Origin of the sequence: Actinomadura syzygii, from assembly GCF_008085905.1 — a bacterium.
In the GTDB taxonomy this organism is placed as follows: domain Bacteria; phylum Actinomycetota; class Actinomycetes; order Streptosporangiales; family Streptosporangiaceae; genus Spirillospora; species Spirillospora syzygii.
Window position 1 is genome coordinate 110,570 of sequence record NZ_VSFF01000005.1, and the last position, 111,567, is coordinate 222,136.

At 69.9% G+C, this 111,567-nt stretch carries 114 protein-coding genes and 3 tRNA genes (1 of these 117 running past the window's edge); 55 read left to right on the top strand and 62 right to left on the bottom strand.

From position 1 onward, the window contains the following. A protein-coding gene (locus tag FXF65_RS13065) for a replication initiator (RefSeq protein ID WP_187412266.1) crosses the window boundary here: on the top strand, positions 1-732 show its 3' portion. 459 nt of this gene lie to the left of the window's left edge; only the last 732 of its 1,191 coding nucleotides appear in the window; its start codon lies off the left edge, out of view; it ends in the stop codon at positions 730-732. Positions 733-1,210: 478 nt separating this feature from the next. After that, entirely contained in the window at positions 1,211-2,782 is a 1,572-nt protein-coding gene (locus FXF65_RS13070) for a helix-turn-helix domain-containing protein (RefSeq protein ID WP_148350168.1), read from the top strand. A gap of 617 nt (positions 2,783-3,399) precedes the next feature. Here the strand turns inward: FXF65_RS13070 and FXF65_RS13075 are convergent. Next, positions 3,400-4,929, bottom strand: coding sequence for a recombinase family protein (locus FXF65_RS13075; protein ID WP_148350170.1), 1,530 nt, complete (start codon positions 4,927-4,929; stop codon positions 3,400-3,402). Here FXF65_RS13075 and FXF65_RS13080 point away from each other — a divergent pair. Genes FXF65_RS13080 through FXF65_RS13090 form a run of 3 tightly spaced genes read left to right on the top strand, consistent with a single transcriptional unit; the run spans position 4,905 to position 7,056 of the window. After that, positions 4,905-5,474 (top strand): replication initiator, encoded by a 570-nt coding sequence (locus FXF65_RS13080; protein WP_342787329.1) that lies wholly within the window; start codon positions 4,905-4,907, stop codon positions 5,472-5,474. The genes FXF65_RS13075 and FXF65_RS13080 overlap by 25 nt on opposite strands. Further along, positions 5,471-5,710, top strand: coding sequence for a helix-turn-helix domain-containing protein (locus FXF65_RS13085; RefSeq protein WP_246198541.1), 240 nt, complete (start codon positions 5,471-5,473; stop codon positions 5,708-5,710). Before FXF65_RS13080 ends, FXF65_RS13085 begins: the two co-directional genes overlap by 4 nt. Next, the gene (locus tag FXF65_RS13090; protein ID WP_222868544.1) at positions 5,710-7,056 is read left to right on the top strand and encodes a tyrosine-type recombinase/integrase; all 1,347 of its coding nucleotides are present in this window, start codon (positions 5,710-5,712) and stop codon (positions 7,054-7,056) included. The genes FXF65_RS13085 and FXF65_RS13090 overlap by 1 nt, the downstream gene beginning before the upstream one ends. A 56-nt stretch (positions 7,057-7,112) precedes the next feature. Here FXF65_RS13090 and FXF65_RS13095 read toward each other — a convergent pair. The 3 genes from FXF65_RS13095 to FXF65_RS44655 all read right to left on the bottom strand — a co-directional run bounded on the left by FXF65_RS13095 (position 7,113) and on the right by FXF65_RS44655 (position 8,134). Then, positions 7,113-7,188, bottom strand: a tRNA-Ala gene (locus FXF65_RS13095). A gap of 16 nt (positions 7,189-7,204) precedes the next feature. Further along, positions 7,205-7,921 (bottom strand): HAD-IA family hydrolase, encoded by a 717-nt coding sequence (locus FXF65_RS13100; protein WP_148350172.1) that lies wholly within the window; start codon positions 7,919-7,921, stop codon positions 7,205-7,207. Positions 7,922-8,014: 93 nt separating this feature from the next. After that, positions 8,015-8,134 (bottom strand): DLW-39 family protein, encoded by a 120-nt coding sequence (locus tag FXF65_RS44655; RefSeq protein ID WP_211342807.1) that lies wholly within the window; start codon positions 8,132-8,134, stop codon positions 8,015-8,017. A 219-nt stretch (positions 8,135-8,353) separates the two neighbouring features. Between FXF65_RS44655 and FXF65_RS13105 the strand changes: the two genes are divergently transcribed. From FXF65_RS13105 to FXF65_RS13115, 3 genes are all read left to right on the top strand, one after another. After that, a complete protein-coding gene (locus tag FXF65_RS13105; protein ID WP_148350174.1) occupies positions 8,354-8,590 on the top strand; it encodes a hypothetical protein in 237 nt (78 codons plus the stop codon). A gap of 42 nt (positions 8,591-8,632) precedes the next feature. Beyond that, positions 8,633-9,424 (top strand): SDR family NAD(P)-dependent oxidoreductase, encoded by a 792-nt coding sequence (locus tag FXF65_RS13110; RefSeq protein WP_148350175.1) that lies wholly within the window; start codon positions 8,633-8,635, stop codon positions 9,422-9,424. Positions 9,425-9,576: 152 nt separating this feature from the next. After that, positions 9,577-11,403, top strand: a complete 1,827-nt coding sequence (locus tag FXF65_RS13115) for a M64 family metallopeptidase (protein WP_148350178.1) — start codon at positions 9,577-9,579, stop codon at positions 11,401-11,403. A 32-nt stretch (positions 11,404-11,435) separates the two neighbouring features. Here the strand turns inward: FXF65_RS13115 and FXF65_RS13120 are convergent, their stop codons facing one another. From FXF65_RS13120 to FXF65_RS13130, 3 genes are all read right to left on the bottom strand, one after another. Further along, positions 11,436-12,359 (bottom strand): DMT family transporter, encoded by a 924-nt coding sequence (locus FXF65_RS13120; protein WP_148350179.1) that lies wholly within the window; start codon positions 12,357-12,359, stop codon positions 11,436-11,438. Positions 12,360-12,413: 54 nt separating this feature from the next. After that, positions 12,414-13,307: a helix-turn-helix transcriptional regulator gene (locus FXF65_RS45250; RefSeq protein ID WP_281288904.1), complete on the bottom strand. Its 894-nt coding sequence runs from the start codon at positions 13,305-13,307 to the stop codon at positions 12,414-12,416. A gap of 385 nt (positions 13,308-13,692) precedes the next feature. Further along, positions 13,693-13,926 carry a hypothetical protein gene (locus FXF65_RS13130; RefSeq protein WP_148350181.1) on the bottom strand — a complete coding sequence of 78 codons (234 nt, stop codon included), beginning with the start codon at positions 13,924-13,926 and terminating at the stop codon, positions 13,693-13,695. A 266-nt stretch (positions 13,927-14,192) separates the two neighbouring features. On the opposite strand from FXF65_RS13130, the gene FXF65_RS13135 reads away from it, so the two are divergent. Beyond that, positions 14,193-14,543: a VOC family protein gene (locus tag FXF65_RS13135; RefSeq protein ID WP_148350183.1), complete on the top strand. Its 351-nt coding sequence runs from the start codon at positions 14,193-14,195 to the stop codon at positions 14,541-14,543. Between the two features lie 1,029 nt (positions 14,544-15,572). Here FXF65_RS13135 and FXF65_RS13140 read toward each other — a convergent pair. From FXF65_RS13140 to dnaA, 9 genes are all read right to left on the bottom strand, one after another. Continuing rightward, a tRNA-Ile gene (locus tag FXF65_RS13140) sits at positions 15,573-15,646 on the bottom strand. Positions 15,647-15,714: 68 nt separating this feature from the next. Further along, positions 15,715-16,758, bottom strand: a complete 1,044-nt coding sequence (locus tag FXF65_RS45255; protein ID WP_246198545.1) for a DUF3566 domain-containing protein — start codon at positions 16,756-16,758, stop codon at positions 15,715-15,717. 42 nt (positions 16,759-16,800) lie between these two features. Then, positions 16,801-19,305 carry a DNA gyrase subunit A gene (gyrA, locus tag FXF65_RS13150; RefSeq protein WP_148350185.1) on the bottom strand — a complete coding sequence of 835 codons (2,505 nt, stop codon included), beginning with the start codon at positions 19,303-19,305 and terminating at the stop codon, positions 16,801-16,803. 106 nt (positions 19,306-19,411) lie between these two features. After that, positions 19,412-21,349 carry a DNA topoisomerase (ATP-hydrolyzing) subunit B gene (gene gyrB, locus FXF65_RS13155; protein ID WP_148350187.1) on the bottom strand — a complete coding sequence of 646 codons (1,938 nt, stop codon included), beginning with the start codon at positions 21,347-21,349 and terminating at the stop codon, positions 19,412-19,414. 424 nt (positions 21,350-21,773) lie between these two features. After that, complete coding sequence (locus FXF65_RS13160; protein ID WP_246198547.1) at positions 21,774-22,349, bottom strand: DciA family protein; 576 nt, start codon at positions 22,347-22,349, stop codon at positions 21,774-21,776. A gap of 29 nt (positions 22,350-22,378) precedes the next feature. Then, positions 22,379-23,503 (bottom strand): DNA replication/repair protein RecF, encoded by a 1,125-nt coding sequence (gene recF, locus FXF65_RS13165; protein ID WP_148350189.1) that lies wholly within the window; start codon positions 23,501-23,503, stop codon positions 22,379-22,381. 316 nt (positions 23,504-23,819) lie between these two features. Further along, positions 23,820-24,746, bottom strand: coding sequence for a phosphogluconate dehydrogenase (NAD(+)-dependent, decarboxylating) (gnd, locus tag FXF65_RS13170; RefSeq protein WP_148350191.1), 927 nt, complete (start codon positions 24,744-24,746; stop codon positions 23,820-23,822). Between the two features lie 129 nt (positions 24,747-24,875). Continuing rightward, entirely contained in the window at positions 24,876-26,018 is a 1,143-nt protein-coding gene (dnaN, locus tag FXF65_RS13175) for a DNA polymerase III subunit beta (protein WP_148350193.1), read from the bottom strand. A gap of 663 nt (positions 26,019-26,681) precedes the next feature. Further along, positions 26,682-28,778, bottom strand: a complete 2,097-nt coding sequence (gene dnaA / locus FXF65_RS13180; protein ID WP_148350195.1) for a chromosomal replication initiator protein DnaA — start codon at positions 28,776-28,778, stop codon at positions 26,682-26,684. Positions 28,779-29,422: 644 nt separating this feature from the next. On the opposite strand from dnaA, the gene rpmH reads away from it, so the two are divergent. From rpmH to FXF65_RS13205, 5 genes are read left to right on the top strand one after another with little or no spacing between them, the layout of a single operon-like run. Beyond that, entirely contained in the window at positions 29,423-29,560 is a 138-nt protein-coding gene (gene rpmH, locus FXF65_RS13185) for a 50S ribosomal protein L34 (protein WP_148350196.1), read from the top strand. 12 nt (positions 29,561-29,572) lie between these two features. Beyond that, positions 29,573-29,941: a ribonuclease P protein component gene (gene rnpA / locus FXF65_RS13190; RefSeq protein WP_148350198.1), complete on the top strand. Its 369-nt coding sequence runs from the start codon at positions 29,573-29,575 to the stop codon at positions 29,939-29,941. After that, positions 29,938-30,300: a membrane protein insertion efficiency factor YidD gene (gene yidD, locus FXF65_RS13195; RefSeq protein WP_378233801.1), complete on the top strand. Its 363-nt coding sequence runs from the start codon at positions 29,938-29,940 to the stop codon at positions 30,298-30,300. The genes rnpA and yidD overlap by 4 nt, the downstream gene beginning before the upstream one ends. Then, positions 30,293-31,315, top strand: coding sequence for a membrane protein insertase YidC (gene yidC / locus FXF65_RS13200; protein WP_148350201.1), 1,023 nt, complete (start codon positions 30,293-30,295; stop codon positions 31,313-31,315). Before yidD ends, yidC begins: the two co-directional genes overlap by 8 nt. A gap of 37 nt (positions 31,316-31,352) precedes the next feature. Beyond that, entirely contained in the window at positions 31,353-31,838 is a 486-nt protein-coding gene (locus FXF65_RS13205) for a Jag family protein (protein ID WP_148350203.1), read from the top strand. A gap of 90 nt (positions 31,839-31,928) precedes the next feature. Here FXF65_RS13205 and FXF65_RS13210 read toward each other — a convergent pair whose 3' ends face one another. Continuing rightward, the gene (locus FXF65_RS13210) at positions 31,929-32,393 is read right to left on the bottom strand and encodes a DUF6458 family protein (RefSeq protein ID WP_148350205.1); all 465 of its coding nucleotides are present in this window, start codon (positions 32,391-32,393) and stop codon (positions 31,929-31,931) included. 206 nt (positions 32,394-32,599) lie between these two features. Here FXF65_RS13210 and rsmG point away from each other — a divergent pair, with 206 nt between their 5' ends. The 3 genes from rsmG (at position 32,600) to FXF65_RS13225 (ending at position 35,447) form a co-directional block, all read left to right on the top strand. Then, positions 32,600-33,277 carry a 16S rRNA (guanine(527)-N(7))-methyltransferase RsmG gene (rsmG, locus tag FXF65_RS13215; protein WP_148350207.1) on the top strand — a complete coding sequence of 226 codons (678 nt, stop codon included), beginning with the start codon at positions 32,600-32,602 and terminating at the stop codon, positions 33,275-33,277. A gap of 365 nt (positions 33,278-33,642) precedes the next feature. After that, a complete protein-coding gene (locus FXF65_RS13220; RefSeq protein ID WP_148350603.1) occupies positions 33,643-34,458 on the top strand; it encodes a ParA family protein in 816 nt (271 codons plus the stop codon). Next, a complete protein-coding gene (locus tag FXF65_RS13225) occupies positions 34,455-35,447 on the top strand; it encodes a ParB/RepB/Spo0J family partition protein (protein ID WP_148350209.1) in 993 nt (330 codons plus the stop codon). Before FXF65_RS13220 ends, FXF65_RS13225 begins: the two co-directional genes overlap by 4 nt. A 368-nt stretch (positions 35,448-35,815) precedes the next feature. Here the strand turns inward: FXF65_RS13225 and FXF65_RS13230 are convergent, their stop codons facing one another. Both FXF65_RS13230 and FXF65_RS13235 read right to left on the bottom strand, forming a co-directional pair. After that, entirely contained in the window at positions 35,816-36,757 is a 942-nt protein-coding gene (locus tag FXF65_RS13230; protein WP_148350211.1) for a D-alanine--D-alanine ligase family protein, read from the bottom strand. A gap of 95 nt (positions 36,758-36,852) precedes the next feature. Beyond that, the gene (locus FXF65_RS13235; RefSeq protein WP_148350604.1) at positions 36,853-38,085 is read right to left on the bottom strand and encodes an aminotransferase-like domain-containing protein; all 1,233 of its coding nucleotides are present in this window, start codon (positions 38,083-38,085) and stop codon (positions 36,853-36,855) included. Positions 38,086-38,463: 378 nt separating this feature from the next. Here FXF65_RS13235 and FXF65_RS13240 point away from each other — a divergent pair, with 378 nt between their 5' ends. Continuing rightward, positions 38,464-39,081, top strand: coding sequence for a GNAT family N-acetyltransferase (locus FXF65_RS13240; protein ID WP_148350213.1), 618 nt, complete (start codon positions 38,464-38,466; stop codon positions 39,079-39,081). A 144-nt stretch (positions 39,082-39,225) separates the two neighbouring features. Here FXF65_RS13240 and trxA read toward each other — a convergent pair whose 3' ends face one another. Further along, the gene (gene trxA / locus FXF65_RS13245; RefSeq protein ID WP_148350215.1) at positions 39,226-39,540 is read right to left on the bottom strand and encodes a thioredoxin; all 315 of its coding nucleotides are present in this window, start codon (positions 39,538-39,540) and stop codon (positions 39,226-39,228) included. A gap of 82 nt (positions 39,541-39,622) precedes the next feature. After that, complete coding sequence (trxB, locus tag FXF65_RS13250) at positions 39,623-40,585, bottom strand: thioredoxin-disulfide reductase (protein ID WP_148350217.1); 963 nt, start codon at positions 40,583-40,585, stop codon at positions 39,623-39,625. Between the two features lie 187 nt (positions 40,586-40,772). Here trxB and FXF65_RS13255 point away from each other — a divergent pair, with 187 nt between their 5' ends. After that, positions 40,773-41,345 (top strand): dienelactone hydrolase family protein, encoded by a 573-nt coding sequence (locus FXF65_RS13255; RefSeq protein WP_148350219.1) that lies wholly within the window; start codon positions 40,773-40,775, stop codon positions 41,343-41,345. Between the two features lie 293 nt (positions 41,346-41,638). Here the strand turns inward: FXF65_RS13255 and FXF65_RS13260 are convergent, their stop codons facing one another. The 6 genes from FXF65_RS13260 to FXF65_RS13285 form a co-directional block, all read right to left on the bottom strand. Beyond that, on the bottom strand, positions 41,639-42,403 hold the full coding sequence (locus tag FXF65_RS13260) for an anti-sigma factor family protein (RefSeq protein WP_148350221.1): 765 nt from the start codon (positions 42,401-42,403) through the stop codon (positions 41,639-41,641). Further along, positions 42,400-43,008, bottom strand: a complete 609-nt coding sequence (sigM, locus tag FXF65_RS13265; protein ID WP_067905333.1) for an RNA polymerase sigma factor SigM — start codon at positions 43,006-43,008, stop codon at positions 42,400-42,402. The genes FXF65_RS13260 and sigM overlap by 4 nt, the downstream gene beginning before the upstream one ends. Before the next feature lie 272 nt (positions 43,009-43,280). Then, positions 43,281-44,876 carry a protein kinase family protein gene (locus FXF65_RS13270; RefSeq protein WP_148350223.1) on the bottom strand — a complete coding sequence of 532 codons (1,596 nt, stop codon included), beginning with the start codon at positions 44,874-44,876 and terminating at the stop codon, positions 43,281-43,283. 305 nt (positions 44,877-45,181) lie between these two features. Continuing rightward, positions 45,182-46,945 (bottom strand): murein biosynthesis integral membrane protein MurJ, encoded by a 1,764-nt coding sequence (murJ, locus tag FXF65_RS13275; protein WP_148350605.1) that lies wholly within the window; start codon positions 46,943-46,945, stop codon positions 45,182-45,184. Then, complete coding sequence (locus tag FXF65_RS13280; RefSeq protein WP_148350225.1) at positions 46,920-49,508, bottom strand: DUF6049 family protein; 2,589 nt, start codon at positions 49,506-49,508, stop codon at positions 46,920-46,922. Before FXF65_RS13280 ends, murJ begins: the two co-directional genes overlap by 26 nt. Before the next feature lie 277 nt (positions 49,509-49,785). Beyond that, a complete protein-coding gene (locus FXF65_RS13285; protein WP_148350227.1) occupies positions 49,786-50,319 on the bottom strand; it encodes a YbaK/EbsC family protein in 534 nt (177 codons plus the stop codon). A 372-nt stretch (positions 50,320-50,691) separates the two neighbouring features. Between FXF65_RS13285 and FXF65_RS13290 the strand changes: the two genes are divergently transcribed. Then, entirely contained in the window at positions 50,692-52,347 is a 1,656-nt protein-coding gene (locus tag FXF65_RS13290) for a CCA tRNA nucleotidyltransferase (protein ID WP_246198552.1), read from the top strand. A 20-nt stretch (positions 52,348-52,367) separates the two neighbouring features. Continuing rightward, on the top strand, positions 52,368-53,657 hold the full coding sequence (gene bioA, locus FXF65_RS13295; protein WP_148350229.1) for an adenosylmethionine--8-amino-7-oxononanoate transaminase: 1,290 nt from the start codon (positions 52,368-52,370) through the stop codon (positions 53,655-53,657). A gap of 57 nt (positions 53,658-53,714) precedes the next feature. Here the strand turns inward: bioA and FXF65_RS13300 are convergent, their stop codons facing one another. The 4 genes from FXF65_RS13300 to FXF65_RS13315 all read right to left on the bottom strand — a co-directional run bounded on the left by FXF65_RS13300 (position 53,715) and on the right by FXF65_RS13315 (position 58,900). Then, positions 53,715-55,025, bottom strand: a complete 1,311-nt coding sequence (locus FXF65_RS13300) for an MFS transporter (protein WP_148350230.1) — start codon at positions 55,023-55,025, stop codon at positions 53,715-53,717. 64 nt (positions 55,026-55,089) lie between these two features. Beyond that, on the bottom strand, positions 55,090-56,865 hold the full coding sequence (locus FXF65_RS13305; protein ID WP_246198554.1) for an ABC transporter substrate-binding protein: 1,776 nt from the start codon (positions 56,863-56,865) through the stop codon (positions 55,090-55,092). A 219-nt stretch (positions 56,866-57,084) separates the two neighbouring features. Continuing rightward, positions 57,085-58,164 carry an inositol-3-phosphate synthase gene (locus tag FXF65_RS13310; RefSeq protein WP_148350232.1) on the bottom strand — a complete coding sequence of 360 codons (1,080 nt, stop codon included), beginning with the start codon at positions 58,162-58,164 and terminating at the stop codon, positions 57,085-57,087. Positions 58,165-58,279: 115 nt separating this feature from the next. Beyond that, positions 58,280-58,900, bottom strand: a complete 621-nt coding sequence (locus FXF65_RS13315) for a PadR family transcriptional regulator (protein WP_148350234.1) — start codon at positions 58,898-58,900, stop codon at positions 58,280-58,282. Positions 58,901-60,196: 1,296 nt separating this feature from the next. Between FXF65_RS13315 and FXF65_RS13320 the strand changes: the two genes are divergently transcribed. The 3 genes from FXF65_RS13320 (at position 60,197) to FXF65_RS13330 (ending at position 67,275) form a co-directional block, all read left to right on the top strand. Beyond that, entirely contained in the window at positions 60,197-62,758 is a 2,562-nt protein-coding gene (locus tag FXF65_RS13320) for a transglycosylase domain-containing protein (RefSeq protein ID WP_222868545.1), read from the top strand. 239 nt (positions 62,759-62,997) lie between these two features. Continuing rightward, positions 62,998-65,718, top strand: a complete 2,721-nt coding sequence (locus FXF65_RS13325) for a transglycosylase domain-containing protein (protein ID WP_246198558.1) — start codon at positions 62,998-63,000, stop codon at positions 65,716-65,718. A gap of 111 nt (positions 65,719-65,829) precedes the next feature. After that, positions 65,830-67,275: a glycosyltransferase family 87 protein gene (locus FXF65_RS13330; RefSeq protein WP_246198573.1), complete on the top strand. Its 1,446-nt coding sequence runs from the start codon at positions 65,830-65,832 to the stop codon at positions 67,273-67,275. An 8-nt stretch (positions 67,276-67,283) separates the two neighbouring features. Here the strand turns inward: FXF65_RS13330 and FXF65_RS13335 are convergent, their stop codons facing one another. Beyond that, a complete protein-coding gene (locus tag FXF65_RS13335) occupies positions 67,284-68,216 on the bottom strand; it encodes a MerR family transcriptional regulator (RefSeq protein ID WP_148350238.1) in 933 nt (310 codons plus the stop codon). A gap of 63 nt (positions 68,217-68,279) precedes the next feature. On the opposite strand from FXF65_RS13335, the gene FXF65_RS13340 reads away from it, so the two are divergent. After that, complete coding sequence (locus FXF65_RS13340) at positions 68,280-69,197, top strand: phosphotransferase family protein (RefSeq protein ID WP_148350239.1); 918 nt, start codon at positions 68,280-68,282, stop codon at positions 69,195-69,197. A 55-nt stretch (positions 69,198-69,252) separates the two neighbouring features. On the opposite strand, the gene FXF65_RS13345 is transcribed toward FXF65_RS13340, so the two are convergent. Continuing rightward, on the bottom strand, positions 69,253-69,738 hold the full coding sequence (locus tag FXF65_RS13345; RefSeq protein ID WP_148350241.1) for a hypothetical protein: 486 nt from the start codon (positions 69,736-69,738) through the stop codon (positions 69,253-69,255). Between the two features lie 334 nt (positions 69,739-70,072). Here FXF65_RS13345 and FXF65_RS13350 point away from each other — a divergent pair, with 334 nt between their 5' ends. Then, the gene (locus tag FXF65_RS13350; RefSeq protein WP_148350243.1) at positions 70,073-70,543 is read left to right on the top strand and encodes a barstar family protein; all 471 of its coding nucleotides are present in this window, start codon (positions 70,073-70,075) and stop codon (positions 70,541-70,543) included. 175 nt (positions 70,544-70,718) lie between these two features. Here FXF65_RS13350 and FXF65_RS13355 read toward each other — a convergent pair whose 3' ends face one another. The 3 genes from FXF65_RS13355 to FXF65_RS13365 form a co-directional block, all read right to left on the bottom strand. After that, the gene (locus FXF65_RS13355) at positions 70,719-71,099 is read right to left on the bottom strand and encodes a DUF4190 domain-containing protein (RefSeq protein WP_148350245.1); all 381 of its coding nucleotides are present in this window, start codon (positions 71,097-71,099) and stop codon (positions 70,719-70,721) included. Positions 71,100-71,283: 184 nt separating this feature from the next. Beyond that, positions 71,284-72,051, bottom strand: a complete 768-nt coding sequence (locus FXF65_RS13360; protein ID WP_148350246.1) for a deoxyribonuclease IV — start codon at positions 72,049-72,051, stop codon at positions 71,284-71,286. A 129-nt stretch (positions 72,052-72,180) separates the two neighbouring features. After that, positions 72,181-72,504, bottom strand: coding sequence for a hypothetical protein (locus FXF65_RS13365; RefSeq protein WP_148350247.1), 324 nt, complete (start codon positions 72,502-72,504; stop codon positions 72,181-72,183). 223 nt (positions 72,505-72,727) lie between these two features. Between FXF65_RS13365 and FXF65_RS43710 the strand changes: the two genes are divergently transcribed. The 6 genes from FXF65_RS43710 to FXF65_RS13390 all read left to right on the top strand — a co-directional run bounded on the left by FXF65_RS43710 (position 72,728) and on the right by FXF65_RS13390 (position 76,277). After that, the gene (locus FXF65_RS43710) at positions 72,728-72,904 is read left to right on the top strand and encodes a hypothetical protein (RefSeq protein WP_187412310.1); all 177 of its coding nucleotides are present in this window, start codon (positions 72,728-72,730) and stop codon (positions 72,902-72,904) included. Positions 72,905-73,138: 234 nt separating this feature from the next. Beyond that, positions 73,139-73,429, top strand: coding sequence for a 30S ribosomal protein S6 (gene rpsF / locus FXF65_RS13370; RefSeq protein WP_067905293.1), 291 nt, complete (start codon positions 73,139-73,141; stop codon positions 73,427-73,429). A gap of 37 nt (positions 73,430-73,466) precedes the next feature. Further along, positions 73,467-74,072, top strand: a complete 606-nt coding sequence (locus tag FXF65_RS13375) for a single-stranded DNA-binding protein (protein WP_148350248.1) — start codon at positions 73,467-73,469, stop codon at positions 74,070-74,072. A gap of 151 nt (positions 74,073-74,223) precedes the next feature. Next, complete coding sequence (gene rpsR, locus FXF65_RS13380) at positions 74,224-74,460, top strand: 30S ribosomal protein S18 (RefSeq protein WP_019631633.1); 237 nt, start codon at positions 74,224-74,226, stop codon at positions 74,458-74,460. Between the two features lie 16 nt (positions 74,461-74,476). Further along, positions 74,477-74,923: a 50S ribosomal protein L9 gene (rplI, locus tag FXF65_RS13385; protein ID WP_148350249.1), complete on the top strand. Its 447-nt coding sequence runs from the start codon at positions 74,477-74,479 to the stop codon at positions 74,921-74,923. A 562-nt stretch (positions 74,924-75,485) separates the two neighbouring features. Continuing rightward, on the top strand, positions 75,486-76,277 hold the full coding sequence (locus FXF65_RS13390; RefSeq protein ID WP_148350250.1) for a peptidoglycan recognition protein family protein: 792 nt from the start codon (positions 75,486-75,488) through the stop codon (positions 76,275-76,277). 14 nt (positions 76,278-76,291) lie between these two features. On the opposite strand, the gene FXF65_RS13395 is transcribed toward FXF65_RS13390, so the two are convergent. Both FXF65_RS13395 and FXF65_RS13400 read right to left on the bottom strand, forming a co-directional pair. Next, complete coding sequence (locus FXF65_RS13395; protein ID WP_052357975.1) at positions 76,292-76,480, bottom strand: hypothetical protein; 189 nt, start codon at positions 76,478-76,480, stop codon at positions 76,292-76,294. 115 nt (positions 76,481-76,595) lie between these two features. Then, positions 76,596-77,924, bottom strand: coding sequence for an MATE family efflux transporter (locus FXF65_RS13400; RefSeq protein ID WP_148350251.1), 1,329 nt, complete (start codon positions 77,922-77,924; stop codon positions 76,596-76,598). 340 nt (positions 77,925-78,264) lie between these two features. Between FXF65_RS13400 and dnaB the strand changes: the two genes are divergently transcribed. Then, positions 78,265-80,886, top strand: a complete 2,622-nt coding sequence (dnaB, locus tag FXF65_RS13405) for a replicative DNA helicase (protein ID WP_246198575.1) — start codon at positions 78,265-78,267, stop codon at positions 80,884-80,886. A 10-nt stretch (positions 80,887-80,896) separates the two neighbouring features. After that, a complete protein-coding gene (locus FXF65_RS13410) occupies positions 80,897-81,322 on the top strand; it encodes an MmcQ/YjbR family DNA-binding protein (RefSeq protein WP_148350253.1) in 426 nt (141 codons plus the stop codon). A 44-nt stretch (positions 81,323-81,366) separates the two neighbouring features. Here the strand turns inward: FXF65_RS13410 and FXF65_RS13415 are convergent, their stop codons facing one another. Then, positions 81,367-82,446, bottom strand: a complete 1,080-nt coding sequence (locus FXF65_RS13415; RefSeq protein WP_148350254.1) for a Gfo/Idh/MocA family protein — start codon at positions 82,444-82,446, stop codon at positions 81,367-81,369. A gap of 82 nt (positions 82,447-82,528) precedes the next feature. Between FXF65_RS13415 and FXF65_RS13420 the strand changes: the two genes are divergently transcribed. From FXF65_RS13420 to FXF65_RS13435, 4 genes are all read left to right on the top strand, one after another. Next, the gene (locus FXF65_RS13420) at positions 82,529-83,134 is read left to right on the top strand and encodes a TetR/AcrR family transcriptional regulator (RefSeq protein ID WP_148350255.1); all 606 of its coding nucleotides are present in this window, start codon (positions 82,529-82,531) and stop codon (positions 83,132-83,134) included. Between the two features lie 76 nt (positions 83,135-83,210). Further along, positions 83,211-84,086 carry an NmrA family NAD(P)-binding protein gene (locus tag FXF65_RS13425; protein WP_148350256.1) on the top strand — a complete coding sequence of 292 codons (876 nt, stop codon included), beginning with the start codon at positions 83,211-83,213 and terminating at the stop codon, positions 84,084-84,086. 18 nt (positions 84,087-84,104) lie between these two features. Continuing rightward, positions 84,105-84,650, top strand: a complete 546-nt coding sequence (locus FXF65_RS13430; RefSeq protein ID WP_148350257.1) for a DUF1707 SHOCT-like domain-containing protein — start codon at positions 84,105-84,107, stop codon at positions 84,648-84,650. Positions 84,651-84,705: 55 nt separating this feature from the next. After that, positions 84,706-85,221, top strand: coding sequence for a GNAT family N-acetyltransferase (locus tag FXF65_RS13435; RefSeq protein ID WP_148350258.1), 516 nt, complete (start codon positions 84,706-84,708; stop codon positions 85,219-85,221). Between the two features lie 19 nt (positions 85,222-85,240). On the opposite strand, the gene FXF65_RS13440 is transcribed toward FXF65_RS13435, so the two are convergent. The 4 genes from FXF65_RS13440 to FXF65_RS13455 all read right to left on the bottom strand — a co-directional run bounded on the left by FXF65_RS13440 (position 85,241) and on the right by FXF65_RS13455 (position 87,275). Further along, a complete protein-coding gene (locus FXF65_RS13440; RefSeq protein WP_148350259.1) occupies positions 85,241-85,561 on the bottom strand; it encodes a DUF6191 domain-containing protein in 321 nt (106 codons plus the stop codon). 51 nt (positions 85,562-85,612) lie between these two features. Further along, positions 85,613-86,194 (bottom strand): carboxymuconolactone decarboxylase family protein, encoded by a 582-nt coding sequence (locus tag FXF65_RS13445; RefSeq protein ID WP_148350260.1) that lies wholly within the window; start codon positions 86,192-86,194, stop codon positions 85,613-85,615. Next, a complete protein-coding gene (locus FXF65_RS13450) occupies positions 86,184-86,516 on the bottom strand; it encodes a hypothetical protein (protein ID WP_148350261.1) in 333 nt (110 codons plus the stop codon). The genes FXF65_RS13445 and FXF65_RS13450 overlap by 11 nt, the downstream gene beginning before the upstream one ends. Positions 86,517-86,786: 270 nt before the next feature. Beyond that, the gene (locus tag FXF65_RS13455) at positions 86,787-87,275 is read right to left on the bottom strand and encodes a hypothetical protein (protein ID WP_148350262.1); all 489 of its coding nucleotides are present in this window, start codon (positions 87,273-87,275) and stop codon (positions 86,787-86,789) included. Positions 87,276-87,364: 89 nt separating this feature from the next. Here FXF65_RS13455 and FXF65_RS13460 point away from each other — a divergent pair, with 89 nt between their 5' ends. Together FXF65_RS13460 and FXF65_RS13465 are read left to right on the top strand one after the other, a co-directional pair. After that, on the top strand, positions 87,365-88,246 hold the full coding sequence (locus FXF65_RS13460) for a hypothetical protein (protein ID WP_148350263.1): 882 nt from the start codon (positions 87,365-87,367) through the stop codon (positions 88,244-88,246). Between the two features lie 11 nt (positions 88,247-88,257). After that, positions 88,258-89,079 carry a class I SAM-dependent methyltransferase gene (locus FXF65_RS13465; RefSeq protein ID WP_246198577.1) on the top strand — a complete coding sequence of 274 codons (822 nt, stop codon included), beginning with the start codon at positions 88,258-88,260 and terminating at the stop codon, positions 89,077-89,079. A gap of 69 nt (positions 89,080-89,148) precedes the next feature. Here FXF65_RS13465 and FXF65_RS13470 read toward each other — a convergent pair whose 3' ends face one another. The 3 genes from FXF65_RS13470 to FXF65_RS13480 form a co-directional block, all read right to left on the bottom strand. Further along, positions 89,149-90,369, bottom strand: a complete 1,221-nt coding sequence (locus FXF65_RS13470) for a hypothetical protein (RefSeq protein WP_148350264.1) — start codon at positions 90,367-90,369, stop codon at positions 89,149-89,151. Then, on the bottom strand, positions 90,359-90,862 hold the full coding sequence (locus FXF65_RS13475; protein ID WP_246198579.1) for a SigE family RNA polymerase sigma factor: 504 nt from the start codon (positions 90,860-90,862) through the stop codon (positions 90,359-90,361). Before FXF65_RS13475 ends, FXF65_RS13470 begins: the two co-directional genes overlap by 11 nt. A 101-nt stretch (positions 90,863-90,963) precedes the next feature. Continuing rightward, positions 90,964-91,374, bottom strand: a complete 411-nt coding sequence (locus tag FXF65_RS13480; protein WP_148350266.1) for a RidA family protein — start codon at positions 91,372-91,374, stop codon at positions 90,964-90,966. A 300-nt stretch (positions 91,375-91,674) separates the two neighbouring features. On the opposite strand from FXF65_RS13480, the gene FXF65_RS13485 reads away from it, so the two are divergent. Together FXF65_RS13485 and FXF65_RS13490 are read left to right on the top strand one after the other, a co-directional pair. Next, a complete protein-coding gene (locus FXF65_RS13485) occupies positions 91,675-92,565 on the top strand; it encodes a radical SAM/SPASM domain-containing protein (protein WP_148350267.1) in 891 nt (296 codons plus the stop codon). Then, positions 92,558-93,700, top strand: a complete 1,143-nt coding sequence (locus tag FXF65_RS13490) for a methyltransferase domain-containing protein (protein ID WP_148350268.1) — start codon at positions 92,558-92,560, stop codon at positions 93,698-93,700. The genes FXF65_RS13485 and FXF65_RS13490 overlap by 8 nt, the downstream gene beginning before the upstream one ends. 42 nt (positions 93,701-93,742) lie before the next feature. Here the strand turns inward: FXF65_RS13490 and FXF65_RS13495 are convergent, their stop codons facing one another. The 3 genes from FXF65_RS13495 to FXF65_RS13505 form a co-directional block, all read right to left on the bottom strand. After that, positions 93,743-93,919, bottom strand: coding sequence for a DUF397 domain-containing protein (locus FXF65_RS13495; protein WP_148350269.1), 177 nt, complete (start codon positions 93,917-93,919; stop codon positions 93,743-93,745). A gap of 67 nt (positions 93,920-93,986) precedes the next feature. Beyond that, on the bottom strand, positions 93,987-94,163 hold the full coding sequence (locus tag FXF65_RS13500) for a DUF397 domain-containing protein (protein ID WP_148350270.1): 177 nt from the start codon (positions 94,161-94,163) through the stop codon (positions 93,987-93,989). Further along, positions 94,111-94,968: a helix-turn-helix domain-containing protein gene (locus tag FXF65_RS13505; RefSeq protein ID WP_148350271.1), complete on the bottom strand. Its 858-nt coding sequence runs from the start codon at positions 94,966-94,968 to the stop codon at positions 94,111-94,113. Before FXF65_RS13505 ends, FXF65_RS13500 begins: the two co-directional genes overlap by 53 nt. A 129-nt stretch (positions 94,969-95,097) precedes the next feature. Here FXF65_RS13505 and FXF65_RS13510 point away from each other — a divergent pair, with 129 nt between their 5' ends. Genes FXF65_RS13510 through FXF65_RS13520 form a run of 3 tightly spaced genes read left to right on the top strand, consistent with a single transcriptional unit; the run spans position 95,098 to position 96,037 of the window. Next, positions 95,098-95,475 (top strand): ATP-binding protein, encoded by a 378-nt coding sequence (locus FXF65_RS13510; RefSeq protein ID WP_187412270.1) that lies wholly within the window; start codon positions 95,098-95,100, stop codon positions 95,473-95,475. Beyond that, positions 95,457-95,828, top strand: a complete 372-nt coding sequence (locus FXF65_RS13515; protein WP_148350273.1) for a hypothetical protein — start codon at positions 95,457-95,459, stop codon at positions 95,826-95,828. The genes FXF65_RS13510 and FXF65_RS13515 overlap by 19 nt, the downstream gene beginning before the upstream one ends. Beyond that, positions 95,825-96,037 (top strand): hypothetical protein, encoded by a 213-nt coding sequence (locus FXF65_RS13520; RefSeq protein WP_148350274.1) that lies wholly within the window; start codon positions 95,825-95,827, stop codon positions 96,035-96,037. Before FXF65_RS13515 ends, FXF65_RS13520 begins: the two co-directional genes overlap by 4 nt. On the opposite strand, the gene FXF65_RS13525 is transcribed toward FXF65_RS13520, so the two are convergent. From FXF65_RS13525 to FXF65_RS13535, 3 genes are read right to left on the bottom strand one after another with little or no spacing between them, the layout of a single operon-like run. Continuing rightward, the gene (locus FXF65_RS13525; RefSeq protein ID WP_148350275.1) at positions 96,015-96,260 is read right to left on the bottom strand and encodes a hypothetical protein; all 246 of its coding nucleotides are present in this window, start codon (positions 96,258-96,260) and stop codon (positions 96,015-96,017) included. The genes FXF65_RS13520 and FXF65_RS13525 overlap by 23 nt on opposite strands. Before the next feature lie 25 nt (positions 96,261-96,285). After that, positions 96,286-96,801 carry a GNAT family N-acetyltransferase gene (locus FXF65_RS13530; protein ID WP_222868547.1) on the bottom strand — a complete coding sequence of 172 codons (516 nt, stop codon included), beginning with the start codon at positions 96,799-96,801 and terminating at the stop codon, positions 96,286-96,288. Further along, the gene (locus FXF65_RS13535) at positions 96,798-97,259 is read right to left on the bottom strand and encodes a MarR family winged helix-turn-helix transcriptional regulator (RefSeq protein WP_246198581.1); all 462 of its coding nucleotides are present in this window, start codon (positions 97,257-97,259) and stop codon (positions 96,798-96,800) included. The genes FXF65_RS13530 and FXF65_RS13535 overlap by 4 nt, the downstream gene beginning before the upstream one ends. Before the next feature lie 84 nt (positions 97,260-97,343). Between FXF65_RS13535 and FXF65_RS13540 the strand changes: the two genes are divergently transcribed. Further along, positions 97,344-97,730, top strand: a complete 387-nt coding sequence (locus FXF65_RS13540) for a nuclear transport factor 2 family protein (protein ID WP_148350276.1) — start codon at positions 97,344-97,346, stop codon at positions 97,728-97,730. On the opposite strand, the gene FXF65_RS13545 is transcribed toward FXF65_RS13540, so the two are convergent. Both FXF65_RS13545 and FXF65_RS13550 read right to left on the bottom strand, forming a co-directional pair. Next, the gene (locus tag FXF65_RS13545; protein ID WP_246198583.1) at positions 97,727-98,560 is read right to left on the bottom strand and encodes an SDR family NAD(P)-dependent oxidoreductase; all 834 of its coding nucleotides are present in this window, start codon (positions 98,558-98,560) and stop codon (positions 97,727-97,729) included. The two genes, FXF65_RS13540 and FXF65_RS13545, sit on opposite strands and share 4 nt — an antisense overlap. Positions 98,561-98,594: 34 nt before the next feature. Beyond that, positions 98,595-99,371, bottom strand: coding sequence for an alpha/beta fold hydrolase (locus tag FXF65_RS13550; RefSeq protein ID WP_148350278.1), 777 nt, complete (start codon positions 99,369-99,371; stop codon positions 98,595-98,597). A gap of 114 nt (positions 99,372-99,485) precedes the next feature. On the opposite strand from FXF65_RS13550, the gene FXF65_RS13555 reads away from it, so the two are divergent. Continuing rightward, positions 99,486-100,340, top strand: a complete 855-nt coding sequence (locus tag FXF65_RS13555; protein WP_148350279.1) for a helix-turn-helix transcriptional regulator — start codon at positions 99,486-99,488, stop codon at positions 100,338-100,340. Here FXF65_RS13555 and FXF65_RS13560 read toward each other — a convergent pair. Next, positions 100,337-101,449, bottom strand: a complete 1,113-nt coding sequence (locus FXF65_RS13560) for a methyltransferase (protein ID WP_148350280.1) — start codon at positions 101,447-101,449, stop codon at positions 100,337-100,339. The genes FXF65_RS13555 and FXF65_RS13560 overlap by 4 nt on opposite strands. An 18-nt stretch (positions 101,450-101,467) precedes the next feature. Here FXF65_RS13560 and FXF65_RS13565 point away from each other — a divergent pair, with 18 nt between their 5' ends. After that, positions 101,468-101,854: a YrdB family protein gene (locus tag FXF65_RS13565; RefSeq protein WP_281288905.1), complete on the top strand. Its 387-nt coding sequence runs from the start codon at positions 101,468-101,470 to the stop codon at positions 101,852-101,854. A gap of 16 nt (positions 101,855-101,870) precedes the next feature. Here the strand turns inward: FXF65_RS13565 and FXF65_RS13570 are convergent, their stop codons facing one another. After that, entirely contained in the window at positions 101,871-102,233 is a 363-nt protein-coding gene (locus FXF65_RS13570; protein ID WP_148350282.1) for a nuclear transport factor 2 family protein, read from the bottom strand. Positions 102,234-102,417: 184 nt separating this feature from the next. Between FXF65_RS13570 and FXF65_RS13575 the strand changes: the two genes are divergently transcribed. The 3 genes from FXF65_RS13575 (at position 102,418) to dnaN (FXF65_RS13585) (ending at position 105,690) form a co-directional block, all read left to right on the top strand. Continuing rightward, positions 102,418-103,890: a DNA-3-methyladenine glycosylase 2 family protein gene (locus tag FXF65_RS13575; protein ID WP_148350283.1), complete on the top strand. Its 1,473-nt coding sequence runs from the start codon at positions 102,418-102,420 to the stop codon at positions 103,888-103,890. 19 nt (positions 103,891-103,909) lie between these two features. Further along, on the top strand, positions 103,910-104,419 hold the full coding sequence (locus FXF65_RS13580) for a methylated-DNA--[protein]-cysteine S-methyltransferase (RefSeq protein ID WP_148350284.1): 510 nt from the start codon (positions 103,910-103,912) through the stop codon (positions 104,417-104,419). Between the two features lie 125 nt (positions 104,420-104,544). Further along, positions 104,545-105,690, top strand: coding sequence for a DNA polymerase III subunit beta (gene dnaN, locus FXF65_RS13585; RefSeq protein ID WP_148350285.1), 1,146 nt, complete (start codon positions 104,545-104,547; stop codon positions 105,688-105,690). Positions 105,691-105,697: 7 nt separating this feature from the next. On the opposite strand, the gene FXF65_RS45845 is transcribed toward dnaN (FXF65_RS13585), so the two are convergent. Then, on the bottom strand, positions 105,698-106,261 hold the full coding sequence (locus FXF65_RS45845) for a helix-turn-helix domain-containing protein (protein WP_281288906.1): 564 nt from the start codon (positions 106,259-106,261) through the stop codon (positions 105,698-105,700). A gap of 202 nt (positions 106,262-106,463) precedes the next feature. Here FXF65_RS45845 and FXF65_RS13595 point away from each other — a divergent pair, with 202 nt between their 5' ends. Both FXF65_RS13595 and FXF65_RS13600 read left to right on the top strand, forming a co-directional pair. Beyond that, a complete protein-coding gene (locus FXF65_RS13595; RefSeq protein ID WP_246198587.1) occupies positions 106,464-107,147 on the top strand; it encodes a B3/B4 domain-containing protein in 684 nt (227 codons plus the stop codon). After that, positions 107,147-108,040 carry an EamA family transporter gene (locus FXF65_RS13600; protein WP_148350613.1) on the top strand — a complete coding sequence of 298 codons (894 nt, stop codon included), beginning with the start codon at positions 107,147-107,149 and terminating at the stop codon, positions 108,038-108,040. The genes FXF65_RS13595 and FXF65_RS13600 overlap by 1 nt, the downstream gene beginning before the upstream one ends. A gap of 57 nt (positions 108,041-108,097) precedes the next feature. Here the strand turns inward: FXF65_RS13600 and FXF65_RS13605 are convergent. The 5 genes from FXF65_RS13605 to FXF65_RS45270 all read right to left on the bottom strand — a co-directional run bounded on the left by FXF65_RS13605 (position 108,098) and on the right by FXF65_RS45270 (position 110,313). Then, positions 108,098-108,182 (bottom strand) — tRNA-Ser (locus FXF65_RS13605). Positions 108,183-108,192: 10 nt separating this feature from the next. Further along, entirely contained in the window at positions 108,193-108,672 is a 480-nt protein-coding gene (gene tadA / locus FXF65_RS13610; RefSeq protein WP_222868548.1) for a tRNA adenosine(34) deaminase TadA, read from the bottom strand. A 72-nt stretch (positions 108,673-108,744) separates the two neighbouring features. Continuing rightward, positions 108,745-109,182, bottom strand: a complete 438-nt coding sequence (locus tag FXF65_RS13615; RefSeq protein WP_148350287.1) for a tRNA adenosine deaminase-associated protein — start codon at positions 109,180-109,182, stop codon at positions 108,745-108,747. Between the two features lie 120 nt (positions 109,183-109,302). Continuing rightward, on the bottom strand, positions 109,303-109,788 hold the full coding sequence (locus FXF65_RS13620) for a tRNA adenosine deaminase-associated protein (protein WP_067894295.1): 486 nt from the start codon (positions 109,786-109,788) through the stop codon (positions 109,303-109,305). Positions 109,789-109,959: 171 nt separating this feature from the next. Beyond that, the gene (locus tag FXF65_RS45270) at positions 109,960-110,313 is read right to left on the bottom strand and encodes a hypothetical protein (RefSeq protein WP_246198589.1); all 354 of its coding nucleotides are present in this window, start codon (positions 110,311-110,313) and stop codon (positions 109,960-109,962) included. Positions 110,314-110,397: 84 nt separating this feature from the next. On the opposite strand from FXF65_RS45270, the gene upp reads away from it, so the two are divergent. Both upp and FXF65_RS13635 read left to right on the top strand, forming a co-directional pair. Further along, complete coding sequence (upp, locus tag FXF65_RS13630; protein ID WP_148350288.1) at positions 110,398-111,036, top strand: uracil phosphoribosyltransferase; 639 nt, start codon at positions 110,398-110,400, stop codon at positions 111,034-111,036. A 231-nt stretch (positions 111,037-111,267) separates the two neighbouring features. Next, positions 111,268-111,528, top strand: a complete 261-nt coding sequence (locus FXF65_RS13635; protein ID WP_148350289.1) for a hypothetical protein — start codon at positions 111,268-111,270, stop codon at positions 111,526-111,528. The last annotated feature ends 39 nt before the right edge of the window (positions 111,529-111,567 follow it).

Here is a 111,567-nt window from a genome sequence, read left to right on the forward strand (position 1 = left end):
AACGAGCTTGAACGCGCAGGGGTCCGCGGTTCCCTCAAGGCCGGTGACCAGAGCAAGAGCCGACGCACCCGATCGACGCGGCGGCGGCAGGACGCGCCCGACCTTCCTCGGCGTCCGGTCGACTCCCGCACGGTCGGCAAGGTGTTCCGGGGCAAGGACGGCAACACCTTCCGCCCCTCGCTGTTCCTCACGCTGACACTCGACTCCTACGGGCGGGTGCGCGGTGACGGTACGCCGGTCGACCCCGAGTCCTACGACTACGCGCGGGCCGCCCGCGACGCCCTGCACTTCTCCAAGCTGGTGGACCGGTTCGTGCAGAACCTACGCCGGTTCGTCGGCTACGACGTGCAGTACTTCGCCGCCGTCGAACCGCAACGCCGTCTCGCTCCCCACCTGCACATGGCCATTCGCGGCACCATTTCGCGGGCTGAGCTGCGACAGGTGGTGGCGGCCACCTATCACCAGGTGTGGTGGCCCTCGACCGATCGCGTCGTCTTCGACGGTGAACACCTGCCGGTCTGGGACGACGCGGCGGGCGACAACGGCGGCGGCTACCTCGACCCCACTACCGGCGAGGTACTGCCCACATGGGATGAGGCGCTGGACGCCCTCGGCGAGGATGCCGACGCCGAACCCCTGCACGTGGTCAAGTTCGGACGCCAGATCGACGCGCAAGGCGTCCTCGCCGACTCGGCCGACTCCCGCCGCTGCATCGGCTACCTGACCAAGTAAACGAATACTCTCTTACCGCAGTATCTGTAAGGCTATGACCTGCGAATATACCCAATGATCACAGGAGATCGAACGGAGAGCATTCACGGTCTTGCGTGATCATGCTCCGGTTGTGCCGGTCGTGCCATGTGCCACGCATCCGCCCCCCAACGTGCAGACGCGCGAGCGATACGTGCCAGCTGGCACAAGCGGCACGATGCGCCCAGCGGCAATGGTCACCGTCTGTGATCGTCGGTGCAGCCGTGCATGTGCAAAGCCTCGTGCGCGTCTGCGCGCGTAGGGCCGCGAACGCGCGCACTGCACGAACGGTGCACAGCCACCGTGAGTGATGATCTCCGTGAGCGTCGCCCCGTCAGAAGTCTGTGTGTCTGCTTGTGGCATCTCTGTAGCAAGTTTGTCGCATAAAACACCTGACCTCGGGTGATACTGAAACTATGGCTCTCACGGCAGGCAACCCGTCCGCAGGGGAGGGCTCGATATGACCGCTATTCCAGGGAGGCCACAATTGGCGCGTCGGCGTTTCGCTCGTGCGCGTCGGTCATCTGGGTATACGCAAGAGACGCTTGCCGCCTATCTTGGAGTTGAGCGCACCACTGTTGCCCGTTGGGAGAACGGTGCAACTGAGCCACAACCGCACGTGCGTCCTAAAATCGCTGACGCTATCAAGGTTTCCCGCCAAGTCCTGGACGAACTGATTGCGGACACCACAGATGACCGACCCGCGTGGGCCATTCGTCTTCAAGTCGAGCGAGAGACGAGAGGCTGGAGTAAGTACGCATTGGCGAAGCGCCTCTTTGCGGCTAACGGTATTTCCAACGGGAACCTGACATCGCTTCGCCGTCAGATACGCCAGTGGGAACAGGGAATTCATTTTCCGCGCGACTGGCGCACGACCTACGCGGTGGCTTTCGGGCTGGAGGAAGACGAGCTTTTCGGCAATGTCGACTACCAGTCGGGCCGCCGTCCGGCAACGCTGGACCCTCTTCCTAACGGAGAGGAGGAAGACGTGGAACGCCGTGAACTCTTGGAAAATCTCGCCGCTCTCGGCCTGAGTGTCACGCCGGTTGTCCAGGCATTGGAAAGCATCCGTAGCGGCATTGATCGCACCTTCGAAAGCGGTGAGCGCCAGCAGATCGAACACTGGGAGGAAACCGCTGTCGAGTATGGCTACGGTTATCTGTCTGCTCCGCCCCAACAGTTCGTTGCCGATCTTGCGGCGGATTTGGTGGCGCTCCGTCTGATTACCAGGGATGTCAATCGGGATACGCTGGTTTATAAAGAGTGGTGCCGCGTCGGGAGTACCCTTTCCTGCCTGATGGCTAAATCCATGAGTCAGCTCGGAAGAACGCGCGAGGCCCGTCATTGGTGGCAAACGGCACAAAGCGCTAGCGATAGCTCCGAGGACCTCACGGCCCGTTTGTGGGTACGGGGTCAGCGTCTCATTCATGGGATCTACGAGCAGCGCCCTATACCGCTGTTGCTCAAGTACGCCAATGATGCCATAGACCTTGCCGGGGGGCGCCCTTGCTCGGGGCTTGCAGAGATAAGTGGTGGACGAGCGCAAACGTTGGCCTTAGCGGGTAACCCTGATGCAGCCAAAGCAGAATTGCCACGCCTGGAAGTCGTTCTTGACCGGCTGCCCACCAGTATCTCTAGTGAGATCAACTCAGCGAATGCAATGGGCGAAGGTCGGCTTCGCTATGTCGAAGCGTGGGTATATGCGCATGACGGAGACACTGCCAAAGCAGATGCCGCCGCGCAACGAGCCACGCAGTTCTATCCGGGGACCAATCGCCGGACGCCCGTGCAGGTGAATCTACTCCGGGCCGTTGCCCGCACGCATTCGGGTGATGTCACAGAGGGCATTCGTCACGCTCAAGCGACATTTGAAGCCGTACCGCTCGCCGATCGGACAACGATGGTGGTGAATCTCGCGAATCGGGTGCTTGAACCCATTCCTGCCGAACAGGAAGGCCAGGCATCGGTTACGGCTTATCGCGAGCTTTTGATGCTCTCGGCCGGGACGCCCCAGCCCGCCATCGAGTCTTGATCAGAAAAGATCGGTAAGGGGCACGGAGACCCTAGAGCCTCCAGAGGCTCTCAGAGCGTCTGAGAGCGCCGCAGATGAGGAGAAGCCCTCCCGGGATGCCCGTGAGGGCCGTGAGGGCACATGGAGCGCCGTGGGCTTCACCTGCGTCTATCAGTGCGCGAGCATGGGCATTGCTCGCACGGCGAGCAGGAACGACGAGAGGTAACGCTGTGTGATTGTCCACGGATTTGTCTCGTCCACGTCTCACGCGCGTCTGCACGTATAGGCGGCGTGGACGTCCATGAGACGAGTCTGAGACGAGTACGCAGCGTGATGTGGAAGGAGGTGTGATGCGTCCCCGTACCGTCACCAGTATGTGACGGCGACCGTGGAGGGGAGGTGATGCGAAAACGTCTCGCAAGAAGTGCACAAGCCACAAAAGAGAGAAGGTGAGAATACCCACGCCGAAAGAGTGGGCTGAAGAACAACTCAGGCACGCACCGCAGCGTTCGGAGAACTGGGCGCGGTCGGTCGCGCGAATCTACGGACTGAACATTAGTGACGACTAAACACAGAAGCGGCGACCCTCGCGCTAGCGAGGGTCGCCTTATGCTGCCGACAGTCGAATCCGGAAAGGCTTATTCATCCTCCTCATTCCAGATTGGGGTGATCTGGTCGGGACTGAACTTTGCCCCCTGGCGCGGCGCGGGATGGATAATGAGAGCGGTGATGCTTTTGGCGATGGCCGCATGCTTCTGTTCCAGTGTGAAGTCCGGCCGATTCCATTCCGCGCGCAGGTCAGGGATTTCGACCGCCCGCGCCTGCCGCTTGGCTTCATACTTGCGCTTTTCTGCCTTGAGTCGCCGTTCGCTGGCCTCCAAGTCTTCAATCAGCGCGAAATACCGGCTTCCCGATATCCGTTTGGCCTTGTAGGCATCGGTGGATTCCTGGATCTGCTGGGCAACGTCGCGGAGTTCGTCCTCCCGGTCCCAAGGTGGGAGTTCTTTACGCCGCTGGAGCCTGATTCGCGATTGTTCCTGGATGACGAGTTCGGTCACGTATTCGTCGATCGGTGCTGCGATTCGGGTGATGCCCCCGCATCCTCCCCATCCTTTGGTGGGGCACCGGTAGGCGACGACGGGTTTGCCGGTCTTCTTGTGGTAGTACTGCACACCGCCGTACATGCGCGCGTTGCACTTTCCGCACCGTATGAACGGCGAAAGGAGATACTTCATCACGTGCCCGCGTCCCCGGTTCTTCCGGGATGGTTTGGACGGCCGGATTGCCTCCACAAGCGCTAGGTGTTCATCATCGGTGATGATGGCCTCCCAGACGCCTTTAACCGGGTTGCCGTCGACGTCGGTGAGGATCTCGTCCCGATAGGTCTTCCATCCACACAGACGCGGATTGGTGAAGATCTGCACGATGGTCATAGCCCGCCACTGACCCCGCCCGGTCACCGTGGGGATACCACGTTCGTTCCATTCGATCGCGATTGTTGCCGGGCGAACACCAGCCAACAGACGGGGGATTTCCCGGCGGATGTGCTTCGCCTCCCGCTTGTTGACACTGATACGGTCTTTGCGCCATCCGAACGGGCGGTTAGCGCCCCCGTGGTTGCGCCCTTTCATGGCCGCGCGCCGGTTACCGCCCTGCATGCGGCGCGCAATGTTCCGGGATTCCTGGTTGCGCTGGTTGACGTCGTGACGCGCGGCGGAAATTCCCGTATCGGTAGTGAGATCGATGTTCCCCGTCATTCCTACGACGTGAACGCCATAGTATTCGACCAGGTCAATCAAATCTTCCAGGTCGCGGGGATCGCGCATACCGCGATCGATGTTCGGCAGGCACAGCGAATTGTAGGTGCCTTTTCTCAGTTCGGTCATCATGGCGTCCCAGTCAGGGCGCACCACTCGGTAACCGTATGTGCCATCGGGCAGCATTACCCGGACACGCCGGAATGCCGAGACGTTGTTTTCCGGGAACTCGCGTCCGATGCGGCCACCGATGCCCGTGACGTACTCTCGCATCTCGGCAAGCTGGGCGGTTACCTGCTCCGCGTCGCCGGTGACGTCGAAGGACTCGCGCCCGTACAGGGCCCAAACTAGCTGGTCAGGGGCAGTTTCGAGTAACGTCCGCCCACCTGTGCGCCGGGGGGTTCTGTTCATGCCGTTCAGTATGCGGTAAGAGACTAGAGAAGTACCTCGTCAAGGGCGTCGCCGAATGCCACACCGCCCAGACAAGCGCGCAGCGCGAACACGTCGACCGGATGGCCGAAGCGCTCCGCTACGAACCCTGCTCGCCCACGTGCGCGAACTGGCTGCGCTACGGCGTCCAACCCAAGAACCCGCGCAAAGGCATGACGCCGGGCTACTGCAAGGGCAAAGCCCACCGACGTGAACACCTCGGCTACGGCGGCCGCCGCGTCCTGGTCTCTCGCAAATGGTCCGGCAAGACCCTCGCCGACCACAAAGCCGACCGCAAGGCATGGGTCCTGGCACGACTGGCCGAGGCCGGAATCCCCGTCGCCAACCCGGCTGATCCGCAAGCGGTCCACGTCTGGGAAAGAGCCGGCCCCGGTGATCCGGACGTGAAACCGGCCGCACAACGGCTCCTCCTGCTGATCAACGAACGCATCCAACGGCGCCGCCAGCTCGACGCCGCAACCCACAACCCCACCCCAGAACTTTCGGCAACTGCGGAGGCAGCGTGACCAAGCGGATAGACGGTCCGTCGTTCTCCTCGGCCGATCGGCTGCTGACGGTGGCTGAGACGGCCGAGTACCTCAACACCTCGCAGCGGTTCCCGCGTCGGCTCATCGCCGAACGGCGCATCCGCTTCGTCAAGGTCGGGCGCTTCGTCCGCATCCCTGAATCCGCGGTTCGTGAGTTCATCGCGGCGGGGCTGGTCGAGCCGATGACCACGTCCGACGTCTGGAGGGCGGCCTAATGGCAAACAAGGGCGGCCACCGTCGTTTCGGCAACGTCCGCAAGCTGCCCTCGGGGCGCTTTCAGGCGAGCTACCTGGGGCCCGATGGCAAGCGGCGGTACGCGCCGGAGACATACGAACGCAAGGGCGACGCCGAACGGTTCCTCTCGCTGACCGAAGCTCAGATGTTCCAAGGGCAGTGGATCGACCCTGAGCGCGCGAAGGTGAAGCTCGACGTCTACGCCGCGAAGTGGATCAAAGAGCGGGCGGGCCTGCGGCCTCGTACCGTCGAACTGTACGAGCGGCTCCTGCGCAAACACATCGGGCCGCACCTGGGCGGGGTCTCGGTCGGCGACATCAAGACGAGCATGGTCCGGGAATGGCGGATGACCCTCCTGGAGTCCGGTGTTTCGGCAAGCGTGACCGCAAAGGCGTACCGGCTGCTGCGGGCGGTCCTCATGACCGCGACCGAGGAAGACAGCATGCTCGCGCGCAACCCATGCCGGATCAAAGGCGCCGGTGACGAGACGCCGGAGGAACGCCCCGTGCTCACGCTGGCGCAAGTCTTCGAACTGGCTGAACTGCTCGGGCGTCACCCGGTGGGCAACATCCGCGAGATGCCGTCCGGGGAGTTCCAGCTCCGATACCGGCTCGTGGAAGGTGGGACGCGGGCGTTCCCGCAGTACCTCCCGGACCGCCAGGCGGCCGAGCGCGTGCTGTGGAACCTCGCCGTGGAGGGGTGCGCGGCCGTCGAGCATGACGACCGATACCGGGCCCTCGTGCTCCTGGCGACCTTCGCAAGTCTCCGATGGGGAGAGGCCGTTGCGCTCACTCGCCGAGACATCGACCTGGGGGCCGGTGCGGTGTCCGTCCGGCGGCAGTACCTCGAACTCGACAGCGGTGACCTGGTGATCGGGCCGCCCAAGTCTCGGGCGGGCAAGCGCACCGTGAGTTTCCCGGCGGGCATCGTTCCGTTGATCCGCGAACACCTGCGGGCGCACGTCCCCGACGACGCTTCCGTGCTCGTCTTCGCGGGGCCAAACGGCGGGGTACTGCGGCGAGGCAACTTCCGGCGGGCGTCCCGGTGGGCCCTGGCCGTCGAAACGATCGGGCTCCCGAACCTGCACTTTCACGACCTGCGGCACACGGGCAACACGCTCGCTGCCCAGAGTGGGGCGAGCCTGCGTGACCTCATGGACCGGATGGGGCATGACAGCGTCCGGGCGGCGATGATCTATCAGCACGCGACATCCGAGGCGGGCCGGGCCATCGCTGACGCGCTCGACAACAAGATCAAGACGGAGCGGGGCGGCGACGATGACGAGGGGGACGGCGGCCTCGGTGGGGTGCTCGTCCCGGTGGCCTAATCGCACGCTAATTGCACGAACGCCCTCATCCGTGATCGGGATGAGGGCGTTTTCGCTGGTGGAGCCTAGGGGATTCGAACCCCTGACACCCGGCTTGCAAAGCCGGTGCTCTACCAACTGAGCTAAGGCCCCTTGCGGCGGCACAAGCCTACCCGTGGTCGGCGGTTCGTGGGGTACCGGCGGCGGCCGGGAGGACGAGGGTGGGGAAGGTTGCGATGGTGGGGAGGATGTGGGTGGCGCCGGCGGTGAGGAGGCGGGCGCGGTCGTGGGCGCCGGTCAGGACTCCGGCGACGATCGACGCGCCCGAGCGGCGGCCCGCGAGCATGTCGTTGGCGGTGTCGCCGCAGACGGCGATGTTGCGGACGTCGTCCACGCCGAGTTGGAGGGCGGCGGAGAGGACGAGGTCGGGCCATGGCCGTCCGCGCGGGACGTCCTCTGGGCAGAGGGTGAGGTCGACGCGGTCCCACCAGCCGAGGGCGTCGATGACGCGGGCCTGGGTGCTGCGGCTGAAGCCGGTGAGCAGGCAGACGCGGACGCCGGCGTCGCGGAGGTGCAGTAGGGCTTCGTCCGCGCCGGGGACGGGGTGCAGGCCGCGGCGGTCGACGAGGTCGGCGTAGGAGCGCTCGAAGGCCAGGTGCGCGGCCTGGGCGCGGGCCTCGTCGAAGAGCGAGCGGAAGACGCCGAGCTTCGACGCGCCCCGCGAGTCACGGAAGCGGGAGATGGCACGGTCGTACGCCGCCGTGCCGGAGACGATCCCCAGGGCGGCGATCGCCTCGGCGAAGGCGGTGTGGACGGTGTCGCCGTCGGCGACAGTGGTCCCGGCGAGATCGAGGCAGGCGACGGTGATCGGATCTGCTTCGTTCACGCCGGGGCCTTTATCGCCGTCGTCTCGGTGAGCGCTTCCATCCTCGGTCGGCCCGCACGGGCTCCGGCTCTCGCGGGCAGACGGACGAGAACGTCAGTTGTCGGACGACGTGGCCTCGGTCCACAGGTCCAGCTCGGCGCGGTCCTGCTGCAGCCGGCGCCAGACAGCGAAGCCACCGAGTGCGACGACGGCCAAAATGAGCAGCTTCTTCACGGTGGGACCCCTTCACCTCGACTATGCAGTCAAACCCGGGGGAATGTCTTACCTCGACGTCTGCTCCCCCAGGCTCTCCGCAGCCTAGCAATCGTTCCCGGCCGATCCGCACCCCCTCACCGGTATCGGACCAGCGGTCCAATCCGGTGTGGCCGGCGCCACCCCGCCGGGACGCCCGTCCGGCCGCGCGATCCCGGGGACGACCCTGCGGGAGATTCGATGGCGGAGGACGACTTCCGGCGCTGGGAACACGAGTTCGAGCCGGGCGCGCCGAAGGCTGCGGAACGCTCGGAGGGGCCGTTTCGGGAGTCGTCCGGGGGACGCGGCGTGGTGGTGGCCGCGGGCGTCATCGCGTTCGGCTGCGCGGGGGTGATCGCGTTGGGGGACGTCCCGCTCGGCGCGGCCGGGCTGGTGCTGGCGGCACTCATCCTGGTCCTCTGGCGGATCGGAATGTGAGCATCCGTGGTTTTGTGCGGACCGATCCGCCATCATCTGCGCATGGACCTGCGCGGAGCGAACGTCCTCGTCACCGGGGCGACCGGCGGGATCGGACGGGCGCTCGCGCGGGCGATCGCCGACCGGGGCGGACGTGTGGTCCTGACGGGCCGCCGCGCGGACGTCCTCGAACCGCTCGCCGACCGGCTCGGCGGCCGGGCCATCGTCGCCGACCTGGCCGACCGCGCGTCCGCCGAACGGCTGCTCGACGACGCGGGCCAGGTGGACGTCCTCGTCGCGAACGCCGCGCTCCCCGCGTCCGGCCTGCTCCCCGACTACTCGATCACCGAGATCGACCGGGTGCTGGACGTGAACCTCCGGGCGCCGATCGTGATGGCGAAGCTCGCGAGCGCGCGGATGGCCGATCGTGGCCGCGGGCACCTGGTGTTCGTGTCGTCGCTGTCCGGGAAGTCGGCGTCCGGGCATGCCTCCCTCTATAACGCGACGAAGTTCGGCATGCGCGGGTTCGCTCTCGCCCTGCGCGAGGACCTGCGGCCGCACGGCGTCGGCGTGTCGACCGTGTTCCCCGGCTTCATCCGGGACGCGGGCATGTTCGCGGACGCCGGGGTCACGCTGCCGCGCGGCGTCGGCACGCGGACACCGCGCGACGTCGCGCGGGCGACCGTCCGGGCCGTCGAACGGAACATCGCGGAGGTGGACGTCGCACCGCTCAGCCTGCGGCTCGGCGCCCGGCTGGGCGGGGTCGCTCCCGCTTTGTCCGCGGCGGTGCAGCGCCGCGCGGGCGGCCCGCGCATCACCCGCGCTCTAGCCCAGGGCCAACGCGACAAGAGATGACCGGGAGGCTGGGACGCGCCAGGGTGGCGACAAAATCGGGTCGCCAGGTGATAATCCGGGCAGTCCCGCTTGATCGGCGGGGCGTGCGGCGCTCGCGTCCTCCCGGGCGGCATCTCGCCTGCCGCGCAGCGCCGTCCCGAGGAGGTCTGCGCATGTGGACGACCGGTACGACGGGTAGGACGGCGGCTGCCGGGGCGGCGGCCGTGACCGTGCTGGCCCTGGCGGCGGTCCCGGCGCGGGCCGCGGACCCCGCCGACGCGACCGTGGTGCCGGTCCAGGTCACCGGCGACCCCGCCAAGCGCTTCAACCTCGTCGTCCTCGGGGACGGCTACACGCCTGCGGACATGCCGAAGTTCCGCACCAACCTCGCCGCACACCTCAACGACCTGTGGACGATCGAGCCGTTCAAGTCGTACCGCAGCTATATCAACGTGTACGCGGTGGAGATTCCGTCCGGTGAGTCTGGGGTGAGTTGTGACCCGTCATTGTCGTCCCCACGCCGGACGACACCGTTGCGCATGGCGTTCTGGAGCGGCTGCCGCGAGGACGGCATTCAGCGGCTTCTCGTCATGGATTCCGCGGCGGCCAAGACGTACGCGGACCTCGTCCCAGGGGCCTCTCTAGCGAACCGTCAGATTCTCGCGCTCGCCAACAGCGACACCTATGGAGGTGCAGGCGGGGCGTACGCGACGGCATCGGGTGGGAACGCGATGTCCGCCCTCATCGCACCGCACGAGTTGGGCCACTCACTGGGCGGGTTGCAGGACGAGTACGACTACTACCAACGCGGTGTCCCTGGCGGGACGTACACCGGTCCTGAGCCCGACTCCATTCACCACACTCTGCTGACCGAGGAGGAGATGAAGACGCAGAAGCAGAAGTGGTGGCGGTGGCTGGGTGAACGGAGCGAATCCGGGGGGACCATAGGACGCTACGAGGGCGGCATCTATTTCAGTAAGGGCGTGTGGAGGCCGAGCCAGCACTCAATGATGAAGACGCTGGGCTACTACTTCGACCAGGTCGCCCGCGAGCGGATGACACAACGGATATCGGCGAAGGTCAACCTCGTCCAGGCCCACACGCCGACCGACGCACCGGTCGGCGCCGACCGCGTCCTCTGGGTGGAGACGATGCACCCGACCGGTCACCAGCTCTCCATCACATGGACGGTGGATGGGAAGCCCGTACGGGCGACGACGCCTGCGGGCAACGGCGCGGCGGGTGCGAACCTCGACCTGTCGCGGCTGCACTTGAAGAAGGGCACGCACACCGTTCAGGCGACGGTCGTCGACCCGACCGGCTTCGTCCGGGACCCGGCCGTCCGGTCGTCCGCCGCGCTCACCCAGGTCCGCACCTGGACGGTCGACACGGGCGTGAAGACCCCGCCCGGTGACGTACCGGTCGATTTCAGCTCGTCCACGCCGACGGACAAGCCGGTGGGCGCCGACTCGGTGGTCTACGCCGAGACGTCGCATCCGGTGCGGAGTGTGCCGTCCGTCCGCTGGGAACTGGACGGACGTCGCGTGAAAGGCGGCGACCGGGACATCTATCTCGGCCGTTTCCACTTGTCCAAGGGCACGCACAAACTGGTCGCGCGCGTCGGCTCCAAGTCCCGCGCCTGGACGATCGACGCCGAGCCCCCGACCGTGAAATACGAGCTCTCCAAGGCAGCTCAGGTTCGTCCCGGACACACGCCCGAGTACGTCTTCGACGGGCCGTTCACCATGCGCCTGACCGGCGCCGACGACCACGCGGGCGTCGTCGTGTCCGAGTTCCGCGTGGACGGCGACGGCTGGTTCAACTATTTCGGCTGGCCGACCGACTCGTCCGCCCCCTGGCTCTTCACCGAGAACGGCACGGTCATCGACAGCCTCACCTACGGCAAACTCGGCAAGGGCCGCCACACCATCGAATACCGCGCCATGGACACGGCGGGCAACACGACGACCGCCGCCGAATTCAAAGTGACCCTCCGCTGACCGAACACGCGGAGGGCCACCAGTGCCATGGGCTAGGCCGTGGGGGCTTCTTCGGGACGCGGGTTCGGCTGCTGCTGCGCGGCCGAGGTCGGCGATGAGGAGCGCGGAGCGCGGGCGGTGGCCAGCACGGAGCCGCCGAGGATCAGCGCGAAGGACGCGATGATCGTCCCGGTCAGCGGTTCGCTCAGGAACGCAACGCCCGCAACAACGGCGACGGCCGGGTTGACGTAGGTGAACACCATTCCCCTGGACGTCCCGACCTCGCGGATCAGCTCGAAGAAGACGATGAACGCCAGCGCCGTGCAGATCAGGCCGAGGCCGACGAGCGCGGCGAGGACTTCGCCGCTCGGCATCTCGTCCGGCCAGGTGGCGGCCGCGGGACCGGCGTAGACGACGGCGGCGATGGCGAGGGCGAACGCGGCCAGTTGCAGGCTCGGGAGGTCCCGCAGCCGGCGCGTCGTGATCATCGGGGCGACCGCGTAGCCGACCGCGACCAGCATGACCTCGCCGATCGCCCACCCGCTGCCGCCGCCCAGGTGCGGCCCGGCGAGGACGCCGACGCCGACCAGGCCGACCAGCAGCCCGGCCCAGCGCAGCACGCCGAGCCGCTCCGCGTCGCCGGTGAGCCTGGCGAGCACCACGGCGATGATCGGGACGGCGGCGATCAGCAATCCGGTCATGGAGCTGGTCAGCCGGTTCTCGGCGTCCGACAGCAGCGCCCACGGGCCGAGGATCTCCACCGCCGTGAACGCCAGCAGCGGACGCCAGTGGCGGCGCACCACGTCCATCCGTCCGGCGCGGATCGCCAGCGGCAGTAGGACGGCGGCGCCGAGCGCGGTCCGCGCGAAGACCACCATGGGCACCGAGACGCCCTCGACGGCCACTTTGATCATCAGGTAGGGGATGCCCCACAGCACGCTCATCAGCGCGAACAGCGCCCAGCCGCGGCGACTCATACCGACCTCCGTTTTCCCCGTTCCGGTCCGCGGCGGGTGGCCTCGCGGACAGATTCAGGATGCGCGCCGCGACCCGCCGCCGTCTTGAACGCTGTTGCGGTACGCGCCCGGTGTGACGCCCACCACGCGCCGGAACCAGCGGGTCAGATGCGCCTGGTCGGCGAACCCGACGAGGAACGCGGCCTCGGCGGGACGGTGTCCGGCGTCCAGCAACGCGCGGGCCCGGGTCACCCGGTGCTGGGCGAGCCACGCGTACGGCGGCATGCCCACGACGTCCCGGAACGTCCGCAACAACTGGTAGCGGGACATCTCCAGGTCGGCGGCGACCTCGGCGAGCGTCGGCGGGGCGGTCACCTCGACCGACAGCCGCTCAGCGACGGCACGCGCGATCCGCCGCGCGTCGGCGGCGCGCCGCCCCGGGACCGCCGCCGGACGCCCCGGCCTCGCGTGCCGCCGGACGAGCGCGCCGAGCACCCCGAGCAGGCGGGACTCGCCCTCGAGCGGATCCTCGCCGAGCCGCAGCGCGCGATGGGCGAGCCGCAGCTCCTCACCGAGCCGGAGGTCACCGATGATCGGCTCCCGGAAGTGCGGCCACAGCGGCGACGGGCCCGGGTCCTCCGCCAGCACGGCGCCCAGCAACTCCGGATCGGGATAGACGCACAGGTAGGCGAAGCCCTCCTCCCTCGCCGGGCCACCGGTATGCGCCTCGCCCGGCTCGACCACCACGACACTCCCGGCCCCCGAGTAGACGCGCTCCCCGCGGTAGCGCATCGTCTCCAGCCCGTCGACCGTCACCCCGATCGCATACTGATCATGGATATGCGGCGCATAGTGCCGCCGTCCGATCCGAGCCGTCAGCAGATCGAGCGGCCCCCCTTGAACCCCGCCAACCCGGGTCCAAACAACCCGATCCCGCTCTCCTCGCCGTTCGCCCCGTTGTCCGAGCACAACGTCACGCCCGGCGCCGACACGAACGCCACCACCAACCCTGCGACCGCCGCCAGGCACAGCGCGAGCACTCTCCCCGACCACGCCGCCGCAGCCGGACACGCTCCCGTTGTTCTCTGAGACGACGCCAGTGAGGGCGGAGACAGTGCAGGCGTTCTCGGCGGCCGCACTGTTGCCGTCGAGCACACTTCCGCTGCTTCCAGAGACGGACCCAGTCTTGGCGGGCACGGCCCGGGTGCTGTCGGTCACCGCCCCGGAATTGTCGGGCATGGCACCGGGGGTGGAGACGCCGGGTGGGCCGGTGAGTACCGCGCCGGTGTTGACGGGCATCGCGCCGGGAGGGGAGTCGGTGTCGGTGTGGGCGGGCGTGGGGCGGATGGGGTTGTCAGGCGGAGAAGACGGTCCGGAGTCGCCAGCGGTCTTCGTCACGGCCGAGCTCCGCGACCGCCACGCCTTCGGCGCCCGTGACGCGGACCCGGTAGACCCGGCCCTCCTGGGGCGTTCCGTAGGTCTTCAGTACCTCTTGCACGGCATAGCGCGCTCCGCGCCACTCGTACGCGGTGAGCCGCCCTGCCTGGTCGTGCTCGGCGCGCACCGGCTCGTTCAGCAAGTGCCCCATGCGGGGAGCGTAGCACGCATTCGAACTGGTGTTCGCAGGTGACAGGCCTGTTCGAGGCGTGCATGTCCCTGGTCGCAAGGCCTCGCGCGCATCCGTCGTTCCGCGTCGCCGGGCGTGGCGCGGCGATCGTTTTCATGCGGACATTACGCGCCATGTAGAGGTAACGGCGGGGACCTCCTTCCTCATCCCGTGGAGCCACCACGGTTCTCGGTGCAAGCCAGCCCTTTCGTGGGGAAGGAACAGGCGCGAGAGCCAGGGGGGGGAACATGATCAATGGGGCACACGTCATCATCTACAGCCGCGACGCCGAGGCGGACCGCGCGTTCATCCGGGACGTCCTCGGCTTCCCGAACGTCGACGCGGGCGGGGGCTGGCTGATCTTCAAGCTGCCGCCGGCCGAGGTGGCCGCCCATCCGACCGAGGGCGAACCGCGGCACGAGTTCTACCTGATGTGCGACGACATCCAGACCACGCTTGAAGGACTGGGCGCCCGCGGCGTCCAGGTCGACGTCCCGATCACCGAGCAGAGCTGGGGACTGCTCACGGCGATCCGACTGCCGAGTGGCGGCGAACTCCCGATCTACCAACCCCGCCACCCCGTGGCGAAGGATCTCTAGCGATAGTTATCCACAGTTGGGGATTCCCTTCGCGCACACCTCTTTCCCCCTGTCGACCGGCGTTCCGGCGGCCCGCGTCCACAGTGGATTCCCCAGAACAGCCGGGCTTTTCAGCGTCTGGGCGGCGGATCACGCGCCATCTCGTCCATCATGCGCGCCCACTCGCCGCCGTGCACAGATTCCACAACCTGTGGATAACTTCTGTGCACACCCTGGGTACGGGCGCCTGCCGCTGCGTCCACCATTCTTCCCCAGGTTGCCCCCAACCCCCGGGACGACTTGTCCACGTCGTGGAAAACCTGCTGACCAGTCGAAAGACCACCTCCGCCGGACGGTTGCCCACACCACGTACACACACTGTGGACGGACAGCCTCCACACCCCGGCCGTCCCGGTGGATAACGCTGCCCACCGACCATCCCCAGCCACGTCCCCAACCAGCGACGTTCATCCACAACGGTGCACGTCCCGCATGCGGCTCACGCCCTACGGCATGCAGCGAGGCCCGGACGCGGGGTCCACGGACGCCGCCACGCCCCCACTTCTCGGATGGGCGGGCCGTGTCGCTGAGCCCGATGGAGATCGTGGAGCGGAAGAATGACGGCGTCCACATGATCATGACCATGCCGAGCGGGCCGCCCACCAGCAACAGGACACTCAACTCGGGAATGTGTTTTCCACAGACTGTGGAAAACACATGAGGAACATGGCTCCGATGGGTGCCGCCTTCTACAGCTCCTCCACTCCCGCTACCGCTGCCAGGTGGCGGCGACGACGGCGACGGTGACGGCGGCCAGTGCCACCCAGGCGAGCCAGAGCAGCCAGAGTGTCGGTCGAGGCCGTCCTGATGTCGCATGGGCCGTGACACAGCGCCGAGTCGCTGTTGGTGCAACTCCGCACGCCGCCCCTGTCCCGGTCCAAGGTCGGCAACGGCAAAAAAGAAGCGGGACGATCGGAAGATCGTCCCGCGGAAATCCCACAGAGGGAAGTGTCTGTTCTACGGTCTCGGCCCCTAGAGGGGCTGACTGGGTGGGCCTAGGAGGACTTGAACCTCCGGCCTCATCCTTATCAGGGATGCGCTCTAACCGACTGAGCTATAGGCCCGGGTTGTGCCGCTGTACTGGGCGGCGCAACGAGAGGTTACCCCATCCTGCGGGGCAACCGGAAATCGATTACTCGGCCTCCTTGAGGGTCACTTCGACGCCGCCGACGAGGTCGGCGGCGAGGTTGTAGATGACCGAGCCGACCGTGGAGAGCGCGGTGATGAGAAGGACGTTCAGCGCGCCCACGAGGACGGTGTAGCCGAAGACGCGGAAGAAGGAGAACCAGCTGCCCGCGTCGACGCTGCCGGTGGTCTCGCCCTGCTCCTTGGTGAGGCTGTTGATGGTGTCGCTGATGGCGTCGAACACGCCGAGTCCGGACAGGATCGTGTACAGGACGATCACCGCGACCAGCAGCACGACGAAGCAGACCAGCGACATCACGAAGCTGAACTTCATGACCGACCACGGTTCGAGCCGGGCGAGCTGCAGTTGCGCCTTGCGGGCGGGCTTGCCGGAGACCGCGGGTTTGGACGAGGTCTTGGCCGGCGCGACCGTGGTGGAGGACGGACGGTCCTTGAGGATGGTGCCCGCGAAACCCTTGCGGTTCGACCCCCCGGAGCCACCGGAACCGCCCGAACCGGAAGAGCCGGAAGCGCCAGACGAGCCGGACGAGGACGCCGGGGTGAACGGCTTGCTCGGCGACTCCGAACGCCCGCTGGAGACCGAACCCGACGGCTCCGTGGGCCTGCTCCAGCCCGACGACCCGGAGCCGGGCCCCGACGAGCGGGGACCGGGCGGGGTCGGCGTGGTCTTCGAGGGCGTGCCCGCCGCCGAATCGTCCTTCGCAGGCTCGGCGGTGTCCTTGATGGGGGCGATCTCCGGAGTGTCGGACGGCTTGGCCTGGTCGTCCGCGACCTGGGAGAGATCGCTGCGGGTCTCGTCCGTCCCGGAGGAACCGATGTCGACGGTCGTCTCGTCCCGTCCGGACGAGGAGGACGCGGCGGACACCGTCTTCCCCGACCGGCCCGGCTTGGACCTGCCCGGCTTCGCCCCGGACTTCCCGGCGGAGCGCCCGGACTTCCCGGCCGAGCCCGTCCCGGAGCCCGATCCGGAGCCGCCGCCGGGCGCGCCCGTACCGGGCCCGTCCTCGTTCTTGCCGGGCTCGGTGCTCACGTGTCCTCCTGGCCTAGCGGATCGGGGACGTCGTCGCGCTCATCACGCACCTTCGCCCCCTTCGGCTTCTTCCGAGTCCTCCATGGACTCTACGTTCCTCGCGATGGCCACCACGCTGTCCCCGTCCGCGAGGTTCATCAGACGGACGCCCATGGTCTGCCTGCCGGATTGCTTGATCTCCGCCGCTGTGGTGCGGATCACTCCGCCGTTCGACGTCATCGCGAAGACCTCGTCGTCGTGACCCACCATCAGAGCCCCTACCAACATCCCGCGAGATTCCACGATCTTAGCGGTGAGGACGCCCTTACCCCCACGACCTTGCAGCGGGTACTGGTCGACGGGGGTCCGCTTGGCATAGCCTCCCTCGGTCGCGACCAGGACGTCCTGGGACGAATCCTGCGCGACCAGCATGTTCAGGACTTCCTGGTCCTCCTCGAAGCGCATGCCGATCACGCCGGAGGTGGCGCGCCCCATCGGGCGGAGCGACTCGTCGTCGGCGCGGAACCGGATCGCCTGCGCCCCGGTCGACACCATCAGCAGGTCGTCGTCGGAGGACACGAGCCGGGCCGCGATCACCTCGTCGTCGTCGACCAGGTTGATCGCGATGATGCCGCCAGTGCGCGGCGAGTCGAAGTCCTGGAGCGCGGTCTTCTTGACCCGGCCCCTCTTCGTGCCGATCACCAGGTAGGGCGCGACGTCGTAGTCGCGCAGGTCCATGACCTGGGCGATGTGCTCGTCCGGCTGGAAGGCCAGCAGGTTCGCGACGTGCTGGCCGCGCGAGTCGCGGCCGGAGTCGGGCAGCTCGTACGCCTTCGCGCGGTAGACGCGGCCCTTGTTCGTGAAGAACAGGATCCAGTGGTGCGTCGTCGTGACGAAGAACTGGTCGACGATGTCGTCCTGCTTGAGCTGCGCGCCGCGGACGCCCTTGCCGCCGCGCCGCTGCGCCCGGTACAGGTCGGTGCGGGTGCGCTTGGCGTAGCCGCCCCGGGTGATCGTGACGACGACGTCCTCTTCGGCGATGAGGTCCTCGTAGGAGACGTCACCGTCGAACGGGATGATCTGGGTGCGTCGCTCGTCGCCGAACTTCTCGACGATCGGGGCCAGCTCGTCGCCGACGATCTGCCGCTGCCGCTCGGGCGAGGCCAGGATGTCGTTGTAGTCGGCGATCTCCGCCATGAGCTTGTCGTACTCGTCGGTGATCTGCTGGCGCTCCAGGGCGGCGAGCTTGCGGAGCTGCATGTCGAGGATGGCCTGCGCCTGGACCTCGTCGATCTCCAGCAGGCTCATCAGGCCCTGCTGCGCCTCCTGCGCGGACGGCGACCGCCGGATCAGCGCGATGACCTCGTCGATCCGGTCGAGGGCCTTGAGCAGGGCGCGCAGGATGTGGGCGCGCTCCTCGGCCTTGCGGAGCAGGAACCGGGTGCGGCGGACGATGACTTCGATCTGGTGCGCGACCCAGTGCCGGACGAACTGGTCGATGCGCAGCGTGCGCGGCACGCCGTCGACCAGCGCGAGCATGTTCGCGCCGAACGTCTCCTGCAGCTGGGTGTGCTTGTACAGGTTGTTCAGGACGACCTTGGCGACCGCGTCCCGCTTGAGGACGATGACGAGCCGCTGCCCCGTCCGGCCGGACGTCTCGTCGCGGACGTCGGCGATCCCGTCGAGCTTGCCCTCCTTCACCCCGTCGGCGATCTTGAGGGCGAGGTTGTCCGGGTTGACCTGGTACGGAAGCTCGGTGACGACGAGGCAGGTGCGGCCCTGGATCTCCTCGACCTCGATGACGGCGCGCATCGTGATCGAGCCGCGGCCGGTGCGGTAGGCGTCCTCGATGCCCTTGCGGCCGACGATCAGCCCGGCGGTCGGGAAGTCGGGGCCCTTGACGCGCTCGATCAGCGCTTCGAGCAGGTCCTCGTCGGACGCGCCGTAGTTGTCGAGGTACCAGCGGACGCCCTCGGCGACCTCCCGCAGGTTGTGCGGCGGGATGTTCGTCGCCATCCCGACCGCGATGCCGGCGGACCCGTTGACCAGCAGGTTCGGGTACCGCGACGGCAGGACGTCCGGCTCCTGCGACCGGCCGTCGTAGTTGGGGGAGAAGTCGACGGTCTCCTTGTCGATGTCGCGGAGCAGCTCCATCGCGAGCGGCGCCATGCGGCACTCGGTGTACCGCATGGCGGCGGCGGGGTCGTTGCCGCGGGAGCCGAAGTTTCCGTTGCCGTCGACCAGCGGGTACCGCATCGACCAGGGCTGCGCGAGCCTGACCAGGGCGTCGTAGATGGCGGAGTCGCCGTGCGGGTGGTAGTTCCCCATGACGTCGCCGACGACGCGGGCGCACTTGAAGTAGCCGCGGTCGGGCCGGTAGCCGCCGTCGTACATCGCGTACAGGACGCGGCGGTGGACGGGCTTGAGGCCGTCGCGGACCTCCGGCAGCGCGCGCGCGACGATGACCGACATCGCGTAGTCGAGATAGCTCTTCTGCATCTCGACCTGGATGTCGACCGGTTCGATCCGTTCGCCCGGGTGTCCGCCCTCGGTGGTCACGTCCGTCACTCTGAAGACCTCTTCTGCTGCTCGGTGGGATGCGCGTGCGGTCGCCTCTGGGAGTCAGGCCGCCGGGGCGGGGAGCCTGGGAGCCGCCGAGGCGGGGATCCGCACGTCAGATGTCGAGGAAGCGCACGTCCTTGGCGTTGCGCTGGATGAACTCCCGGCGGGGCTCGACCTCCTCGCCCATGAGCACGCTGAACAGCTCGTCCGCCTGGGCGGCGTCGTCGAGCTGGACCTGCAGCAGGACCCGGTTGTCGGGGTCCATCGTGGTGTCCCACAGCTCGTTGGCGTTCATCTCGCCGAGGCCCTTGAAGCGCTGCACCAGGTCGCGGGGACGGGGGTCGCGCTTGCCGGCGGCGACGCCGGCCTCGATGATCGCGTCCCGTTCGGCGTCGGAGTAGGCGTAGTCGGCCTCGGTGCCCCGGGCATCCCACTTGATCTTGTAGAGCGGCGGCTGAGACAGGTACACGTGGCCGGCCTCGATCAGCGGCTTCATGAACCGGAACAGCAGCGTGAGCAGGAGCGTGTTGATGTGGTGGCCGTCGACGTCGGCGTCCGACATCAAGATGATCTTGTGGTAGCGGAGCTTGGCGATGTCGAACTCGTCGTGCACGCCGGTGCCCAGCGCGGTGATGATCGCCTGGACCTCGTTGTTCTTCAGGATCTTGTCGATCCTGGCCTTCTCCACGTTGAGGATCTTGCCGCGGATCGGCAGGATCGCCTGGAAGTGCGGGTCGCGGCCGCCCTTGGCCGAGCCGCCCGCCGAGTCGCCCTCGACGATGTACAGCTCGGACTTGCCGGGGTCGGTGGACTGGCAGTCCGACAGCTTGCCGGGCAGCGACGTCGACTCGAGCAGGCTCTTGCGGCGGGTCAGGTCGCGCGCCTGCCGCGCCGCCACCCGCGCCCGCGCGGCCTGCGACGCCTTGTTGATGATCTCCTTGGCCTCGCCCGGGTTCTCCTCGAACCAGTCGCGCAGGTGCTCGTTGCACGCCTTCTGGACGAACGACTTCGCCTCGGTGTTGCCGAGCTTCGTCTTCGTCTGGCCCTCGAACTGCGGGTCGGCCAGCTTGATGGAGATGATCGCGGTGAGGCCCTCGCGGACGTCCTCACCCGTGAGGTTGTCGTCCTTCTCGCGCAGCAGGCCCTTGTCGCGGGCGTACCGGTTGACGATCGTGGTCAGCGCCGCGCGGAACCCCTCCTCGTGGGTGCCGCCCTCCGCCGTGTTGATCGTGTTCGCGAACGTGTGGACGGACTCGGCGTAGGACGAGTTCCACTGCATGGCGATCTCGATCGACATGCCCTTGGTGTCGTCCTCGAAGTAGACGACGGACTCGTGGACGGCGTCCTTGCGCGCGTTGATGTAGCGGACGAAGTCCTCGATGCCGCCCTCGTAGTGGTAGCGGACGACGCGGGGCTCGCCGTTGACGTGGTCGGGGCGCTCGTCCCGCAGCGTGATCGCGAGGCCGCGGTTCAGGAACGCGTACTCCTGCATGCGGCGGGACAGGGTCTCGAAGTTCCACTCGGTGGTCTCGAAGATCTCCGCGTCCGGCCAGAAACTGATCAGGGTGCCGGTCTCGTCGGTCGGCTCGCCCTTCTGGAGCTCCGTCTCCGGCCCGCGCCACGTGTACGACTGGCGCCATACGTGGCCGTCGGTGCGGACCTCGGCGTCCATCCGGGTGGACAGCGCGTTCACCACGGCGGAGCCCACGCCGTGCAGCCCGCCCGAGACGGCGTAGGACTTGCCGTCGAACTTGCCGCCCGCGTGGAGCGTGGTGAGCACCAACTCGATTGCCGGACGTTTCTCCACGGGATGCTCGCCGACGGGGATGCCACGCCCGTTGTCGAGCACGCTCACGCCGCCGTCGGCCATCAACGTGACCACGATGTCGTCGGCGTAGCCCGCGAGGGCCTCGTCGACGGCGTTGTCCACGATCTCGTAGACGAGATGGTGCAGGCCGCGCTCACCGGTCGAGCCGATGTACATGCCGGGGCGCTTGCGAACCGCCTCAAGCCCTTCAAGGACGGTGATCGAACTAGCGTCGTACGCCAAAGGAAGATCCTCCTGCCGGGGATGTCTGCCGCTCCGCGCCCGAGGGAGGGCACGGTGTGCCCCGTAACACACATGAGAAGGCGCCCGCGTGCTCTGGTCTTCGCATCGGTCAGAGCCCTGGGCACCCGTTGGCGGCGCAGCATCCTGAACCGATTTCATTCTACCGGGTCACACGGCGGAAAGTGGCACTGTCGAGCGCTGTGTGCGCGTGTGGCGGCCGATCGGACCTAGAGATGCATCCCCCCATAGGACCGGGGGTTTTATCTAGTCTACGTGCCGCTCGCCTACGTACCGCATACCGGCGCGTCCACCTCCGCACACCCTGTCCCAGATGCTCCCACCCCCTGCCGACACCGAACACCCTCCACAGCGCCACCCGGCCCCGCCCCCGGGGTGACCCGCCGGGACACCCGGTGGGGCGGGGTCAGCGGGCTCGCCAGGCACCGGTGCGGCGGGGGCCTGAGGAAGGTCCCACCACCTTTACGCGGCGGACGGTGCCGTGGCCCAATTCCTCGTTCAGACGGCGGACGAGGGTGGACGACAGCAGGCGCAGCTGCGTCGCCCAGGTGGTCGAATCGGCGGCGATGGTGAGCTCGCCGTCCTCGAAGTGCTCCGGACGGGTGTGCTCGGCGAGTTCGGCGCCGACGATGCCCGGCCAGTTGCCGAAGACGCCGCCGACCGCGGCCCGCTGCTCCCAGCCGCGGGACGCCAGCAGCTCGTGGATGGCGGAGCCGAACTGCTTGGGGTCGCCGCCCCGGCCGGGCTCGCGCACCCGGGCGCCCCGCGCGGCGCCCTTGCGCCTGGACTTCTGCCCGGGGACGGTGCCGCGCTTCACGGCGTCCGCCTTCGCCTGGGCGAGGGCCTCGCGGGCCAGCTCGATCCCCGACTTGGCAGGCGGCTCCTCGGGCACGGACGGCCCCTCAAGCTCAGACTCGGACTGGCGCTCGGGCGCGCGTGCGGACTCGGGGGAGTTGTGCACATCCTGTGGATCGTCGTTCACGCTCTCACCCCTTCTCCGTCATCGCCTGGTCAGTCGCGGGTTATCCGGCCGTCGGAGACGGTATACGAACCCCCTGTCAGTTCCGCCGGGACGTCGGCGGGCACGGCGGCGGTGATCAGGACCTGCTCGGCGGGCACGACCATCTCGGCGAGGCGGTCGCGGCGCCCGGTGTCGAGTTCGGCGAACACGTCGTCCAGGATCAGGACGGGGTCGTCGCCGTCCGCGCGCAGCAGGTCGAACGCGGCGAGCCGCAGGCCGAGCGCGAACGACCAGGACTCGCCGTGGCTCGCGTAGCCGCGCGCCGGAAGCTCCCCCAGCCGCAGGACCAGCTCGTCCCGGTGCGGGCCGACGAGGCTGACCCCCCGCTCCAGCTCCTGTTTTCGGGACTCGCCCATCGCGGACAGCAGTTGCTCGCCGAGTTTTCCACGGTCTGTGGACAACTCGGCGTCCCCCAGCGAGCTCTTGTAGGTCAGGTCGGCCGCGTCGCCCGCCGGAGCCAGGTCGGCGTAGGCGCGGGCGACGAGCGGGCGGAGCGCCTCGACGAGGTCGAGCCGGGCGGCGAGGAGCTCGGAGCCGGTGCGCGCGAGGTGGGAGTCCCAGACGTCGAGGGTCGCGAGCACCTCCGCGCCGGGGGACCGCCGGTGCGCGGCCGCCGATTTCAGCAGGGCGTTGCGCTGCTTGAGGACGCGGTCGTAGTCGGAGCGGACGCCCGCGAACCGGGGGGCCCTGGCGGTCAGGAGCTCGTCCATGAAGCGGCGCCGCTCCCCCGGGTCGCCCTTCACGAGGGAGAGGTCCTCCGGGGCGAACAGGACCGTCCGCAGCATGCCGAGGATCTCGCGCGGCCGGGGGACGGGGGACCGGTTGAGCCGGGCCCGGTTCGCCCGGCCGGGGTTGATCTCCAGCTCGATCAGCGCCTTGCGGTCGTCCTTGACGATCCCGGCGCGGACGATCGCGCGCGGCGCGCCGTGCCGGACGAGCGGCGCGTCCGTCGCGGCCCGGTGGCTGCCGTGCGAGGCGACGTAGCCGATGGCCTCGACCAGGTTCGTCTTGCCCTGCCCGTTCGGGCCCACGAACGCGGTGACCCCCGGCCCGAGCGCGACCTCGGCGGCCGGGTACGAGCGGAAGTCCTGCAAGGAGAGGTGGGCGACGTGCACGAGACACGAGCGTAGAGCCTCCAGCGTCCACAGAACCCACCCGGTCGGCGAGCGCCATCGGTCCGCCGCCTGAGTCGTCCCCGGACGGCGCGCCGAGCGTTCGACGGTCGTCGTGCATCCCATGTCCCCTCCACGGTCGCGGTGCCGCTGACGTCCGCGAGACGCGCGAACGCCCCGCGGCGGACGGGCCCGCGGGGCGTTCTGGCAGCTCGCGGCCGGTCCGATCCCCAGCATCGGGGACGTCGGCGGCCGCGCACAGCCCAAGCCGCAACTGTGGATAACTTCGCTCGGACGGCGTTCCGCCCGGACGAGGAGCTCAGACGGGGGGAGGGGTGACGTCGGCGCCGGGGGAGTCCGCGCCCACGGCGTCGACGGCCTCGACGGCGTGGCCGCCGAACTGCTGGCGGAGGGCCGCGACGACCCGCATCGCGGGGGAGTCGTCCTGGCGGGACGCGAACCGCGCGAACAGCGACGCGGTGATGGCGGGCAGGGGGACGGCGTGCTCCACCGCGGCCTGCACCGTCCAGCGCCCCTCGCCGGAGTCGTTGGCGTAACCGCGCAGGTCGTCCAGTTCCGGGTCGTTCGCGAGGGCCCGGTTCATCAGGTCCAGCAGCCAGGACCGGATGACCGTGCCCTCCTGCCAGCTCAGGAACGTCTCCGGCACCCTGGTGACCAGGTCGGACGCCTCGATCAGCTCGTAGCCCTCGCCGAACGCCTGCATCATGGCGTACTCGATGCCGTTGTGGACCATCTTCACGAAGTGCCCTGCGCCGACCTTGCCCGAGTGGACGAATCCGTATTCGCCCTCCGGCTTGAGCGTCTCGAAGATGGGCATCAGGCGCTTCACATTGGCGTCGTCCCCGCCGACCATGAGCGCGTAGCCGTTCTCCAGGCCCCAGACACCGCCGCTCACACCGCAGTCGACGAAGCCGATGCCCTTGGCGGCGAGCTGCTCGCCGTGCTTCTGGTCGTCCACATAGTGTGAATTACCGCCGTCGATGACGAGGTCGCCGGGCTGGAGGATTTCCCCCAGGCTGTGGATGGTCTCCTCGGTGGCCTTGCCCGCGGGCACCATCACCCACACGTTGCGCGGCGGGGCCAGCCGCTCCAGCAGTTCCTCGACGGAACCGACGTCGCTGACGTTCGGATCGCGGTCATAGCCGACGATCGTGTGACCGCCGCGGCGCAGCCGCTCGGCCATGTTGCCGCCCATCTTGCCCAGGCCGATGATCCCAAGCTCCATGCAAGCTCACTCTCCCCTGTGCGTCCGTGCGTCATCTGTGCGTCCGTGCGTCATCGCACGCGCCGGTCCCGCGCGTGCGGGGCCGCGAGGGCGGCTCTCCCCCGCGGATCGTCGTCCCGCCCGCCGCCCTTACCCGGACAGCCGGACGGGCATGATCAGGTAACGGTAGTTGGGGTTCTCGCCGTCCTGCGGGGGCTTCCCGGTGAGGACGGCGGGCTTCGTCGGCGTCGTGAACGACAGCCGCGCCACGTCCGAGCCGATCGCGGACAGCCCGTCGAGCAGGAACGCGGGGTTGAACGCGATGTCGATGTCCTCGCCCTCCAGCGTCGCCTCCAGACCCTCGACGGCCTGGGCCTCGTCCCCCGTCCCGGCCTCCAGGACCACCTCGCCCTGGCTGAACGAGAGCCGTACGGGCGTGTTCCGCTCGGCGACGAGGGAGACGCGCTTGACCGCCTCGATGAACGCGGCCGTCTGCACCTCGGCGAGACCGGCGTACTCGCTCGGCAGCAGCGACCGGTACTTGACGAAGTCGCCGTCCAGGAGCCGCGACGTCGTCCGGCGCCCGCCGCCCTCGAAGCCGATCATGCCCTCGCCGGTGCCGCCCGTCCCGCCGAGGGCGATCGACACCTCGGCGCCCGCGGTCAGCGACTTGGCCGTGTCGGCGAGGGTCTTGGCCGGGACGAGCGCGACGGCGGAGAAGTCCGGCCGCTCCGGCTTCCAGTGCAGCTCGCGGACGGCCAGCCTGTACCGGTCCGTGGACGCCAGGGTGACGGTCTCGCCCTCGATCTCCACACGGACCCCGGTCAGCATGGGGATCGTGTCGTCCTTGCCGGCGGCGATGGCCACCTGGCTGACCGCGGCGGCGAACTCGTCACTGCCCACCGACCCAGCGGCGGGCGGCATCTCCGGCAGCGTGGGGTAGTCCTCCACAGGCATCGTGAGAAGTGTGAACTTCGCGCTGCCGCAGCGGAGCATCACCTTGGCGCCGTCGGTCGTCACTTCCACAGGGTGGGGAGGAAGGCTGCGCGAGATCTCGGCGAGGAGACGTCCGGACACCAGCGCGGTGCCGGCCTCCTCGACGTCGATGTCGGTGGACACCTGGGCGGAGACCTCGTAGTCGAACGCGGACAGCTTCAACCGGTCGCTCTGCTCCTCACCCCCGGCGACGATGTGCATGCCCGCGAGGACCGGCACCGGGGGCCGGACCGGGAGCGTGCGCGCGGTCCAGGCGACGGCGTCGGCGAGGGCGTCTCTGTCGATGCGGAACTTCAAGGGGACCCGCCTCCTGCAGGTGTCGGACAAGGGTGAGGTGATCCGGCCTCGGCCCGGGCGCTCGGAGCGGGTTGTCCCCAGGCCCTGACTTGAGGTGGATCTTTTTTTGAGTAGAGAACATGTGCAGTACTAGTAATAGGGGCGGTGGATAGTGTGGACAGACCGAGTTTTCCCAGGTGAGCCCACGTTTTTCTGTCCACCGGGGCTGTGTACTGAAGGTGGACGGCGCGCGGCCGCCTGGGGACGGCGAAATCATCCCCACACGTCGTCCTCATGTCATCCCCCGGTTTTCCACGAGTTCTCCACGGGTATGCCGTGGGTTTCGGCCGCCTGTGTACGGGGGACGGCGGATCGGGCCGTTCGCCCCCAGGTCCGTCCCCAAGGCGTCCCCAGGCCGTCCACTGGTTTTCCCCAGGAGTGCGGGGCCCGTGCGTCGCGGGTCCACATCCGTCCACTCCTCATCCTCAGCTTTTCCAAGGGTTGCCCACCGGGTTATCCACGAAAATCCCCAGAGTTTTCCACAACTTGTGAGTAGCGACTCCGGATCTCTGGTGATGCGCGCCCTATGTCGGTTCCGTACGCCGGACGGGCTGTGGACGAGGCGCCCGCGTCCCGTCCACAGGCGTCGACGCCGGTTGTCCACACTGTGCACGAACGTGCCGGTCAGCGCTTGCGCGCCTGGTGCTTGATGCGCCCGGTCAGCTCCGTGACCTGGTTGTATATCGCACGGCGCTCGGCCATCAGCGACCGGATCTTGCGTTCGGCGTGCATGACGGTGGTGTGGTCGCGTCCCCCGAACTGCTGTCCGATCTTGGGGAGCGACAGGTCGGTCAGCTCGCGGCACAGGTACATCGCGATCTGCCGGGCGGTGACGAGCATCCGGGACCGGGACGGCCCGCACAGGTCCTCGATCGTGGTGCCGAAGTACTCCACCGTCTGCGCCATGATCATCGCGGCGGTGATCTCCGGGCCGGAGTCGTTCGGTATGAGGTCCTTCAGGACGATCTCGGCGAGCTTCATGTCGACCGACTGCCGGTTCAGGCTCGCGAACGCGGTGACCCGGATGAGGGCGCCCTCCAGTTCGCGGATGTTCGTCGCGATCTGCGAGGCGATGAACTCCAGCACGTCCGGCGGGGCGGCGAGGCCCTCCTGGCGCGCCTTCTTCTGCAGGATCGCGATGCGCGTCTCCAACTCGGGCGGCTGCACGTCCGTCGTCAGCCCCCATTCGAACCGGTTGCGCAGCCGGTCTTCCAGCGTGACCAGTTCCTTGGGCGGACGGTCGCTGGAGATGACGATCTGCTTGCTGGCGTTGTGGAGCGTGTTGAACGTGTGGAAGAACTCCTCCTGCGTCTGCTCCTTGCCCTCAAGGAACTGGATGTCATCGACGAGGAGGATGTCGACGTCCCGGTAACGGCGGCGGAACCCGTCGGCCTTACCGTCGCGGATCGAGTTGATGAAGTCGTTCGTGAACTCCTCGGAGCTCACGTAGCGAACGCGCGCTCCGTTGAAGAGGCTCTGGGCGTAGTGGCCGATCGCGTGGAGCAGGTGCGTCTTGCCCAGGCCGGAGTCGCCGTAGACGAACAAAGGGTTGTACGCCTTGGCGGGCTGCTCGGCGACCGCGACGGCCGCCGCGTGCGCGAACCGGTTCGACGACCCAATGACGAACGTCTCGAACGTGTACTTGGGGTTCAGCCGGGCGTGCTCCGAGGCTCCGGCCCCAGGGGCGGGTGCGGGTGCGGGAGCGCGCGGGTCGAAATTGTCCTCGTCCCGGAAGGAACTCTCCCGGTAAGGGGGCTCGTCGCCGCGATACTGCTCGCCGCCCCCTCCGCCGCCGCCGTACTGCTCCGGCGGTGCGTAGGACTGCTCGACACCGGGAAACGGGTCTCCGCCCTGGAAGGTGTCTTCCGCGCGGCCCACCGGCGGCTCGTTCCCACCGTGCTGTGGCTCGCGACCCTGCGGCTCAGCCGCTCGACCACCTGGGCGGTGCTGACCCAACGTCCGGTCGTTCAGATGAGAATGCGGAGGCCGCCCTGAGTGTTCCCCACCGAAACCTTCCTGGTTTCCATAACCGGGATATGCCTGGGGGCCACGGTTCTCGAACGGGGCGGGGTCACGTCCACCCGGCGGGCCATAAGAAGTAGGAGGACGGGGTGCGGGGGGATAGGTGCCGCGCTCGTCATCCTCAGCCTGTGGATAACCTCCGCGTCCACCCGGGCCGTGGGTAATTCCCGACCGGTACCCCTGGTCACCGTACGGCTGCTCCGGGTACGCGCGGTCGGATCGCTCGCCGTACCCCTGGTCGCCGAACGGGCGCTCCCGGTCGCGGTCACGGTCGCGCTCGCGGTCCCGGTCGTCCGGCGGGCGCTCGGAGTAGGAATCGCCGTAGGACGGCGTCGGCTCGTGCATCCCGAGCCCTGTTCCCGGCCCCGGAACCGGCGCCGACAGCGGCTCCCCCGCACCCGGCCGCGAGGCTCCCGCGGGAGGGCCCGGCGCACCCGCCGGAGGCTCCGGCTGGACGGTCACCGCGACGCGGATCTCCCTGCCCAGCTCACGCGAAAGCGCCTGCGTGATGAGGTTCCGGAGGCGTGTTTCGAGGGCGTCCTTGGCGAACTCGTTCGGGGCGGCGAGCAGCGCCGTGCCCTCGACCAGCGCCAGCGGGCGGACCATCGGCAGCCATGCGCGGTAGCTCGGCGACAGATCGCTCTCGGCCAGGGCCGTCAGGGTGCGGGCCCAGACCGATCCGAGATCCTGACCGTCCATGCGCAAGGTCCCCTCCCCCTCCGTCCGACGGAGTACCTGTCTGCCCGTCCGCCCCACGGCACGCGATCGGCCTCACGGGGCACGCCGCGGCGCGAAGGACTTACTCTCTCACGAGTTGTCCACAGAGTTGTCCACATGCTGTGCATAGGCATGGGGCACCCTGTGTAAAACCCACGAGGCGGGTTCCGGTGAACGAGGTCGGGAGAGCGCCGGCCTTCGCAGGGCCGGTGGTGGGGTGGTTCTTGAACGGGGGTTAGCGGGGCTGAGGACCGACATCAGATCGCGAAATTCGTCGGAGGAGCGTCGGCTCGCCCGGACGACCTTAACCGCTGTGAGCCACACCCGCAACAGGCGCCATCCCGTCCAACATGTCCATCGGAGTCCGATCCCCAGGCATGCCCGCCGACGCCGTTCCCATGCGCGTCCGGGGCGCTGGAGCGGCCGCTCCGTTTGACCGCGTGGCCGGTTGCCCGTAACGTTCTGAGGTCGAGTCGCATCGACGGAGATGCCGCGTGCCCGCCGGCAGCCTCGCCAGGCTGGCTCGGGCGGGCCCCCGCTGCGGGGGACCGGACGCGGCCCTCGATGCGAGCTATCGAGCCTTTGCCGACCATGACGCCGAACCGACCGCAGCACTGGAGCCTCAAGTGAGCAAGCGTACTTTCCAGCCGAACAACCGTCGCCGCCACAAGAAGCACGGCTTCCGGCTGCGCATGCGCACGCGCGCGGGCCGCGCGGTCCTCGCCAACCGGCGCGGCAAGGGCCGCGCCCGCATCGCGGTCTGACCCACCCACACTGTGCTGCCGTCCGGAAACCGGATGCGGCGGCGGGACGACTTCACGTTGGCCGTCCGGCGCGGACGCCGCGCCGGACGGCCGAATGTCGTGGTTCATCTGCTCCAGCCGGACCAGGAGCCCGGCGCGGCGGCGCCGCCGCTCGTCGGGTTCATCGTCGCGCGCCCGGTGGGGAACGCCGTCGTCCGCAACTCCGTGCGGCGCCGGCTCCGCCACCTGGCGCGCCCGCACCTGGACCGGCTGCCAGCGGGTAGCCTGCTCGTAGTACGCGCCAACCCCCGTGCGGGGAAGGCGCGTCCTGGCGAACTGGCCGCGGATCTCGAGTCGGCGTTGGACCGGCTCCTGCGGCCCGCGTCCAAGGGGCGGAGATGAGGACTCGGCAGGGGATGGCTCTCCCCGCGCGGTATCAGATGGGGCGACCGGGCCCCGTCGCGAGCCTGCTGATCCTTCTCGTCCGCGCCTACCGCCGCTTCTTGAGTCCCCTGCTCGGGCAGCAGTGCCGGTTCCAGCCCACGTGCAGCGCGTACGGCCTGGAGGCGCTCCAGGTGCACGGGGCGCTGCGCGGCACCTGGTTGACGGCCCGCCGGATCGCGCGGTGCCATCCGTTCCATCCCGGGGGTCACGACCCGGTGCCGCCGCGGAAGACGAGGTCCACGGCGGCCCCCTCGAACTCCGGCCGCGAGGAGAGCGGCCCCGCCCTAGCAGACCCCAAGGAGCTGCCCGGTGCTTGATTGGTTGTACGAGATCGTCTCTCAGCTCATCGTGTGGATCCACACGGGGCTGAGCACCTTCCTCCCCAAGGACAGCGGTTGGGCCTGGGGCGGCTCGATCATTCTGCTGACCGTCCTCCTGCGGCTGCTGCTCGTCCCTCTGTTCGTGAAGCAGATCCACGCTTCGCGGAAGATGCAGGAGCTGAACCCGAAGGTCCAGGCGCTTCGCAAGAAGTACAAGAACGACAAGCAGCGCCTCAACCAGGAGGTCATGAAGCTCTACCAGGAGAACGGCGCCAACCCGCTTTCGGGCTGTCTCCCCCTCCTGGTGCAGATGCCGATCTTCATTGGGCTGTTCCAGACCCTCAAGCGGATCTCGGACGCCAAGGAAGGCCACGACGTCTTCGCGATGAACTGGGACCTCGTCAAGAGCGCCCAGAACGCGAACATCTTCGGTGCCCACATCCCGGACACGTTCCTGAACGCCTGGGGCGCCAACCCCAAGGTGTGGAGCGCCATCATCGTCACCGGCATCGCCGTGGTGATCAGCTCCTGCACGACGTTCTTCACCGTCCGGGCCAGCATGAAGCGCCAGCCCGTCACCGACGACGCCAACCCGATGATGCAGGCGCAGAAGATGATGGTCTTCCTCGCGCCGCTGTTCGGTCTGTTCGGGCTCGGGTTCCCGCTGGGTGTCCTCATGTACTGGGTCACGTCCAACAGTTGGACGCTGGCCCAGCAGCACTACATCTACAAGCGGTACCCACCGCCCGGCACGGACGGCGAGGCCGCGTCCACCACCACCGGCAAGACGGGTGGCAAGTCCGGCGCGGGCAAGGCCGGGGCCAAGGCGGGCGCCAAGGCCGCCGGGACGAAGAACGGCCAGGCCGCGTCCGGGATCAAGGCCAAGGCCAGGCTCAAGAAGGAGCCGGAGCCGGAGCCGGTGGACGACGAGCCCGACACCAAGCCCAAGGTCGTGCGGAACCAGCCGACCCGTAAGCCGCGCAGCAAGCGCAGCGGCACCCCGAAGCGCTAGTTTGAACCCCGAGCACGTGCCGGAGAAGGAGATCCCGTTGAGCCAGACCGACACCACCGAGGTCGACGTCCAGGCGCTCGAACAGGAAGGCGAGATCGCCGCCGACTACATCGAGGGCCTCCTGGACATCGGTGACTACGACGGCGACATCGACATGGACGTCGAGGGCGAGCGCGCGATGGTCGCCGTCGTCGGCGGTTCCCTGGACGAGCTGGTCGGCAAGCGCGGCGAGGTCCTGGAGGCGCTGCAGGAGCTGACCCGGCTGGCCGTGCACCGCCAGACCGGCAACCGGACCCGGCTCATGCTCGACGTCGGCGGGTACCGCGAGCGGCGGCGGGCCGAGCTCACCAAGCTCGGCACGGACGTCGCCGACGAGGTCAAGCAGGCGGGCGAGTCGAAGCCGCTCGCCCCGATGACCCCGTTCGAGCGCAAGATCGTCCACGACGCGGTGGCCGCCGCCGGGCTGCGCAGCGAGTCCGAGGGCGAGGAGCCCGACCGTTACGTGGTGGTCTATCCCGCCTGATCTTCGCCGTCCACGGCCCCGACCGCTCCGCGCGGTCGGGGCCGTCGGCTTTTCACGGTGTGGTGAGGCCGGGCTCCATCGAGCGCGGCCTCAGCGGCGCGTGGTGCGGCGCCATCTGCGGCGCTCCGGGACCTGGGTGTCGCTGTTCACCACGGCCGTCCGATTCACCTCCGCCGGGTCCTGCGCGTGCGCCGGATCCTGAGCGAAGGCCGGGTCCATCTCGCTGTGGCCGGTCGGCGCGTCAGAGGTCCGGTGATCGATCACACGTTCGACGCGCTCGCTCGGACGGCCGCCGACGGGCGGCGGGTCCTCGATGATGTGCTCCTCGCGGACGATCGTCCCGGGCTCGTCCCCGTAGGCGGGGTCGGCGCCGGTGATGCGGCCCGCGCTGCGCCGCGGCCGGGTGTACTTGAGCGTGAAGCCCATGCTGATCAGGCCGACCAGGATGAGGATCCAGCCGACCAGGTGAATGTCGACGCCGGTGAGATCGACGCGCAGCGCGAACGCCAGGATCGCGCCCAGGGCGATGAATGCGAGACTGACTCCGATTCCCATCTGTCGGAGCTCCTTCCGAGGGGGATTCGGGCGACCTCGCAAGCACCTACCCCACGGGCCTCGAATATGCGGTGGGGTCATGTGGTTCTCGCCATAACGGAAGGGTCCTCCGACCCTGCGGCGCCACGGCGGGCGCTCGCGGTCGGACGTCCGTCACGCCGTTTCACGTGCGCGCCGCCGCCGTGTTATGTGGAACGATTCGTCTGGTGGGGATTGCAAGCGAGGTTTTCGGTGACGCGCTTCCGGTCGCGGAACGCTATGCGGCGTTCCTCGGGACGGCCGGCGTCGAGCGCGGGCTCATCGGGCCCCGCGAGGTCGATCGTCTCTGGGAACGCCACCTGATCAACTGCGCGGTCGTGTCGGCCGCGGTGCCGCCGGACGCGCGGGTCGTCGACATCGGCTCGGGCGCGGGCCTGCCCGGCATCGTGCTCGCGATCGTCCGGCCCGATCTGCGGATCACCCTGCTCGAACCGCTGCTGCGGCGGACGACGTTCCTGACCGAGTGCGTCGAGATGCTCGACCTGGGGAACGTCGAGGTGCTGCGGGCGCGGGCCGAGGAGGTGGCCGGACGCCTGTCGATGGACGTCGCCACGGCGCGCGCCGTCGCACCGCTCGAACGCCTCGCCAAGTGGGCGCTTCCGCTGCTGCGTCCGGGGGGCGAGCTGCTCGCGCTCAAGGGGGAGCGCGCCGCGGCCGAGTTGGACGAGGCCGGGCCCGTCCTGAAGCAGCATGGGGTGCGCGGCACCGAACTGCTTCAAGTCGGGCGCGGTATGGTCGACCCTCCGACAACTCTCGTCCGGGTGATCGCCGGCGGCGGCGAGGATGGCGGACGACGGAGGCGCGCACCCCGGCGTGCCAAAGGGTCGAGGAAGAGGTCTTCATGAGCACGGGACCAGGACTTGGCAGGCCTGACCGCGCCGACGAATCCCCCGACGAACAGCCGCCCGGCCCGGGCGGACCCGGCGCGGCCGCGGACCGGACGGCGGTCGCCGGGGCGCCGGGGGACGCGGAACCGGCCAGCACGCCGGGGACCGCGCCCTCCGGGCACGCGAAGTGGGGCACCACGACGTCCGGAACCGCGGAGAACGTCGGCTATGTACCGACGAACACCGGCGCGCCGCCGCCGGTGCCGCGCAAGGGACCAACTCAGGGGGAGTCAGAACTCGTGCGCGAGGCGCTCAGGGACGCCAAGGTTTCACGTGAAACGTCGACCGCGGCGGCCGCCACCACGGCCACGACGGTCAGGACGATGACCGGCCGCCGGGACAGGGAATGGCCCCGGCCGGACAACTGCCGCATCATCACCATCGCCAACCAGAAGGGCGGCGTGGGGAAGACCACCAGTTCGGTGAACCTCGCCGCGTCCCTCGCCATGCACGGCGCCCAGGTGCTCGTGGTCGACCTCGACCCGCAGGGGAACGCGTCCACCGCCCTCGGCGTCGACCACCACGCCGAGGTCCCGTCGATCTACGACGTGCTGATCGAGGACATGTCGTTCGCCGACATCGTCGTCCCGGCGCCCGAGATCCCGAACCTCTACTGCGCGCCCGCGACGCTCAACCTCGCCGGCGCGGAGATCGAGCTCGTGTCCAAGGTGGCCCGCGAGTCGCGGCTGCGGCGGGCGCTCGAGGCCTACGACACCGACAAGTTCGACTACGTGCTGATCGACTGCCCGCCGTCCCTCGGGCTGCTCACCGTGAACGCGCTCGTCGGCGGGGACGAACTGCTCATCCCGATCCAGTGCGAGTACTACGCGCTGGAGGGCCTCGGGCAGCTCATCCGGACCGTCGACCTCGTCAAGGCGCACCTCAACCAACAGCTGAAGGTGTCCACCATCCTGCTCACGATGTACGACGCCAGGACGCGGCTCGCCGCGCAGGTGGCGGAGGACGTGCGGAACCACTTCGGCGACGTCGTCCTCAACACGGTCATCCCCCGCAGCGTCCGGGTCTCCGAGGCGCCGAGCTACGGGCAGTCCGTCATGACCTACGACCCCGGTTCGAGCGGCGCGCTCGCCTACAGCGAGGCCGCGTCCGAGATGGCCCACGCGGGGGCCGTCCAGTGAGCCAGCAGCGACGCGGGCTGGGCAAGGGGCTGGGCGCCCTCATCCCGACGGGTCCGCCCCCGCCCGTGCCCGGCGATCCGGCCGTCGCCGACGGCGGCGCGCCGGGCTCCGCCGGCGGGGCGGGGCCGATCGGCGCGAACGGCATGGCGTCGGCGGCGTCCCATCTGCGACTGGAGCCGGTCGCGGGGGCCCATTTCGCCGAGCTGTCCGTCGGCTCCATCAAGCCGAACCCGCGCCAGCCGCGCGACTACTTCGACGACGACGCTCTGAACGAGCTGGCCGAGTCGATCCGCATCGTCGGCCTGCTGCAGCCGATCGTCGTCCGCAAGGTCGCGTCGGACGGGCACGACTACGAGCTGATCATGGGCGAGCGGCGGCTGCGGGCGTCCGAGCGCGCCGGGCTGGACGTGATCCCGGCGATCGTCCGCGAAACCAGCGACGACGACCTGCTCCGTGACGCGCTCATGGAGAACCTCCACCGCCAGCAGCTCAACCCGCTGGAGGAGGCGGCCGCGTACCAGCAACTCCTCCAGGACTTCGGCGCGACGCACGAGCAGCTCGCCGGACGCATCGGACGGTCGCGTCCCCACATCACCAACACGCTGCGCCTGCTGAACCTGCCGCCCGCCGTGCAGAGCCGCGTCGCCGCGGGCGTCCTGTCCGCCGGGCACGCCCGCGCGCTCCTCTCGCTCGACAGCGTCGAGGCGCAGGAGCATCTGGCGCAGCGCGTCGTCCAGGAGGGGATCTCCGTCCGGGCACTCGAAGAGCTGATCGCGCTCCGCGAGTACGACGAGCCGAAGGCGCCGCGCCAGGGCCGCCGCAAGAAGCCGGTCGCGCCCGGCCTCCAGGAGCTCGCCGACCGGCTCTCCGACCGCTACGAGACCAAGGTCCGCGTCGACATGGGCCGCAGCAAGGGCAAGATCGTGGTCGAGTTCGCCACCCTCGAAGACCTGGACCGCATCATCAAGTCCATGGCCCCCGACGACTGATCCACCGGCACCTGACGCCCGCCCACCCCAGCGCCCCGGAAGCCCAGCTCCCGGGGCGCCCCTGTTTCCCGTGAAACATCCCTCCCCCAACCCCACCCCTGACGCGGGCGCGAGGGCGGCTCGGGTGTTGGGCGGTTCGAGGTTTCCCGTGAAACATGAGGGCCCCGCCGACGGAGAGGTGGGGCGCGTCGACCGCCGACGGGCGCGCACCGATCAGCCACGGATCGCGCGGGCTACGCATCGATCTGCCGTGCCGATCTGCCTTGCGCCACGGGAGCCGCGTAGGCGGCGGGCGATGTTTCTCGTGAAACATCGGTCCCCCGCGCGGTCGGTCGTGCGCTCCGTCGTTCGGCGGAGCTGGCCGGGTGTTAGGGGAAGCGGGAGAGGATGAGGGAGCGGCAGACTTCGCCGAGGTCCAGGCCCGCGACGCTGATGGCGCGGGGGAAGAGGCTCGTCTCGGTCATGCCGGGGGCCACGTTGACTTCGAGGAAGTGGACCTCGCCGTCGGGGGAGACGATCAGGTCGGTGCGGGAGAGGTCGCGGAGGCCGAGGGCGCGGTGGGCGGTGACGGCGGCGGCGGTGGCGCGGGCGGTGGCGTCCGGGTCGAGGCGGGCCGGGGTGACGAACTCGGTGTCCCCGGCGTCGTAGCGGGCGGTGTAGTCGTACAGGCCGCCGGGGGCGACGATCTCGACGGCGGGGAGCGCCACCGGTTCGCCGTCGCGTTCGATGACGCTCACCGACACCTCGGTGCCGGGGACGTAGCGCTCGACGAGCGCGGCGTCCCCGTAGGCGAAGCAGCCGACCATCGCGGCGGAGAGGTCGGCGGCCTCCTGGACGACGGACGCGCCGAGCGCCGACCCGCCCCGCGTCGGCTTGACGAAGAGGGGAAGACCGAGACTCCGGATGATCTGGTCGAGGACGGACGAAGCGCCGAGGTCGTGGAAGACCTCCTTGGGCAGCGCGACGGACTCGGGCGTCTGGAGCCCGGCCCGCCGCACCACGGACTTGGCGGTCGGCTTGTCCCAGGCGACGCGGCAGGCGTCCGGACGCGCGCCGACGTAGCGGACGTCGAGCAGTTCGAGGACGTCCCGGATCGAGCCGTCCTCCCCCGCGGCGCCGTGCAGGACGGGGAACACCGCGTCCGGCGGGTCGTCGGTGAGGGAGTCGAGGAGGGTCGCGTCCGCGTCGCGGAGTTCGACGGGGATGTCGAGGGCGCGCAGCGCCTCGGTGACGCGGCGGCCGGACCGGAGCGACACCTCGCGCTCGTAGGAGAGTCCGCCGGCGAGGACGACGACATGCCCGAGTTCCACTGCTGGTGCCCCTCTAGACGGTGGTCGAAAGAAAGCGCCGACCCCCGGACGCCCGCGAAGGGGCCCGAGAGCCGGCGTGTTTCACGTGAAACAACTCAGACGACGTCCGGCCCGGGGGCCTGCACGCCGACGGAGCCGCCCGCGACCGTCCCGCCGAAGGTGTCGCGGAGGCGGACCTCGTGCTCGATGACCGCGGCGAGGCGGCGGACGCCCTCCCGGATCCGGTGCGGTTCGGGGAAGCAGTACGACAGCCGCATGTGCCGGTGTCCGGTGCCGTCCGCGTAGAAGCCGGTGCCGGGGACGTAGGCGACCCGGTCGGCGATCGCGCGTGGCGCCATCGCCTTGGAGTCGAGGCCCTCGGGGAGCGTCAGCCAGACGAAGAAGCCGCCGGCGGGCCGGGTCCAGGTGCAGCCGTCCGGCATGAGCTGGTCGAGGGCGTCGAGCATCGCGTCGCGGCGGGCGCGGTAGATCTCGCGGAAGCCCTTGATCTGCTCGCGCCACGGCTGCGTCGCGAGGTACTCCCGGACGGCGAGCTGCGAGAAGTTCGACGGGCACAGGATCGCCGACTCGGCGGCGAGGACGAGCTTCGCCCGCACCGCGTGCGGCGCCAGCACCCAGCCCACGCGCAGTCCGGACGCGATCGTCTTGGAGAACGAGCCGAGGTAGATGACGCGCTCGGAGTCGTCCGCGCGCAGGGCCCGCATGGGGTCGCCGTCGAAACCGAGGAGCCCGTACGGGCTGTCCTCGACGACGAGCACGTCGTATTCGGCGCAGATCTCCAGGATCTGGGCGCGCCGCGCGGTGGTGAGCGTGACGCCCGCCGGGTTCTGGAACGTCGGGACGGTGTACAGGAACTTGACGCGGCGGCCCTCGCGGCGCAGCCGGGCGAGCGTCTCGCGGAGCGCGGCGGGGATCAGCCCGCCCTCGTCCAGCGGGACGTGCACCACGTCGGCCTGGTAGGAGGCGAACGTGCCGAGCGCGCCGACGTAGGACGGGGCCTCGGCGAGGACGACGTCCCCCGGGTCGACGAAGATCTTGGTGATGAGGTCGAGCGCCTGCTGCGCGCCGACGGTGACGACGACGTCGTCCGCGGACGCCTGGACGCCCTCGAGCGCCATCACCTCGCAGATGTGCTCGCGGAGCCGCTCGTCGCCCTGCGCGGAGCCGTACTGGAGCACCTCGGCGCCCTTGCCCGCGACGAGCTCGCCGATCATCCGTCCGACGGCGTCGAGGGGGAGCGCCGACACGTACGGCGCGCCGCCCGCGAGCGAGACCACCTCGGGACGGGCGACCATCGCGAACAGCGCCCGGATCTCCGAGGGCACCATGCCGGCGGCACGGGCGGCGTAGCGGTCGGTGTAGGCGTCCGTACGCGAGTGCTGTTCCACGAGGCACCTCCGAGGCGGTGGACTGGCTTGCCTGCAACTTACGGCATCGGCCCGCGCCGATCCCGACGAACCCCGGGCGCGTCGCCCGGCCAACCCGGCCAGCCCGACCAGCCCGGCCCGCCCGGCTCGTGCGGCGGGCTTCGATCATGGACGGGCGTGCCGTCCGGGCGCGGGGCTCCCTGTCCGATACGATGCCCCCGGGACCCGGAATGTTGCCGGGGACTTCCGCGGAGTGGCGTTCCGCCCGACCAGCCGACGGCCGTCCCGGCCGCCGGTCCGGGACGGCGGGCGAGAATCGCAGCAGGGGGTGCCGACCCGGTGTCGCGTCGTCTGGTCAACATCACGCTGGACAATCTCGCCGACCTGCCGCACCGCTGCCGCGGCTGCGTGTTCTGGGAGCTGGACCCGGTCGGCCGCGACCGCGCGCTGGAGACCGGCGACCCCGCCCTGGAGAAGGAGGCGTGGATCTCCTCGACGCTGCTGGAGTGGGGCAGCTGCGGCAAGATCGTGTACGTCGACAACGTCCCGGCGGGCTTCGTGATGTACGCGCCGCCGCTGTACGTGCCGCGCTCGGTCGCGTTCCCGACGAGCCCGGTCAGCGCGGACGCGGTGCTGCTGATGACCGCGCACATCCTGCCGGAGTTCGCGGGCGGCGGGCTCGGCCGGATGCTCGTCCAGGGCGTCGCCAAGGACCTCACCCGCCGCACGGTGAAGGCGATCGAGGCGTTCGGCGACCTGAAGGGCGAGGAGGGCGGGTGCATGGTCCCCGCCGACTATCTGCTCTCGGTGGGGTTCAAGACCGTCCGGCCGCATCACCGGTACCCGCGGCTGCGGCTGGAGCTCAAGTCGGCCCTGTCGTGGCGTGAGGACGTCGAGGTGGCGCTGGAACGGCTCCTGGGCTCCATGACACCCGAAGGGGCGCTGCGTCCCGTCTAGGACGATCTGAGCCCCTCCCGCCCCGATCGTCGCCTGGCTTCGCATGCGTGTGGCCCGCACTCTGAGCCAGAGCGCGGGCCACACGCCTTTCGCGCTCGCCGCGGGAGACGACGAGGAACCGGGACGATCAGCCGAACGGGACCGTCAGATGAACTCGGCCAGGTCGCGCAGCAGGGCGGCCTTCGGCTTCGCGCCCATGATCTGCTTGACGACCTCGCCGTCCTTGTAGACGTTCATCGTCGGGATCTGCAGCACGTTGTACTGCTGCGGGACCTTCGGGTTCTCGTCGATGTTCAGCTTCACGATGTCGAGCTTGTCGCCGTGCTCCTTGGAGATCTCCTCCAGGATCGGCGCCACCATCCGGCACGGGCCGCACCACTCGGCCCAGAAGTCGACGAGAACGGGCTTGTCGCTGCCCAGGACCTCGGACGCGAAGTCGGCGTCGGTCACGGCTTTCATGGTGGTTCCCTTTCGGTGTTCGTACGGTTCCGGTGGTCAAGGCTCGCTGGACGTCCGCCCCGTGGTTGGGGCGGCGGCGCGGTCAGGACGCCTCGACCTCCGAGACCTTCTTCTCCGAGTCCTGGTCCTGGAGCCAGCGCTCGGCGTCGATGGCGGCGGCGCAGCCGGTGCCCGCGGCGGTGATGGCCTGCCGGTAGACGTGGTCGACGACGTCGCCGCAGGCGAACACGCCGGGGATCTTCGTCCGCGTGGACGGGGCGTCCACCAGGAGATACCCGTCGGTGTCGGTCTCCAACTGCCCGGCGAACAGCTCGCTGCGCGGGTCGTGCCCGATCGCGATGAACAGGCCGGTGATCTCCAGCGCCGACTGCTCCCCGGACTTCGTGTTCCGGACGGTCACGCCGGTGACCCTGTCCTCGCCCTGGATCGAGGCGACCTCGCTGTCCCACAGGAAGCGGATCTTCTCGTTGGCGAACGCCCGGTCCTGCATGATCTTGGACGCGCGCAGCTCGTCGCGGCGGTGGACCACCGTCACCGAGCGGGCGAACTTGGTCAGGAAGATCGCCTCTTCCATGGCGGTGTCGCCGCCGCCGACGACGGCGATGTCCTGCTCGCGGAAGAAGAAGCCGTCGCAGGTCGCGCACCAGGAGACGCCGCGTCCGGAGAGCCGCTGCTCGTCGGGCAGGCCGAGGTTGCGGTAGCCGGACCCGGTCGCGACGATCACCGTCCGCGCGCGGTAGACGTCGTCGCCGACCTTGACGACCTTCGGGTCGGCGGTGAGGTCGACCTCGGTGACGTCGTCGGTGATCAGCTCGGCGCCGAACCGCTCGGCCTGCTTGCGCAGGTTGTCCATGAGGTCGGGGCCCATGATCCCGTCCGGGAAGCCGGGGAAGTTCTCCACGTCGGTGGTGTTCATCAGCGCGCCGCCGGCGGTCACCGAGCCCTCGAAGACCAGCGGGCGGAGGTCGCCGCGGGCCGCGTAGACGGCAGCGGTGTAGCCCGCGGGGCCCGAACCGATGATGATGACGTTACGGACGTCGCTCACTGCATCTGCCTTTCCTCATGGCCGTCGGCGCGGCACGGCCCGGCCCTGCCAATCGCGTCAACCGATCCTAGGCCCCGGGGATTCCCGGGACACGCCGCCCGACTCCCGCGTCCGGCGGCGGCCCGTCCGGGAGAGGCGCCGGTCAGGCGCGGGACGTCCTGTCGGCGGGCGGTCGTAGGGTGAGGGGATGGCGCGCATTCTGCTTCTCCACTCGATGTACGGGCTGCGTCCGGCGGTGCACCAGGCGGCCGACAGGCTCCGCGCGGCCGGACACGAGGTCCACGTCCCCGACCTCTACGACGGGCGTGTCGCCGACACGTCGGAGGACGGGCTCGCCATCAAGGACGACATCGGCCGCGACGAACTGCTGCGTCGCGGCGTCGCGGCCGCCGCCCCGCTCGTGGACGCCGGCGGACTCGTCTACGCCGGGTTCTCGCTCGGCGCCGCCGTCGCTCAGACCCTCGCGCTCGCCGACGCGAAGGCCGCCGGGCTGCTGCTGATGCACGGGACGTCCGACATGGCGGACGACGCCTCCACCGAGATCCCGGTGCAGCTCCACGTCGCCGACCCCGACACCTACGAGCCCGCCGACTGGCTGAACACCTGGTACCTGCGCATGCGCAAGGCGGGCGCGGACGTGGAGGTCTTCCGCTACCGGGGCGCCGGACACCTCTTCACCGACCCCGACCTCCCCGACCACGACCCCGAATCCGCCGACCGCGCCTGGACGATCGCCCTGGACTTCCTCGCGACCCTCTGACGCCCTCCCAACCGCGACAAGCGACACGATTCCCTCACCCGACCGCGACCCGCCGCCCTCCGCCCGCCCCACGACCGCGCCGCCACGACCGCGCCGCCACGCGACACCGCCCGGACACCCGACCGCGACATCGACCGGACACGCGACATCCCCGGCCCCGAAGAACCGACCGGACACGACCCGCCGCCCTGCGACGCGAGTCTGCGTTGCCCTAGGCGGGCGACACGCGAAGGTCGCCCGTACGCGTGGAGGCCGTGCCCGTCCGGGGACGGGCACGGCCTCGGTGGCACGCGTCAGGCGTTGTCGATCTTTTTCAGGACGTGCTGGTTGGCGGCGGAGCAGTCCGGGCCGACGACCCAGACGGTCAGCTTGCCGTTCTGGTCGCCGCGGACGGCGATGACGGTCGCCGGGCCGCCCTCGTAGTCGGCCTGGTCGACGAGGACGGGCTTGCGCTCCCCGACCACGCCGAGCACGCACTCGCGGAGCCGCGTGTCCGGCGAGGCGGCCAGGCCGCGCTTGGTCGAGCCGTCCGCGGCGACGGCGCCGACCTGCGCGGCGAGCGTCCCGGCCCGGTAGTGGGTGCCGCTGCGGGCGACCTCGAAGGCCGGCGCTGGCGCGGCGTTCGGCGCCATCCCCTCCGCGGTGCGGGGGCGGGCGTTGTCCTGCGGTGGGGTCGCCGCCTGGCCGTGGCCGCCGTCCGCGTCGTCCAGCGCGAGGCTGCCGACCGCCGCTCCGCCGCCGAGCACCACCACGGCCGCCGCCGCGGCCGAGAGGATCCGCCAATGCCGCCTTCCGCGCCGCTCCTCAAGGCTCGCGACCGTGGCGCTGTTCAGCGACTCCGCGGCGATGGCGGTGTCGATGCGTTCGGCCAGCTCGGCGGGCATGGACGGCACGGGTGCCTCCGCCAGGATCCGGGAGACGTCCGCGAGGTCGGCGGATCGTTCACGGCAGTCGGCGCAGGTGTCGAGGTGCGCGTTGACGGAGGCGGCTTCGTCGTCTTCGAGCATTCCCTCGGCCAGGTCGGCGAGGATGTCGTAGTCAAGGTGTGCGGGGTTCACTTGGGCATGCCACCTCCTTCCACACCTCCGACGTTTTTCGGTTCCCGTCGGTTCCGGTGGTGGACCAGAAGGGGCGCGAGGCGGGCCCGTCCCCGCGCGCACCGGCTCTTGATCGTGCCGGGCGGGACCTCCATGACCTGAGCCGCGTCGTCGACGGAATAGCCCATCATGTCGACGAGGACGAGGGCCGCGCGCTGCTCGAACGGCAGCTGCTCCAGCGCGGTGCGGACGTCGAGGGACACCCCGTGCGCGTCGGTCGGGTCGGGCATCTTCGGCGCGACGGCGTCGAACGTGGCGTCGTCCCCCATCGGCGTCGCCGGGCGGACGGACTTGCGCCGCACGCGGTCGAGGCAGGCGTTCACCACGATCCGGTGCAGCCAGGTGGTGACGGCGGCGTCGCCGCGGAACCGTCCGGCCGCGCGGAACGCCGACAGGCAGGCGTCCTGCAGCGCGTCGGCGGCCTCCTCCGGGTCGCCGAGGGTGCGCAGCGCGACGGCCCACATGCGGTCCCGGTGGCGGTGGACCAGTTCGGCGAACGCGTGCGGGTCCCCCTGGGCGTGGCGGTGGAGGAGCTCCTTGTCGGGCACCTCGTCGACGCGACGCATGCTCACCGACGTCATGAGCGACCGCTTTCTCGTTCGGGACGCCGGGCACGGGCCGGCGCCGGGAGCCCGCGACCGGCTGCTGGGGTTGGCACCACGGATTCCTGGGGGCGAAGGGACAATCTGCTCACAGGCACGATACAGACATGCGCCGCCCCACGTCACAGACCGTTCGGCGGCGTCCCGGCCGATCGCGGGGATGTCACCGGCGCGGCCCTCCCGAGGGAGGGCGCCGACGCCGGTCGACCTGCTGGTGCGCGGACGTTCCGACCGGGTCAGCCGGTCGAGCCGAGGACGGAGACCTCGTTGACCTCGGCGCGGATCTGGCCGTCCGACCCGTGCCCGAGCCTGGTGAACCAGAGCAGCACGTACCGCGCGGTACGCGGCTGCTGGAGCTTGAACGTCACGCTGCCGGACCCGGCCGTGGCCGTGTCCGCCCTCTGCATCGAGCCCGCGTCGGACGTGGCGCCGATCTTCAACTGGATCACGGCCCCGGCGGACTGGGCGGGAAGCTGGGCCTTGATCTCGCTGACCTTGACCGTCCTGCCCATGTCGAGCATGAGCCCGAGCCCCTCCTTGAGCCTGCCGAAGTCCGGCGAGGTGTAGTAGGAGCTGCGCCACGCGGTGCCGGCCTTGCCGTCGATGGCGAGGCGGCCCTTCTCCGCGCCCTTGCCGCCGTCCTGGCCGACGGGGTCGACGCCCTCCGCGCTCCGGATCTTGAGTTCGGTGACGGCGGGCTTCACCGGGGCGCTCTGGCGGCCCTTGTCGGTGACGTTGTCGTTCGGGTCGCCCTTGCCGCGCAGGCCGACCAGCGCCCACGCGCCGAGCCCGACGATGACGGTGAGGGCGGCGGCCGCGACGCCGAGGAGGGCGCGGTTGCCGGACCGTCCCGGCGCGCCGTGCGCGGGCGCCGCCCGGGTGCCGGTGGAGCCGGGCGGGGGCGCGGCGTCCCGGCGGCCGCGCACGCGCGGCGGCGGGACGTGCGACGCCGCCGTCTGCTCCTGCTCGGCGGGCGGCCGGTGCGGTTGCGTGGCGCCCGGCGCGCCCGGACGGCGCTGCGGCGCCGGGCGCGTGGGCGGCTGGGCGTGCCCGAGCCCGGCGAACAGCGGCAGCGGCGTGCGCGGGACGCCGCGCAGCGCCTTCGCGAGGTCGGACGGGGACGCGAGCGCCTCCGCCGCCCCGAGGCCGAGGCACCGGCAGACGATCGCGTCGATGGCGTGCGAGATCCCGGCCTGGACCTGCCGGGGCGCGTGCGGGACGCCGTCCGTGGCGGGCGCCGCGGGCAGCTCGGACCCGACCGGGTCGCCCGGCCAGTGCGCGGTGAGCGCGGCGTACAGCATCCGGCCGAGGCCGCGGACGTCGTCGCCGCCCGGGTCGTCGGACTGCCGGTCGCCGAGCACGGCGTCGGTCGCGATGCCGAGGATCTTGACGGTGCCGCCGGTCGTCCAGACGAGGTCGCGGGGAGTGAGGCACAGGTGCGACAGCCCGGCGGCGTGCGCGGCGGAGATCGCCTCGGCAGCCTCGTAGAGCAGGGTGGCGGCGCGTCCGGGCTCCAGCGGGGCCTTGGCGAGCATGCCCTCCAGCGTCTCGCCTGCGACCCATTCGCTGACGACGTACGCGCTCTCGCCGCTGTCGTCGGCGTCGAACACCTGGGTGAGCCGCGGGTCGGTGAGCCTGCTCGCGGAGCGGGCGGACGTCACCGCCTCGGCGATCCGGGGGAAGTCGGGGTCGAAGGTGCGGACGGCGACCGCCCGCGCGAGGATCTCGTCGATGGCCTTCCAGAGGGCCGAACCGCCGGAGTCGCTGATGCGCTCCTCCAGCCGATAGCGGCCGGCGAGGCGCGTGCCGGGCTCGATGACTGACGTGCTCACGGCAACGTCCTGCACAGGTGGTCAGATCCCATGTTCGTGGCGTGGCAGCTTACGCCTCCGACCCTCCTCTTTGCGTTCCCCAGGGTGTCGCCCCGCAAGCCGTAGTCCCCCACATGGTAGTGGCTACACGCCCGGGAGGCTTCCTTATCGCGGCGCGTCCTTTTTACTTTGTCTCGCGGGTTTACCTCGGTTTCCACTGCCGCTACCGCTACAGATGCCATCCCGTCGTGCCGGCGTCCCCGCCCGTCCGTCCGTTCGGTTCGCGGCGCGCTTCCGGCCGGGACCGAACCGGGATCGGTCCCGGGCTAGCGGCCGGGCAACCGGCTCGTGAACGTGGAGATCGCGGTCTGGACCTCGTCCACCCGCATGAGCTTGGCGAAGAGCACGTAGAGGGCGCCGCCGCCCGCCGAGCCGACGACGAGCGCGGCGAGCGCGGGCAGCAGGTTGGCGGTGTCGCCCGCCGCGTCCGCGACGGTGCGGGTCGCGTAGGCGAAGCCGACGAGCGGCCAGATGGCGACGAGCAGCTTCAGGTGCCCGCCGACGATGCGGCGCCCGTCGATGCCGCCGAGCTTGCGGCGCAGCACCAGCCAGCAGGTCAGCGTGCCGACCATGTTCGTGATGGCGAACCCGCCCGCGATGCCGACGACGATCCACTTGACGTCGAGGACGCTGTACGCCGTGAACGCCACGATGATGTTGGACGTGACGGACACGAGCCCGACCAGCGCGGGCGTCCGGGTGTCGCCGTGCGCGTAGAAGACGCGCAGCATGAGCTGGTAGGTGGAGAACGGCACGAGCGCGATCGCGAACATCTGCATGACCCGGGCGATGACCAGCGCGTCCGCGGGCGAGGTGTTGCCGTGCGCGAACAGCACCGTGGTGATCTCCGGGCCGAGCACCAGCATCAGCGCCGCCGCCGGCATGATGATCACCGAGGACAGCCGCAGCCCGCTGGAGAACGCGGCCCGCACGTCGGCGGTCTTGCCCTCGGCCGCGAACCGGCTCATCCGCGGCAGCAGCGCCGTGATCACCGAGACGCCGACGATGGCGTAGGGCAGCTGGAAGAGCTGGTAGCCGTTGAAGTACGGCGTGTACCCGTAGCCCTCGCCGAGGCCCTGCTTGTCGGCGACCGTCCCGGCCCGGTTCGCGAGGGCGGTGACGACGGCGAGGCCGGACTGGGTGGCGACGACGTAGAGCAGCGTCCAGCCGGCCATCCGGCCGACCTCGCCGATCTCGCCGCGCTGGAAGTCCAGGCGGGGCCGCCACCGGAACCCGACGCGGCGCAGCGACGGCCACAGCGCCACCGTCTGCAGGACGATCCCGCCGGTCGTCCCGACCGACAGCAGCATGAGCTGGCCGTCGGAGATGTTGGACGGGTCGATCCGGCCGGAGGTGATCGCGAGGAACGCGCCGCCGACCGCGATGACCACGAGGTTGTTCAGCACCGGCGCCCACATCGGCGCGCCGAAGCTGCCGCGCGTGTTGAGGATCGCCCCGGCGAACGCGCCGACGCCGTAGAAGAAGATCTGCGGCAGGAAGAACTGCGCGAACAGGATCGCGACCTTGCGCTGGTCGCCGCTGTAGCTGCCCGCGAGGACGTCGATGAACAGCGGCGCGCACAGCATCGCGACGAGGGTCAGCACGCCGAGGCCGATCACGGCGAGGGTGAACACGCGCTGCTCGTACCGCTCGCCGTCCGCGCGGTCGCGCTCCTTCGCCCGGACGAGCAGCGGGACGACGACGCTGGTCAGGATCCCGCCGAGCAGCAGGTCGTAGATCTGGTTGGGGATCGTGTTCGCGGTGTTGTAGGCGTTGGCGAGCAGCCCGGTGCCGAGCGCGGCGACGATGACCGCGGTGCGCAGGAAGCCGGTGACGCGGGACGCGAGGGTGCCCACCGCCATGATCGCGCCGGAGCGCAGGATGCCGCCGGACGCGGGCTTCTCGCCGCCGTCCGGCGCGGGCGGACGGGGCGGTAGGGCGTCGACGACCGTCTCGCCCGGGGTCAGCGGGCCGCCGGGGGTGGGGCCGCCGGGAGCGGGGAGGTCAATCGCCGTCTCGGCCGCGGGGATCGGCGGCGGAGTGCCTGCCGCGCCGCCCGGCCTTCCCGTCGGCGGCCGGTTCGGGTACCCCTGACCCGGGGTCCCCTGCGGCGCCGGGTACGTCGGGCGCGGCGGTCCCTGCGGGGGCGGAACCTGGCCCGGCGGAACCTGGCCCGGCGGGACCTGGCCCGGCTGGACGTGGGGCGGGCCCTGGTTCGGAGGGCGCCCCTGCTGGTTGCCCGGCGGGTTGTGGCCCTGACCCGGGTAGCCCGGGCCCTGTCCCTGTTGCGGGTAGCCCTGCCCCGGGTGCTGCGGGGAACTCGACGCCGGGGAGCCCTGGCCCTGCGAACCCGGGGCCGGGGTATCCGTAGCCCTGTTCGGCCGTCCCTGCCGATCCCATTCCGGTCGACCCGTCACCGGCTGCCTCCGCTTTCCGGCGGCGCCTTGCTCTGATGGCCCGCACTCCGACGCCCACGAAGAGTACGGCAAGTCCGCCGCCCGTGATGAGCAGCGCCAGCCGTCCGTACCCGGTGGTGCGGACGGTGATGGTCTGGACGTCCCCGAACCTCCGCCCCTTCGTGTTCCGGTCCGAGTTCGGGTTCGAGCTCGGGACCCACAGCTCCAGGTAGACGTGGAAGTTGCCGTTGCCCGCCGCCTTCGCCGGGATCCAGCGCTGGGCCCGCTGCCCGGGCCTCAGCTCGATCACCGACTCCTCCGGGGGAAGCTGCCCGAGCCGGAGTTTCGCGGTGTTCTCGGACGTCGCGACAAGGCGAACCGTCACCGATTGGTGGCTCAGCCTGTTCTCGATGAGGACGGGAAGCCTCCCCGAACTTCCCCCCATCAGGACGCGTCCGTTCTTGGGAGGGACGATGCGGACGCTCTCCATGTCGTCCGCGACCTGCCTGCCGAGCATGTCGCGGGCGGCCTTGGCGCGGGCGGGCATCGTCCGCCAGGCGACGGAGCCCAGGCGGAGCAGGGCGCGCTCGTAGGAGATCTTGATGTCGCCCGTCATCACGGCCCGGAACGCCGAGGCGCGCTTGGCGATGTCGTGCGTCTGCGCGAGGTGCGCGTCGCCCAGCTCGTGCCACACGTTGGAGTCGGGGAGGCCGTTGAACACCCGGTCCTGCGGCTGCGCGGCCTGGATCTTCTTCAGCGGCGTCTCGCGCAGCCAGGCCGCGTCCTTGGTGTAGGTGAGCAGGCGTTCGGCGAGGCCGGGCGCCGGGTTCCAGCGCCGGTCGGGGGCGACGACCACCGAACGCTGCAGGTTCGGCGTCTCCGCCGCGATCATCGCCGTCTCGGCCAGGAACCGCTGCTCGGTCAGCACCCCGCCGGCCGCGGACTGCGACCCCTGGCTGACGATCTGGCTGAGCTTCTCGTCGTACAGGACGGTCTTCTCGACGCCCCGCTTCGTCTGGAGCGCCGTCGTCGCGTTCGGCGGCGTGCCCGACGCCGGGTTCTGGAACTGCGAAGTGCTCATCAGGAACGACCCGCCGCGCTTGAGCTGGTGCTCGGCGAGCTGTTCGAGCGTCCCCGGACCGGCGGCGCCGGACGGCGGCCAGGCGACGTGCGCGTCCGCCGGACGTCCGAGCGCCTGCGTCGCGACACCGGTGTTGCGGGCGTCGAGGGCGACGGCGATGTCGCGCGGCGTCTTGTGCCGGACGAGCGCGACCACGTCCGGGTCGCCGTACGGGACGGTGAAGTAGGGGTCGCCCTTCGACGCGGTCTTCAGATCGGACAGCCACCGCGCCGCGACCGGGCTCTTCTCCTTCTCGGCGCCCTTCTTCGCGCCGAACGGCTGGACGACGTAGCGGTCGGACGCGATGCGCTGCGCGTCGTCCATGAGCGCCGGGTCGACCGCCCACGTGACCGGCGTGGCGGTCGTGCCCGCCGCGCTGACGAGCCTGTTGAGGCGTCCGCCGGGGGCCATGTCCTTGGTGAGCTGGTCGTCGAAGAACGTCCCGTCGGTGGTGCGGTGCATGCGGTCGATCAGCGGCCAGACCCAGCTGATCGAGACGGGCTTGAACAGCCGCTTCTGCGGCATGAACGTCAGGAAGGTCGTCAGCCCGCCGACGACCTGCTGCGCCGGGTTCAGCACCTCGACGCCCACCGGGTACACGCCCGGCGTGCCGTTCGGAGCACTCAGCCGGAGCGACTTGGGCGTCGCCTTGAACGACCAGTTCTGCGTCGAGCCGGGCGCGGCGACGTTCGTCAACGGCTGCGGCTGGGTCGCGTTCGGCAGCTGGTTCGTCTGCCCGGCCGAGAACTGGTCGAGCTGGCTTCGGCTGGTGATCGGCTGCGCGCTGTACCGCATCCGGACGGTGAGCCCGGCGAGCTGCCCTTCCGTCCGGTTCTTCGCGATACCGGATATCTCGATCTGCGAATTCCCATGCAGGGTCTTCGGCGCCACCTGAGTGAACGCGAGCCCCACCTGAACCCGCTGCCGTCCCGCGCTCGTCGCCGCGAGCGTCCCCTCAGCACTGGCCAGATCAGGAGACCCGGAGGGCGATGCGAGGGCGGGCGGGATCAGGACGGTGGGGGCCGCCATCGTGATGCAGGGCAGCAGGGCGGCCAGCGCGACAGCGCGCCTGACCATTCTCACGCCGTGCCCGACCGAGGGCCGCCCGGCGCCGCGCCGACCGCGCGACCGGGCCCCTCGGGACGACGGGCATAGATTTCCCGCACCACGGCCCCGATGTTAGTCGGCCACACACCCCCGTCAGGCCGCCCCGCCCACCTGTAGCCCGGAATCCCCCATTCACCCGTTTCGCTCACCCGCCAGCCGAAGCGAGTGGGGCGCGTTGGTCGGGGGTGCGGGGGGTCAGGCGGCGGGATGGTGGAGTTTGGCGGTTTCGGGGGCGGGGGTGCGGGGGTCAGGCGGCGGGGTGGTGGGGTTCTCGGGTTTCGGAGGACGGGAGGCGGAGGTCGGCTGGTTTGGCTTGGCAGAGGGTGTGCAGGGTTCGGGCGCGGATCCCGAGGGCCGTGGACGGTTCGCCGGTCGCGGTGTAGACGACGTCGTCCTCGGGGACGGCGTCGACGATGTGCTGGTCGATGAGGAGGAGCATGTCGTCGGGCAGGAGGAGGGGGCAGACGAGGTTCGCCGCGTACTCGGTGACCGCGTTGACGACGTCGTCGTGGGCGGGTCGGACGGCCCGCGCGCCGGCCGCGAGCCGTACCGCCTCCGGCGACGGCCGCTCGCCCGCGCGGACGATCACCCCGGCGAGGAACCGGTGTCCCGGACGGACGTCGTCGCAGGCATAGACGCGCGTCACCAGGCATCGGGCCGCCGGCAGGCCGAGCACCGCGGGCAGTTCGTCGGCGTTGGCCAGCGCGCTGGGCAGCCGCACGATCTCGTGCACGGTCTCCCATTCGAGCAGCGCGCGGTGGATGGCGAGGGCGTCCTTCATGATCGGCTCCATCCGTGGGGGCGCACCCCGCTCACCCCCGGGTCCTGGTTCGATGTCACCCCGTGCTTCGCACTTCGCGGGATCACCGCATACCCGAGACGTCCGGCTTGACGCCGTCCGCGCGACGTAAACCCTCTCGATGCGCCTCTGCCGCACCTGCGGCGGACCGTGGGCCGTAAGGTCCCGCTACCGTTGTCGTGCGGGACCCGCACCGGCGGTCGCGTCGGCGTCATCGGAGTGCCCAGAACGTAACTCGGGGATCGAGGCATGTGAAGAGCCCCGTCCTCGTCCGGCCCCGCAAGGACTCCGGCGCGGGCCTCACCGATCGCAGGAAAGTCCTTTGTCATCCCATCTATCAAGGAAATACGCTCGATGGCCGTGCCCAACCGGAACGTGACCCCCGAGGCCTCGCGGCGGACCGCGATCGCCGAACTGCTGCGCGGCATCGCGCCCGTCGCCGACGAGCTCGGCGCCAGGTTCGCGGCGGCCGGTCACGAGCTGGCACTGGTCGGCGGTCCGGTCCGGGACGCGCTGCTGCGCCGCCCGACCAAGGACGTCGACCTCACCACCGACGCGCCGCCCGAGCGCACCCTGGAGATCATCCGCGACTGGGCGGACGCGCACTGGACGATCGGCATCGAGTTCGGCACCGTCGGCCTCCGCAAGAACGGCGTCGAGCTGGAGATCACCACCTACCGCAGCGAGTCCTACGACCCGAAGTCGCGCAAGCCGGACGTGTCGTACGGGACGTCCCTCGTCGAGGACCTGCGCCGCCGCGACTTCGCCGTCAACGCCATGGCGGCCCGGCTCCCCGGACACGAGTTCGTCGACCCGTTCGGCGGCCTGGTCGACCTGCAGCGCAGGATCTTGCGCACGCCCGGCCGTCCCGAGGACTCCTTCAACGACGACCCGCTGCGCATGATGCGCGCCGCCCGGTTCGCGTCGCAGCTCGGCTTCGAGGTCGCGCCGGACGTCGTCCGCGCGATGACGGACATGGCGCCCCGCATCGAGATCGTCTCGGCCGAGCGCGTCCGGGACGAGCTGTCCAAGCTGATCTGCGGCCTGTACCCGCGCCAGGGCCTCGCCCTCCTCGTCGACACCGGCCTCGCCGACCACGTCCTGCCGGAGCTGCCGAAGCTGCGGCTGGAGATCGACGAGCACCACCGGCACAAGGACGTCTACGAGCACTCGCTGATCGTCCTGGAGCAGGCGATCGCGCAGGAGGAGGACGGGCCCGACCTCGTCCTGCGCCTGGCCGCGCTGCTCCACGACATCGGCAAGCCCCGCACCCGGCGCTTCGAGTCGGGCGGACGCGTGTCCTTCCACCACCACGAGGTCGTCGGCGCGAAGATGACGCGCAAGCGGCTGACCGCGCTGCGCTACCCCAAGGACGTCATCTCCGACGTGTCACGTCTGGTCGAGCTGCACCTCCGTTTCCACGGCTACGGCACCGGCGAGTGGACCGACTCGGCCGTCCGCCGGTACGTCCGGGACGCCGGTCCGCTCCTGTCCCGCCTGCACAAGCTGACCCGCGCCGACTGCACGACCCGCAACCGCCGCAAGGCCGACCGCCTCCGCCGCACCTACGACGACCTGGAACTGCGCATCGAACGCCTCGCGGAGGAAGAGGAACTGGCCGCGATGCGCCCCGAACTCGACGGCAACGAGATCCAGGAGATCCTCGGCATCCCCCCCGGCCCCCTCGTAGGCAAGGCATACCGCTTCCTCCTCGACCTTCGCCTCGACCGCGGCCTGATCGGCAAAGAAGCAGCCGAACAAGAACTCCGAACCTGGGCCACCACCGAAGCCACCTCCTCAGACGCCACCACCGCCAAGCGTCCGAAGACCCGCACGCCCGCCTCGCCGGTGGCTGAGCCCGAAGCGCCCGAACACCAGACCGCCGGGGACGACGCCACCACCGAAGGTGAGGCCCCAGGGAGTTCACCGCTCACCGACGGCGCGTCTGAGGGTGGCGGACCTGGGGAGGATGCGGGATCCGGTGGTGGAGTGGTGGGGGGTGGGTCGTGATTTCGTTGCAGCTTGGGCGGATGAGTCCGCGTGAGGCCGAGCGGATGTTGGCGTTCGATCGGGAGCACATTTGGCACCCGTATTCGCCCATGCCCGCGTCGGCTCCGGTGCAGCCGGTCGTGTCGGCGGACGGGGTGCGGCTGGTCCTCGCGGACGGCACCGAGCTGATCGACGGGATGTCGTCGTGGTGGGCGGCCATCCACGGGTACAACCACCCGAAGCTGAACGCGGCCGTCACCGGGCAGCTCGGCAAGATGGCGCACGTGATGTTCGGGGGGCTCACGCATCCGCCCGCGGTGCGGCTGGCGGAGCGGCTCGTCGAGATCACGCCTGAGCCGCTGACCAAGGTGTTCTTCGCCGACTCCGGGTCGGTGGCGGTCGAGGTCGCGATCAAGATGGCGCTCCAGTACTGGCGGTCGCAGGGACGGCCCGAGCGGCACCGGCTGCTCACCGTCCGGGGCGGGTACCACGGCGACACCTTCGGCGACATGGCCGTGTGCGACCCGGTGAACGGGATGCACCACATCTTCAGCGACGTCCTCGCGCGGCACGTGTTCGCGCCGCCGCCCCCGCTCGGGTACGCCGCCGATCCCGACGCCGACTACCTGGACGAGCTGGCGCGCCTCGCCGCCGAGCACGCGGACGAGCTCGCCGGGATCATCGTCGAGCCGATCGTCCAGGGCGCCGGGGGCATGCGGTTCTACGCCCCCGAGTATCTGAGCGCGCTCCGCGAGATCGCCGATGAGCACGGCCTGCTCCTCATCCTGGACGAGATCGCCACCGGGTTCGGCCGGACGGGCGAGCTGTGGGGGTGCGACCACGCCGAGGTCGTCCCCGACATCATGTGCCTCGGCAAGGCGCTGACCGGTGGATACATGACGATGGCCGCCACCCTGTGCACGGACCGCGTCGCCCACGGGATCACCTCGGGCGAGGCGGGCGTACTCATGCACGGCCCCACCTACATGGCGAACCCGCTGGCCGCGGCCGTCGCGTCCGCGTCCATCGACCTGCTCCTCTCCCGCGACTGGCGGGACGAGGTGGACGCCATCGAAGCGATCCTCACCAGCGAACTGGAGGAGGCCGCCAAGTTCCCCGGCGTCGCCGACGTCCGGGTGCTCGGCGCGATCGGGGTGGTGGAGGCGCGCGAGCCGGTGGACGTCCCGGCCGTCCAGGAGATCGCCATGGCGCACGGGGTATGGCTTCGCCCGTTCGGCAAGCTGATCTACACGATGCCGCCCTACGTCTGCACGGACGACGAGGTTCACCACATCGCCGCCGCTCTCTCCGCCATCGCCGAGTCGCTCTGAGCGCTGCACGACTAAGAGTCATAGAGCGACTACACCACGTGCCTCCGACAGAACTGGCTAACGGAGTGCGTGGGCCGGGCTGCGGGCGGCCGCCGTTCGGTAGACGACCGCGCCCGCCGCGTACGCGGCGATCACGGCGAGGAGGGTGAGCCCGGCGCTGCCGTCCGAGGGCAGCCAGATCGCCGCCGCCGCTGCCGCCGCCGCGAACATGGCGTTGAACAGCATGTCGTAGAGGGCGAACACGCGCCCCCGGTAGGCGTCGTCGATCGTCTCCTGGAGCGTCGTGTCGACGCACAGCTTCACGCCCTGGGACACGACGCCCAGCACGAACGACGCGGCCGCCCACGAGCGCTCCGCGAACGGCATGCCCAGCGCGAGCAGGCTCAGCGCGGCCAGTCCGAGCAGCCACGCCACCCACGCCTGCTTGCTGATCCGCCGCACCACCGGCGGGGTGATCAGCGCCGCCGCGAAGTATCCGGCGCCGGACACGCCGAGCATCACCGCGAACTTCGCGAGCCCCTCGTCCGGGTCGTCGGCGAAGCTGTTCCGGCACAGCAGCAGCGTCATGATCAGGACGATCCCGTACAGGAACCGGTGGAAGGAGATCGCGCCGAGCGCCAGCGCCGCCTGCGGACGCCGGGCGATGTGCCGGGCGCCGTCGACTAGGCCGTCCACGACGGTGCCGAGCGCCTCGACCGTCCGCGGCGCCTCGCCGCGCGGCGTGCCCGGCGGCGCGTCCTCGGCCGGGTGCGGGCCGAGCAGCGCCCGCGGCAGGGTCGTCGCCATCAGCCCGGCGGCGAGGAACAGCGCCGCCGCCGCGACGAGGATCAGCGCCGTCCCGCCGTCCTCGGAGCCGAAGGACCGGCGCAGCAGGTAGCCGATGCCGCCGCCGACGAACGCGATGATCGTCCCGGACGTCACCGAGAACGCGTTCGCCGTGACCAGATGGTCGCGCCGCACCACGTGCGGCAGCGCCGCCGACAGCGCGGACAGGAAGAACCGGTTCACGCCCAGCACCACGAGGACCCCGGCGAAGAAGCCGAGGCCCTCCCGCCCGGCGGCGGCGAGCGCCGCGACGAGCAGGACGAGGACAGCCCGCAGTATCGGCGCCCATACGAGGATCTGTCGCCGCCGCCACCGGTCGATGAACACGCCCGCGAACGGGCCGAGCGCCGAGTAGGGCAGCAGCGTCACGGCGAACGCGGCCGCCGCCTTCGCCGCCGTCGTCTGCCGCTCCGGCGAGAAGAACACGTAGCCCGCGAGCGAAACCTGGAAGAGGCCGTCCGTCAACTGCGAGGCGAGTCGCGTCGCGTACAGCCGCCGGAAGTCCCGCCCGCGCAGAATTCCCGGCAGATCCCCAGCCTTCACCTGATCACTGTACCCAGTGGTCCCGCGTCCATCGGTCGCCGGTGAAAACCCGTAAACGCGGAGGTCAGGACGTGAGCCAGAGGCGTGTGTAGTCGTAGGTCGCGGTGGTGGGGAGGAAGAGCGCCCCGTGGACGCGGGACGATCGGAAAAGGGTCTGCGAACGATCGAGCAGCGGGACGATCGCCGCGTCCTCCATGATCTGCTGGTCGGCCTGCTGCCAGCGGCCCGCCGCCACCGCCGTGTCCGGAGCGGTCAGCGCGGCGTCGATGAGGGCGTTGACCTGCGGATTGTCGTAGCCGCCGTAGTTGGTGGAGTTCTGCCCGTAGGCGCGCCCGTCGAACAGCGGCTGGATGATCGAGCGGCCGTTGTTGCCGTACCAGTCGGGCGTCCAGCCGGGGGCGGCGATGTCCCATTCGCCCGCGCGCGCCTTGGCGGGGGTGGCGATCGTCCCGGCGTAGAAGGAGCCGCCCGTGTCGGGGGTGAGTTCGGTCTTCACCCCGCAGGAGTCGAGGTTCTCCGCGATCGACTGGGCGATGAGCTTGTGGACGCTGTTCGTCCGATACGGGAATTTCAGCGTCAAGCCGGTACGTCCGGCCTGGCCGAGCAACTGGCGGCATTTCGCCGGATCACCGGATTCGTTGGGCGTCGGATAGTGGTCGACGGCCGCGTACCCCGAGTTGCCCGGCGGGATCACCGTGTGCAGCGGCCGCGCCACCGACGGACCGCCGACGATCTTGATGAGCGCGCTCCGGTCGACCGCGAACTCCAGGGCGCGCCGGACCGCGCGGTCGCCGAGCGCGCCGCGGTTGTTGGGGCTGTGCGTGTTGAACACCAGGTAGGGGCTGTTGCTCGGCGTCTCCATGATCGCGAAGCGGGTGTCGTTGCGGAGCCGGGGGATCGCCGACGTCGGCACGGGCTGGTCCCAGGCGAGGTCGGAGACCCCCTGCTCGATCTGCTGCTGGACGGTCTCCGCCGAGTCCTGCCCGAGGGTGATCTGGATCTTCGCGACATGCCGTTCGCGCAGCGGGTCGGCCGCGGCCCGCCACGCCGGGTTCCGGGTGAGCAGGTACGACAATCCGGGCCGGTACTCGGCGATCTGGTACGGGCCGTCCGAGATCGTGTTGCGCCGCAGATCCGGGCCGTCCGGGACGTACCGGTCGTACTCCTGCGGCGCGGCGGCGGTGTACGGGAGCGCGAGCAGGTTGAGGAAGTCGCTCGCCGGACGGTTCAGCCGGAACACGAGCGTCCGGTCGTCCTTCGCGCGGACGCCCTCGATGTCGTGGTCGCGCTGGTAGGCGGCCATCGCGCCGGGGGCCTTCGGGTCGACGGCGGAGAAGCCGCGGCAGTACCCGGCCATGCCCTTGATCGTGGAGACGAAGTACCCCGTGCCCGCGGACGGCGACGCCGGGTTGCACAGCCGCTCGAACCCGCGGACGAAGTCGTGCGCGGTCACCGCCCGCGCCGGCCGCGTGTTCCACCGCACGCCCGTCCGCAGCCGGACCGTGTAGGTGCGCCGGTCCTTGCCGAGGTCGCCGTTCTCGCGGGTGGGGACGCGCTGGGCGACGTCCGGCCGGACGGGGATCGTCTCCCGGAAGTCGTTGGAGGCGCGCGTCCCGAACAGCGTCCGCGCGAACACGCGGGCGAGCCCGTACGCGCCGACGCTGGCGACGGCGGCGGGGTCGAGGTGCTCGACGTCCGACGAGCCGACGATCTTCAGCGTGCCGCCGTCGCGGGGCCGCCCGGTGGCGGCGGCGCCCTCGCCGCCGCCGGTGCACCCGGCCAGCCCGAGGACGAGCCCCGCCAGGCCCGCCGACACCTTGATCATCTCGCGTGCCGTCACGTTCTCACCTCAAGACTCGGAGCTTGGCGCGCAGTAACCGGCGGTGTCACAGTAGGGCCAGAGCGTGACAAAGGGCCGGTACATCACCGTTTTCTCTCCAGAAGTAAGGACGCCCTGACAGCGGATGTCCACTGTCAGGGCGCCCCTTGGGAGAGTTGTGACGAGCCGCGCGGCCCCGTCTCCCCGTGCTTTGAGGTGCTTCGCCGTAGTTGGCGGCGTTTAGCGCTCGACCTCGCCGCGGATGAACTTCTCCACCGCGTCGTGCGCCTGGTCGTCGTTGTACTGCTCCGGCGGCGACTTCATGAAGTAGGAGGACGCCGACAGGATCGGTCCGCCGATCCCCCGGTCCTTCGCGATCTTCGCGGCGCGCACCGCGTCGATGATCACACCGGCGGAGTTGGGGGAGTCCCAGACCTCCAGCTTGTACTCCAGGTTGAGGGGCGTGTCGCCGAACGACCTGCCCTCCAGCCGGACGTAGGCCCACTTGCGGTCGTCCAGCCACGGCACGTGGTCGGACGGGCCGATGTGCACGTCCGCCTTCGCCATCTCGTGCGGGATCTGGGACGTGACCGACTGCGTCTTGGAGATCTTCTTGGACTGGAGGCGCTTGCGCTCCAGCATGTTCATGAAGTCCATGTTGCCGCCGAAGTTGAGCTGGTACGTGCGCAGCAGCTCGACCCCGCGGTCCTCGAAGAGGCGGGCCATCACGCGGTGCGTGATGGTCGCGCCGACCTGGGACTTGATGTCGTCGCCCACGATCGGGACGCCCGCGTCGGTGAACTTCTGCGCCCACTCCGGGTCGCTCGCGATGAACACCGGCAGCGCGTTCACGAACGCGACCTTGGCGTCGATCGCGCACTGGGCGTAGAAGCGGTCGGCGTCCTCGGACCCGACGGGCAGGTACGAGACCAGCACGTCGACCTCGGCGTCCTTGAGGGCCTGGACGACGTCGACCGGCTCGGCGTCGGACTCCTCGACCATGTCGAGGTAGTACTCGCCGAGACCGTCGAAGGTGTGCCCGCGCTGGACGGTCACCCCGGTCGGCGGGACGTCGGCGAACTTGATGGTGTTGTTCTCGCTGGCGTGGATGGCCTCGGACAGGTCCATCCCGACCTTCTTGGCGTCCACGTCGAACGCCGCGACGAACTCCACGTCGCCGACGTGGTATTCGCCGAACTGGACGTGCATCAGGCCGGGCACTCGCGTGTCGGGGGCCGCGTCCTTGTAGAACTCGACACCCTGGACGAGCGAAGAGGCGCAGTTGCCCACACCCACGATGGCCACGCGCACCGAACCCATCCGGTTGCTCCTTCTCTTTTGCGGTTGCGATCCTCGCCCGCCCCGATAGGGCGAACGCCACCTCTGTGCGGGGGGCCTGAGGTGGGGTTCACCCGTCCCCCAGGCGGGGCCTTCGTCAGCGGCCCCTGTCCCGAGGCTTGTCCTGTTTGTTTTCGTAACGTCTGGCTTGCTGTTCCTGCTCGGCCCGCTCCCGCCCGATGAGCTCGTTGAGCCACCTGACCTCGCGTTCGACCGACTCCAGCCCGTGGTGCTGCAGCTCCAGGGTGTAGGAGTCGACCCGCTCGCGGGTCCGGGCGAGGGCGGCGCGGACGCTCTCCAGGCGCTCCTCCAGCCGGCTGCGCCGGCCTTCGAGGATCCGCAGCCGGACGTCGGCGCGGGTGTGCGAGAAGAAGGCGAAGTGCACGCCGAACCCCTCGTCCTCCCACGACGCCGGACCGGCCTCGGTCAGGAGCCGCTGGAGGCGCTCCTTGCCGTCCGCGGTGAGCTTGTAGACGATCTTCGACCGGCGGCTCTGCAGCGCCAGCGGCGTGCCGGGCTCCTCCGGCCGGTCCTCGACGATCAGCCCGTCCGCGAGGAGCTGCTTGAGACACGGATAGAGAGATCCGTACGAGAAGGCCCGGAACATGCCGAGCAGGACGTTGAGCCGCTTGCGCAACTCGTAGCCGTGCATGGGGGACTCGTGCAGCAGGCCGAGCACGGCGAGTTCCAGCACGCCCGCGCCCTTCCTCGCCGCCATCGTCCACCTCCCGCGGAGACCGACCGTCTCGTACCGATATCTCGAACCGATGTATCGAGTGAATGTATCGACTCGATACATCGACAAGATACGTAGCGATGGCCGTCCTGGCAAGTGGGGAACCGACGGCGGTCCGTCCGGTGAACGTTCGAGGCCGTCGGCATACCTCACGGCGCAGAGCGAATACGGCGAATTCAGGGTGTATGTGGCGGAAGTGTGTCAAAGTTGCGCGTGAAACCCTGGCCCCGCCGCCGGTCCCGGCCGCGGGGCGCCGCCCCGAACGGTGCCGGACAAGAAGGAGGAACAGCCCGGCCGGACCCCCTACGGCAAGGGCGCTGACCAGCCAGGACGCACCTTCGCCGTGCACGCGCTCCCCCCGCTCACCAGCCCGCGCAGTACTCTCGGACGGCGCACGAGCCGCACCATCGCCGTGGGATCGCCCCGGCCCTATGGCAGCAATCGTTGTCCCCCTGTTGATGAGGTCGCGTGAGTAATCCAAGCCAGCCCCGACCGGAACCCGGGTCGCAGTGGCCGGGCGGGCAGCACAGTCCCCGTCCCGGCGAATCCGGCGACCCTGGACAGCCGGGGGCCGACGAGAACCCCGCGCCGGGCACGCCGTCCGGGCAGGACAGCCCGGGCTTCATGGGGGGCCACGCCGTCCCCACCGACCCCGCCCCGACCGCGCCCGGCCCCGCCGTCCCCCCGGAAGCCACGCCGGGCGGCCCCGCGAGCAGTTGGTCCCCGACGCCCCCCGGCGTCCCGGGCGCCGCGTCCCCGATGGGTTCACCGGGCCCGCTGGACGGCCCGAGCATCCTCGGCGGCGGGCCGAGCGCGAGCTCACCGAGCACACCGAGCGGACCAGGCGCCTCTCCTGGCATGGGCGGCTTGGTCGGACCGGGCCCGCTGAGCGGCCCGGCTGGGTTTGGTGCCCAGAGTGGTCCGAGTGCTCCCGGTGGGCCCGGCATGCCGAGCGGTCCCGGTGGGGCTGGTCCGCAGGGGCCTAACGGGCCTTTGTTGCCGGACGGGCCTGCTGGTCCTGGTGCGGGCAATGCTTTCCGGACGGGTGGACCTCGTCCGTTGGAGGGACCGGCTGGCCCGGGCAATCCTCTTGGGATGGGGTCGTTTGGTGGCCCCGGCAGCTCTCCCGGTGGTCCCGGCGGTGTTCCCATGGGAGCGCCCGGTGGTCCCGGTGGTCCCGGTGGTCCCGGTGGTCCCGGTGGGCTTGGTCCAGGGGTGCCTATGGGGCCGCCGCCGGGTGGGCCGCGCGTCCCGGGCAGGCACAGTGCGGGTGCCGGAATGGGCATGGGCCCCGGAATGGCCGGGGCCGGTGGCGCGGCGTTCGGAACGACCGGCAACGGCGTCCGGGAGAAGCTGACCGAGCTCGGCAAGCGCGGGCAGGAACTCGGGACGAAGGTCACCGCGAGGTTCCGCAGCACGGGCACGCGCGCGGCGCCCCGCTCCGGCGGACCAGGCGGCCCCGGACGTCCAGGCGGCCCGAATGGACCAGGCGGCCCAGGCCCAGGCGGTCCGGGCGGACCCGGTGGACCGGGCGGGCCTGGACGACCCCCGACGCCCAACAAGAAGATGTCGTTCTTCGACCACCTGCGCTCCCGTGGCACAGGCTGGCGTCGTTTCATTCCGTCCTGGAAGCTCGTCGCCGGTGTCTGCGGTCTCGGCATCGCGGGGTTCATCACGCTGATCTGGGTGGCGTACGCGAACACGCCGACCCCGGCCGAGCCCACCGTCGCGGGCGTCGAGGACCAGGCGTCGATCTTCTACTACACCGATCGCACCGAGATCGGCCGGATCGGCAAGAAGCGGCAGAGCGTCGAGCTGAAGCAGATCCCGCCGCACGTCCAGAACGCGGTGCTGGCGGCGGAGAACCGTAACTTCCGCACCGACCCGGGTTTCTCGGTCAAGGGCACGACCCGCGCCGTGTGGGACAACCTGACCGGCGGATCGGGCGGCGGGTCCACGATCACGCAGCAGTTGGCGAAGAACTACTACTCCGACCCGAACAACCGCACGATGACCCGGAAGTTCAAGGAGCTGTTCATCTCGCTGAAGCTTGAGGACAAGCACTCCAAGGACGACATCCTCAAGCTCTACCTCAACACCATCTACTTCGGTCGCGACACGTACGGCATCCAGGCGGCGTCCCGCGAGTACTTCGGGACGGACGTGTGGAAGCTGCGTCCAGACCAGGCGGCGGTCCTCGGCGGCATCATCCAGAACCCCAACCGCGACCCGGGCGACAAGGGAAACCTGGCCTGGGTGACCGGGCGCTACCAGTACACGCTCAAGGGCATGGTCTCGATGGGCAAGCTCAGCCAGGCCGACGCGGACAAGTACCTGCAGAAGCTGCCCAAAATCAACAAGGCGGGTACGAGCGACCAGCTCTACGGCGGACAGCGCGGCTACATGCTGATGCGCGCCAAGGAAGAGCTCCGCCGGATGGGCATCGACAACAAGGAGCTGACGACCAAGGGCCTGCGCGTCTACACGACGTTCGACCGCAGGCGGATGGCGATGGCGAAGCAGGCGGCGGAGCACACCGTCCCGCAGGTGAATCCGGGCAAGCTCGCCAGGAAGAAGATCCGCGTCGGGCTTGTGTCGGTGAACTCGGCGAACGGTGAGGTCATCGCCTTCTACGGCGGGCCCAACTACCTCTCCCAGGCGTTCGACAACGTGTGGCAGGGGTCGGCGCAGGCGGGGTCGGCGATGAAGCCGTACGTGCTCGCGACCGCGCTGAAACAGAACTACAGCCTCAAGAGCCTGGTCGAGGGACGCTCGAAGATCCCGATTGACCCGAACGGCAACGTCGTGCCGGAGAACGACCCGACCGGCACGAAGGTCCCGAACAGCCACAACGTGGGCCCCGCGGTCAACCTCATCACGGCCACCAAGGACTCGGTGAACACCGCGTTCATCCAGCTCATGGGCAAGGTCGGGATCGAGGAGGTCATCAAGACCGAGACCGACGCCGGGATCTCGCCCGACCTGCTCAAGCCGCACAAGTGCTGCCTGAACCTCGCGCTCGGCGTCAACAACATCCGGCCGATCGAGCAGGCCGCGGGCTACGCGGTGTTCGCCAACGGCGGCACCTACTACCAGCCGCACGTGATCCGTGTCGTGAAGGAGCAGGACAACAAGACGACCCGGCTGCAGCCGAAGTACGAGCGGCACCGCGTCTTCACCCCGAAGGTCGCCGCGGACGCCACCTACGCGATGCAGCAGGTCATCCGCGGCGGTACGGCGACCGCCGCCGCGCTTCCGGACGGACGCCAGGCCGCGGGCAAGACCGGCACGACCGACCGGAACGTCTCGTCCTGGTTCGTCGGGTACGTACCGCAGGTCTCCACGGCCGTCACCCTCTACAACGACTCGATCGGTCCGGACAAGCAGAAACGGTCGGTGATCCTGCCGGGGATCGGCGAGGTGCAGGGCGGCACGATCCCCGCCCGCATCTGGCGGTCCTACATGTCGAACGCGCTGCAGGGCGTGCCGCAGGAGGCGTTCCCGCAGCCGGCGTGGGGCGGGATCGTGCAGAAGTGGGCGAAGCCGCCGGAGAAGAAGAAGGACGACCGTCCGCCGTGGTGCAACAGCCCGATCGGCAAGTACGACCCGCGCTGCCAGGGCGACGGTGAGGGCGGCGACGGCGAGGGCGACAAGCCGCCCTGCCAGTCGCCGTTCCCGGACGGAAACTGCGATCCGAACAAGCCGCCGAGCATTCCGCCGCCCCGCTGGTGGTGCCAGTTCCACCAGGGCGACCCCGTCTGCCGCATGCGCGGACGCGGCGCGCAGCCGAACTCGACGGTCGTCGTGCCGCTGCTGCCCCTGGCGAGGCCGCCCGAATGATGGTGAACCGTGTCGGCGTCCCGTCCGAACCGTCTCGTGGAGGCGGTGTGTGACATGACGCATCTTCACGAGTCGCCGCACGTCGGCGGGTGTGACCGGGCGCCTACGGAGCGCCGGGGCCCGACGAGCCTTGACACGTCGGCCCCCGCGCCTCCGGGTGCGCAGTACTCTCGGACGACGCAAAGCCTGACGAGGCACAGCCTGACGACGCACAGCCGTATCCCAGTTGATGAGGTCGCGTGAGTAACCGAAGCCGATACGGACCGGAGTACGGAGACGAGCCTGGCCGGCGGGGCGCCCCCCGTACCGGCGGTTCGGGCGCGCCCGCCGGTGCGCCGCGCGGCGGGTCGTCCGGCATGCCGGGCCGCGGCCCGCGCACGGGCGGCAGACCGGGCGGACGAGGCGGCGGCCCCGCGCGGGTCGGCGGCGGCGGCCGCAGACGCGGCGCGCCCGCGCCGATGCGCTCCGGTCCGGGCGGACGTCCCGGCGCCCCGGGCGGCCCCGGTGGTCCGGGCGGCCCCGGCGGTCCCGGCGGCCCGGGAGGCGGCGGCGGATACGGACGTCCCGGCGGCGGTCCAGGCGGACCCGGCGGCCCTGGCGGTCCCGGTGGTCCAGGCGGTCCGGGAGGCGGCGGCGACGACGGCTTCTGGGGCGACGACAGCGGTGGCGGCGGCCGCGGCCTGAGCGGGCTGCGCGGCCGGGGAGGCCGCCGCGCGAAGCCGACGGACGGCCAGGAGAAGAAGACGGGCTGGCGGCGGTACGTCCCGTCCTGGAAGATCGTGGTCGCGGTCGCCGCGGTGACGATCCTCGGGCTGGCGGCGCTCGTCATCGTCGCCTACCAGAACACCCCGATGCCGACGGAGGCGCAGCAGGCCGCGACCCGCCAGGAGTCGGTGATCACCTACAAGGACGGCTCCACGCTCGCCCGGATCGGCACGCACCGCGAGGAGATCCCGCTCAGCAAGGTGCCGAAGCACGTCCAGGACGCGGTGCTCGCCGCCGAGGACCGCAACTTCTGGCACGAGCCGGGCATCTCGCCGACGGGCATCGCCGGCGCGATGTTCCGGGCGGCGACGGGCGGCGAGGTCGCGGGCGCGTCCACCCTCACGCAGCAGCTCGCGCGCAACTACTGGGCGGGCCTCAGCCAGGAGCGCACGGTCAGCCGGAAGTTCAAGGAGATCCTCATCTCGGTCCGCATGGGCAAGGAGATGAAGAAGGAGAAGATCCTCGAGCTGTACCTGAACACGGTCGCGTTCGGCCGCGGCTCGTACGGCATCCAGGCGGCGTCCCGCGCCTACTTCCACAAGCCGGTCGACAAGATCAACGAGTCCGAGGCGGCGATGCTCGCCGCGATGATCCAGCGTCCGGAGTACTTCAAGACGTTCGGCTCGGAGTCCGACCCGGCGAAGCAGGCGCTGATCGCCCGCTGGAACTACGTCCTGAACGGGATGGTCGAGAAGAAGTGGCTCGACCCGGGCAAGCGCGCGGCGGCGAAGTTCCCGCAGACCCAGAAGCGGTGGAGCGACGCCCCGAACGACCCGAACGCCGGCTACCTCCAGGACCGCGTCCTCCGCGAGCTGGAGCAGCTCGGCATCGACAAGCCGGCGCTTGAGACCGGCGGCCTGAAGATCACGACGACGTTCGACAAGGGTCTGCAGGACTACACGAACAAGGCCGTCGCGCAGATCAAGAGGCAGAACGGGCTCGGCAAGGACATCCAGTTCGGGCTCGCGTCCATCGACCCGAAGACGGGCGGCGTGGTCGCCGCCTACGGCGGTCCGAACTACGCCGTGCAGCAGTTCGACAACTCGTTCCAGGGCAAGGTGCAGCCGGGGTCGTCGTTCAAGCCGATCGTGCTCGCGACGGCGCTGGACCAGGGCGTCAGTCTGAAGACGACGATGGACGGCGGCTACAAGCGGACGATCAACGGCGCGACGTTCACCAACGACAGCCGGTCTGAGAACGGCGTCTACAACCTCAAGCAGATGACGGCGATGTCGATCAACACGGCGTACGTGGAGCTGGGGCAGAAGGTCCAGTTGACGAACGTCATCGACATGGCCAAGAAGATGGGCGTCCCGAAGGACACCGAGGGCCTCAACCCGACCTACACCTCCCTCCCGCTCGGCGTCATCGACACGACGCCGGTGACGATGGCGTCGGTGTACTCGACGTTCGCCGCGAACGGCGAGCACCGCGCCGCGCACGTCATCACGAAGATCACCGACAACCGCGGCCACCCCGTCAAGAACAGGTTCGGCAAGTCCCTGGAGAAGCTCCCGTGGCAGAAGCCCGAGCGGGTGTTCTCCGAGGGGGTCGCGCGGGACGCCACGTCCGCGATGCAGGCGGTCGTCACGGACGGCACCGGTACGCGGGCGCGCCTCGGCGCCCGTCCGGTCGCGGGCAAGACCGGCACCACGGACGAGAACAAGTCCGCGTGGTTCGTCGGCTACACGCCGGAGCTCGTGACGTCGTCGGCGATGTGGCGGCAGGTCAAGAACAAGCGCGAGTCGCTGGTGGGCGTCGGGAACTACAGCCAGGTCTACGGTGGTACCGTCCCCGCCGACCTGTTCAAGGTGTTCATGACGAAGGCGCTGGAGGGCCAGGAGATCAGCCCCTTCCAGCCGCCGGTGAACGGCGGGCAGGTCGCCCCGTGGGCGAAGCCGCTGCCGACGCCGACCACGTCGACCACGCCGACCCCGACGACGACGCCGAAGTGCCGTCCGGGCCAGCCGAACCCGCCGCAGGGCTGCGAGCCGCAGACCCCGGACCCGACCGGGACGCCGACCAGCCCCGGCTCGGACGACGTGCCCTGCAACGAGTACAACTACGACCTGCACATCGGCTGCAACCCGAACATCCCGCCGCCCGGCGACAAGTCCTGGTGGTGCGCGAAACCCGAGCACCGGCAGGACCAGGCGTGCCGCAAGGAGGATCCGCCGAACCCGAACGGCAACTGACCACGACGGTCGCGCCAGGACGGCCCGGAGCCCGCGACGGCTCCGGGCCGTCCTCGCGTCCAAGGGCCGTGCTGTGTCCGGGAGTCGTGATGACCAATAGTCTTACTGTCCATGTCGTCGTCTTCTGAGAGGGTCGGGATGGCCGCCGCCGACACGGGCAGCGACATGCCGGACGAGCCCGGCCGGCTCGCCCGCCTCGCGCCGGTGCTGACCGGCGTCACCGCGCTGACCTGCCTGCTCGGCTGGCTGCAGAAGCAGCCGTGCGCGTCCGCGCGGTTCGACTTCATCAAGACGACGACGAACGCCTGCTACACCGACGTCTACCCGCTGTACTACGTGCGCGGGCTGAACGACGGCAAGGTCCCCTATTTCGACTCGTTCGCCGGCTCCGACATCCACCACGTCGAATACCCGGTGCTGAGCGGCGGGTTCATGCAGGTCGTCGCGTGGCTGGTCCGGCCGTTCGGCGGGGACGGGCGCGGGATGGCGTTCTACAACGTCACCGTCCTGCTGCTCGCGGTCCTCGCCGTCGTCGCCGTCCTCGCCACCGCGTACGTCGCCGGGCGCCGCTCGCTGCGGACCGGGCTGATGGTCGCGCTGTCCCCCGCCCTGCTGCTCACGGCCTACATCAACTGGGACCTGCTCGCCGTGGCGCTGTCCGCGCTGGCCGTGGCCGCCTGGTCTGCGCGCCGCCCCGCGCTCGCCGGGACGCTGCTGGGCCTCGCGATCGCCGCGAAGTTCTACCCGCTGCTGTTCCTCGGGCCGCTCGTCCTGCTGTGCGTCCGCGCCGGTCAGTGGCGCGCCATGGGACGGATGCTGGCCGGTACCGCCGCCGGGTGGCTGGCCGTGAACCTGCCCGTCATGATCTTCGCGTGGGACGGCTGGAAGGAGTTCTACACCTTCAGCCAGAAGCGCGGCGTCGACTGGGGCTCGATCTTCTTCTACCTCCAGTCGCACGGGCTGGACGGCGTCACGTCCGACACCGACCGGCTCAACCTGCTCGGCACCGGGACGTTCCTCGTCCTCGCCCTCGGCATCGCGGTGCTCGCGTTCGCCGCGCCGCGCCGTCCGCGCCTGCCGCAGTTGATGTTCCTCGTCCTGGTCGCGTTCATGCTGCCGAACAAGGTCTGGTCGCCGCAGTACGTGCTGTGGCTGCTGCCGCTCGCGGTGCTGGCGCGTCCGAAGCTGCCCGCGTTCGTCGTCTGGCAGCTGGGGGAGATCGCCTACTTCTTCGGGATCTGGTGGTTCCTGCTGTCGGTGTCCGCGCAGACGCCCGGCGCCGACCTGTCCGGCACGCTCTCGGCGGTGCTGAGCTTCGACGCCCCGGCGGGCGGGATCAGCCAGGACGTCTACCACCTGGCGCTGCTCGCCCGGTTCGCGACCGTCCTCGCGCTGGCGGCGCTGGTGGTGCTGGACGTGCTGCGCCCGTCCGGCGACCTCGTCCGGTCGGACGGCTCGGACGACCCGGCGGGCGGCGTCCTCGACGGCGCCCCGGACGTGTTCGCACTGGGACGCAGGCGCGGCGCGCATCACGCCCGCGTCCCCGTGACTCCTTGACCTCTCCGCTATTCGCGCTGGCTGAGCGCCTCGGCGAACCACTCGAACGCGGGCGTCAGCGTCGGCGGGACGGGCCAGCCGTTGATCGTGGCGAGGAGCTGCCAGTACCGCTCCGTGCGCCGGTCGTTGCCCGCCGCCAACCGCGTGAGCAGGCCGCGCCGGAATCCCGCGCCGTCCTCCTGGCCGGACGCGGCGGCGAAGGCTCCGGCCAACTCGTCCACGATGGGACGGGCGGCGTCGGAGCCGGGCGCGATCCCGTCCGCGATGGCGGCGTTCGCCTTCTCCCCGGTCAGCTTGGCGAGCCGCTGCGGATTCTCCGGGACGGCGCCGTTCGCGACGTCGTCCGCCTGGAACTCCGCCATCCGCCTGACCGCCGTGCGGAAGCCCGGGTCGCCGACCAGTTCGGCCAGCTCGACCCAGGCGTCCACCTGCTCGGGCTCCGGGTCGTCGGGCAGTTCCGGCAGCGCGGCCCGCATCTTCGCCGCGAAGTCGGGGTTCAGGTCGAGTCCGGCGAACGCCTCGTCGACGAAGTCGGTGATGATCCGGCGCCGCTCCTCGTCGGACAGCCGGGCGAGCTTGTGCATGAGTTCGACCTCCTCTGGACTGGATCCACGTTTCGCGACCGCGCGCAGTACGGCCCGGCGGAGCCGGAGCGTGCGGATCTGCACGTCCAGCGCCTCCGCGTGCGCCGCCGCGACCTCCGGCACGCCGACCTCCCGATCCAGCACCCGCCGGATCGTGCCGAGGTCGACGCCGAGGTCGCGGAGCGTCCGCACCAGGTCGAGGCGCGCGGCGGCCGCGCCGTCGTACAGCCGGTAACCGGCCTCGGTACGACCGGACGGCGGCACCACGCCCGCGTCGGAGTAGAACCGGATCGTCCGCACCGGAAGGCCGGTGCGGCGGGCCAGTTCGCCGATCGTGTAGAGGGCGCCGTCGTCCATGCGGTCCACTTTCGGGGCTCCAGTCAGTGGAGACTCAACCGGACAATCATCGAGGAGTTCGCGGTGTCGAGAAGCGTCGCCCTGCCGGACGGGTGGGAACCGGCGGTCCGCGCGGCGGTCGCCGAGGTCAGGCCGGACCTCGCGGAACGTCCGATGCATCCGCTGGGCGCCGGTTTCGAGAGCGTCGCGCTCCTCTTGGACGCGGGTGGGGGTGCGTATGTGCTCCGTTTCCCGCGCAACGATGACGGGGCCGAGGGAATCGCGTGCGAGACCAGGCTGCTCCCCGAACTGGCCGAATGGCTGGACCTGCCCATTCCCCGGTTCGCGTTCACCGCTCCGAACCCGATGGGGCCCGGGACGTTCTGCTGCTATCCGGTCGTGCCAGGCGAGTCGCTGCCGGAGGACGAATGGCACGCGCGCGGCCTCCTGGACGAGCCGGACCCCGTCCGCCAGATCGCGGACGCGATCGAGGCGATCCATTCCTTTCCGGTGGAGCGTGCGCGACAGCTCGGCGTCCCGGAGGTGGACCTCCGCTCAGAATTCGCCGGAGACCTTGAGCTGGTGCGCGCCGACGTGGCGTCTCTGCTGCCGTCCGCGCAGGCAGGCGCGCTGCTCTCCGCATACGAGGACTACCTGGCCGAGGACGCCAATTTCGACGCCCCTCCCACGCTGACCCACGCCGACATCAGCCTGGACCATTTCCTCATCACCGGGACGCGCGTCACGGGCCTGATCGATTTCGGGGACGTGTGCATCGGCGACCCCGACTACGACCTGTGCTTCCTGTGGCCGGAGACGAACCGCGAATTCGTCCGGCGATTGCAGGACCATCGCGGACGTCCGCTCGACGCGCGTCTGGAGGCCAAACTGCGCTTCTGGACGCTGGCCGACCCGGCGACGGACGTCCTGCACGGAAAAGAGAACGATTTGCCAGATGTCCGCGACGAGGGCCTGCGCCTGCTCAACACGCTTCTCGCGTAAAACACGGTCGTGCACGGCGCTGGGCAGCGCCGTGCACGACCGTGGGTCCGGATTGCTAGTTGGCGCCCCGGGCGGGGTCGGCGACGGTCGGCTCCGTGCCCTCGCGGCGGGCGCGGCGCGCGTCCTGGACGAACTCGCGGGAGAACATCGCGGACAGGGTCGCGATCCCGCCCCGGTGGACGCGGATCTCGCCGTGCCTGATCTCGCCGGTGATCCGGACGCGGCGTCCCGCGCCGTTCTCGCCCGTCCAGTCCTTGACCCGGCCGCGGCCGGGGTAGCTCAGGTCCCAGTGGTCGATGTCGGCGTCCTGCGGGACGAGCAGCTTGACCATCGAGTGGTCGAGGTTGACCTCCACCTCGATGTCGCCGTCCGGGATCTGCGGCGAGCGTAGATCGAGGACGACCATGCCGCGGCGGGCGCGGACCTCGAAGCGGCGTCCGGTCGTCCAGTGGCCGAGCTTCTTGATCGTCCGGTAGTGGGCGTGGACGCGGGCGACGTCGTCGGTCGTCGGGGTGGTTTCGGCGGTGTGCGTGGCGTTCATCTCGGTGTTCCTCTCGGAATCGGGCAACTGCCTCGCTCGAAGAGTCACTCTCTCCATGAGCTTCTCGTTAAACGAGAGATTAGGCAACGGCATGCCCCACTGTCAAGCGCGGCTGCGACGTCTCCGTATCGCCGCAGGTCAGCACATCAATGAAGGCCCGGTCACGATGCTGCTCGACCGTCGCGGACGGGAACGGTCTCCGCTCCCCCGAACGCCAACCGAAATCTCCCGTCTCGGGGGATAGCCCGGCCGATGGTGGGGGATGATCGCGCCCGGCGGCACGGGGTGAACGCCCCAGCTCGCGGAACGGACGCCAGAACTCCCGGGAGAGGACGTGGACGCGAACCAAGCACTGACCGAGCTGCTCGCGGGACGCGTGAAGCCGGGCGTCTACCAGTGGCGAATGCCCCCGGTGCCGGGCGCGATCGGCGACACCGCCTGGACCGAGCGCGCGGAGGACGCGGGCTGGCGCGGCTTCCACCTAGACGGCCGCCACGTCCGCGACGCGGATTCATTCCTACGGCTGTGCGCGGACGCCTTCGAACTTCCCCCGGAGGAGGCCCCGGACGGCTGGGACGCACTCGGCGCCACCCTCGCCGACCTGTCCTGGACGCCGACGAAGAACGGCTATGTCGTCCTGTACGAGTCGTGGTCCGAACTGGCGGACGCCGACCAGCCCGCCTTCCGGACAGTGCTCGACGTGTTCGCGCGAGCCGTCCGGGTGTGGCGCGACTCGTCCACCCCGATGGTCGTGCTCATGTCCAGCGTCGGCGTAGAAGCGGCGGGCGTCCCCCGCCTCGTGTGAAAACGCGCGGTGCGCGCATGATGAGCGGCCTTTGAAGAGTGGCCTCGCGCGCGAAGCCGACGCGATGAAAAGAGCGCGCGGACCAGAGGAAGACCCGAAAAGGAACCCGGCGGCGGGTCTCCCCGCGCCCCCGCCGCGGGTTCCGGTCGACGCCGTGCGGCGTCGGCGTACGCCGTTAGTACGTGGTCGGCTGTGAGGCGAACCAGGCCACACCGAGGATGTACAGCACCCAGAAGATGATCCAGCCCGCGGAGACGAGGTAGCCGAGGATGAGCCCGGTGACGGCCATTCCGTGGCCGCCCTCACCGGTCCGCTTCATCTGGCTCTGCGCGACGTGCCCGAAGATGATCGCGAGGATGGACGTCAGGCCGCAGGCGAAGAAGCCGATGAGCCCGCACACCAGCGACGCGGTCGCCATGCCGTTGGTCGGACGCACGACCGGAACCGGCGACGCTCCGTAGTAGTGGTGCTGCACGGGAGGGGGCTGCTGGGAGTAGTGCTGAGCGTACGGGTCCTGCGAGCCGTAGCCGTAGGGGTCGTACGGAGGCTGTGCCATGTGCTTCCCGATCGGTTCGCGCGCCCGCCGCCGGAGAATCGCGCGTGCGCTGAGGGGCTGGATTCCGGATTATGCCAGTGTGACGCGCCCTTCGGACTTTGTCGTCATGCTGGTCGTCGCGGTGTTAGATGTCGGGAGCGTCCGGCGGGTTCCTGCCTCCGGGAGCGATCTTGGCCCGTGCGCGTCAGAGTTTGGAACGAAGCCAGGAGATGTCCTCGGCCTGGCCCGTGGCCGGGGTCTCCACCACGACGGGCGCGCCCGCCGCCCGCACCACCGCGAGGATCAGCTCCGGATCGATCTTGCCGTTGCCGAGGTTGGCGTGCCGGTCGGCGCCCGAGCCGAAGTCGTCGCGGCTGTCGTTGCAGTGCACGAGGTCGATGCTGCCGGTGATGGCCTTGATCCGGTCGACGGCGTCGACGAGCGCCTCCCCCGCCGCGTGCGCGTGGCAGGTGTCGAGGCAGAAGCCGAGCTTGGACTCGAGCCCGGGGACGCCGGACAGCACGTCCCACAACCGCGCGATCCGGTCGAACTTGCGCGCCATCGCGTTGCCGCCGCCGGCGGTGTTCTCGATGTAGACCGGAATCGGACACTCGACCCGCTCGAACACCTTGCGCCAGTTCTCGAAGCCCATCTCGGGGTCGTCGTCCTTCAGCACGTGCCCGCCGTGCACGATCAGCGCCTTGGCGCCGATGGACGCGGCCGCCTCCAGCTGCTGCGTCAGGTTCTTCCGGCTCGGGATGCGGATCCGGTTGTTGGACGTCGCCACGTTGATCGTGTACGGAGCGTGCACGTACACGTCCACGCCGGAACCCGCCAGCGCCTCGACGCCTTCCGGCAGGACGGGCTTCTTCCACCCCTGCGGGTCGCCCAGGAAGAACTGGACGACGTCGGCGCCCACCGCGCGGGCGTTGTCGAGCGGGTCGGTCTGGTCGACGTGGGCTCCGATACGCATGCCCCGAGCCTATCCGCGCCCCCGACAACCCACCCCACCAAACCAACTCCCGCCTGCCGCCTGCCGCCTGCCGCCTGTCGAGCGCGTCGGGTCACACCAGGTGTCGGATCGGCGGCGGGGGTGCGGTCGTCAGACCGTGAAGCCGCCGTGGCTCAGTGCGAACGCGACGCCGAGGAACGAGGTGACCATGCCGATGACGTTCAGCCAGCGTTCGTTCGTCGTGGCGGAGATGAGTTGGGAATACAGCGCGATGGGAAGGCCGATCACTCCCGCGATGGCGCCGGGGAGATGTGTCTGGGGGATCCAGCCCATGATGAGCGCGGCGATGCCGACCGTGACGGCGACCACGGCGAGGACGGCCTGGAGCCGGTGCGGCTCGACCTCCGTGCCGGTCGCCGGCCGCCGTTCCGCGCCCGTCGCGTGCCGCTCCGCGCCCGCTGCCTCCTGCGGCATCGGAACCCTCCTCGGGTCATGGCGCCCGCGCGTGAAAGGGCATATGCCACGCACGGGACCGGACGGACCATGCCCTTAAAGGGGTTCCCAACGAGCCCGCTGATCAACCGGCGGGGGCGGGCGGAAAATGTCGGCGGGACGCGGTACGGTCGAACAAGGATTCGAACACCGGCTCGGTCCGGCCCTCCGAGGGGAAGCGGAGGGAGGAGGCAGGAGGTGCACCGTGGTGACGAAAGCGGAGTTGGGGCTCATCGGCGACGCGGAGCTCGTCGAGGAGCTGTCGCTGCTGACGACCCAGACCGCCCGCATGCGCGCCCGCATGGCCGACATCATGGCCGAACTGGAACGGCGGCGCTGCGCCCGGCCGGCCCGTCCGGCCCGCCCGAGAGCGACCAGGTGAGCTCCCGGCCACCAACCGGCGTCCTCGATGTGGGGGTGGGGCGGTTGTGTCCGCTGGGCTGGGGGTTCGTTCCGGCAAGCGGCTCGTACATGCCCCATCGTTGGTAACCTGTATCGGTCTCGCGGCTGGCGCGCCCGGCGATCCGGGGTCCGGCGCCGCCGCGGGGGACGCAGTAAGCCCTCCTGTCACGGAGAGACCGTGACCGCATCAGTCCAGAGGAGGTAGGGACACAGCATGCGTCGTTACGAACTCATGGCCATTCTCGACCCCGCCATCGACGAGCGCACCGCCAACACCGCGCTCGACCCGTTCCTGAAGGTCGTCAAGGACGGCGGCGGCAGCGTGGAGAAGGTCGACGTCTGGGGCCGCCGGCGCCTGGCGTACGACATCCAGAAGAAGTCCGAAGGCATCTACGCGGTTATCGACCTTTCGGCCGAGCCTGCCACGGTCAAGGAGCTCGACCGGCAGCTCAACCTGAGCGAGTCGATCCTCCGCACCAAGGTCATCCGCCCCGAGGTCCACTGAGCCCGGCTCAGTCCTCACACCAGCCGGAGCGAGCCCCATGGCAGGCGACACCGTAATCACGATCGTCGGGAACCTCGTCGAGGACCCGAATCTCCGTTTCACCCCGAGCGGCCAGGCGGTCGCGTCCTTCCGCCTCGCGTCGACCCCGCGGTTCTTCGACCGCCAGGCCGGCGACTGGAAGGACGGCGAGGCCCTGTTCCTGACCTGCAACGTCTGGCGGCAGGCCGCCGAGAACGTGGCCGAGACCCTGCAGCGCGGCATGCGGGTGATCGTGCAGGGACGCCTCAAGCAGCGGTCGTACGAGACCCGCGAGGGTGAGAAGCGCACCGTCTTCGAGGTCGAGGTCGACGAGGTCGGCCCGTCGCTCCGCAACGCCACCGCCAAGGTCAACAAGACCCAGCGGCAGGGTGGCGGCGGCGGGTTCGGCGGCGGCGGCCAGGGCGGCGGCGGCCAGGGCGGCGGCGGAGGCTTCGGCGGCGGCGGCCAGCAGGGCGGCGGCGGTGGCGGTTTCGGAGGCGGCGGCCAGCAGCAGGGCGGCGGTTTCGGAGGCGGCCAGCAGCAGGGCGGCGGCGCCCCGGCCGACGACCCCTGGGCCACCAGCGGCGGTGGCGGCGGGGGCTTCTCCGACGACCCGCCCTTCTAACCGGCCTCTCACCGGGCCTCGCGCCTCCAGCCGGGTTCCCGTGCTGGACGGTCCGTCCGCCGAGGGCGGTCCGTCGCTCCGGCGATGACCAGTAAGAAACGAGTACACGTCCATTCCCGCGTGAGCGGGGCTCTCCCAAAGGAGCACCACGATGGCGAAGCCACCTCCCCGCAAGCCGAAGAAGAAGGTTTGCGTTTTCTGCCAGGAGAAGATCTCCTACGTCGACTACAAGGACACCGGTCTGCTGCGGAAGTTCATCTCCGACCGCGGCAAGATCCGTGCCCGTCGGGTGACCGGTAACTGCACCCAGCACCAGCGGGACGTCGCCACGGCGATCAAGAACGCCCGCGAGATGGCGCTGCTGCCGTACACCAGCACCGCGCGCTGAGGCAGGAGGAACGATCATGAAGCTCATCCTGACCCAGCAGGTCTCCGGGCTCGGCGAGCCCGGTGACGTCATCGACGTCCGCGACGGCTACGGCCGCAACTACCTCGTTCCCCGCGGGTTCGCCATCCGGTGGACGCGCGGCGCCGAGCGCCAGATCGACTCCATCAAGAAGGCGCGTTCGGCCCGCGAGATCGCGACCGTCGAGCACGCCAAGGAAGTCGCCGACCAGCTCAAGTCGCTCCGCGTGACGCTGCGCACCCGCGCCGGCAGCGGCGGCCGCCTGTTCGGCGCCGTGACCGCCGCCGACATCGCCACCGCGGTCCGCGACGCGCACGGTCCCGACCTGGACCGCCGCCGCATCGAGATCGGCAACCCGATCAAGACCGTCGGCACCCACCGGGTCAGCGTCCGGCTGCACTCCGACGTCAGCGCCTCGATCGACGTGAACGTCATCGAAGCCTGACCGGCACCACCACCGACCGGCCCCCGCCGCCCCAGGGCGACGGGGGCCGCTCGCTTCCCACCGAGAACCTGCGGGAAGGGCGCTGTCGCCCAACCTGCGGGGAGGGCGCTGATGCCGACGTGCGGGAAGGGCGCTGTTGCCAAGCTGCGGGGAGGGCGCTGATGCCGACCTGCGGGACGGGCGCTGGTGCCGTCCTGTGAGAGGGGCGCTGGTGCCGCGCGGCCGGGACGGGAAGCGGGGGCCGGATGGGACGCGGCCCTCTTCGGGAAGGGCGCTGGTGCCCCGCGCGGCCGGGACGGGAAGCGGGCGCCGGATGGGACTCGGCCCTCTTGGCGACGGGGGTCGGCGCGGGCCGGTAGGGGGATGGAATTTCTTGGGCAAGGGTGGGGCATTGGCGGGCCACGCTGGGGTTTCAGGCTTGGGGTTTCATGTGAAACGTCCGTGAACCGCCCGGTGTTTCGGGGGGCGACAGACCGGTCATCACGTTCCGTGATCATGGAAGCGCGGGGCGAGGGGAGTGGCTGTGGTCGCCTGTTCGGGCAATTCCGCGGATGACTGGCCGGTGACGCGCCGGTCGGTCATCGGGGGCGTGGTGGGCGCCGGGCTGCTGGAGGTGCTGTCGCTGGGGCTGCCCGTCCAGAACGCGGCCTTGGCCGACGATCCTCCGCTCTGGGGGCCCGCGGACGGCGACCGCTTCACGGCGGACGCCCCGCGCGTCTACACCCGCGCGCAGTGGAAGGCGCGTCCGGCGCGGCGTCCGGCGAAGGTGCTGAACCGGCGGCCGGACCACATCATCATCCACCACACGGCCACGGCGAATTCGAGGGACACCTCCCTCGCGCACGCTTTCGCGCTGTCGCGGTTCATCCAGTCGTTCCACATGAACAGGAACGGGTGGGACGACTCCGGGCAGCAGCTCACCATCAGCCGGGGCGGCATCGTGATGGAGGGCCGCAACCGCAGCCTGAAGGCCGTCCGGGCGCGGGACCTCGCGGTCGGCGCGCAGGTGCTGCACCACAACTCGCACACGATCGGGATCGAGAACGAGGGCACGTACTCCAGCAGGGCCGTCCCGCGACGCCTGTGGCACTCGCTGGTGGAAGTGTGCGTGTGGCTCTGCCGCACGTACGACCTGGAACCGCGCAAGGCGATCGTCGGGCATCGCGACCTCAACCAGACGGCCTGCCCGGGGGACGCCCTGTACGCGAGGTTGCCGGCGTTGCGCAGGTCCGTGTCGGCGCGTCTCGGCGGCTCGCCCGATCAGGAGCCCGCGGATGAGTCTCAGCAGGGACCGGAGCACTCCACGGACGATTCCGGGTTCCCCGTCCTGCCGTCGATCGACGACCTGACCTGAGCGGCCGCCGGGCATCAGGTCTCCGGGGTCGTGTAGCGGGTTCGGCGGCGGGCGATCTCCGGGTCGATGCCCTCGACCAGCGACCAGATGCCCGCCACCCGTTCCACCAGGGTCTCGGGGGGCAGCCCGGCCAGGCCCTCCGCCGCCAGGTCGTCGATCGCCTGCGTCAGCCGGGCCATCCGCTCGCCGTGTGTGGAACACATGTTCGAATAGTAGCGAGTGTGGCGGCCGGTGCGGATGCGGTTCGCGGAAATTCGGCTGCGGACCACCCCGGGCGGACGCGCCGGACGAGCCGGCCGCGCCGGGTGAACGCGCTGGTCAGCGGACGGCGCCGGTCACCAGCCAGCGGTCGCCGCGGGCGCGGAGGCCGAGGGTGATCATGCGGGTGAGCATCCACAGGCCGATCGCCGTCCAGAGCCCGATGAGGCCCGCGTCCGCCCGGTAGAGGACGAGCGCCGCGGGCAGGAACACGGCCGTCGCGATCAGCGTCGTCAGGGCGAGGTAGGCGCCGTCCCCGGCTCCGATCAGGATCCCGTCGAGGACGAAGACCACGCCCGCCACCGGTTGCAGCACCGCCACCACCAGCAGCGACGCGAGCAGCAGGTCGCGGACGCCGCCGTCCGAGGTGAACAGGTCGGGCAGCCACGGCCGGACGGCGACGATCATCAGCCCGAACGCGACGCCGCAGCCGACGCCCCACGCCACCATCCGCCGCGTGACGGCCCGCGTGGCGCCGATGTCGGACGCGCCCAGGTACCGTCCGGTGATCGCCTGCCCGGCGATCGCGATGGCGTCGAGGGCGAACGCGAGGAGTGTCCAGACCTGGAATCCGACCTGGTAGGCGGCGATCTCCTGGTCGCCCATCCGCGCCGCGACGGACGTCCCGATGATGAGGACGACGCGCAGCGCCGCCGTCCGCACGAGCAGGCCGAAACCCGCAGTGGCGGACGTCCTCAACCCGTCCAGGTCGGGCCGGACGGGAGCGCCGTGCCGCAGCGCCGCCCGCAGCACGACCACCACGTAGACAACGGCGCTGCCCGTCTGGGCGAGCACGGTGCCCCACGCGGACCCGGCGATCCCCCAGTCCAGGACGATCACGAACACCACGTTGAGCAGCAGGTTCACCGAGAATCCGCCGACCGCCACGAGGAGGGGCGTGCGGGTGTCCTGGAGGCCGCGCAGCACGCCCGTCCCGGCGAGGACGATCAGCATCGACGGGATCCCGAACAGGCTCACCCGGAGGTAGGTTTCGGCGAACGGCGCGACGGCTGGCGACGCGCCGAAAGCATCCACGATCAACGGAATCAGCGGCCAGCCGACCACGATCAGCCCGACGCCGATGGCGAGCGCGAGCCACATCCCGTCGATCCCCTGCCGGACGGCGGCCCGCAGATCACCGGCGCCGACCTGCCGCGCCACCCCGGCGGTCGTCCCGTAGGCGAGGAAGACGCACAGGTAGACCAGGGTGTTCAGGGCCTGCCCGGCGACTCCGAGCCCGCCGAGCGGCGCCGTGCCGAGGTGCCCGACGATCGCCGAGTCGGACAGCAGGAACAGGGGTTCGGCGACGAGCGCGCCGAAGGCGGGCACGGCGAGGCGCAGGATCTCGCGGTCGTGCGCGCGCGCGAGCGTTCGCCGGGGGATGGTCACCGCGTCGAGGGTACCAGGCCGTAACTTTCGAAAAAACTTCAAGCCTTACATCGGCCTGGACGGCGAACTAATTTTCCCGCACCGCCGGTGGACGACGTCCATGCAGGTCAACGCGGTAGGAGTGGAAAACTTTCGCTGGCCGTCCACAGAGTTATCCACAAGTCGTGCACAACTGGAGCGGCGTGTCTGCACAGGGACTCCACAGGCTCGTCCACAGGCCGCGTTGCTCCCGGCCGCGTGGGCTCGGGAGAATGTCAGACGCTTCGGATAGACGTGGGATGAACGGTCGGCGATGAGGCGGACGGGGCCGCCGACGACCGGTGATGAAGGGGGTGCGACGGTGAGCGTGGCCGAGATTGGACCGCCCGAACCCGAGTTCGAACGCACCCCGCCGCATGACATCTCGGCCGAGCAGGGCGTGCTCGGCGGCATGCTCCTCTCCCAGGACGCCATCGCCGAGGTCGTCGAGATGCTGCGCACGCCCGACTTCTACCGTCCGGCGCACCAGATCGTCTACGACACCATCCTCAACCTCTACGGCCGCGGCGACCCCGCCGACGCGGTCACGGTCGCGGGCGAGCTGACCAAGAACGGCGAGATCGGACGCATCGGCGGCGCCCCCTACCTGCACACCCTCATCTCGCTGGTGCCGACCGCCGCCAACGCCGGGTACTACGCGAAGATCGTCCACGAGCGGGCGATCCTGCGGCGGCTGGTCGAGACCGGCACCCGCATCGTTCAGATGGGCTACGCCGCCGACGGGGCGGACGCCGACGAGGTGCTCGACCGCGCCCAGGCCGAGGTCTTCGCGATCGCGGAGAAACGATCCGGCGAGGACTACATCTCCCTCAGCGAGATCATGCCCGGCGCCCTGGACGAGATCGAGGCGATCGGCAGCCGCGGCGGCCAGATGGTCGGCTGCCCCACCGGCTTCGCCGACCTCGACGCCCTCACCAACGGCCTCCATGCGGGCCAAATGATCGTGGTCGCAGCCCGCCCCGCCATGGGGAAGGCGCTAGAACTCGGCACAGTCCTCCCAACCCCGACAGGCTGGACGACGATGGGGGACGTCCGAGTCGGTGACCGCCTGATCGGAGCCGACGGCGAACCGACCCGCGTCGTCGCCGCGACCGAGGTCATGCACGGCCGTCCCTGCTACGAGATCGAGTTCTCGGACGGCGAGGTCATCATCGCCGATGCCGAACACCAATGGCGTACGACGACCCGTGCCGCCCGCCGTCACCGGAGCCAGAAGAAGACGGCCTACTACCGGCCCGATGAGGCGATCAACCGTGTCCGATGGGCGACCGCCGACGCCAACGAACAGCCTCCCCGGCTCCTCTCGCATCGCCAGGCCGTGGCCGAAGTCGGAGCGGAGTTCAGACACGCCCTGCACGCGGTCACCAGGCAATTGGGTCACCGAGGCGAAGTCGACACGAGCATCTCGAAGCGTCGAGTCCGCTACGAATGCACGAGTCTCTACCAGGGGCTACTGTACCGAGCCGCGCGACCGAAGAATGCCGCGACCACGGCGTCGCACCGGCCCATCAAGACGACCGCAGAGATCGCCGCGACACTGCGTTGCGACGGCGACAACCGGCCCAACCATGCCGTCGAGGTAGCCGCTCCGTTCAAGCTGCCGGATGCGGATCTCCCCATCGACCCCTATGTGCTCGGAGCGTGGCTCGGCGATGGGTGCAGCCGGGACGGCAGCATCACCTGCTTCGATGACGAGATCCTGGAAGAAATCGAAGCGGCCGGACAGCCGATCGAGCGGCGCCTCACCCCGGGGCGATTCGGCCTCCCCGGCCTCGCTCGCAAGATCAAAGACCTGGGCCTGTGGGGGAACAAGCACGTCCCGGCCCCGTACCTGCGGGCGTCCGAGGCGCAGCGGCGGGCGTTGCTGGCCGGGATGCTCGACACCGACGGGTACGTGTCGGAGATCGGGCAGGTGCAACTCGGCTTCGTTAACGAGCGGCTGGCCGATGACGCGCACGAGCTGATCCTGAGCCTCGGCTACCGCGCGACGATGACGACCAAGCCGGTCAAGGGCCGTTCCGCCGAGACCTCGACGTACTACCGGATCAACTTCACTCCCGCCGAGGCCGTGTTCCGGTTGCCGCGTAAGGCGGCGCGGCAGCGCGGGAACGTCCATCCGAAGACGCGGGTGCGGTACATCGTTGACGTGCGGCGCGTTGAGAGCGTGCCGGTCCGGTGCGTCCAGGTCGACAACGCCGACCACATGTATCTGGCGGGGCGATCCTGCATCCCGACGCACAATTCGACCCTGGCGCTCGACTTCGCGCGGGCGGCGTCGATCAAGCATGGGCTGACGTCGGTGTTCTTCAGCCTGGAGATGGGGCGCAACGAGATCACGATGCGGCTGCTGTCCGCCGAGGCGCGGGTGGCGCTGCACGCGATGCGGTCCGGCACCATGCAGGACGAGGACTGGACGCGCCTCGCCCGCCGGATGAGCGAGGTCGCCGAGGCCCCCCTGTTCATCGACGACTCGCCCAACATGTCGATGATGGAGATCCGGGCCAAGTGCCGGAGGCTCAAACAGCAGCACGATCTGCGCCTGGTCATCATCGACTATCTGCAGCTGATGTCGTCGGGGAAACGGGTCGAGAGCCGCCAGGTCGAGGTGTCGGAGTTCTCCCGTTCGCTGAAGCTCCTCGCCAAGGAACTGGGCGTCCCGGTCATCGCGTTGTCGCAGCTCAACCGAGGCCCCGAACAGAGAACCGACAAAAAGCCCATGGTGTCCGACCTTCGCGAATCGGGCAGTATCGAGCAGGATGCGGACATGGTGATTCTTCTGCATCGGGAGGACGCCTATGAGAAGGAGTCGCCTCGTGCGGGGGAGGCAGACCTGATCGTGGCCAAGCACCGTAACGGGCCGACCGCCACCGTCACGGTCGCGTTCCAGGGGCATTACAGCCGTTTCGTCGACATGGCTCAGTAGGCAGGCGGGCATGGCGGCCGGTGAGGAACGGCGGGCCCGGGTCGAGGACGTGCACGACCTGGCGCTCGGCATGCCCCACGTCACGGTCGAACACGGCAAGGGCGGCAACCCGATCTACCAGGTCGGCGGCAAGTCGTTCGTGTTCTTCCGCACGGCCCGTCCTGACGCCTTCGACCCGGAGACGGGCGAGCGCTACACGGACGTGATCGTGTTGTGGGTGCCGTCCGAGTCCGACAAGCAGGCCATGGTCCAGGACGAGAGCTCGCCGTTCTTCACCACTCCCCACTTCAACGGGCATTCGTCGGTGCTGCTGCGCGGGAGCCGGGTCGGTGAGCTCACGTTGCGGGAGGTCAGGGAGGTCGTCCAGGACGCCTGGCTGTCGCGGGCATCGCGGCGGCGCGCGGAGACCTGGCTTCGCGAGCACCCCGAGCCCTAGCTTCGCGAGCACCCTGAGACTTGGCTTCGCGAGCGCCCTGAGACCTAGCTTCGGGGAATTCGTTCGAGCAGTTCGTGGAGTGCGTGAGCCTCCCGGAAATCGGGAACGCGGTGGCCGCCGTCGCGCAGGTCGGCGATCAGGTGCCGGTAGAGGCGGGCGACGTTGGACGCCTGCGCAGGCAGGCCCGAGGCGTCGTCGGCGTCGAGCGCGACTGGTTCCCAGGCACGCCCCGAGCGCGAAATGAACAGCTCCAGGCGTCCGATCTGGAGTTGCACGGCCAACGGTTCCTTTTCGGGCGCGGACACCAGGGCGAGGCTCCCGTCCGTCCCGGTGATCTCCAGCCGGGTGCGCGGCGGCCCGGATTCGGCGTCGTGCAGGTGGATCGACATGACGGCGCCGGAGCCGAGGCCCGCGATGGCGAGGAGCTGGTCGGGGGCGGTGACCTTGATGGGTTCCCCGGTTTCGGCGACGCGGTGGTCCGGGCTGCGGAGGGCGGTCCGTGCGGTGAGGTCGGTGATCGGCCCGAGCACGTGTTGCACCAGGTCGAGGGCGTGTCCGCCGAGTACGTCGAGGAGCCCGGCCCCGTTGGCGGCGTCGAAGGTGTAGGCCGACCGGGCGGGGACGTCGACGTCCGCGCCCCTGGTCCGCGCGCTGTAGAGCGTCGCTGACAGGACGTTGCCGATCGCGCCCTCGCCGAGCAGTTCGCGCATGCGGACCGCGGCGGGGGCGAAGCGCGCCTGGAGGCCGACCGCAGTGCGGACTCCGGCCGCGTCCGCGGCCGTGCTCAGGGCGCGGGCCTCGGCGGACGTGCGGGTCAGCGGCCATTCGCAGTACACGTGCTTGCCCGCGTCCAGCGCCGCCGTGACGAGTTCGACGTGCGCGGGGACCTTGACGGTGACGACGACGAGGTCCACGTCAGGGTGCCCGGCGAGGTCGGCGGCGTCGGTGAAGGCGTAGCGGGCACCGAACCGGTCGCGGGCAGACCGCGCCGTCTCGGCCCGGGTGGTCGCGACCGCGGTGAGCGCCACGTCCGGAATGGAGTCGATTGCCGGTATGTGGGCGCGCGACGCCCACCCCTGGCCAGGACTGGCTCCCACGATGCCGACGTTGATCGGACGGGTCATCGACGTTCTCCTAACTGGGTCATGATGTTCCGTTTATAGCATAACTGGAACATCATGACCCGGTTCGGCTAGCCTGGCGGGCATGACCGCGGTCGACGCCCTGCTCGCCCCCGGCGGCACGAGGCTGCGCGCCGACGCGCGCCGCAACGCCGAGCGCCTGGTGGCCGCCGCCCGCGCCGCCCTGGACGAACAGGGCCTGGAGATCACCACGCGCGACGTCGCCCAGCGCGCCGGGGTCGGCCTCGGCACGCTCTACCGGCGCGTGCCGTCGCTGGACGCGCTGCTGTCCGCGATCCTGATCGACACGATCACCGAGATGACCGAGCTGGCCCTCCGGGCACGCGCCGCCGACGACCCCTGGACCGCCTTCGTCGATTTCGCCGAGTCGTACGTGCGGCTGCGCGCGTCGAGTTGCGGCCTGCACGACGCGCTGTCCGGGGCATGCGACCTGGATCTCGACCCGCATATCGATCGCCTCCGCCAGGAGGTGCGGCACCTGGTCGCGCGGGCGCAGGACGCCGGGGCGATCCGCGACGATCTCGACTGGAGCGACGTCCCGTTCGTGCTGGCCACGGCGATCCCGTCCGACCACACGATCGGGCTCAGCGCCAAGCCGGACCAATGGCGGCGAAATCTCGGCATCATCCTCGACGGTCTGCGTCCCTCGCCGAGCATGGGTTCTGAATAGGGGCGAACGCGGCCAGCTCCTGACCGCATTGGTTCGTACCGTGCCTGGACGACACGACCTACGAGGGGGCTTCACGATGACGATCGTCGTCACCACTCCGACCGGACATGTCGGATCCCGGGTGGTCCGACTGCTGTTGCAGGCCGGGGTCCGGCCGCGCGTGCTGGTCCGCGACCCGGCCCGGCTGGACGGCGCGACCCGCGAACGTGTCGACGTCCGGCGCGGTGACCTGACCGACGCCGGGTTCGTCCGGGAGGCGACGTCCGGTGCGCGGACGGTCTTCTGGGTCGACCCGACTCCGCCCACGTCCGAGAACCCGAACGAGACCTCGGAGCGGACGGCGTCCGGGCTGATCGACGTCGTCCGCGCGGGGGAGGTCGGGCGGGTCGTCCTGCTGAGCAGCGTCGGCGCGGAGCTGCGGCACGGGGCCGGGCACATCGACGCCCTGGCGCGGATCGAGGAGCGGCTCGACGCGACCGGCGCCGACATACTTCACCTGCGCTGCGGCTACTTCTTCACGAACCTGCTGATGGACCTGGACGGCCTGGCCCGCGGCGTCCTGACCACGTCGTTCCATCCGGATGCGCCCATGGCTTGGGTCGATCCACGCGACATCGGCGACGTCGCCGCCGCGCGCCTGCTCAACGAGGCGTGGACGGGCCGCGTCGTGCAGGGCGTCCACGGGCCCGAGCACCTGAGCTTCGCGCAGGTCGCGGAGATCGTGTCCGACGCGGTCGGGCGGAAGATCCGGCTGGACGCGGTCGGTGACGACGACGTCCGCGCCGCTCTCCGGTCGGCCGGGCTGCCGCCCGGCGCGGTGGAGGGCATCGTCGGCATGGCGGCCGGGACGCGCGACCTGGTCCCCGAGCAGCCGCGCGACGTCGTGACCACGACGCCGACCACGCTGGCGGCCTGGGCGTACGCCCATCTGCGGCCACTGCTCCGTACCTGACGGTATTAGAGTGCGGTGGTGCCCGATGTGCCGGAAGACCCGTCGACGCTGATCGGCGACGAAGACCGCGAGAATGCCGTGCGGCGCGTTCAGGACGCGTACGCGGAAGGGCGCGTCTCGCACGAGGACATGACCGAACGTCTCGATCGGGTGCTCTCCGCCAGAACGCGGGACGAACTCGCGAAAGCGCTGACCTCGCTCCCGGCGGAAAAGGCGCCCGCGACGTCCACGATCGGCGCGTTCAACGGACGGATCAAGCGGCGCGGCGCATGGCGGGTGCCGCGAAACCTCAAGGTCGAGTCGGCGTTCGGACGGGTGCGGTTGGACCTGTCCCGCGCGGTCATCGAGCATCCGGTGGTCGATATCGAGATGCGGCTCGGCACCGGCAGCGCCACGATAACGGTGCCGCGCGACGCGGTCGTCGACATCGAGGATCTGAAGTCCTCGTGGAAGCCGACGCTTTACAAGGCCGCGCGGCGGGCCCGTCCCGGCGCCGGGCCGACGATCCGCATCTCGGGGGCCATGGGTTTCGGCCGCTTGAAAATCCGCCACGCACGCCGCTGAACGCAGCGCTTCGCGACCCTTCCACGGACGGGCCGCCAGGCCGCACACTCTGGTCATGACGGTGCTCGAAACGGAACGGCTGCTCCTGCGGCCTTTGACCGGTGCGGATTTCGAGGATTACGCGGAGATGCTGGCCGATCCGGAGGTGGCCTCGGGATTGGCGGAAACCGTGAGCACCGGCCGGGCGGACGCCTGGCGCAGCCTCGCCATGTTCATCGGCCACCGCGAGATCCGGGGATATTCGCACTGGGCGCTGGTGGAGAAGGCGACGGGCGCTTTCGTGGGACGCGCCGGCCCGTGGCGGCCGCACGGTTTCCCGGGTCTCGGAGTGGGATGGTGCCTGTCCCGCCGCCATTGGGGAAAGGGCTACGCAGCGGAGGCCGGGCGCGCCGCCGTCGCCCACTGTTTCGCCGAACTCGGGGCGGACGAGGTCATCTCACTGATCCTGCCGGGCAACAGCCGTTCCATCAGCGTGGCCGAACGCATCGGACACACGCACCTGCGCGACTCCGAATACCGCGGCCGGCGCGTCCACATCTACGGACAACGCGCAGCGGGTCAGCCGACTTAGGCGTCGGACGAATGCCTTCTCAGCTGGACGAGGCCGAGGGACGGTGGACGATCGCCGTTCCGCTGTCCAGGTCGATTTTGCGGCGTGGAGGCGCGCTGTCGTCTTCGTCGTCCCTCATCATGAGCGAGGAATTGCGCTGATCCTGCTGGTGGCGGTGCGTGCCTTGGAAGAAGGCGTCCAATTCGCCGACCGCGACCGCCGAGAGGGGACGGCCCCCGTCGTCCCGCCGCCAGGGCAGCCGGAAACGGCGGTGCGCCCACAGGCCCGCGCGGTCGAGAACGGCGAACGCGACCAGCCCGATCACGAGCCCGGGAATGGTCATGAAGACGATGACGGCCATGCCGCTCCAACGAACCCGCACGGCCCCGAGTTGCGCCCCCCGCGCCGCAGGTCAGCGGTAGCCGCGCTTGAGCAGATACTTCGCTCCCGCCGCGAAACCTTCGGGGCTGAGCAGTTCGAACCCGAAGACGTCGGCGAGCCGGTCGGTGGTGTTGAACGCGGCGCAGACCGCCAGCGCGTCCTTGACCTGCTGAGGCGTGACACCGGCGGCGAGCACTCGGCGCATGTCCTCAGCGCCGATATCCCCCTCCCGCGTCAGCTCACCCAGCATTCGCAACGTCGCCCGCAGCGGTTCCGAAACGGGCGCCGTTTCCAGATCGGCCAGAACTGCCGTGACCAGAGACTCGTCCTGGTAGGCGCGCGTCGCGGTCGCGGTGTGCGCGCCGACGCAGAACGCGGACTCGTTCACCTTGGACACATAGGCCGCCATCAGTTCCCGGTCGCCCACCGACCACTCGGACGGACCACGTATCGCCCGGTGCGTGAATTCCTTGGCCCGTGCCCCGTAGAAGTCGGGCCGGTAGAAGACGAGCTTGGCGGCGTCCGGCATGGGCTGCCCGGAGAACAGCCGGACGGCCGCGAACAACACCTTGGTCCCGGGACGGTAGCCGTGGTTGAGAATGTCAAGTCGCATGACCCGGCCTCTCGGCGGCGGTAGCTTCGGCCAGGGCGACCAACCCGGCGTCATACAACCGCGCGGAATGACCGACCGCAGCGCAGACAACCAGCTCGAAAATCTGATCCTCGGTGCATCCCGACGCCTTCGCCGCCGCGAGATCCGCCTCGGTGACCTCTGCGGGCCGGTCGACGACTTTGCCGATCAGCGCGTCCAAGGGCGGGGAAAGCCCGTCATTGCTGAACGCACGCGCCCGCTGCCGCGCGGATGCCCGGCCTTCGCCGTCCAGCACACGGTTCACCAGCGCCTGGTGCGTCGCCCATTTCTCGTCCTCCGGCATAGCGCCCTCCTCGCCGACTGGATACCCAGGTATAGGACGGTCAGCCGCCCGCGGAACGTGACACCGCCCCGCCGAACCCCATCCCCGTCCTGGGTGAATACCGAGGTCAGCGGCACAGTGTGACAATTCGGTGGCCTCTGGCGCTGGCTTATATGTAGGTCACGGATACCCCGCCGTGACCCGCGCCATGGGCGGCCCACGGACTGCGGCATCCCATGGCCCGGCCCCGTCCTCCCGCCGCCGTGGAGGGCGGGGCCCCACAACCCCCCGTTATTGGTAGGACGTCGTAATGGCGGCTGTTGTGGTGAGGACGCTCATCGTTACGCCGTAGGCGAGGGCCGCCTTGAGCGGGATGAGGTCGGACGAACCGCGAGGTTCGGTTCGGCGGTAGGTGGCGTAAATCAGGAACGGGTAGAGAAGCGCGAAGGCGAGTGTTCCGGCGATGAGGCCGATGGCGCGGTAGCGGCTATCGGATTGGTCTTTGACGGCCGTGTCGATCTCGAACCTGATCTGCGCGGCCTGTGCTCTGAGATCGGTCGCGGCGACCGGATCGGTCTGGGCGAGGCTTTGCGCCTTGGTGTCGAGGGCGTCGGCGTGGGCCGTCTTGGCCTGGTGCAGGCGGGCGGCGCCCGGCGGCGCTTTCAACTCGAAGAGCGCGTGCTGGTCGAGCGCGAAACCTATGAGCAGGAAATAGACGACGGTTCCCCAGACCAACACCCTGAGTACGAGGTCGCGTCTGATGCCGTCGTTCTCGTCCATGCGGCCGCGTCCCTTCGGGAGGTTGGTGTGGTCTTATCACTCCGGGCGGCGCGGGGGCTGTGAATCGGGGGAGCCCGGAAATTGGGACCTTGGCGCTTCTGCCGGGCGGTGAGACGCTCACCGGCGATCGGATTCCGAGAACGCCCTCCGAAGAGGAGACCGGTTTGCTGCCTCGACGCTCCCTCGTTACCGCCGCGCTCGTCGCGGCCGTCGCAAGCGCCCCTCCCGCCACGGCCGCCGAGCGCGGGTTTCCTGATCTGCGCATGGTGCAGGCCGCCGGGATGGTCTCGCCCTACGAAGCCCGAACAGGACGCTGCCCAGACGGCATGCAGCCCGTAGGCGGCGGATTCGATCTCCCCGAGGGACACAGCGTGGCCGCCACCGTGCCCGTCGCCGGGGCAGGGTGGCAGGTCAAGGCCCGTTCCGACGCCGGGGCGACGGAAGCCTTCGACATGACCTGGTACGCCATGTGCGCCACTCCGCCGCCCGGTTACGAGATCGTCAAGAGGACGGAGACGGCAGTCCCCAACGGCGAAGCCCGCTCTGTTACCTGCCCGTCCGGTAAGGACATGGTGGCCACCGGGGCAGAAGCCAAGGGGCCCGGCGCCGAACTGAACGCCAGCTACATCTTCTTGGCGGCCTCGGCCCAGGTCTATTACTCCGTCGCCAGCGGCACCAGCCACGAAGCCGACACCGTCGACCTGGACGTCTACGCCGTCTGCACCGACCACGACCTCACCGTCTGGAGCACGAGGCTAAGCGAGGGCGACTTCGACAACGGCGACGGACCCACATTGGCGTGCCCGAACGGCAGCAGGGCCGTCAGCGCCGGGTTCAACCTGGGGATCACCACCAGCCATGTAACCGGCAGCAGGCCCCGAGCGACCGGCGGCAGCGATTGGAAATTCACCGGGACCGATCCGGATCGCTCCCAGTATTACCTGCTTAGTGGCCTCGTCTGCGCTGACTGATCCACGGCGGAGTGGCATCGTGGTCGGGCGAGCGATGCGAAGGGACCTCGGTGCGAAATCCAGCAAACGACCCCGGCCCTACGAGCTATGAAGCCGAACTGCGGCGGCACAATGAGGTGCTGCGCCGGGCCTGCGGTGTTCAGGTCGATGAACACGTCCTCGACATCGGTTGTGGGGCCGGGGAGACGACCCGGGAGGCCGCGCGTATCGCGCGGAGCGGCAGTGCCCTCGGGGTGGACGTCTCCGCTCGCGCCATTGAGCGCGCCCGCGAACTCGCCCAGGCGGAAGGGCTGGGCAATGTCGCCTTCGAGTGCGCCGACGCGCAGGTCCACAGCTTTCCGCAGGAGCGCTTCGACCTCGTGACCAGCAGGTTCGGGACGATGTTCTTCGCCGACCCCGTCGCCGCGTTCACCAACATCGGGCGAGCGCTGCGCCCGTCCGGACGCCTGGTGATGATGGTCTGGCAGTCCCACGAACGTAACGAATGGGACGTGGCCATTCATCACGCACTCGAAACCGTCGACGAGAAACAGGGGCCGGATCCGTTCTCCCTCGCCGATCCCGCGTCCGTGAAGCAGATTCTGACGGACGCGGGGTTCACCGACGTCAATTTCACCGACGTCCACGAGCCGGTCTACTACGGCCACGATGTGGACGCCGCGCTCGCCTGGATCAGCGGCTTCACCTGCACCAGCGAGACACTCAGGCGATTGGACGCCACCGCCGCGACGCGGGCGATCGGGCGGCTACGCGAAATGCTCGCCGCTCATTCCACGGATGACGGCGTCTGGTTCGATTCCCGCGCCTGGATCGTCACCGCCCACCGCCCCTGAGCGGCATGATGCCGTCCTCGCGAACGCCGTGCGACCCGCGGGGTCGTGGCCGCCCCCGCGGGCCCGCCTTCAGGGGATCTTCGAGAAGTCGATCAGCGCGGTTCCGGCGTCGTTCTGGATGAAGCGTTGCGGGCTCGGCTCGTCCTTCCCTCGCCCGAGGACCTCGTTGAATCGCGGTATCCCGGTGTCGATCAGCTTGCCGCTCCGCAGGTCGTACAGGACGTGAGTCCTCGTCCTGGCCCCGTCAGGGAAGTAGGGGACGAAGCGGTCATAGATGACGCCCATCATCGGAGAGCCGGGGATGTCGGACGGCAGAGTCCTCCCGTCCTTTCCGCTCCTGCGTTGCATGACAATGGTCCTGTTCCAGGGGTTGGAGCCGACGCACCAGGTCACCGCGCATGACCATGGCTCCTTGAGCGGTGCGAGGACCGCCTTGCGTCGCTCCCCCGTCCGCACGTTCCAAAGTGACCGGTACACGACGTCCGGCCACTTCTTCCCGTCGTACACGGGCGAGCCGATCCAGGGCCAGCTGACGATCTCGTAGCCGTCGCTGCCGGGGACAACGGTGGACGCGCCGCCTGCCAGGGGGACTTTGTGGATGCCGTCGTTCATGCCCCAGACGATGGTGTCGCCGTCGATGAGCAGCGTGGTGATCGAGTCGCCGCGCATTCCGATGATCTTGTGCGGGGCGCCGCCGGCGAGCGGCGCCCCCCAGATCTCGACCGTGTCGCGGCCGTTCACACGGTACGACAGCCACCAGACCACCTGGCCCTGCCCGATGGCGAAGTCGGACGCGAAGATCTTCGATCCGCCCGGGACGACGATGTCGGTGATCACCCGGGCCTTGTGGGCGCCGAGGTCGTAGGCCCACACCTTGTCCGGTTTCTGCAAGGACGACGTGGTCGCCCCCACCAGTGTTCCGCCGTCCAGCAGTGCGAACGGTTCCAGAACGCGCCCGTTGGGCAACCTGCTGGGGAGGCTCCGGACGGCGTCCGGCCACCGTTCGCGCAGTTTCACCGGCGTGCCGAGCTGGGCGCGCGACACCGGTTTGAGGCCACCGGCCTTGGCGGCGACGGGCGGCCTGTCCTGATCGGACCGCAGCAGCCCGCCGACCGCGCCGGTCCCGCCGACGGCGACGGCGACCGCGACCACGGCGGCCGACGTCCGGACGCGGCGTCGCCTGCGACGCGCCTTCTCCACCCGCTTGATCAGGCCCGTCCTGACCTCCGGGGCCTGTCGCGCCGCGGTCGTGAGCGTGGCGCGCAACGCCCGGTCCAGGTCATCGGTCATGGTGCCCTCCCGCCGTGGACGCGGCGGCCGGACGCCAGTCCGCGCGTAGCTTGCCGAGCGCGCGGGCGGCCTGGCTGCGGACCGTCCCGCGCGAGATGCCGAGCATCCCGGCGATCTCCTCGTCGGACAGGTCCTCGTAGTAGCGCAGGACCAGGACCGCACGCTGCCGCCGCGGCAGCGAGGTCAGCGCCTCCCAGAGCCGCGGGTCGTGCTCGGCCCGTTCCAGGCCGCGGTCGTCGTAGCGTCCTTCCGGGACGCTGCCGACCAGGTGCTCACGTTTCCGCCGACGCCACATGCTGATGTGCTGGCGGGCCATGATCGTCCGGACGTACCCCTCGGGGTCGTTCTTGTTGACGACCCGGCTCCAGGCGCTGCTCAGCCTGATCAGGCCCTCCTGGAGCAGGTCCGCCGCGTCGTCGGGATTGCCGGTGAGCACATAGCCGTAACGGAGCAGCGCCTGCGCGCGCGTCGTCACGAATTCCTCGTAGGTCACGCCGTCGTGATCCAAGGCCGTCCCTTCCATCGACCCCAGGACGCCTGGACCGCCCGAACTGTTGCACGTTCCGAGGAACTCGACGCGCTGCCCGGCGGGCCCTAGGAGTCGAGGACGGCGGCGACGGCTTCGATCTCCACGAGCTGATCGTGGTAGCCGAGGACGGTGACGCCCATCAGCGTGCTGGGGACGTCGTGATCACCGAACGCGGCGCGCACGACTTCCCAGGCGGTCCCCAGATCCTTCTGCTTGCTGGACGCGACGAGGACCCGGGTGGAGATGACGTCGTTGATGGACGCTCCGGCGTCTGCCAGGGCGATCCGCATATTCTCGACGGCCTTCGCCGCCTGACCTGCGTAGTCGCCGACCGCCGCCGTGGTTCCGTCCTCGTTCAGCGGACAGGCCCCGGCGAGGAAGATCAGGCGGGACCCAACGGCCGCCGACGCGGCGTAGGCGTACTCGGCGACGTCCGACAGCGAGGACGACCGGATCAACGTGACGGCACTACTCATGGACGCTCCCTTCCAACCAGGCTAGGAACGTTCCATCGTGCCACCTCGGACCGCCCGAACCAGGCAGCCCATGTGCGGTGGACGGCCTGTTACGGCTCGACCGTCGCCCTGCACAGCCTCGCAGTAGACGACATCCGCGACCGCCCTCGACAGCCAGGACGCGGTGTGAACACCACCTCCCGGCCGGGTGACTCTGGCCGCCAAGGCAGTTGACGCCCACTCCATCGAACGGTTGGACAGGAAGGAAAGGTAAGCCGTGACCTCGCCGCACGAACCCCACCGAGCGCGCTGGAGGTAGACATGACCATCGCCGTCCCGGCCACGCCCGCGCCGCCGGTTCTCGATCCGGTTCGGTTCTTAGAGCTGGAGATCACCCGGCAATGCGCGCTGCGGTGCAGGCACTGCTACAGCAACTCGGGCCCGGCCGCCGGGACCGGCGAGATGACCACGGCCGACTGGATGAGCGTCATCGAGCAGGCCGCGGCCCACCCCACGATCACCACGGTGCAGTTCATCGGCGGTGAACCCACCGACCATCCCGCGTTCGTCGAACTCGCCGAATACGCACTCCTGCACGGCCTCCAGGTCGCGGTGTTCACCAACCTCCTCCACGTTGACGAACCGCTCTGGGAGCTGTTCGGCCGCGACGGCGTGAAGCTGTCGACGTCCTGGTACACCGCCGACCGCGCCCAGCACGACCAGATCACCGGGCAGCCCGGATCCTGGGACGCCACCTGGGCCAACATCGCCACCGCCCGGCGGCTCGGGCTCAAGGTGAAGGTCGGCATGGTCGAGGTCCTGGCCGACCAGGACCTCACCGGCGGCGCCGAGATGCTCACCATGCTGGGCATCACCGACATCACCCGCGACCACGCCCGCCCGGTCGGCCGCGCCGCGCGCCGGGCAAGCCCGCCGACCGGCGGTGACCTGTGCGGCCGGTGCGGCGACGGCCGCGCCGCGATCGACACCGATGGGCGCCTCATGCCGTGTGTCCTTGGACGCGGCTTCGACGCCGGAAACGTGACCCAGACGCCGCTCGCGGAACTACTCAACGGCGAAGCGTGGCACCGGGTCCTCGGGGCGATTCCCCGCCGCACCGGAGCCGTCCACGCCTGCAACCCCGACAGCGACGGTAACGATTGCTCCCCCGCCGAGACCGAGGCGTGCAACCCTGCCTACGACGATGACTAGCCACGCCTGGAAAGACCACGCCGCACGCCTCGCGGACACCGCCGCGCACCGAGGGTCGCGGTGGTACGCGCCGATCGCCACCACACCCCGGCATCGATTCGTCCCCCGCTGGTGGCAGGCCGACGGCGGCGCCTGGACCCTGCGCGACGGAACGACCGACGAACCCGCGTGGTTCCGCGCCGCCTACAGCGACCGCACACTGGTGACCCGTATCGGGACGACCCACGCCGACCACGCCCCGGAAGGCAGCCGGGCGACCGGCCGTCCGACCTCGTCGTCGACGCTGCCCGGCCTGGTCGTGGCAATGCTCCGGCACGCCCGCATCGCCGCAGACTCCCACGTGCTGGACGTCGGTACCGGGTCGGGCTACTCGGCCGGCGTCATGTCGGCATACCTCGGTGACGAACACGTCACCAGCGTCGACATCGACCCGTACCTGACACAGATCGCCGCCCAACGGCTCGCCGGGATCGACCGGCACCCCGACATCGTGACCCTCGACGCGACCGGGCCGTTGCCCGGCGCCTACGACCGGATCGTGTCGATGGTCTCCGTCCGACCGATCCCACCGAGCTGGCTCGCCGCGCTCAACCCCGGAGGACGACTGGTAACGACCGTCACCAACACAACCCTGATCATCACGGCGGACAAAACCACCGACGGCGGCGCGGTCGGGCGGGTCGAGCGCGACCGCGCCGGATTCATGGCGACCCGATCGGGCGGCGACTACCCGCCACCCGCCAGCACCTTCGACGCCGTGAGGGAGTTGGACGGCGACACCGTCACCACCGGCCGGTATCCCGTCCTCGACGTCACCGAGGCGTGGGACCTGCAATCAATGCTCGAACTCACCGCACCGGACATCCAGCACCACTTCGAGCAGCGTCCAGACGGGCAGCGAACCGCCTGGATGCTCCACGCCGACGGGTCATGGGCACGAGCGACCGGTCACCGAGGCAACCCTCCGACTGTCCACCAATCCGGCCCCCGCCGCCTCTGGGACATCCTGGAGACGATCCGCCACCGCCTCAACATGAGCGGCGACCTCCCGGTACGCGGAGCCAAGGTCACGATCAACCCCGAAGGAACGATCACCCTCCACCGAGGGCACTGGACCGCCGTGATCGCCAAATAACGCACGAACAACACCGAAACCGCCCCCGACCATCGACCCGACCTAGTGCTTGAGGTCGGAGACCAAGGCCCGGAGTGCGTCGCGAGTGATCAGGAGGCGCGGGCCGTGGGGGTCTTTGGAGTCGCGGAGGGCGATGGCCTCGGGGAGGTGGCCGACCTCCACGCAGTCACTCCCGGCCTGGGTTCCGCTGTGACTGCTCTTGCGCCACGTCGTCGTCACTGAACGCCTCCACTGGCTTGGTGATCAGGCCCTTAGCTCTGGCCAGTTGGGCCAGAGTGGGTGGCGGTTAGCGTTTCAGGTTTTTGATCAGAGTCTGGAAAGTGGCGGGGGCGATGTGGAGGTGGGGGCCGTGGGGGTCTTTGGAGTCGCGGAAGGCGATGGTCTCGGGGTGGCGGCCGACCTCCACGCACTCACTCCCGGACTGGGTTCCGCTGTGACTGCTTTTGCGCCACGTCGTCGTCACTGAACGCCTCCATAGCCTTCGTGATCAAGTCTTTGGACCTGTGTTCGGGGAGAGCCTTCGCGCTGATGCGCGCGAACAGGATCGCGTATTCGGCGACCTCTGTGGGAGACGATACAAGCCGACCGCCGCCGATCGACTCGGTGTAGGCGACCTCTCCGAAGTCGTCGCCGGTGACGAGCTTGAGACCGCCGTCCAAGCCTGGGTAAGCACCGGTCTCGAAGCTTTGCGGGATCACGTGGAGGACGACGTTCGGGCGTTCCGCCACCTTGAGGAGGTGGGCGAGCTGCTCTCGCATGATCTGGGGGCTGCCCACCGGCCAGCGCAAGGTGGCCTCGCTCAGCATCACCATGACGAATGCCCGGTCGAGGACGCCCTGTCGTTCGAGTCGCTCGGTGACGTCCGGCTCGGGGTCGGGGACACCTCCGCCGGTCAGCAGTGCGCGGGCGTAGTTCTCGGTCTGGAGCACGCCGGAGATCAGGAGCGGCTCGAAGATCCGGATGATTCGGGCCCGCTGCTCGAACGTCTTGTACCGGGCGAGCCATTGCGGGTCGTGGCCGATGCTGGCGTACCAGACCAGGATCGCGAACGCGCCGCCGGTGTCCCACGCCTTGTCGAGGAGGATCGCGCGGGTCGCGTCGAGCCGCTCGACGTTGTTCTCGATGCGCGAAACGGTGGCCTTGCTGGCGTTGATGATTCGTCCTACGGCTTCGCCGGACAGCTCACGCTGGTTTCGGCAGAAGCGTAGGTAGTAGGCGATGAACGCCCACAAGCCTTGCTTGGGGTCGGGGGGCGGGTTGGTCGCCATGGGCGGGGGCCCTCGCGTCTCGTGTTGTTTCGGGTACGGAGAGTACTCGCGCCAACATAACCCGAGGGTGTGACGGTGTGTCGTGGTTCACACAACTCGACGAAGGTCGGAGCGATGTCCACTGCGGCGATGGCACCTGAGATTCCCAGGCTCATCCTGGAGCCCAATGAGAAAGCGGCGGGGAGGGCGCGGCGGTTTGTGGCGGCGCGGTTCGCGGAGTGGGGGATCGCGGACGACGACATCGGCCGGCTCGTGGTGAGCGAGCTGGTCACCAACGCCTATGTGCACGGGGAGGGGCGGATCGTCGTGCGCGTGTTCGTGGACAAGCACGACCGCCTCCCGGTGGTGGAGGTGTGGGACGGCGGCGCGAAATTGCCCTTCATCCCGGCGCTGGACTGCACCGCGACGTGCGGCCGGGGGCTGCTGCTGGTGGCGGAACTGGTGCGGGAGTGGGGCGTCCGTCCTCTGGACGAAGGAGGGAAGGTCACGTGGGCCAAACTTCACTGATCCGCTACCGGGTGCGCCGGGCCGTCCAGCATCGGTATCTGGAATGGCGCGCGCTGCGGAACCGGGACATCGTCATGGCCCATCTGGACGCGCTCGTCCCGCCGCTTGAGCGGCGCGGATGGCGGTGCGTGAAGACCTATGAGCCGGACGTGGTCCCGGTCCGGGTTCCGCTGCTGCGGATTTACGGCGCCGATATCGCCATGACGTTGTGCGTGCTCGCGGTTCCGTACGGCCTCTGGAGCTACTACGAGGCGGCGCGCGGGCGGGACGCGTGGTTCTGCCCGTGCGGGGACGCCGAATGGGCGGCGGAGACCGTGGACGAATTCCTCCGGGAGCGGTCGTCCACCCGATGAACGAGGCCGTCGCGCTGCTGCTGGTCCAGCGGCTCTTTCCCGAGTGGGTGATCACTCGGGACGCGCACGGGAACTGGCAGGCCGCCATTTCCTCTGGCGATCTCGACGGGCTGATGACGCGGCTCGCCGCCGCCGATCCGGACGCGGCGCGGCGAGCCGCCTGCTTGCTGAGCGAGAGCGGGCGGGTCAGTCGGACGGGGCCAGGATGACGGCGGTGCCGACCAGCACGTATTTGGTCCGTATGTAATGACTGTTGAAGTAGCTGTTGATCCGCAGGGCGATGATCGCGTGCGCGCCGCGTTGCACCGCGGACTTCGCCAGCTCGTCGAGGCCGTTGCCGACATCGGAGTTCTCACACCACACCGGCCATGCCTGTTCGATGGGTCCGGCGCCCGCGGTCGGGACGCCGTCGGTCGTGTAGATCGGAATCACCCGGCTAGCTAACCATAAACTTAGATCAGCGGGCGGGGCGCTCGTAGATGAGTTCGCGGCCGTCGATCTCGTCCCATTGCTCGCCGACGTGGGTGAAGCCGTGGCCCGCGATCGTGGCGAGGGACGCCTCGTTGTCCGGGCTTATCGTCGCGCGGACGGTCTTCACGGACGGCTCGGACGCCGCCCTTTCCAGCATCGCGGCGAGCATCGCGCGGGCGTGGCCGCGGCGGCGGTGCGCGGGATCGACGGAATAGGAGATCTCGACCGTCCCATCAGGGTCGGGAGGGGATTGGAATCCCGCGTATCCGACGACGGCCCCGTCGCTCTCCGAAACGGCGGCGCGGACGATCCAGGAGGCGATTTCCGGGTCGTGAGCGAGCTGCTCAAGGCGGAGCCGCCAAAGGAATATGGCCTCGTCGGTGATGAAATAGTCGGTGAGCGTGACTCCTGCGGCGGTGCTCGCGGCGGCGAGGTCACCCTCCAGCAGGGCGGTCATCGCGGCCGCGGGGATTTCCACGAATCGCAGGCCGGTGGACGTCATAGGCGACTCCTTTTCGCGTGGTGGTCTGCCAGCTTGGTCAGCAGGGCCGTGAGTTGGGCGCGTTCGGACGGGTCGAGCGGCTCTAGAAGATCGTCCTGGATCCCGGCGAGCACGTCATCCAATTTTGCGAGGTGGCGGGCGCCGTCCGGGGTGAGGGTGATGATGTTGCGCCGCCGGTCGGACGGGTCGGGCGCCCGCTCGACCAGCTTCTTCTCGGCGAGCTCGTTCAGCGCGGCGACGACGTCGCTGCGGTCGATGCCGGTGTGGCGGCCCAGCGTGGCCTGGCTGGACGGCCCGTACTCGTCCAGCGCCGCGAGCAGCCGGTAGTGGTAGCCGCGCGCGCCCGCGGCGGCGAAACCGTCCCCGACCAGGCGGTGGCTGTGCGCGGACACCATGTTGATCAGCCAGCTGGCGGCGTTCCTGACGCGCGCGGGCGGCTGGGCGTCGACCGACATCATGCGGATCAGTGTACGGGGTTGTTGGTTGAACCAACGGTATGTATTGTTGGTGACACCAATGTTGGCTTAACCAATGGAGTTGTGATGAACGACCGTGAAGAGCTCTCCGCGCTGGTCAGCCGTCTGGGACTGTGGCTGGACGAGCACGCGCCCGACACCGGACGCGCCCTCTTCAGCGCGGACGCGGAGGCGCACACCGCGGGCGGGGTCGCGAAGGGCGTCGACGCGCTTATCGCGCAGGCCCAGAAGAACCACACGGTGTCGACGCAGCACTTCATCACGAACAAGCTCGTAGAACTGGACGGCGATCGGGCCGTCGTCCGGGCGAACCTGCTCGTCGTCTTCGCCAACGAAGGCGGGCCGCGCCTGCTGGGCGAGCGTTACGAGATAGGTGCGGTCCGGGCGGCGGACGGGTGGCGGATCTCGCGCGTCCAGATCCGTCCGGTGTGGGAGGTCGCCAACGCCGCCTAAGCGGTGGTGAGTTTCTCGGAGATGGCGTGGAGTTGCGCGCGGGCGGCCCGGTCGTATGCCTGGTCGTCGGCGCGGGACTCCCTGAGACCGTTGAAGAAGCGTCCTGACACGTCGTCCAGCGCTGGGTCGGTCACAAGACGGTGGGTCGCGCGGACCCCCTCCTCTAGCGTGCTTATAGGTGACGACACCATTTTCGTCGGCATGTAGGTGGCCGGGTGTAGTGCGTTAGCTGTGACGCCCGTCCCGGCCAGTTCGTCCGCCAAGTCGATGGTGAAAAGGACCTGTGCGAGTTTGCTCTGGCAGTAGGCGCGTATCCCGCTGAAGCCGTGGTGGAGCATGACGTCGTCAAAGTCGATGGCCTGCTGACCCAGACTGCTCACGTTGACGATGCGCGCTGGGGCCGAGCTGATGAGGGTCGGTAGGAGAAGCCGGGTGAGCAGATACCCGGACAGGTAGTTCACCTGGAACGTCAGTTCGTGCCCATCCGCGCTTTCTCGTCGTGGTCCGTCTGCACCGATGCCAGCGTTGTTGACCAGGACGTCCAGTCGCGGGTGGTCGGTCCTGACCGCCTCTGCCAACGCGCGTGTCTCGTCCAGGGACGACAGGTCCGCGCGGTACCAGGACGCCCGGCCGCCGATCTCCTGCAAGGTCGCCTTGCCGCGCTGGTCGTCCCGTCCGTGAACGAGGACCGTCGCGCCTTCGGCGGCGAGTTCGGCGGCCAGTGCGCGGCCCAGTCCGTCCGTCGCGCCGGTGATGAGAATGGTCTGCTCTTCGATGGGACGCATATGGTCCATCGTGCTCGGCGCGCGCGAACGGTAACCAGGGTTCATCCACCCTGGTATCCCGACTACCCGGTTCGTCCGGCTAGGGGCGGGCCAAGAAGTCCTGGATGAGTTTCGCGAATTCGTCGGGTCGTTCCATCAGCGCGACATGTCCGGTGTCGAGTTCGGCGTAGTCGCTGCCCGCAATGCGGTTGGACAGGTCGCGGTGGTTCTCGACGGGGATCGTCAGGTCGCGCGTGCAACCGATGGCGAGCGTGGGCGCCTCTATGCGCGACAGCAGCGGACGGACGTCGACCCGCCGAACCAGGTCGAGTTGGCGAAGGCGTCCGTCGTTGGGCTGCATGAAGCCGTGCGCACCTTCTGCCGCCTCGTAGCCGATCTCGTTCAGGTGGGGGCGGGCGAAGGAGGTGAGCGTCCCTAGGCGTCCGAACCCTTCGGGGGAGTTCGCGATGCTCAGCCACAGGGCTATCAACTGCTGGATGTACACGTCCTCCGTGTGGGCCCACCCGGCGGCGACGACGAGGCGGCGGACCAGATCCGGGCGCAGCGCAGCAGCGGCGGCGGCCGTGGGCGCGCCGAGCGAGAAGCCGACGACGTCGGCCGGGCCCGTCCCGGCGTCCTCGATCACGGCGCTGACCTGCTCGGCGAGCGTCTCGATCGTGAGCGGTGCGCCGTCGTCGGAGGCGGAGTCGCTGCCGGAAAGGTCAGGAAGGTACACGGTGTTGCGGCTGGTGAAGCGGTCGAGGATCCCGTCCCACATGAACGAGCCGGGGCCCACGCCGTGGACGAGCACGACCGGCGGGCCGGAGCCCTCGGTGCGGTAGGAGATACGGGCCTTGCCAACGGTGATTTCTGCCATGCCCCCAACGCTGCCCGCGCCGGACGCCGATGAGGAGCGGACCGCCTTGGCTAGGACAGACGGTCCCAGCCTGAGGCCGGTCCGGGCCGCGGTGGATCACCGATGATTGGACGTATGGACATGGACCGCCGCGAACTGGCCGACTTCCTCCGCCGTTCCCGGGAGCGGCTGCGTCCGCGGGAGGTCGGCCTGACGGAGGGGCCCCGGCGGCGCACCCCGGGGCTGCGCCGGGAGGAGGTGTCGCAGCTCGCGGGCATGTCGGCGGACTACTACATGCGCCTTGAGCAGGCACGGAGCCCACAGCCCTCGACGCAGTTGCTGCGTTCGCTGGCCCGCGCGCTGCGGCTGACGGAGGACGAGCGCGACCACCTCTACGTCCTCGCCGGGCACCGTCCGCCCGCCGGGCCGTTCGCGGGGGAGCACGTCCGGCCGGGCCTGCTCTACCTGCTCGACCGGCTGGACGACACCCCGGCGACGATCATCGGGGACCTCGGGGACGTGCTGGCGCAGAACTCGATGTCCGAATTCCTTTTCGGCTGCGTCTGCACCGTCGAGCCCGTCGACCGGAACATCGTGTGGCGATGGTTCACCGACCCGTTCGTCAGGGAGGCGTACCCGGAGGCGGAGCACGAGCGCTACAGCCGTCTGCATGTCGCCGATCTACGCGCGGCGGTGGCGCGGCGGGGGAACGACGCGGTCGCGTCCGCCCTGGTCGGACGGCTGCACGAGGCGAGCGACGAGTTCACGCGGCTGTGGGAGCGGCACGAGGTCGCGGTGCGGCGCAGCAGTCGCATGAAGGTGCTGCACCCGGAGATCGGCGCGATGGAGTTCGACGCGGAGATCCTGCTGACCCCGGCTGAGGATCAGCGGTTGGTCGTCTTCACGCCGCCGCCGGGCAGTCCCACTGTTGAAGCGCTCGAACTGCTCGGCGTGATCGGTGCGGAGACCGTCCACCGGAGCCACGTCTAGGGGACCAGCCGCCAGAGGGTTGTGGTTTCGGCGGCGCGTGCCGAGTGGAGCGGGTCGTCGGGGTCGGTCGCGCGGGGGTGGCGCGGCTTGGCGTCGAGCGTGCCCGCGACCTTTAGGCCGGACTCATGGAACAGGGCGAGAAGGTCGTCCCGGGTGCGTAGACCCAGGTGCTCGGCCAGGTCGGACATGATGAGCCAACCTTCGCCGTCCGGTTCGAGGCGCTGCGGGAGGCCGGACAGGAAACCTCGGAGCATGCGTTCTTTCGCGTCGTAGACGGCGTGCTCTAGGGGCGAGGCCGGTTTGCCTGGGAGCCACGGCGGATTGCAGACGATGAGCCCCGCTTTCCCCTCGGGGAACAGGTCTGCTCGGACGACATCGACCCGCACTTGCAGGCGCTCGATGTTCTCTTGGGCGCAGGCAAGCGCGCGCGGGTCGTTGTCGGTGGCGACCACTCGGTCGATACCGCGACGGGCCAGGACTGCCGCGAGTACCCCTGTGCCCGTCCCAATGTCGAAGGCCGTGTCGGTGGACGGGATCGGTGCTTCGTTCACCAGGTCTACGTATTCGCCCCTGACCGGGGAGAAGACGCCATGGTGCGGGTGGATCCGGTCGCCGTCTAGGGCGGGGATCGGCACCCCTTTCCTACGCCATTCGTGCGCGCCGATGAGACCGAGCAGTTCGCGGAGGGACGTCACGTAGGGGCGGTCGTCCGGGCCGTACACCTCGGTGCAGGCTTCCTGTACGTCCGGGGCTCGGCGCAGGGGAATGGTGTGGCCCGGGTCGAACGGGATGAGCAGCATGCCCAGCGTCCGCGCGCGCTGGGCTCGTGCTTGCCGGAACAGATGAAATGCCTGCGCGCCGGTGGGTTCTTGCTTCTTGCGTTTCGGTGGACGGTCGATCCGGCGAGCCAACGCGGTGAGGAGCTGGCGCGCGTTCTGGAAGTCGCCCCGCCACAGCAGGGCCGTGCCCTCACAGGCCAGCCGGTAGGCGTCGTCCGCGCGCGTCTCGTCGTCGGCGACCACGACGCGGCGGGGCGGTGGGGCGCCGCCTTCCGACCGCCAGCGGACGCTCAGGTCCCGGCCGCCCTCCCGCCAGGAGATCTCGTCCACACCGAGTACCGTATCCGCGTGCGTCTACCTGGGCCATTGCATGCCGCGAACGAGGGTCTCGCCTTCCTCCTGGAGGTCGTGGCCATCGTCGCCCTTGCCTGGTGGGGGTTCTCCACTGGCGGGAACGTGTTGGTCAACGTCGTCCTGGGGGTTGGGGCACCGCTCGCGGCGATTCTGCTGTGGGGTACGTTCGCCGCACCCAAGGCCCGGTACAAGGTCGCGTTGCCGTTCGTGCTTATGGTCAAGGCCGTGGTGTTCGGTGCGGGAGCCCTTGCGCTGTACGGGGTTGACCGCCCCGGATGGGCGATCGCCTTCGCGGTGGTTGCTTTCGTTAACACCGCTTTGGCGACCGCCGACCGGGAGGCTCATTTCCGCGCCGAACGCGCCGAACGCACCGAACGTTAAGCGGACCCCGTCTGCTCTACGCGGGGACCTTGTCGAGAAAACCGTGCACGCGGTCGAAGCGGCCCTCGTCGTCGAACACCGCCACGTCGAAGCCGACCGCGATCGCCTCCCCGCCCTTCGGGGCGAGTTCCCAGGTAAAACGGGCCACATTGTGGTGGGCGTCCACGGCGCCCGCCGGACGGAACACGAGGCCCGGGAACTGCTGCTGCGCGGCACTGACGAAGGCGTCGATCGCGTCGCGTCCCTCGGCGACGCCGAGCGGGTCGACGTAGACGGCGCCGTCCGTCCACAGTTCGTCGATCGCGGCGCGGCGGGCAGCCGGGTCCTTCTCGTTCCAGATCGCCAGGTAGCGTTCCACTCGCTGCTGAACGTCGCTCATCTGATGACTCCTCATCCGATCGTCCGGGTCGGTCGGTTCGTCCCCCGGTGATCCCTACGTTGCCAACCCGGCGGCGGAAGATCGATTACCTGGGAGGTCATCACGCCGATGATCGTGCGGCGCCGGACGATGATGTCGGATTCCGGCTAGTGAACGTGCCTGACCATCGTCGATGCTGGAAGACATGCATGAGGACGCGGAAAGGTGCGTGCGGGCCGTCCAGGCGAAGGACGCCCGGTTCGACGGATGGTTCTTCACCGGCGTCGTCACCACGGGGATCTACTGCCGCCCTAGCTGCCCGGTCGTCGCCCCCAAGCCGGAGAACATGCGGTTCTACCCGAGTGCGGCCGCCGCGCAGCAGGCGGGTTTCCGCGCCTGCAAGCGGTGCCGACCCGACACCACGCCCGGCTCACCGGAATGGAACCATCGCGCGGATGTCGTCGCCCGCGCCATGCGGCTGATATCCGACGGTGTGGTCGACCGTGAGGGTGTCCCCGGCCTTGCCGGACGACTCGGGTACAGCACCCGCCAGATCGAACGGCAACTCAACGCCGAACTGGGCGCGGGGCCACTCGCCCTGGCTCGGGCCCAGCGTGCTCAGACGGCGCGTCTTCTCATCGAAACGACGACCCTTCCCATGGGGGACGTCGCGTTCGCGGCGGGGTTCGCCAGTATCCGGGCCTTCAACGAGACCGTCCGGGAAGTGTTCGCCCTAACGCCGAGTGGGTTGCGCGACCGCGTAGCCAAGGGGCACCCACCCGCCGGATCTGGCGCGCTTTCGTTGCGGCTCCCTTTCCGGGCGCCGCTCTGCCCCGACAACCTCTTCGGACACCTCGCCGCCACCGCCGTACCGGGTGTCGAGGAATGGCGGGACGGCGCCTACAGGCGCGCTATGCGCCTACCCCACGGGCATGGGATCGCCACCCTCCGGCCCCACCCGGACCACGTCGCCTGCACCCTGACGTTGAGCGACCTCCGCGACCTCACCATCGCCATCAGCCGCTGCCGCTGGATGCTCGACCTGGACGCCGACCCCATCGCCGTGGACGATCTGCTCCGCACGGACCCGGTTCTCGCCGCTCTGGTGGACAAGGCCCCTGGACGACGTGTCCCGCGAACCGTCGACGCACCCGAATTCGCCGTCCGCGCGGTATTGGGCCAGCAGGTCTCGACAGCCGCCGCCCGCACCCACGCGGGACGACTCGTCACCGCCTACGGCGACCCCATCACCGACGCGGGCGGAGGACTGACGCACCTGTTCCCGACCCCGTCCGCCCTGGCGGAACTCAATCCAGAGGACCTCGCGTTCCCGCAGACAAGGCGCAACACCCTCATGACCCTTGTCGACGCACTCGCGAGCGGCGAAATCGACCTCGGCGTGGGGAGCGACTGGGACGAAGCCCGCGCACGCCTTTCCGTCCTCCCAGGCATAGGCCCTTGGACGATCGAGACGATCGCGATGCGCGCCCTGGGGGACCCCGACGCATTCACGCCCACAGACCTCGGAATCAGGGCCGCCGCCAAGTCGCTCGACCTTCCCGCCACACCGGCCGCCCTCACCCGTCATGCTGCTCAATGGCGACCCTGGCGCGCCTATGCCGTCCAATACCTGTGGGCGACCGGTGACCATGCCATCAACCTGCTTCCCGCATCCTGAATCAGGAGGATTTCCGTTCATGGGATCGACGCGCGTCGTCCTGGACAGTCCCGTAGGAGACCTCACCTTGGTCGCCGTCGACGGTGGTCTGGCCGGGCTGTACATGGAGATGCAGCGGCACCGTCCGTCCGAGGAGATGTTGGGTGTGCCGGGGGATCCGAAGGATGAGCCCTTCGCGTCCGCCGCCGAACAGCTCTCCGCCTACTTCGCCGGTGACCTGACCGAGTTCGACCTACCGCTGAACCTTCTGGGGACGCCTTTCCAGCAGCAGGTGTGGACTGCGCTCCAGGAGATTCCTTATGGCGAGACCACGACTTATGGTCAGATCGCCGTCGACCTGGGGAAGCCGTCCGCGTCGCGGGCGGTCGGGCTCGCCAACGGGCGCAACCCGATCAGCTTGATCGTCCCGTGCCACCGGGTGGTCGGGGCGAACGGCGCCCTCACCGGATACGGCGGCGGCCTCGACCGCAAGCGCTACCTCCTCGACTTCGAGCGCAAGACCAGGACCACCGTCGACGCCCTCTTCTGAGGCGCGTCGGCAGGCGTCCGCGGCACGTCTGAGCTGGGTGTTCGGGAAATGTCGGAGGCCGGGGATACCGTGCGTGTCATGGCCGGTACCCCGGCCGGCACCACCGTCGCGGAGAGGCTGATCAAGTGGAGTTCCGAGTCGACCGGCAGACGCTCGCCGACGCCGTCGCGTGGGCTGCGCGGACGCTCCCGGCCCGCCCCGCGCTGCCCGTCCTCGCGGGCATGCTCATCGAGGTCACCGACCAGGGCGAGCTGACCCTCGCCGGGTTCGACTACGAGGTGTCCGCCCGCGCCAGGGAGGACGCCGACGTCGCCGAGCCGGGGCGCGCCCTCGTCCCCGGGCGGCTGCTCGCCGACATCGTGCGGAACCTCCCGCCGCACCCGGTCGAGGTCGTCACGAAGGGCTCGGAGGTCGTCGTCCGGTGCGGCCCGGCCGAGTTCGGCCTGCTCACCCTCCCCGTCGAGGACTACCCCACCCTCCCCGAGCCGCCCGCCGTCGCCGGGACGATCCCAGGCGACCTGTTCGCCACCGCCATCGCCCAGGTCACCCCCGCCGCCGGGCGCGACGACACCCTCCCGATGCTCACCGGCGTCCGGATCGACATCGACGGCGACACGATGTGGCTCGCCTGCACCGACCGCTACCGCATCGCCGCCCGCGAGCTGACCTGGTCGCCCGCCGAGGAGGGCTTCACCGCGGGCGTCGTCGTCCCGGCCCGCACCCTCGCCGACACCGCCAAGGCGATCCGGCGCGACTCCGCGGTCACGATCTCCCTCGGCGGCGCGGGCGACACCCTGATCGGCGTGTCCGGCGGCGGACGCAGCATGACCAGCCGCCTCCTCGACGACCAGTACATCAACTACCGGTCGCGGCTCACCGGCACGTGGACGTCGGTGGCCGAGGTGCAGGTCGCGCCGTTCGTCGAGACGATCAAGCGCGCGGCGCTCGTCACCGAGCGCGGCACGCCCGTCCGGCTCGCCTTCACCGCCGACGAGCTGCGCGTCAGCGCCGCGACCGGCGACTCCGCCCGCGCCAACGAGAGCCTTCCGGCGCAGCTCAGCGGCGACGACATCGACATCGCCTTCGCGCCCCAGTACCTGCTGGACGGCCTCGCCGGAATCGACACCGAGTACGCCCGCCTCGAATGCGCGAGCCCCACGAAGGCCGCGCTCCTCACCGGCATCCCCGACAAGAAGGACGACGAAGACGCCCCATCCGAAAGCGACACGGGGTTCCGCTACCTCGCCATGCCCGTCCGGCTGACGTCCTGACCCTCGCTCACAGGTCGAGGACGGCCAGGATGAACCGCACCTCGCCCTTACCCGCGTTGCCGTACGAATGGGGACGGTCGCCGACGAACACGGCCGCCGCCCCCTCCTCGACCAGGTCCGTCCGCCCGTCGACGCCGAGCGTCAGCGTGCCCTCCTGCACGAACACGATCTCCTTGGTGCCGGGGACGTGCGCGTCGCTCTCCCGCGTCTCCCCCGGCCGCAGCACCCACCGCCACAACTCCAGCGACGGCCGCGGATCCGACCCGGCGAGCAGCGTCCCCGTCCCGCCCCGCTCGCCCTCCCACAGGACGACGTGCCGCTCCGGCCGGAACATCCGCACCGGCGGCTCCTCCTCCACCTGCACGAGCCGCGTCAGCGGGACGCCCAGCGCGTCCGAGATCCGGATGAGCGTGCCGAGGTTCGGGTTCCCGCGCCCCTGCTCAAGCCCGACCAGCACGCCCTTGCTGACCCCGGCGCGCCCGGCGAGCTCGTCCAGGCTCCACCCGTGCCCGGCCCGCAACGCCCGAACGGTCCGCGCCACGGCCTCCCCGGTCGCCCCCTGCCCACCCACCCGAGCCTCCAACTCCACCCGAACCCCACCCGCCGCTCCCAGTCTTACGCATCCCCGCCCCACACCCCCACCGTCTACCCAGACCTCAACCCCAACCTCACCCGCCCTGGCTTCACGCGCTCGGGTGCGGCGGCTCGTTGCGTTGGGAAGCGGCGGCCTGCGGCGGTCGGTATGATGGTATTTGGGTTTCATTAAAGTGACCGTGGCGGAGGGTGCAGGGATGCTGGACCGGGTCGTGGTGGACGAGGCCGTACGGGAGATGCGGCCCGACTTCGCCGTGCTCGTCGTCGTCGCCGAGGGGCTCGTGAACGGGCCGGGCGACGAGGAGTCGGAGCGCTGGCTGGCGGACGCCGCCGGGCGGGCCGTCCCGGACGATCCGCACGTCGAGGCGTGGCGCGCGGCGTACCGGGCGTTCGGCGCGAAGCCGAAGCGGACCCGTCCCTCGGTGGAGGCGCTGCTCCGCCGCGCCGACGCGCTCCCGTCCGTCAACAGGGTCGTGGACGCCTACAACGCCGTCAGCGTCGAGTACGCCCTGCCGATCGGCGGCGAGGACCTCGACGCCTACCGCGGCGCGGCCCGCCTGGTCAGGGCCACCGGCGAGGAGCCGTTCGACGTGATCGCGGGCGGCGAGCCCGCGGTGGAGCACCCGGACCCGGGCGAGGTCGTCTGGCGCGACGACGCGGGCGTCACCTGCCGCCGCTGGAACTGGCGGCAGTGCGTCAGGACGCGCCTAACCGAGACCACGAAGAACGGGTTCTTCCTGCTGGAACGCCTTGAGCCGTACCCGGTCGACAGGCTCCTTGAGGCGGGCGACAAGCTCGCGGAAAGGCTCCGCGCCATCGCGCCGGACGTCCGGGTCGAGTCCCGGCTGATCGGCGGGCGGTGATGGTCACCGTCCTCGCGCTCAGCGCCGCGCTCGCCTACGGGGTGGCCGACTTCCTCGGCGGCGCCGTCGCCCGGAAGTCGACCGTGTTGAAGGCGCTGGTCTGGTGCGTCCCGGGCGGGCTCGTGGTCGTGCTCGTGGTCGCGTTGCTCGCCCCTGGCAACCCCGCGCTCGGCCCGATGGTCTGCGGCTTCGCGGGCGGTCTCTTCGGCGGGACGGGTCTGATCGCCTTCTACCGCGCCCTCGCCCGGGGGCCGATGAGCGTGGTGGCCCCGGTGTCCGCGCTGGCCGCCGCCGTCCTGCCGGTGGGCGTCGGGATCATGCGGGGCGAGCGACTGGACATGTCCGTCCTGCTCGGAGTGTTGCTGTGCCTCGTGGCTATCGGGCTGGTCAGCATGGAGGTAGGGAAAGGCGAACCGGAGGACGGGGATGTCGCCGTGGCGGCGGTGCCCTGCTGGCGGCGGCTGCTCGACTCCGGGCCGCTGATGGCGGCCGTGTCCGGCGCGTGCTTCGGGATCTTCTACGTGCTGCTGAAGACCGCCGGGGACGACGCCGGGCTCTGGCCGATCGTCGGCGCCCGCGTGGGCACGCTGTCCATCGTGGCGGTGGCGCTGCTGGCCGTCGTCCTGCGCGGCTCCGGCCTCGGCCCGCGCATGCCCGGCCGCACGATGATCGCGCTCGCGCTGCTCTCCGGCGTCCTCGACGCGGGCGCGAACGCGCTCTACTTCCTCGCCGCGCACCGGGGGATGCTCAGCCTCGCCGCCGTCCTGACGTCGCTCTACCCGGCGATCACCGTGCTGCTGGCCCGGATCGCCTACAGCGAACGGCTGCGCGTCGTCCAGCGGGTGGGGATGGCCGTCGCCGTCGCGGGCGTCGCCCTCGTAACGGTCGGCTGACCCCCAAGACGACGAAGGCCGCAACCCCTGTGCGGGGGTGCGGCCTTTCGGGCTGGGCGGTGGTGGTGGGATTCGAACCCACGGAAGGTTGCCCTTCACACGCTTTCGAGGCGTGCGCCCTCGTCCACTAGGCGACACCACCGCGGGAGAGCCTACCGGACGCGGCGGCGCGCGAAGAACTCGGTTAGGAGCGCGCCGCACTCGTCCGCCAGCACTTCGGCGACGACTTCGGGACGGTGGTTGAGCCGCCGGTCGCGGACGACGTCCCACAGCGATCCCACCGCGCCCGCCTTCGGGTCGACCGCGCCGTAGACGAGGCGGTCGATCCGCGCCTGGACGCACGCCCCGGCGCACATCGTGCACGGCTCCAGCGTGACGACCAGCGTGCATCCGGACAGGCGCCACGTTCCGAGGGCCTCCGCGGCCGCCCGCATCGCGATGATCTCCGCGTGCGCGGTCGGGTCGCCGCCGCGCTCCCGGTCGTTGTGCCCGGCGCCGACGATCGTGCCGGACGGGTCCAGGACGACGGCCCCCACCGGCACCTCCCCGGCGTCCAGCGCCTTCCGCGCCTCCCCGAGCGCCGACCGCATCACGCCCGCGAGCCCCGCGACCACGGCGTCCGCGCCCGCCATCACGGCGTCCGGCCCCGGCCCGCCGCCGTCGGGCAGGTCTGGTGCGGGGCGGAGGCGGGGGCGGGGGCGGGGTCAGTCACGGAGGCGGTCGAATTCTTCGCCGAAGCCCGCCTGTTCGGCCACGGCGAGCAGCGCGTCGCCGGGGAGGGCGCGTTCGCCGAGGTCGCTGACGCGCTCGGCGGCCAGGCCGAGGTCGTGGAGGAGGCCCGGGTCGCCGCCCGGGTCGCCGTCCGGGATCTCGCCGACGAGCTGCTGGAACAGGGCGCCGAGCCCGTCCTCGCGGACGGTGGAGACGTAGGCGCGCGGTTCGTCCTGGCCGTCCAGCCGGACGATCGCGAACCAGTCGTCGTCGGCCTCCGCGAGCAGCACCACCGGGTCGCCGTAGGACTCGACGGCCGCCTCCCGCATCAGGTCGGCGACGTCGTCGACGTGCTCGGCCTCGGCGAGCACGGCCTCGGCGCCGACCCAGCCCTGCGGGGTCCGCGCAAACACGGCGGCGAAATAGGACACGTGCCAATTGTGACCCAACGGGTACCGGAGACACACCCCTGACCCCCGCGACCCGGCGCGCTGCCGCCGGGAAACGGTCCTCGCGTCCGGATTTCGGGGACGCACCCCCGCCGGGACGTGTCAGGCGATGGCGTCCATGGCGCGCTCGAAGGCGGGGGCGAAGCCGATGCGGCCCGCGATGCTGAGGAGCATCTCGTCCGGATACAGCTCCAGGTCGCCGGAGATGGCGCCGAGCTCCATCTCGTCCAGGCCCAGGTCCGCGAAGATGGACATGTCGCCGACCGGGAGGACCTGGTCGAGCTCCTCGTCCTCCGGGATCGGGATGTCCAGATAGTCGAGGACCTGCCCGGCGAGCGGCCAGTCGACGGAGGCCGTGACGTCCGAGAGGAACACCATCACCTCGTCGCCCAGTAGGCGGATCGCGACGAAGAAGTCGTCGCCGACCGAGACCAGCCCGACCGTCCCGCCGAGGCTCGGCTGCTGGCGCAGGGCATGGATCAGCCCCGCGAGGTCCTCGGTCAGCGCCACCGGGAGGATCTCGGCCTCCCAGCCCTCGTCTTCCCGATACACCACGACGGCGAAGTCCGTCGCGTCGACATCCGTCATCTCCACCCCACCGGCACGTTTCCTGCCACGGCATGGTCCCAGATGCGGCGCGTGCTCGTACGCCCCACCGTCAAACTGGGCGCCGCACCGGCGCGTGAGGCGGGGAGTCAGCGCCACGAACCGGGGCCCAACGCCACGAATCCACCGTTCCCGGAACCCGCGTCACCGGGCTCAGTTGATGCGGAACGTGCGGCGGCGGAGCGCGGCGTGGATCCGCGCGCGGCGCGACCGGTGCGGGGTCACCCGGCGGCGCAGTTCGCGGGCCTCGGCCAGCTCGCGCAGGAAGATCGCGCGGCGGCGCAGCCGCTCGCGGACCTCCTCGGGAGTGATCTCGCGGACCTCCTCCGGGGCGATGCCGCCCTGCGGGCCTGGTCGCGTCGAGACGGCGGGAGCGGGAGCGGAGTCGTCGGGGAGTGCGGGGTCGTCGTCGGGGGCGGGCGTGCGCGTCGCGGCCGCGGGCGGGTCCGGCGCGGACTCGCGGGCCCGCGCAGCCCCTCCCGGCTGCTGATCGCTTTCGCTGTTCATACCGCCATACTGCCCAGCTCAGCGGTGTCCTATCCTATTTCACCGGGCTCTGGCCGATCTTCCGAGGTGGGCTACGGTGAGCGGATGCAGACCCTCGCCGTCGACCACCCCCTCGTCGCGCACAAGCTCACCACGCTGCGGGACGTCCGCACCGACTCCCCCACGTTCCGGCGGCTGGCGGACGAACTCGTCGCCCTCCTCGCCTACGAGGCGACCCGGGACGTCCGGGTCACCGGGGTCACCGTCCGGACGCCGCTCGTCGAGACGGCGGGCGTCCAGCTGGCGAGCCCGAAGCCGCTCGTGGTGCCGATCCTGCGCGCCGGGCTCGGGATGCTGGACGGCATGACGCGCCTGCTGCCCACCGCCGAGGTCGGCTTCCTCGGCATGGTCCGGGACGAGGGCACGCTGCAGGCCGAGACGTACGCGACCCGGCTCCCGGACGACCTGTCCGGACGGCAGTGCTACGTCCTCGACCCGATGCTCGCCACCGGCGGGACGCTCGCGGCCGCGATCCGGCTGCTGTTCGACCGCGGCGCCGATGACGTCACCGCCATCTGCCTGCTCGCCGCCCCGGAGGGGCTCAAGTACCTGGAGCAGACGTTCGCCGACCTCGACGCTCCGGTCCGGGTGGTGACGGCCGCGATCGACTCCCACCTCAACGAGCAGGGCTTCATCATGCCCGGTCTCGGGGACGCCGGAGACCGCCTGTACGGCGTCGTCTGAGCAAGCTCTGAGCGAGGTCCGAGCGAGGTCTGAGCGAGGTCTGAGGCCCGTCCCGCAGCGGGTTCTCGGGGCTGATCACGATCGGGACGCGGTCGTCTCCGGCGATGTTCGTTCCCGATGGCAAGGGGTACGTAGGGCCTACGGAACGCCACTGCGCGTTCCCCTCCGCCGTCCCGGCACAGGGGACCGTCAGGACCGGGCGGCGCGAGCGAGCTCGATCGAGGACACGTGATGGCTCACCAAGGGGAAGGCGACCTGCCGCGCTACGCGGAGATCGGGGAACGGCTGACCGAGGAGTTCGACGGGGTGCACGCCGCCGAGACGGTGGACCGCTGCGTCTCCGCCGCCCGGTACGGGGCCGAGGAAGTGATGGGGGCGGCGCCCGCCGACCTCGTGGAGCGGATCGCGCGGCGGCATCTGGAGGTGCTCGCCACGGTCGCGGCCGAGAAACGGCGCAGGACGCGCCGCTCGTCCCTCGACAACGCGCCCTGATCTCCGCTGGACGACGCGCACTGACCCCCCGATGACGCG

What these genes read in the sequence shown, in the direction of transcription:
- FXF65_RS13070 (WP_148350168.1), top strand. Translation starts at nt 1,211, where the DNA reads ATGACCGCTATTCCAGGGAGGCCACAATTGGCGCGTCGGCGTTTCGCT.
- FXF65_RS13075 (WP_148350170.1), bottom strand. Translation starts at nt 4,929, where the DNA reads ATGAACAGAACCCCCCGGCGCACAGGTGGGCGGACGTTACTCGAAACT.
- FXF65_RS13090 (WP_222868544.1), top strand. Translation starts at nt 5,710, where the DNA reads ATGGCAAACAAGGGCGGCCACCGTCGTTTCGGCAACGTCCGCAAGCTG.
- FXF65_RS13105 (WP_148350174.1), top strand. Translation starts at nt 8,354, where the DNA reads ATGGCGGAGGACGACTTCCGGCGCTGGGAACACGAGTTCGAGCCGGGC.
- FXF65_RS13110 (WP_148350175.1), top strand. Translation starts at nt 8,633, where the DNA reads ATGGACCTGCGCGGAGCGAACGTCCTCGTCACCGGGGCGACCGGCGGG.
- FXF65_RS13115 (WP_148350178.1), top strand. Translation starts at nt 9,577, where the DNA reads ATGTGGACGACCGGTACGACGGGTAGGACGGCGGCTGCCGGGGCGGCG.
- FXF65_RS13120 (WP_148350179.1), bottom strand. Translation starts at nt 12,359, where the DNA reads ATGAGTCGCCGCGGCTGGGCGCTGTTCGCGCTGATGAGCGTGCTGTGG.
- FXF65_RS13130 (WP_148350181.1), bottom strand. Translation starts at nt 13,926, where the DNA reads ATGGGGCACTTGCTGAACGAGCCGGTGCGCGCCGAGCACGACCAGGCA.
- FXF65_RS13135 (WP_148350183.1), top strand. Translation starts at nt 14,193, where the DNA reads ATGATCAATGGGGCACACGTCATCATCTACAGCCGCGACGCCGAGGCG.
- gnd (WP_148350191.1), bottom strand. Translation starts at nt 24,746, where the DNA reads ATGGAGCTTGGGATCATCGGCCTGGGCAAGATGGGCGGCAACATGGCC.
- dnaA (WP_148350195.1), bottom strand. Translation starts at nt 28,778, where the DNA reads ATGGACGGTCAGGATCTCGGATCGGTCTGGGCCCGCACCCTGACGGCC.
- yidD (WP_378233801.1), top strand. Translation starts at nt 29,938, where the DNA reads ATGAGGACTCGGCAGGGGATGGCTCTCCCCGCGCGGTATCAGATGGGG.
- FXF65_RS13210 (WP_148350205.1), bottom strand. Translation starts at nt 32,393, where the DNA reads ATGGGAATCGGAGTCAGTCTCGCATTCATCGCCCTGGGCGCGATCCTG.
- FXF65_RS13220 (WP_148350603.1), top strand. Translation starts at nt 33,643, where the DNA reads ATGACCGGCCGCCGGGACAGGGAATGGCCCCGGCCGGACAACTGCCGC.
- FXF65_RS13235 (WP_148350604.1), bottom strand. Translation starts at nt 38,085, where the DNA reads ATGGTGCCCTCGGAGATCCGGGCGCTGTTCGCGATGGTCGCCCGTCCC.
- trxA (WP_148350215.1), bottom strand. Translation starts at nt 39,540, where the DNA reads ATGAAAGCCGTGACCGACGCCGACTTCGCGTCCGAGGTCCTGGGCAGC.
- FXF65_RS13255 (WP_148350219.1), top strand. Translation starts at nt 40,773, where the DNA reads ATGGCGCGCATTCTGCTTCTCCACTCGATGTACGGGCTGCGTCCGGCG.
- sigM (WP_067905333.1), bottom strand. Translation starts at nt 43,008, where the DNA reads ATGCGTCGCGTCGACGAGGTGCCCGACAAGGAGCTCCTCCACCGCCAC.
- FXF65_RS13280 (WP_148350225.1), bottom strand. Translation starts at nt 49,508, where the DNA reads ATGGTCAGGCGCGCTGTCGCGCTGGCCGCCCTGCTGCCCTGCATCACG.
- FXF65_RS13285 (WP_148350227.1), bottom strand. Translation starts at nt 50,319, where the DNA reads ATGAAGGACGCCCTCGCCATCCACCGCGCGCTGCTCGAATGGGAGACC.
- FXF65_RS13290 (WP_246198552.1), top strand. Translation starts at nt 50,692, where the DNA reads ATGGCCGTGCCCAACCGGAACGTGACCCCCGAGGCCTCGCGGCGGACC.
- bioA (WP_148350229.1), top strand. Translation starts at nt 52,368, where the DNA reads ATGAGTCCGCGTGAGGCCGAGCGGATGTTGGCGTTCGATCGGGAGCAC.
- FXF65_RS13310 (WP_148350232.1), bottom strand. Translation starts at nt 58,164, where the DNA reads ATGGGTTCGGTGCGCGTGGCCATCGTGGGTGTGGGCAACTGCGCCTCT.
- FXF65_RS13315 (WP_148350234.1), bottom strand. Translation starts at nt 58,900, where the DNA reads ATGGCGGCGAGGAAGGGCGCGGGCGTGCTGGAACTCGCCGTGCTCGGC.
- FXF65_RS13320 (WP_222868545.1), top strand. Translation starts at nt 60,197, where the DNA reads ATGGGCATGGGCCCCGGAATGGCCGGGGCCGGTGGCGCGGCGTTCGGA.
- FXF65_RS13330 (WP_246198573.1), top strand. Translation starts at nt 65,830, where the DNA reads ATGTCGTCGTCTTCTGAGAGGGTCGGGATGGCCGCCGCCGACACGGGC.
- FXF65_RS13335 (WP_148350238.1), bottom strand. Translation starts at nt 68,216, where the DNA reads ATGGACGACGGCGCCCTCTACACGATCGGCGAACTGGCCCGCCGCACC.
- FXF65_RS13345 (WP_148350241.1), bottom strand. Translation starts at nt 69,738, where the DNA reads ATGAACGCCACGCACACCGCCGAAACCACCCCGACGACCGACGACGTC.
- FXF65_RS13355 (WP_148350245.1), bottom strand. Translation starts at nt 71,099, where the DNA reads ATGGCACAGCCTCCGTACGACCCCTACGGCTACGGCTCGCAGGACCCG.
- FXF65_RS13360 (WP_148350246.1), bottom strand. Translation starts at nt 72,051, where the DNA reads ATGCGTATCGGAGCCCACGTCGACCAGACCGACCCGCTCGACAACGCC.
- FXF65_RS13365 (WP_148350247.1), bottom strand. Translation starts at nt 72,504, where the DNA reads ATGCCGCAGGAGGCAGCGGGCGCGGAGCGGCACGCGACGGGCGCGGAA.
- rpsF (WP_067905293.1), top strand. Translation starts at nt 73,139, where the DNA reads ATGCGTCGTTACGAACTCATGGCCATTCTCGACCCCGCCATCGACGAG.
- FXF65_RS13375 (WP_148350248.1), top strand. Translation starts at nt 73,467, where the DNA reads ATGGCAGGCGACACCGTAATCACGATCGTCGGGAACCTCGTCGAGGAC.
- rpsR (WP_019631633.1), top strand. Translation starts at nt 74,224, where the DNA reads ATGGCGAAGCCACCTCCCCGCAAGCCGAAGAAGAAGGTTTGCGTTTTC.
- rplI (WP_148350249.1), top strand. Translation starts at nt 74,477, where the DNA reads ATGAAGCTCATCCTGACCCAGCAGGTCTCCGGGCTCGGCGAGCCCGGT.
- FXF65_RS13395 (WP_052357975.1), bottom strand. Translation starts at nt 76,480, where the DNA reads ATGTGTTCCACACACGGCGAGCGGATGGCCCGGCTGACGCAGGCGATC.
- FXF65_RS13410 (WP_148350253.1), top strand. Translation starts at nt 80,897, where the DNA reads ATGGCGGCCGGTGAGGAACGGCGGGCCCGGGTCGAGGACGTGCACGAC.
- FXF65_RS13415 (WP_148350254.1), bottom strand. Translation starts at nt 82,446, where the DNA reads ATGACCCGTCCGATCAACGTCGGCATCGTGGGAGCCAGTCCTGGCCAG.
- FXF65_RS13420 (WP_148350255.1), top strand. Translation starts at nt 82,529, where the DNA reads ATGACCGCGGTCGACGCCCTGCTCGCCCCCGGCGGCACGAGGCTGCGC.
- FXF65_RS13425 (WP_148350256.1), top strand. Translation starts at nt 83,211, where the DNA reads ATGACGATCGTCGTCACCACTCCGACCGGACATGTCGGATCCCGGGTG.
- FXF65_RS13435 (WP_148350258.1), top strand. Translation starts at nt 84,706, where the DNA reads ATGACGGTGCTCGAAACGGAACGGCTGCTCCTGCGGCCTTTGACCGGT.
- FXF65_RS13440 (WP_148350259.1), bottom strand. Translation starts at nt 85,561, where the DNA reads ATGGCCGTCATCGTCTTCATGACCATTCCCGGGCTCGTGATCGGGCTG.
- FXF65_RS13445 (WP_148350260.1), bottom strand. Translation starts at nt 86,194, where the DNA reads ATGCGACTTGACATTCTCAACCACGGCTACCGTCCCGGGACCAAGGTG.
- FXF65_RS13450 (WP_148350261.1), bottom strand. Translation starts at nt 86,516, where the DNA reads ATGCCGGAGGACGAGAAATGGGCGACGCACCAGGCGCTGGTGAACCGT.
- FXF65_RS13455 (WP_148350262.1), bottom strand. Translation starts at nt 87,275, where the DNA reads ATGGACGAGAACGACGGCATCAGACGCGACCTCGTACTCAGGGTGTTG.
- FXF65_RS13470 (WP_148350264.1), bottom strand. Translation starts at nt 90,369, where the DNA reads ATGACCGATGACCTGGACCGGGCGTTGCGCGCCACGCTCACGACCGCG.
- FXF65_RS13480 (WP_148350266.1), bottom strand. Translation starts at nt 91,374, where the DNA reads ATGAGTAGTGCCGTCACGTTGATCCGGTCGTCCTCGCTGTCGGACGTC.
- FXF65_RS13485 (WP_148350267.1), top strand. Translation starts at nt 91,675, where the DNA reads ATGACCATCGCCGTCCCGGCCACGCCCGCGCCGCCGGTTCTCGATCCG.
- FXF65_RS13490 (WP_148350268.1), top strand. Translation starts at nt 92,558, where the DNA reads ATGACTAGCCACGCCTGGAAAGACCACGCCGCACGCCTCGCGGACACC.
- FXF65_RS13505 (WP_148350271.1), bottom strand. Translation starts at nt 94,968, where the DNA reads ATGGCGACCAACCCGCCCCCCGACCCCAAGCAAGGCTTGTGGGCGTTC.
- FXF65_RS13510 (WP_187412270.1), top strand. Translation starts at nt 95,098, where the DNA reads ATGGCACCTGAGATTCCCAGGCTCATCCTGGAGCCCAATGAGAAAGCG.
- FXF65_RS13520 (WP_148350274.1), top strand. Translation starts at nt 95,825, where the DNA reads ATGAACGAGGCCGTCGCGCTGCTGCTGGTCCAGCGGCTCTTTCCCGAG.
- FXF65_RS13530 (WP_222868547.1), bottom strand. Translation starts at nt 96,801, where the DNA reads ATGACGTCCACCGGCCTGCGATTCGTGGAAATCCCCGCGGCCGCGATG.
- FXF65_RS13535 (WP_246198581.1), bottom strand. Translation starts at nt 97,259, where the DNA reads ATGATGTCGGTCGACGCCCAGCCGCCCGCGCGCGTCAGGAACGCCGCC.
- FXF65_RS13540 (WP_148350276.1), top strand. Translation starts at nt 97,344, where the DNA reads ATGAACGACCGTGAAGAGCTCTCCGCGCTGGTCAGCCGTCTGGGACTG.
- FXF65_RS13545 (WP_246198583.1), bottom strand. Translation starts at nt 98,560, where the DNA reads ATGAACCCTGGTTACCGTTCGCGCGCGCCGAGCACGATGGACCATATG.
- FXF65_RS13550 (WP_148350278.1), bottom strand. Translation starts at nt 99,371, where the DNA reads ATGGCAGAAATCACCGTTGGCAAGGCCCGTATCTCCTACCGCACCGAG.
- FXF65_RS13555 (WP_148350279.1), top strand. Translation starts at nt 99,486, where the DNA reads ATGGACATGGACCGCCGCGAACTGGCCGACTTCCTCCGCCGTTCCCGG.
- FXF65_RS13570 (WP_148350282.1), bottom strand. Translation starts at nt 102,233, where the DNA reads ATGAGCGACGTTCAGCAGCGAGTGGAACGCTACCTGGCGATCTGGAAC.
- FXF65_RS13575 (WP_148350283.1), top strand. Translation starts at nt 102,418, where the DNA reads ATGCATGAGGACGCGGAAAGGTGCGTGCGGGCCGTCCAGGCGAAGGAC.
- FXF65_RS13580 (WP_148350284.1), top strand. Translation starts at nt 103,910, where the DNA reads ATGGGATCGACGCGCGTCGTCCTGGACAGTCCCGTAGGAGACCTCACC.
- FXF65_RS13600 (WP_148350613.1), top strand. Translation starts at nt 107,147, where the DNA reads ATGGTCACCGTCCTCGCGCTCAGCGCCGCGCTCGCCTACGGGGTGGCC.
- tadA (WP_222868548.1), bottom strand. Translation starts at nt 108,672, where the DNA reads ATGGCGGGCGCGGACGCCGTGGTCGCGGGGCTCGCGGGCGTGATGCGG.
- FXF65_RS13620 (WP_067894295.1), bottom strand. Translation starts at nt 109,788, where the DNA reads ATGACGGATGTCGACGCGACGGACTTCGCCGTCGTGGTGTATCGGGAA.
- FXF65_RS45270 (WP_246198589.1), bottom strand. Translation starts at nt 110,313, where the DNA reads ATGAACAGCGAAAGCGATCAGCAGCCGGGAGGGGCTGCGCGGGCCCGC.
- upp (WP_148350288.1), top strand. Translation starts at nt 110,398, where the DNA reads ATGCAGACCCTCGCCGTCGACCACCCCCTCGTCGCGCACAAGCTCACC.
- FXF65_RS13635 (WP_148350289.1), top strand. Translation starts at nt 111,268, where the DNA reads ATGGCTCACCAAGGGGAAGGCGACCTGCCGCGCTACGCGGAGATCGGG.